The organism is Colwellia sp. BRX8-5, assembly GCF_014077325.1.
Lineage (GTDB): Bacteria > Pseudomonadota > Gammaproteobacteria > Enterobacterales > Alteromonadaceae > Colwellia_A.
Map to the genome: position 1 here is coordinate 57,672 of NZ_JACGVR010000006.1, position 115,343 is coordinate 173,014.

The following is a 115,343-nucleotide window of genomic DNA, read 5'->3' on the forward strand; positions in this document are numbered from 1 at the left end:
CGAGTATGTATAACACTGAAGCAATAAAATGGACGCTAAGTTTAGAAGGGGTGACAAAGACTGAGACTTTAGGGCATTTAGTTGCACCAAATGTTGATGATACAAGAGAATTTCTTAACTACGCACAGGCTATTAATAATGATGGTGTTGCTGTTGGTTTTGCTCATGGTTGGGTGGATGAGAACGAAACCGAACCAAGCAGAAGTGAACGTCGAAATTTATATGCGGTAGTTTATAAAAATGGTCAAGTGAAAGACTTCACTGATGATCATAGTAAGTTTTTTGATTCTCGTACTTACGGTATTAATAATGCTGGTATTGCTATCGGTCATACTAAAACGGTGGTAAATGGTAATACGCGTACAAAATTCTTTCATGTAGATACCAATGATTTTGATAGTGGTATGCAAATGATAATGCCTGATGACTTTTTCAAGGGCTCATCAAGTACTGCACGTGCTATTAACGAAAATGGTATTATTGTTGGTGAAGGTGAAGTTGAAACACATAACGATCAGCAGTCTCCTCGTCGTAGACATGCTTTTATGTATGAGATTGCCAGTAAGACCTTTACCGATCTCAATGACTTTTTAACTTGTGACTCACAGTACACAATTATCGAAGCGCGAGACATTAACGATAAAAATGAAATATCTGCTTCAGCACTTGTTAAAGCACCTCGCCGTGACGCAAAAGGTGAATTGATGTTTGATTTAGATACTGGCGAGCAGCTTTTAGAAGATGTTGTTCGTGCTGTCACATTGAGACCGTTAGCGGGTGAGATAGATGACTGTTCAGCGGTAGAGAAAAAAATAGAAAGAGAAGGAGCTGGTTTAGGCTTTATCAGTTTATTCGCTCTATTAACCTTTGGCTTCACTCGACGAGTGTTGAAAAAAAGCTAACGATGAGTTTTTAAATATATGATTAGGTCTAGGTTAATTTTTAACCTAGACCTTTTTTATGCGACATTGTTATTTATTTCATTTACCTCAAGCAAAAATTATTCAAATGCATATTTCTGAAAAAGAAAGAGACGCGGTTTATAAAACTATCTTTTCACGTCGAGATGTTAGAAGCGATTTTATTAACAAACCCATCCCAGAAGATGTTTTAAAGCGAGTATTAACCGCCGCTCATCATGCTCCCAGTGTTGGTTTCATGCAGCCGTGGGACTTTATTGTTATTAATGATAAAGAAACAAAACAAAAAATTAAGCATGGATTTGAGCAAGCAAATTCGGTCTCTGAAAAAATGTTTACAGATGATAAACAACAAAGCTATCAAAAGTTAAAACTTGAAGGGATATTAGAAGCGCCGATAGGAATATGTGTCACATGTGATAGAGAAAGAAATGGCCCAGTTGTCTTAGGAAAAACGATCAAAGCTGAAATGGATTTATACAGTGCGGTTTGCGCTGTACAAAACTTATGGCTTGCCGCAAGAGCAGAAAATTTAGGCGTTGGCTGGGTAAGTATTATCGAAGATGACAAGCTTCGAGATGCTTTGAATATTCCCACAAAAATTGAAATCATTGCTTATTTATGCGTTGGTTATGTCACACATTTCAAAGACAAACCTGAATTAGAAAGTGCAGGGTGGTTGCCGAGACGTTCAGTTGATAACGCGATACACTATAATAAGTGGACACCAGAAGTAAACTAACAGACACAACGGAGCATATCATGGCAGAAGAAACTATTTTTTCAAAAATAATCAGACAAGAAATACCAACACCTTTACTCTATCAAGATGAACTCGTAACAGCATTTAGAGACATAACACCACAAGCGAGTACCCATGTTCTTATTATTCCGAATAAATTAATTCCGACGGTTAATGATGTCACTGACGATGACGAGCTCACTCTAGGGCGCATGATCACTGTCGCTAAAAAAATAGCCAAAGAAGAGGGCATTGCTGAAAATGGCTACCGCCTTATTATTAATTGTAATGATCATGGCGGCCAAGAGGTTTATCACATCCATATGCACTTAGTCGGTGGGCAACGTTTAGGTAAAATGATAGCGCTTTAAAGCTTTGTATTTATATTGAATACAAATGAGTTGAGTCGCTGAAATGCTACGGTCAACGGTAATGCGTGAATGGCAAAGCTACTTCATAATTATTATAAGATTTTTTATTGGTTATACTGCGTGAATTGGAAAGAATTATTAGAAAATAAGAACCGACTGTTTTGGTTAGTGCATAGCACTAGTTGGTTTGGATTTGCTTTAGTGCATTATTTAGGATCATTATTACATGATCCTCGTGATATTTTTGTCGTGATAATTTTTCTCAATGCTTATGCAGGTTGGCTGTTCACTGTGCCTTTGCGCTACCTATATCGTAGAGTTTGGAATTTTAGTCCGGCAAAAATAGCCGTTGTGGTCATAGTCGCCTCTTATTTGGTTGGCGTACTTTGGCAAGTTGTTAAAAACATTAACCACTGGGAAATATACAAGCACGGTTATCGCCCTGATTTTTGGCTGTACTACACCACTAACAGTGTTTATTCATTTTTTATTATTTTGAGCTGGAGTGGTTTATACTTTGGTACAAAATATTATCAAATGCTGCAAAAAGAAAAACAAAATGTTTTAGAAGCTAACAGTGTCGCTCACCAGGCTCAGCTTAAAATGCTGCGTTATCAGCTCAATCCTCATTTTTTGTTTAATACTCTTAATGCAATCTCTACCCTTATTTTGGTTAATGAAAATAAAATAGCCAATGGTATGGTGACTAAATTAAGTGAGTTTCTTCGTTATTCTCTTGATAAAGATCCGATGAAAAAAGTCACCTTAAATAGTGAGTTGCATGCACTAAAACTTTACCTAGATATAGAAAAAGTTAGATTTGAAGACCGATTATGTGTAGAGTTTATCGCAGCGGATGATTGTAAAAATGCCTTAGTACCCAGTATGATATTACAACCTATTGCTGAAAACTCTATTAAGTATGCTATTGCTTCTCAAGAGAGTGGCGGTACCATTAAAGTTACGGTGACCCGCTTTGCCAATGACTTATTATTAGAACTTGCCGATGATGGTCCTGGCGCTGAAATTAAAAATGGTAATCTTTATCGTGAAAATGGTGTTGGCCTCGCAAATAGCCGAGAAAGATTAGCCGCATTGTACGGTAGTGATTTTTCTTTAGTTGTTGCCAATAATACGCCAAAAGGTGTTAAAGTGAGCATTAGAATGCCCTATGAACTAGAGATAAATACATGACAAAGCTTCTGTCAACAATCATAGTTGATGATGAACCTTTAGCAAGGAAAGGCCTTGCCGTAAGATTAGCGGATCATAAAGACGTTGATATTATTGCGCAATGCCATAATGGTCGTGAAGCACTTGAAGCTGTGCGAGCCTATGAACCTGATTTAATGTTTCTTGATATTCAAATGCCAGGCCTCAATGGTTTTGAAGTCGTGCAAGCTATTATTGAAAGAGGATTAAAGCTACCCATTGTTATTTTTGTCACCGCCTTTGATCAATATGCCTTACAAGCCTTTGAAGTTCACGCACAAGACTACCTGTTAAAGCCTGCTGATGAAACTCGCTTAGCCGAATCTATGGACAAGGTTAGGCAGAGCCTGATCAGCTCAGAAAATGCTGCTCATAAATCTAAACTTATTCAGTTAGTCAGTGATGTTACCGGTAATGATTGTGACAAAATTTTAGCTGAGCTCGCAAATAATCAACCGGTAAGTTTATCTTCTTACTCTGATATCTTGGCTATAAAAGATGCAGGCGAAGTGAGTAGAGTCCCAGTTAAAGACATTTTATGGATTGACGCTGCGGGAGACTATATGTGTGTTCATACCCATAGTGCTACACATATATTACGTAAAACCATGAAGCAGCTTGAAGAAATATTAGACCCAAAGCAATTTGTACGCAGTCATCGCTCAACCATAGTTAATAAAAATTATGTTGATAAGTTTTGTAGTCAACTTAATGGCGAATATTACTTAGTGATGAGTAATGGCAAAGAATTAAAAGTGAGTCGAAGTTACAAAGAAAAAGTTAAACAAGCTGTTGGTATTTAAAGCGTCAAAATTAGTATTTCCAATTGAATTATTTGCTTAACGTCTCTGTTATTAACAGCGCAGGTTTTTTTAATCCACCTTTTCATTGAACGCTATTCCTTAAGCAGCCTTGTTTTTAATGGCTTTAGTCTTTTGGGTTAACTTTATTATTGTTACTTCACTTGGCATAGTTATTCTTCAAATGTCAGAGGATAAAATTTTAAAATCCCTTTAATGACCTTGGACTTTAGTGCAGTTTTCTTATGATTTTTTTACTCAACAGATAATTAAAGTTCAACTGGGATAAATAACAGTTGGCTTTTATGGCTTTATCGCTTACTTTAAATATCAGTTACTTGCCTATTTATCGGGCGCTATATATCAATTAATGGAGATTACTATGTCTACACCAGTACGAGCATCTGACACACCTTTTGCAGTCGACGTTGAAGAAGGTAAAAAATATTCTTGGTGTTCTTGTGGGGAAAGCCAAAAACAACCCTTTTGTGATGGCTCTCATAAAGGCTCAGAATTCTCACCAGTAAGATATACCGCAACAGAGTCAAAAAAAGTATTTTTTTGTGGCTGTAAACAAACGGCATCTCAGCCGATGTGTGATGGTAGCCATAAAAAAGCCCTAAGCTAAAATTTTTTATCTGCGACTAGGCAAAGACAAACGCTGTTTTGTTTGACCCTAGTTTTATCAGTATTGTCGACAAACCAATTAACAAAGATATTAACCAATTCCCTTCCTTATAATAATATCTTGGTCAATGACCATGCAAATTGCCACCCCCTCTTAGATTATAATATTTTACTTATAACTTGCTTGGGTTACATTAGCCTGATGCATGTGTGATCACCACAGCATCTAACTCACTAACATCAAAAGGGAAGGGGTCATGGTTGTGTTTTTCATGGTGATGAGAACCTTGAAACATACCACATTCAATCAGTATATTTTTGTTATTACCCTGTACCAAATAGCAAGAGCCAGTGACTTCTCTAGTGGCTCCAAAAAATTTAATGTTCATGTTAACTCCCATACCTTTTAATGTGGATAATATTGATATCTGGTTTGTTGATAAGGTTTTAATGAATAGTTAGGTTGTAAAAAAGATACTAAATCAATGAGTTCAGTCACAGTCATTACATCATTAAAGACTTTCATCTTTGATTCACCCTGAGGTGTTCTAAACTGTGGTGAATGTAAATTTGAAAATTTATGGGATGGATTAATAATAGAGGTAACCAATTCAGCATAAGTGACTATTTTAGTTTTTTTACCACCCAGGGAAATTGAAAGGGTTTGCTGCTTTGCAATACTATCATCCTTAACACCATCGAGTGTGTGGCAGGCTAAACATTGATATTTTAAGAAAGCTATTTTACCTGCTTCAATATTCCCTGTAGGCAGACTAAATCCTCTTGGTGAGTCAATTCCGTTATCACAACTGAACAGTGTTAATGACATAACGACAAGTAAACTCAATAGAAAGTATTTCATTATTATTCCTTAATCATTTTTAGGTTGAATTATTAGCCAGCTAGTTAACACTCTGCGCTATATGAAGATAATAGAGAATCAATTCTTGCCCATTAATAATGACAAATGAAATAAAAATTTCTAATCATATCAAGGGTCATTCATTAAATAGCAGAATAAATTAAACAGATACCTAAGCAAAGGTAGAGGTAGTAGCTTCTACTAATCGATTGATTTTTAGTCTAGTTACTGTTGATAAAGAGCGCTAGTTTATCTGAATCAAGGTTGATACAGATCAATCAGCTTGTCGTTAGTTAAGATCTCATTGATAAGCAGAGAGTAAGTTTTGACGTTGTTTATCATAGCTTAAGCAATGCAATTTATGACTTTAGATCACTTCATTAAATAATGTGTGGCAACGCACAGACGCTTTGTGGATATGAATTTATGATGACTTATGGATAAACATGCACTTTATCGATAGGGGAATTATTAAAATTTTCCTTCTTGTTTTAATCAAATACTGCAGTTCATGCCTGTTAACATTATAAGGTTTTTAGCCAGTGTGGCTGCACACAGGAGCAACAAATGAAACGTATTTATTTTCTAGCCCCCGATGTTAAGGTTACATGTGAATTGGTAAACTTGTTTCGTGCTGATGGCATTAACGACAGTCAAATGCATCTAATAGCAAACGATAAAATCGATTTAAGCGAACTCCCCAAAGCGGATGCATTGGATGATTCAGACTTGTACCCAGCGATCAAACGGGGTGTTATTGCTGGTGGAACTACTGGATTATTGGCAGGTCTGGCGGTTATAACCCTTCCGGCTACGGGTTTAGCCCTTGGTGGTGCCGCTATTTTAGGTTTTACCGTTGCGGGTGCGAGTTTTGGTGCTTGGGTCTCAGGTATGGTAGGCGCTGGTTTAAGTGATCAGGAGAAGGTTGCATGCGAAACTGCAATTAGTAATGGCGAAGTGCTGATGATGTTGGATGTTCCAGCTGATCACCAGATTGAGGTATATCACGATAAAGTAGCCAGTGTTTGTCCGCTGGTTGAGATTCGTCAAACAGAAATTACTGTCCCACCACTTTAGCCCTCCTTTTAAATAGAGACCTTGCCTGCACAAGTGCGTCAGTAATTATCTACTACTGGCCACATCAAGGGTTAACGTAAGCACTTATAAAAAAAAATCACCATTTGAATTTTTCAGATTCAATGGAAAGTTATCTAATAAATCCAAGCTGTGAAAACGTTATTTCGACACTCAACTTCAATCAAAATTCAATATTTGTGATGATGTTCTATCTATCACCGGCTGTATTAACTGAAATGATTTATGACGACTACGTGTGGTATCGAACAGAAAACTAATATTATTTATCGTAGAATTTTCTGATGATCCTGACTAGGAAATTACAAAGTGTGTCTATCCAAAAACAAATAATATAATACGATTTATTTAATTAAAGTTATATTTTACAGTTTGATAGGATGGGGCAGTCATTAATTATAAAGTTAAAACCTATTTTTCGAAGGTTAGTTAATAAAGAGAGGAGCCTATGACGCCAGATAATAACAACGCTAAAAAGCCCAAATCAGAGCTACCTGATCTAAGCAAAGTAGTCGGTAAATTTTTTCAAAAGTATCAAGAATTACTGCCAACGAGTAGTGGCAAAAAACCTGGATGGATTATCCTTGCAGTTATATTGCTCACTGGTGGTATTTATACCGCGGTATACACAGTTCCTAGCGATTCTGTAGCCGTTGTACTGAGATTTGGTAAGTTTGAAGCTATTTTCCCCGCGGGTTTACATTTCAAATTACCTTTAGGTATAGAGCAAGTGAACATAGTGCCAACAAAGCGGCAGTTGAAGCAAGAGTTTGGCTTTTCAACGCCTGGTGCTAAAGACCCTGACCAAAATATCTCCATAAACAACTCGTTCAATGATTCTTTAAACAATATAGGCCGTAGTGCTCGTGAGCGTGACTTAGCCGTAGCAAGTAATCAAGTGGGTGAAACGCAAATGGTGACGGGGGATTTGAACACTGCACTGGTGGAATGGGTTATTCAGTATCGAATTGCTGATCCCAAAAATTACTTATTTGAAGTACGTGATCCAGCAGGTACGTTACGCTATGTTTCTGAATCAGTGATGCGTGAAGTGGTAGGTGATAGAACTGTTGACGAAGTGATCACTATTGGCCGCCAAGAAATTGAAGTTGAAGCACTTAAAAAAATGCAGGCTTTGGCAACTAAATATGTAATGGGCATTAGTATCGACCAAGTTCAATTAAAGAATATTAATCCGCCAAAGCCCGTTCAAGCGTCATTTAATGAGGTAAATCAGGCTCAACAAGAAAAGGAAAAGCTGATTAATGAAGCGCGCCGAGATTACAATCGTATTATCCCATTGGCAGAAGGCGAGCGAGATCAACGTATTCGCGAAGCAGATGGCTATAGAATAAAACGAATTAATGAAGCAGAAGGTGATGTATTACGTTTTAATGCACTATATGACCAATTTAAATTGGCGCCAGAGGTCACGCGCAGGCGCATTTACGTGGAGACCATGCAAAAAGTAATGCCATCCATAAGCAATAAAATTATCATCGATAGTGGCACAATAGATGTCTTACCTTTGCTTGATTTAACATCTATTGAAGGGAGAAAACCATGAAACGTTATTTAAGCTTATTCACGAGTATTTTGCTATTCGTTATTATTACCTTACTTTATGGCGCCTTTTATACCGTAAATGAAGTCGAACAAGTCATTATTACGCAATTTGGTCGTCCCGTGGGGGAGCCGGTTGTTGATGCTGGTATTAAGTTTAAATTACCTTATATTCAGCAGGTTAATTCGATTGATAAACGTGTGTTGGAATGGGAAGGTACACCTTCAGATATGCCGACAAAGGACAAGTTATATATTTCTGTTAGCTTATATGCACGCTGGCAGATAACCGACCCATTGCCGTATTTTTTACGTCTGGGTGATGAACGCAGTGCGCAATCGAGATTAGATGATATTTTTGGTAGTGAGACACGAAATGCGGTAGCAACACATAAGCTAATTGAAATTATTCGGACCACGAAAGGCCGTCAACCTCTGCGTGACCCATTGTTAACTGATGCAGAAAAAGCATTAGATATGGGCAGTTTAGTACCTATCCATAAAGGTAGGAAACTTGTCGAACAAGACATATTTAACGCCGCGGCAGAAAAGGTTAAGGTGTTTGGTATTGAACTATTAGATATTCGTTTTAAGCGCATTAATTATAATGAAAGTGTACGACCTAAAATTTATGAGCGGATGATCAGTGAACGTCGCCAAATTGCCGAAAGGTTCTTATCTGAAGGCAAAGGTGAGGCAGCTAGAATATTAGGCAACCGCGAACGTGATTTAAATAAAATTCAATCAGAAGCTTATCGTCAAGTTGTAGAAATTCGCGGTAAAGCCGATGCTAAAGCCGCTGGAATTTATTCTACCGCACATAGCCAAAGCCAAGAATCTATTGAATTTTATGCTTTTACACGAACCTTACAAGCCTATGAGCTTGCTATTGGCGAAGATACGACATTAGTACTGTCGACTAACAGTGACTTATTTAAATATTTACACAATGCCAACCCCCCAAAAAATATCATCGAAAAGTAAGCGCTACATTGATATTTTAAATAGCATCAATACGAATAAGTCTACATATAAAAACTGCTTTACTGGTACTCCTAATTTGCATCGTTAGATGCTAGGAGTAGCGGTGACTATCATAAAGAATAATTAACGGAGTGTTATCATGGGATCTCATCATACGAATCAAAATAAACACGCTACCGTGAACTTCTCTGCTTTGAAAACCGCAATAGGAAATGGCGAAGCGTTATTAATAAAAAACTTACTAGCAAATCAATCCATGCAAGATCTTGAAAAAAAATACCTCATTAATTTAGCCTATATAAACAACAACCCCAGTATTATAGAACTACTCGAAGGTATTCCTGTTAAGGAATAGGCCATTAGTATCGTTAATATTGACTAGGGTTCAGGCATTTACATTTAAAATCTAAAGTTGAATGTTAACCTCTACAACAATGAATAATAAACAGGTCAACAATATGACCTGTTTATACATTATGCTAAAAAATTTACCCTTCAAAATTAATTAAGAAGGGTAACAACATTAGTCTGTCGACGCTAAATTTCGTAGCACATAATGTAATATGCCACCATGTTGGTAGTATTTGAATTCGTTGGGTGTATCAATACGAATTTTTACTTCAAAGGAACGTTCATTACCCTCTTCATTTTTAACAGATACTGTCACCGTTTTCTGCCCAATACTCACGGCAGGAATACTGAATTGCTCTTCACCTGTTAGTTTTAGTGACTCGGCATTATCATCTGGCATAAATTGCAATGGTAATATCCCCATGCCGACTAAATTAGAGCGATGAATACGTTCGTAACTCTGTGCAATAACCGCTTTAACGCCCAATAAAGCTGGCCCTTTGGCGGCCCAATCACGAGAACTGCCCGTACCATACTCTTTTCCAGCTAAAACAATCGAAGCAATGTTTTGTTGTTGATATTGCATCGCCGCATCAAAAACACTCATTTTTTCACCCGATGGCATCAGTGTCGTCCAACAGCCCTCAGTGCCGGGTGCTAATAAATTTCGTAAACGAACATTGGCAAAAGTACCGCGCATCATCACTTCATGATTACCGCGTCTAGAGCCATAAGAATTAAAGTCTTTGGGTGAGACGCCTTCACTTTTTAAATACTCAGCCGCGGGGCTATCTAGCGCAATCGAACCGGCAGGAGATATATGGTCAGTAGTGACACTATCACCCAGTTTTAATAAACATCGAGCATTTTTAATTGGGTTAATAGTTGGTATTTTTGCGCTAATATTATTAAAAAATGGTGGCAATTTAACGTAGGTAGAAGCTGGCCAATCATATTTTTGGCTTTGTACTATATCCAGCGCTTGCCAGTCTTTATTACCGCTATAAACATCTTCATATCGGGAAATAAACATTGAACTGTCGATAACTTTTTCGATAACTTGTTTAATTTCCTGACTATCTGGCCAGATGTCATGTAAATAAACCGGTTTACCTGTAGGGTCATCACCTAGTGAGCCCGTGGTAATATCTATCTTCATATTACCCGCTAAAGCATAAGCAACGACCAAAGGAGGAGAGGCTAAATAATTAGCTTGGACTTCTGGATGAATACGACCTTCAAAGTTACGGTTACCCGATAAAACAGAGGTAACAGATAAATCGCCTTGATGAATAGCGTCGCTAATTTCGGTAGGTAAAGGGCCGGAGTTACCAATACAGGTAGTACATCCGTATCCGACTAACTGAAAACCAAGGGCATCTAAATCTTCATTTAAGCCAGATTTAAGCAGATAATCAGTGACCACTTGTGAACCAGGTGCAAAACTGGTTTTTACCCAAGGTTTAACCGTTAATCCTCGCAACCGGGCATTTCTGGCTAATAGTCCAGCGGCAATTAATACCGATGGATTTGAGGTATTAGTGCAACTGGTAATTGCCGCTATAACGACGGATCCGTGTTTTAATACAAAGTCTTCATCAGCATACTGACAGGGAACGCCTGAATCTTCATTACTAGCAGGTAATAGTACCGAAGGTTGTCCGCCTTCACTTTCAAAGCCACTTTCACTATCGCTCGAGACTGCTTGTTTTATACCGTGTTGTAAAGCTAACCAGTCACGATACGCCAGACCGGCACGGTCAAGTGAAATTCTGTCTTGAGGACGTTTAGGACCAGCAATAGAAGGCACTACTTCATCTAGTTTTAATGATAATCGGCTATGATAAACAGCATGCTGTTGAGATTGCGTTCCCCACATATCCATCGTTTTTAAATAGGACTCTACGCGTTCAATGTGGTCACTGTCACGCCCGGTTAATTGCAGATAATCGGTAGTTTGATGATCGATGGGGAAAATTCCACACGTTGCCCCATATTCTGGCGCCATATTGGCTATGGTCGCTCGGTCGGCCAAGGTCAGCTCATTCACCCCAGAACCAAAGAACTCGACAAACTTACCAACCACACCTGCAGCACGTAATTGTTCGGTTACCGTTAAGACTAAGTCAGTCGCTGTAGTTCCTGCAGGTAATTTCCCCGTTAATTCAAAACCAACAATCTCAGGTATTAACATGGTCACGGGTTGTCCCAGCATCGCCGCTTCAGCTTCGATACCGCCGACTCCCCAACCTAACACACCTAAGCCATTAATCATGGTGGTATGTGAATCGGTGCCAACCAAGGTATCAGGGTAAAGTAAATTATTCTCGTCGGGCTTTTTGAATACTACGCGGGCTAAATATTCGAGATTTACCTGATGTACAATACCACGGCCCGGTGGTACCACTTTAAAATTATCAAAACTTTGCTGACCCCAACGTAAAAACTGATAACGTTCGCGATTACGCTGAAACTCAATTGCGGTGTTTTTTTCCATCGCATCAGCTTGACCAAACACATCGACCATAACTGAATGGTCGATGACCAATTCGACTGGATTTAATGGGTTTATTTTTTCGGCTTTTCCACCCATTTTGACTATCGCATCTCGCATAGCCGCTAAATCAACTACGGCGGGTACCCCAGTAAAGTCTTGCAAAATTACGCGAGCAGGTACAAAGGCAATTTCAGTATCCTGCCAGTTGTCTACATCCCAATTGGCTAAGGTTTCAATATCCCCTTGTTGGACAAAGTCACTATCTGCATGTCGTAATAAGTTTTCTAAAAGGATTTTAGCGGCAAAAGGCAAACGTGAAAGGTCATACTTATCCGCTAAACCATCAAAACTGTGGTAGTGGCAAATTTCACCATTAATTTCAAGTTGCTTCAAACGTTGTATAGAGTTGGCCATTGTCGTTATCTCCATTAAAAGTATTAATCTGATTGGTATACGCATAATGATAAACGTAGTTAATATACCCTAGCATACATGGACGAAAACATAATGTGGCAGCCAAAATAAAGGGCTGGTAACATGTATAGTTATATAACAATCAGTAGGGTGTTTATTACAAATGAGACTCGAGTCAAATAATTTATCATGATAAGTCGATTTGATAAGACAGGATAAATTAGTGATACGACCCTCGATAAAAACCTGTTATGGAAAGGTAAGTCTTGCTGCAACCGATAGATAATTAACGATATTATATTAATTACCGACTTAATTGATTGGCTCGTTCACAGCAGGTTCGTTACCATCATAATATTCAAAGCAATATATTTATTGCTTAAATCAATGCTTATTGCTCTTTATAGCGCACTGCCAACACATCACATTTTGCGCCGTGTAAAATGGCATTTGCGGTAGAGCCTAATAATAACCGTAAACCATGTACGCCATGGCTACCGGTTATAATTAAATCGACATTTTCGTGCTCTGCGAAAGCCAATATTTCTTCGCTAATATATCCGACCGATATACACAAGTGTTGTTCGGTGATATTTAGCCTTTTAGCTAATGGTTGAAGTATCTCTTTGGCTTGTTCTTTTCGTTTTTCTGTATTACCAAAACTGCCAACTGGGTCTGGACTCGGAACAACACCGAGTGCTCCACCATAATTAGGTATCGGCTCTACCACATGAATAATACTGAGTTTAGCGTCGGTGAACTGTTGTAATTGAGCGACTTTATCTTCAATATAGTTTTTTGAATCATGAAGTTCTGTGGCAAATAAAATATGTTTATACATAACGTTTTCCTCTATTAAATGATAAGGGTTTTATTGGTGGCTGGCAAAGCATTAACTTGTTGTTTTACCTGTTTTAAAGGGTGCTACTTCTTTTACTGAAGTAAAACTTTTATGGTCTTGTCCATTCCATTAATGAATAAAATTTTATAACGCTAAGCTCTAAATACTACCTTGTACTTTACGTAAAGATATATCTGTACGCTGTCACACATAACCTAATAATTATCGTACTATTTTTTATGCGAAAGCCACTAGAGCAGTAGGCTATTTCTTCGTTAGACTTTACCGTAGTGGAAAGTTTAAGTTTTTGTCTTTAAATGTTATTGTTGTTTTTTATGTTGTTATATCTGAATGTAAGCGCATCTACTTTAGGTGGTCTAAATGTCGATTAGTGCGATATATACTTTAATTACCTAAAATAAAAATGATCATCTAAAAAGAGTGTTGTGTACGGTATCGAACCGAACAGCGAGATTGTTTTTGTTAAGGTATAATAATATCTAGTAGCTTGATTTAATTCTTAAGAAGGGACGACTCACGATGCAAAAAATAATCGACACTCAAATTACCCCCTTACAAAATAACTTACTAGCTGTCTTGCCTGATGAAGTAAAAGAACGACTTTTTCCTTTTGTTGAATTAGTAAAGCTAGAGTTAGGCGAGGTGATGTACGAAGCCGGTGATAAGCTCGCTAATGTATACTTTCCCGTTGACTCTATTGTTTCTTTATTATACGTAATGGAGAGTGGCGCTTCGGCAGAAATTTCTGTGGTCGGTAACGAAGGCGTTGTTGGTATTGCGTTGTTTATGGGCGGAGAAAGTACATCTAGCCGAGCTGTGGTTCAAAGTGCAGGTTATGCTTATCGGCTTAAAGGAAAACGCTTAACCGAAGAATTCCATCGACATGGAAAATTGTTAGGTGTAATGCTTCGTTATACCCAATCCCTTATTACTCAAATGTCACAGACTGCAGTATGTAATCGCCACCATACGATTGATCAGCAATTATGCCGTTTTCTTTTACTGTCGCTTGACCGTTTACCCGATAATACCCTAGTGATGACTCAGGAACTTATTGGTAATATGTTAGGGGTTCGCCGAGAAGGTGTGACCGAAGCTGCGGGAAAACTGCAGAAGTTGGGTGTCATTGATTATCATCGCGGTCATATTACCGTATTAAATAGGCAGAAACTTGAAAGCTTAAGTTGTGAATGCTACGCGGTTGTAAAAAAAGAAACCGACCGATTGCTCCCTCATGAAAACGAAAAAGTTTATTATCAATCAAAAAACGTTATTAATCTTTAATCAAGGTTATTTGTTTTAATGAGTAATACTGTCTTTTATCTTTATAAATTGATGATTTTTATCAGTATTAAAGCTCAGTTTTTAATCAGCTTAGATATTTAGCACAATATCACCTATTGCGCTAAATAAGGCTGTCACGCCATTGACTTTTATCAAAAATTTTCCTGCAATATCCGCATCAAAACGTTAAGACTTTAGCGCTGGCATTGAAGAAAACCTCGCGACATTATAGACACCGCTATTGCTTAGTGAACTAATCATTTAAATATGTAAGTTATAAAGTCATATAAGTAAGTAATGTTTGCCAGCGCACAGATCCCCTATTTTATAACGCTTACACTTGACCATTGCTGCTATAAATTAAATTTTAATTATTTAAGGCAATTTCATTTTTCTGTATCAGAGAGCAAACATATGCGATCAAAAGAAAAGCAAGAAGTCACCAATGAGCTGTTAGATGGGCTACCAAGTAAACTCAGAAAAACTATTGTAGCGCAATGCGAGCAAGTCCATTTAACCTCCGGTGATATATTGCATGAGCGCGGGCAAGGCATTGACTACATATTTTATCCTTTAACAGGGTATATTTCACTGGTCACTACAGGTACGAGACACCCACCGCTTGAACTGTGTATTATCGGTAATGAAGGTATGTTGGGTATTTCCAATATCTCAGGAGTACAATCGGCACCTGATAGAGCTGTTGTTCAGGGGTCCGGAACAGCGCTGCGCTTATCTGTTAAGCAATTTCAGTATCAACTGAAAAACTTTCCATTACTGTTAAAAAGATTGAATGATTACCTTTATATTTTGTTTGTGCAAGGTTCACAATCATTAGTCTGCATGCGATTTCATCCCATAGTATCTCGTCTTGCTCGTTGGTTACTCATGACTGATGATAGGGCACATTCTACTCATTTAAACCTAACACATCAATTTCTTGCTGATATGCTTGGTGTTCGAAGAAGCGGGATAACAGTAGCCGCTTGCTTATTAAAAGATAAAAAGTTAATTAGCTATACACGAGGTACCATTCAGATACTTAATCGTAAGGGCTTAGAGCGGGAAGCTTGTGAGTGTTATCAGCTGATGAAAGGTAATTATACCAATAGGTTAAACTAGACCACTTTAGCTATTCGTTTGTTTTAAATAAGCATTAGTAAAGACATCTATTATAACCTCAAACAGTATTTTACACTATTTTTAGTCTGTTAATCAGCGCTAAGACCACCTTAAAAACCCTCTGTTTCAACTTGCCAGCATTAGTTTTAAGCCGTTTAGGATAAAACACACTCTTTAGACAGTACGCTAACGTACAGAGCGACCTCCCTTGTCACCGTATAATATTTTTAGATTTAGCTTAATAAATCAAATATAACTGTTTTTATGTTAACTATCTTAGCCGTCTCTAAAAACAGATAACACCGTTGAATACATTTAATCGGAGAAAATTAGCATGCAAAGTGAAAAGCATTTACAGAGAGATATCTCACATATTCAAAAGCTCATTAATATAGGTGATGTAGCAATGCTTGTTTCTAGGTCCGCTGATGGAATAATGAAAAGTCGACCGATGGAAACCGTTGAAGTTAGCGCTGAAGGAGAACTCTTCTTTTTTACAACGCTATCTTCAGAGTTGATTGGTGAATTGACTGAAAACAGCTTCGTCAATCTTAGTTTTATCAAAGAAGATAACAATTTTATTTCGGTATCTGGGATCACTCAGGTAATTAAAAGTGAAGCTATGTTGATTAAATTATGGGAGTCACGTTATGAAACGTGGATTCAAGATGGATTGGATAACCCAGACATTGCTTTATTGAAAGTAAGTTTAGTGCGAGCAGAGCATTGGAAGCATAACACGATGTTGAACAGCATCAGACAACTATTTACTCCGGGAGTTTCAGCAGTAAATAATGTTCATGAATCAATTGAGCCTGATGAAAGTCGTTAACAGTGAGTAAATATAATAGATAAATTCATAACGCTTTGAGCGTTGTGCTTAATTAAAGTAAATATCGATGAACTTATTTGAAATTGAAAGGGGAATACATGTCTACAATCAAAAAACGTAAAGTTGTCGACCACATTGTAGAGACACTTTACAAATATGGTGTCCGCCATGTCTTTGGTATTCCAGGTGATGCGATTAATGATTTGATGGATGCTATACGCCGCAATGGAAAGATAGAATTCATACAGGTCCGTCATGAAGAAAGTGGGGCGTTTGCCGCATCAGCCCAAGCAAAATTAACCGGTAAGCTTGCCGTTTGTGTTGGTACTGCTGGAGGTGGAGCCATACATTTACTCAATGGCTTGTACGACGCTAAGCTCGACCATGCACCTGTCCTAGCGATAACGGGGCAGTTACCGCGTTCTGAAATAGGTAATAACTCACATCAAGAAATCAATTCATCCGCTCTTTTTTCTGATGTCGCAGTGTTTAATCAAACCTTGTTTGCTGCTGATCGTGTCCCTGAGATCATCCAGCAAGCGTGTAATAGTGCGATTACTGAAAGCGGAGTTGCTCATATTGCCCTACCTGTAGATGTGGCCACGGAGCAAATAGAAGCAGGTATTACTTGTCATCCAATCGCGGGCACTGAAACGGGTAGTACAAAACCTTTAGCATCAGCATCAAACAATACACTTAGCCTAATTCAGCAAGCTAATAAAATTGTAGTTCTTGCGGGTGTAGGGGCTATTCCAGCGCGTCAACAGCTACTTACTTTGTTGAAGAAATGCAATGCACCACTTATTAGAACATTAAAAGCAAAAGTATTACTGCCAGATGAGCATGAATATTCCTTAGGAGGACTTGGCTTACTTGGTACGCGACCATCAATTGAGGCAATAAATAATTGTGATTTACTTATTATGCTCGGTACTGATTTTCCCTACAAAGAATATTACCCTGGAAAAGCGAAAGTCATTCAAGTGGACAAGGATATTCGACACATAGGTCGACGTTGCCCTGTCGATGTATCGATAGTTGGAGAGGTAAGTGAGGTGCTAGAGCAATTAATTATTGATTTACCCCAAAAAGATGACAAAAATTTTCTTGATGAATGTCGTCACCAGAAAATGAAATGGTCAAGAGAACAAGGCGAAAAAGAAAGCTCGCAAGTAGCGCCAATAAAACCGCAGCTTCTAGCACGAACAATCGGCGAGCTTGCCAACAAAGATGCGATTTTTCTTTGTGATACTGGCACGGTGACTGCGTGGGCCGCACGTCATTTACCCGTAACTGAACACCAACTATTTACCCTTTCAGGTAACTTGGCCACGATGGCATTTAGCATGGCTGGCGCGATAGGCGCACAATTAAAATTTCCTGACCGGCAGGTAATAGTACTTATCGGGGATGGTGGTTTTAGTATGTTAATGCAAGAATTTATTACCGTGGTCAATCGTAAATTACCGATAAAGGTTATTATTTTTAACAATGCCAAATTGGGACTAATTCAACTGGAACAAGAAAGCAGTGGTTACCCCAATTATAAAACGGCATTAAAAAATCCAGATTTTGCTGAATTTGCTCGATTATGTGGTGGTGAGGGTTGGAGTATAGAACGCCCTGAAATGCTAGTCGACGCATTGAAAGAGGCATTTACTAGTACTGAGCCCTGTGTGCTTGATGTCCATGTCGATCCAAATGAATTGGTTATGCCGCCCAAACTTGAACTGTCACAAGCAGTAAATTATTCGATTGCTAAAGCTAAAGAGTTTTTAAATTAAAAGGACAGACTTTGTTACGTATCTTGTCGGCGATGATTGAAAAAGAGCTAACAAAGCATTCGTAGCATAAATTAAATTGTAATCACTTAAGAGATTACAAAAGACTATTTAATAATTTTTTAAGGATAACTATATGCTTTTCAATGGTTCGTTTAATACAGACTGTCCTCTTCGTCAAAAAATTCGTGAGTTTTACCGTATCGATGAAAAAATCGCGGTAGATCATATCTTACCATTGGCAGAAGTAAATGTTGGTGCCAGAAGTCGAGCGTGGGAAAGAGCGCGTAAAATGGCTGTTCAAATTCGTAAAGTCGAGTCAGGTAATGGTGCAATAGACGCCTTATTAAAAGAATACACCCTATCAAGTGAAGAAGGTGTGGTCTTAATGTGTTTGGCCGAAGCCTTGTTACGAGTACCAGACAAACATACTCAAGATGCTTTAATTCGTGACAAAATTTCTCAAGGGCAATGGAACAGTCATTTAGGCAGCAGCGATTCATTGTTCGTTAATGCCTCGTCATGGGGCTTGTTAATTACCGGCACTATGGTTAATTATGCCGATAAACGCAAAAAGGAAAGCTTTGGTTTATTGAAAAAGATTGTTGGTCGTTTAGGTGAACCTGTTATTCGTAAATCAATGAACTACGCCATGAAAATTATGGGTAAGCAGTTTGTGATGGGCGATACAATCATTGCCGCAACTGAGCGTGCTGCCGATAAAGAGCAGCAAGGCTATGTCTATTCATTTGACATGCTCGGTGAAGGTGCCCGTACGATGAATGATGCTGATAAGTATTTTAAAGCTTATCAAGAGGCAATAGAGGCGATTGGAAATGTAGCGCGTGCTACGGGTAAAGATGATCCTCGTAAAGTTCCTGGTATTTCAGTGAAACTTTCTGCTATTCACCCTCGTTATGAATTTAACCACAAAGAACGCGTTATGGCTGAAATTGTGCCAAAACTTAAGGCGCTTTGTTTACAAGCTAAAAGCTACAATATTGGTTTAACCGTTGATGCCGAAGAGTCTGAACGCTTAGATATATCACTTGATATTATTGAAGCGGTTTTTAGTGATAGTGATTTAGCAAATTGGACTGGCTTTGGTATGGCATTACAAGCTTATCAAAAGCGGGCTATTTTTGTCGTTGATTGGTTACGTGAATTAACGGTGCGAGTTGACCGAAAAATGATGGTCCGCTTAGTGAAAGGGGCTTATTGGGATACTGAAATTAAAAATGCTCAAAAAGAGGGTCATCAGCATTTCACTGTATTTACACGAAAATCTTCTACTGATGTTTCTTTCCGCGCTTGTGCAAAAAAATTATTAGCTTATAGAGATACCATTTATCCACAGTTTGCTACGCATAATGCATACACTGTTGCCGCCATTCTTGAACTCGTTGATGGCAATAAAGAGGGGTTTGAATTTCAATGTTTACATGGCATGGGGAACTCTTTGTATGATCAAATAGTTTCTAGTGAAAATATTCAATGTCGCATCTACGCCCCAGTTGGTCATCATGAAGAGCTATTAGCTTATTTAGTGCGGCGTTTGCTAGAAAATGGTGCTAACTCTTCTTTTGTTAATGCCATTGTTGATGAGACTCAACCTGTTGAATCTTTATTGAGAGATCCCGTTGAAAAAACTCAGCGTTTAAAAGATAAATATAACACCCAAATCACCAAACCCATAGCTTTATACCATGATGAAAAAGGTCTCGGTCGTGATAATTCTAAAGGCGTCGATTTAGCTGATATTAATACAATCACACCCTTGAAGTCGTTTTTAGATAGCTGGTTTACTGATCATCTACTCTCTGAAAGTAACGTTCCAAAAGGGGCTTTTGCCGTTAATAATCCTGCCAACCAAACTGAAATAATAGGCTTTTATCGTCATCACAACGAAGATGAAATGCTGGCAATGATAACGTTGGCTAAAACAGCATTTTCATCATGGTCACAAACACCAGTATCTGAACGCGCAGCGTTATTGTGCCGCGTTGCCGATATTCTTGAACATCATATGGACGAGCTTATCGCCTTATGTATTAAAGAAGCGGGTAAAACAGCTCAAGATGGCATCGATGAAGTACGTGAAGCGGTTGATTTTTGTCGTTATTATGCTGAAAAAGCTATTATTCTTGCAGAAGACGAACGTTTCGAAGCTCGTGGTGTAGTGCTCTGTATCAGCCCATGGAATTTTCCTTTAGCGATATTTTTAGGGCAGATCGCTGCAGCCATTGTTACGGGTAATACTGTATTGGCAAAACCCGCTGAACAAACCAGTTTGATTGCGCTGCGCACCATTGAACTGATGAAATCTGTTGGACTACCTGAAGGCGTTGTACAAGAGGTTATTGCCCGTGGTAGTAAAGTGGGCAGTGTAATTATTCCGGATGATCGTATTAAAACCGTTATTTTTACTGGCTCTAGTGACACAGCGACAATAATTTCGCAAACCTTGGCTGATAGAGGTGGCGATCAGGTGCCTTTCATCGCTGAAACGGGTGGACAAAATTGTATGATAGTTGACTCAACTGCCTTGCCTGAGCAAGTTATTGACGATGTTATTTCTTCAGGATTTCAATCGGCAGGTCAACGCTGTTCTGCGCTTCGGGTATTATTTTTACAAGAAGACATCGCTGATAATGTTATTACTATGCTTAAGGGTGCCTTAGCAGAATTACATGTCGGTAATCCAGCGTACTTAAGCACTGACGTAGGGCCCGTTATAGATAAAAAAGCACTCGGCGTTCTAAATGCGCACAGCGATTATATGAAAACACATGGTCAGTTATTATACCAATGTGAAATATCTGCCGAGGTAGAAAATAATGAGCATTTCTTTTTTGCCCCTCGTCTTTATGAAATTGAAGATATTAGCGTGTTAGAAAAAGAAGTCTTTGGTCCTTGTGTGCACATTGTACGTTTTAAAGGTAATGAGATAGAAGGGGTTATCGATAAAATTAATGGTACAGGTTTTGGTTTAACCATGGGTATTCATACACGTATTGAACACCGTGCCTTTGATTTAGCTAAGCGGTCACGTGCCGGTAATGTTTATATCAACCGTAATATAATTGGCGCCATTGTTGGTGTACAACCTTTTGGTGGTCGAGGTCTTTCTGGTACAGGGCCAAAAGCAGGGGGGCCCAATTATTTAACGCGCTTAGTGAAAGAAAAATCTACCCCTGATGCGGCGAAACTTAATGTATCGCCCTCACAAGAGGAAGTGTTAGAGGGAGATGAAAAAGCTGAAAAAGAGGCTATTTTACTTATGGATAAGGCCGATGTCGCTGAAAAATGCTGGCGTTTAACTGAGTTAAATACGCGTATTTCTTGCGTGCGTCAATTGTTAGCCAAAATTGCTGATGTTGATATTGTTGATGATTTATTTGATGACCTAAATCTTACGTTAACAGCGGCTCGTGAACAATTAATACGTATTGAAAAACACCTTAAAAAACCACTAACTCTACCTGGGCCAACAGGTGAGTCTAATATGTTGTATTTAGAAAACCGCGGTAATATTATTTGCTTTGCGGATAAAAATGTCAGCTTTCAGTTTTTGTTGATGTCTATTATAACGGCGTTGGCGACGGGTAATACCGTTATTACGGTTGTCTCTGATTTATTTTATCAGGAAGCTTTAGCCTTTAGAGATAAGTTTGTTGCAACAGGCGAAGATGAAAATGTTTTTCAAGTTGCTAAGTTATGTCATTTATCAGCGCTGTTAGCGCATCCTGCTTTGTCAGGTGTTGTTGTTGATAGTCATTGCGACCGAAAACATTATATCAGTGAGAAGTTAGCTGAACGTCAAGGCGCAATATTACCGGTGATCAGTTCAGAATATTTGGATAATTTAATTCAGCGTCTATTAACAGAAAAATCAGTTAGCATTGATACTACCGCTGCTGGTGGTAACACATCGCTTATGACTTTAGAGGAAGAATATTAGTTAATAATCCATTGTTAGCCGTTAGATATTGTTATAAGTCTACAATAACTATCGGCAGGCAACCTAAAGCCAATAGAGTTATCCCCCGTATACTCATCAGCCAAACGTTTTTGGTTCGATATCGCACAGAGCCTAAATCGATAAAGTCGTACACTATGTTTTTGGTGGGGCGGCAAAAATCGCCTCCCTATATTGATTTTTTTAATGAAAAAAGGAAAAGTAATTATGAGCACCATTGATATTGGTATTGATGAAAAAGATAGAAGCAAAATCGCTGAAGGATTAAAAAAATTACTAGCAGACTCTTATACGCTTTATTTACAAACACATAACTTTCACTGGAATGTTACGGGGTTGAGGTTTAGAGAGTTACACTTAATGTTTGAGGATCAATATACAGAATTAGCAATTGCTGTAGACGACATTGCAGAACGTATTAGAACGCTTGATGTTGCCGCGCCAGGCACTTATAAAGAATTTTCCAGATTAAGCTCAATCCACGAGGTGGATGGTGTTCCTAATGCCACAGAAATGATTGCAGTATTAACTGTTGGGCATGAAACACTTATAAAGACCGCACGTGACGTTTTAAAAGTGGCTCATCAATTAGACGATGAATCAACGGTATCTCTTGTCTCTGACCGAATGCGAATTCATGAAAAAACATCGTGGATGCTAAGAGCTTCAAATAAGTAGCTTGAGTAATTACCTTTCAATGTTTTGAAATTAAATTCGTTATATATTTCAACGTTATTCACCTATTTTATTTAAAAGGATCACCAGAATGGGCACTTTTTCTCGCTTTGCAATGGCTATTGTTTTACTGCTTGTTTTGCTTGGTGGCGTATTCAGCTACAAGTTCTATCAACTAGAGCAAATAAAGGCGAAGTTCTCGCAGCCACGACCACCTGCGGTTGTTGAAGCCACAGAGGTTGTTATGGCTACCTGGCAAACGAGCATTCAATCAATTGGCAGTATTAGGGCTATAAATGGTGTTCGGATCGCTAATGAGATGCCAGGCGTTATAACTGAGGTCTTATTCGAATCGGGTCAGCGTGTTGAAAAAGGTGATATCCTTATTCGCCTGAATAGCGAAATAGAGCAAGCCATACTTAAAAAAAGTAGGGCTGAGGAACAGCTTGCATCGAAGGAGTTTCAACATAACGTCGATCTGATTTCCAAACGAGCTGTTTCACAGTTAGCCTATGATAAAGCTAAGGCTGCGGAAGATTCTGCCAGAGCAAGAGTGCAAGAGGCAGAGGCTCAGCTTGGCAAAAAAGTCATTACAGCACCTTTCAATGGTGTTCTCGGGCTCCGTTTAGCCGACATTGGCCAATATCTATTCGTAGGTACGCCTATCGTTGAAATCAATATGCTTAACCCAATTCTTGTTGAATATACACTTTCTGAAAAAGAGCTGCGAAGTGTTGACATAGGAGACCCTGTTGAAGTCACTGTTGCGGCAAAAGGTTCCGAGGTATTTAAGGGGTCCGTTAGCGCTATCAACAGTTCGGTCACACCTGAAACACGCACCGTTAAATTACGTGCTCAGCTTCTTAATTTACAACAAGGACTCAAACCTGGAATGTTTGCTACTGTCAGAACCTTCGCAGAAGGTCCTCGAGAGGTGGTAGCGATCCCAAACACGTCAATATCATTCAACACCTACGGTAACTTTGCCTATGTATTAACAGAAAATTCAGCGGGTCAACTGGTTACTGAGCGCCGAACATTAGAAACAGGTTTTAAACGAGGAAGTATGACAGAAGTTAAGCAAGGACTTGAAGCTGGAGAGCGTATTGTTGCCTCAGGCCTCTTGCGCCTCAGGGCTGGCCAGCAAGTAAAAATCAAGCAGAACGACTCCTCACGCGACCCTGCTTCTGTTAGCACAGGAGTAAAATAGCCATGCGTTTTACAGACATATTCATAAAACGGCCCGTTTTATCCACGGTAGTAAGTTTGCTGATATTACTGGTTGGTGTGCGATCCATCATGGAAATGGAGATCCGCGAATATCCTTTGCTAGAAAGCACTAAAGTCACGGTTACGACTGCATATCCAGGTGCTAGCAGCGAACTAATTCAGGGGTTTATCACCCAACCTTTGCAAAAGGCCATCGCCGAAGCTAAAGGCATCGACTTCTTAAGCTCTTCGAGCACGCAGGGGTTTTCAACTATCGAAGCACAGATGGAACTTAATTACGATGCTAATGACGCGTTAGCCGAGATCCAATCTAAAGTCGCTAGTCAGCGGAACGCATTACCTGTAAACGCTCAAGACCCTGTTATTAATTCGACAACAGGTGAAGGTCGCGCGCTTATGTACATTGCTTTCTTCAGTGAGACTATGCGGGTTCCAGAAATCACCGATTATCTTGCTCGTGAAGTACAGCCAAAACTACAGGCACTATCGGGTGTGGGTAAAGCTGAACTTTTAGGACGGCGTTTTGCTCTGAGAGTTTGGCTAGACCCCCAAAGACTTGCTGCGGTTAATCTTACCTCCACCGAGATTGTTCAGACCCTGCGCGAAAACAATTATCTCTCTGGTGTTGGACAAACAAAAGGAGAGTTAATAAAGATTAGTCTTACCAGTAACACTGACGTTTCTAACACTGAACAGTTCAAGAATCTTGTTATCAAATCAACTGAAGACACGATTATTCGTCTCAAGGATGTTGCGAGGGTGGAACTTGGATCGCAAACCTACGAGAACATTGCATTATACAAAGGTAAACCATCGACCTACGTGGCTATTAGCCTCTCTCCTGGCTCAAATCCGCTGTCTGTGGCAGAACGGGTAAAAGAACTTCTACCTGAGATTAAGTCTCAGCTACCGTCTGGTTTGCAGGTTGAGCTGCCTTACGATGCATCAGAATTTATCGACGATTCAATTAATGAGGTCATTAAAACGTTGATCGAGGCAATAGGTATTGTGCTTGTTATTGTGTTTTTGTGTCTTGGTTCCCTTCGCGCTGCCATCATTCCATCACTAGCGGTTCCACTCTCACTGATTGGTGGTGCCTTTATAATGCTTGTACTGGGTTTCTCACTCAATTTACTGACATTACTTTCACTTGTTTTGGCCATTGGCTTAGTCGTCGACGATGCTATTATTATTGTCGAAAATATCCATCGTCACATCGTTAATGGTAAGTCAAAGAAGGAAGCTGCGATCATTGGCGCCCGTGAAATGGCAAGTCCAATTATTGCGATGACAATCACGCTGGTTGCTGTTTATGCACCTATTGGCTTTATGGGAGGGCTAGTTGGCTCGCTATTTACTGAGTTTGCTTTCACGCTTGCAGGTGCGGTCGTTATTTCAGGGATCATCGCCTTGACCTTATCGCCTATGCTAGCTAGCAAGGTACTGAAACCTCATGGAGAGTCGTCGCGTTTTGAAAGTGCTGTAGAAGGTTTGTTTGAAAAGCTCGCCAACCTTTATCAGCGCTCATTGACTATCGTTGTTAAGGCCGTGTCACCTGTTATCATGTTTGCATTGGTTGTTCTCGTGTCGATATTTTTTATGGTCATGTTAAGTGAGAAAGAGCTGGCACCCACTGAAGACCGTGGCATTATTCTATTTCAGGGCAAAGGACCACAGACTGCTACCCTTGAATACTTGCAAAAGTATGGCGCGGAAATGCAGACAGCGTTTGAGCAGGTGCCAGGCTACGACGAGACATTTATGCTGGTGGGTATGACAAGTTCCGATGCTGTATTTGGCGGTTTTAAAATGAAACCCTGGAGTGAACGTGATATATCGCAGTTTGACATAATGCCTCAACTACAGTCTTCGGTGGCAAATATTACCGGTTTAAAAACAGCATTATTCCCGATCCCCTCCTTGCCTGGTTCCAGTGGTGGTTTACCTTTTCAGTTTGTAGTGACTTCAGGGAGTGACTTTAATCAGCTTAACCAGGTGGCAGATGAATTGGTTGGAGCCGCCATGCAAAGTGGCAACTTTACCTTCGTGCAAAAATCAATCGATATCGATAAGCCTGTTACTCGGGTAAAGGTTGACAGAGATCGCGCTGCAGATTTAGGTTTGTCGATGGAAGAAATCGGTCAGGAGCTTAGTAGTATGCTTGGTGGTGGCTATATTAATCGTTTTAATATGGAAGGGCGCTCTTACGAAGTTATTCCTCAGGTTGAGCGTTATGCTAGAGATAGTGAACTGGCAATAAACGATTATTACATCCGCGCTGATTCTGGCGAGTTGGTTCCACTTGGCTCGGTCGTTAATTTCGAACATGATGTTGAACCCTCGTCAAGGACACAATTTAATCAGCTAAATTCAATAACAATTGAAGGTATTCCCGTGCCATCAGTACCCATGGGAGATGCTGTTGGTTTCATGAAAGCCAAGGCTGCTGATATCTTGCCACGCGGCTTTAGCTACGATTTTAAGGGCGAGTCTAGACAATTCGAAAATTCTGGTAGCGCACTAATCGTTACCTTCTTTATATCGTTACTCGTTATCTACCTTGTGCTGGCGGCGCAATTTGAGAGTTGGCGCGATCCACTTATTATACTGGTGTCTGTACCTATGTCTATTGCCGGCGCTATGGCTTTTATTATGCTTGGTTTTGCTTCAATGAATATTTATACGCAAGTGGGCCTGATCACTCTGATTGGTGTAGTCGCAAAAAATGGTATTCTCATCGTGGAATTTGCGAATACTCTACAACAGCGAGGCCGCAATAGACGCGACGCGGTCATTGAAGCGGCTGCGATTCGCTTGAGACCCATTATTATGACGTCGCTGGCACTTATTGTGGCTATGATCCCGCTGTTAATTGCAGTGGGTCCAGGCGCACAGTCGCGCTTTGCGATTGGTATTACTATTGTTGCAGGGCTTGGTATTGGTACTATATTAACACTGTACGTGTTGCCAGCGTTCTACATTGTGTTAGCAAAGAAAATTAAGACGTCAAATCAGGAAACATAAGGACCTCCAACGATAAAGCTATCATCATCTAAGAGTGAACTTTCTTTTTAAGAAAGTTCACGTTGATTGAATCTACCATGATTTATATCTATATCGAGTAGAACAAGGGTATGTACCTGCTACCAATCAAAATGCATGTTTCAGGTGCTTGATTGATAACAGGTATAAATATTATCTCCATGTTTTGGAGTGAAAATATCACTGCTAAGTGTGTTGACGTACATACGAAAAATAACTGACCGAGTATGATATAAGCCATGACTTTCGAAAATTAAAGCTTAATTAATATAGAAGGGTAGGACAATGTTACGAAGTCTCAATGAACTTATGCGTTTTCAATTACAAGGTATCGACAAAACAATAGGTCTTTGTAAAGATTTCCTCTTTGACGATAAATTATGGGTAATACGTTACATAGTTCCTGATACTAAAAAGTGGCTCTGTGGAGAACGAAAAATATTAATCAGCACCATCTCACTGCAAAAACCTCAGTGGGAACATTACAAATTCCCTGTTGATTTAACTCAACAAAAAATTAAAAATAGTCCTCCACTTGAGGAACACCAACAAATATCTCATCAATATGAAACTGAATTATTTCAATTCTACGGTTATGCTTACTATTGGATGAACGAAGGATTATGGAGAACTTCTCCTAGTCCCAAACCCCTAGTTGATACAAAGTTATCTAAGGATAATACTCAAGTAAAATCAGAAGATTGGCATTTACATTCAACCAATGATGTTAAGAAATTTGAGATCTATGCGAAAGATCAAAAAATTGGCCATATTAAAGACTTTATTTTAAATGACGATAATTGGACTATTTCGTATATCGTCATAGATACGCGTAATTGGGCACCCGGTGGTCGCAAGGTTTTGATTAGTCATAAATGTATTGAGGCAGTCAATTGGACTGACTCTTATATAACCGTTAATGTAAACGCTGAGAAAATAATGGAAAATCCACCATTCGATCAAGAGCGGTTTATTGACCCAGAATATGAAAACGAGCTCCGTAAGTATTATTAAAAGTTATTAAAAGTTATTAAACTTTGTTAAGGGTTACCGGTAGCCAAGGTAAATAAGCGTTGGCTAACAAAAATGGATAATATATTACGATACCTTTTCCATTCTTAAACTCTAACGTAGTAACAGGTTAAGTTGCGCGACTATTTCAGACCATAAAGCTGTTTCGTGTCGCTTAACATCGCTGGCTATAGGCGCATTGTTATCAATAAAATTAGATAATCAATAAAATAGATATTAGCCTTTCTTGTTCCTTGCTAGCCCTGTTGATTAAAAAGTCATTCAATTGAATGCATTGGTGCTTGCATCTGGCACTCTTTAAATTGTGATGTTAAGTTTTAATTAATTCATTCGTTTATTGGGCTTTCTTCAATGAGTTTTATTATAGTAGGATTGTTATTTAATTTTGCTAAGTCAATAAGATAGCTTTTTTCAAGTGCTTGTATTGGCTACTTGCTAATAATTCTTTTACTGATTGTACTTCACCATTTGCTATGCAAGTTTTTAAAGCCGCAAAAGTCGCGATACTGTGTTCGTTTTCATTGCTCATATTAAATCCCAATAGTTACGTTCAGTTAAATTAGTTAAGTTTTAGGTTACGGCTATTATTTTGCACGGAATGTGACAATAAATATGTACGCCATCACACAAAACTTAACGGCTTTCTTATCTACAAAGCTACTACCCCCTGTATTGCTATATTCTCAGTAGTCTAGGTTATATTTAAATGTGTATATTAACGGTATAAGTAACATCTCCCCCTTTAGGCTTTTTATAATGCTAAAAATTGATTTTTGTTCTGCTACATCAATTAAGTATGTGCGCTAGCGCACATCTAGCAGGCTGATATTTTGTTACTTTGAGTTGTAAAAATAAATCCTACATGACTAAATTATTCATAAGCAGAAAATTCAAGTGGCGTTGTTTAATTTATAAGTTGATCGTTAGGTTCTTCGAAAATAGGCTCACAAAAATTTAGAATAGGAAGGAAAGTTATGCGTTATCACCAGTTAAGTGAAGTATTTGAACACCTAATAACATTGAATACCGCAACGCTAGCGTTTTATGAGAGAAGTCTTAAAGTGACAGAGCAAGAGCGCGCTAGAATGTTTTTACATTATTTAACAGACAAGCAAAAAGTCAGAAACCAATATTTAATCACCTCATTGATAGAGGCGCCTATTAAAACATTTGAAATGTGGTTCGATGACGATATTGACGAACAATTATTAGTTTATATAGAAACACTAGCGTTAGCTCCTAATGCAAACAGTGAAACAATAACCACTGTAATGCTAGAGGTAAATGAGAAGATAGAAATGTGGTTAAGATCCATTTTACCCTTGATAATCAACAATTACAGTAAAGAGTATCTTCTGGATCTGATCAATAATTTACATCAAAAAAATCAGCAAATAATGCATGGCCTCCAAAGGATGAATGATGTGTGACCCTACCTTTGTTATCCCTTATATCTACGATGTAATGATTCTTTCAAAGCCGTAACAAGTTAAATTGGCCTATTGCTTTACCCATCACGATGACTGTTCTTCACCTAATCTATGAATAACAAAACATGAGGTATTTAAATGAAACGGACAAAAAATGCCAATCCGGGTTTATTACTTGCCTTGACGCCTGTCGTATTAACGCTACTTATTCTTGGGACACAAATATTTTACTTTGGCGTTTTTGAGCCACACATTCCTCTTGCCATTGGTTTAGCCATTACCAGTATTGTTGGCATTAAGTTAGGGCTGAAATGGAAAGATATTGAAAGAGGAATTTTTCACGTTATTCACGTCGCTTTACCTTCAGTGTCTGTTTTAATAACGGTTGGGATGATTATTGGGGTCTGGATTGCTAGCGGTACAGTACCCAGCATTATTTATTATGGTTTAAAGGTCCTTTCGCCTGAAATCTTTCTGGCTGCTGGTATGGTCATTTGTGCTGTTGTTTCACTTTCTCTTGGCACTAGTTGGGCGAGTGTCGGTACGGTTGGTTTGGCCTTAATGGGCATTGGCGAAGGTTTTAACATTCCTGCATATTGGACAGCTGGCGCTGTAGTTTCTGGTGCTTTTTTTGGTGATAAAATATCACCACTTTCCGACACAACTAATTTGGCCCCTGCAGTGACTGGAACCGATGTTTTTTCTCATATAAAAAATATGATGGCAACGACCATCCCAGCTATGCTCATCGCTCTTATCATCTATTTGTTGGTGGGGTTTTTCGTCATCGACACTCAAAGCATTTCATTTGAAAGAATTGACGCTATCACTAACACCCTAGACGAAAACTTTTATATTTCAGGATGGGTATTATTACCTGCTTTGGTTGTCATGGGTTTAGCGATAAAAAAATATCCCCCTATGCCATCATTATTCGCTGGCGTTGTTGCCGGTGGTGCAACGGCAATGGTTGTTCAGGGGCAGAGTCTGCAATCAATTTTTGATTTTGCCAATAATGGCTACTCAATAAGTACGGGGATTGAAGAAATTGACAGCTTGTTAAATAGGGGAGGCATACAATCGATGATGTGGACCATTTCCTTGATATTAATTGCACTAGGCTTTGGCGGTGCACTCGAAAAAACAGGTTGTTTGAAGTCAATTATTAATGCTATTAAAAGTAAGGTGAGTAGTTTTGCCGGTATTCAAACCGCAGCGATTGGTACTGCCTTTGCGACTAACCTAGTTGCCGGTGACCCTTATTTATCGATTGCTTTACCGGGACGAATGTACTCGCCTGTTTATCGTGGTATGGGCTATTCAACCTTAAATCTATCACGTGGAATCGAAGAAGGTGGAACATTAATGTCTCCCCTTATTCCATGGAATGCGGGTGGTGCATTTGTAATTTCAGCGCTAGGTCTTGGTATTGCAGATGGCAATATAGAAAACCTTTTGTATATCCCCCTTGCTTTTGCCTGCTGGATGGCACCACTTATTGGGATCTTCTATGCTTTTACTGGATTATTCTCACCCAAAGCAACCGAAGAAGAAAGAGAGCATTGGGAATCTTCTGGTGAAGCAATAGCTGAATTTAATGCTAACGGTACACCAAAAGTTGAAGAAACTGCGAAAGATGATGTAGATAACAATTCAGTCACGAAAAAGTCATAGTGTTGTTGATATGATTTATTACGCCATTGAATTTAGTTTGACGTAAAGTAACTTTCTATCAAGAATTATCCTTTACCTTCTTATAAAAATAGCTCAAGATAGTTTCGTTAAATACACTAACAATACATAAGTCATTGATTTTACTGGTATGAAAACACTAGTGATCAGATGTCAAATACATGGAGATTGGTAACTAAACTTATGAATTATAAAGAAATAAATAGCATTCTGTTTGTCTGCATGGGCAATATTTGTCGTTCGCCAAGTGCTGAGGCGGTCTTTCGTCATAAAGTTAAAGAAAAGGGTATTTCTTTAACGATAGATTCTGCGGGTACAACGGGCTCTCATGCGCGTGAAAAGCCCGATCATCGTGCGCAAAAGATAGGTACTGAACGTGGCTACTCATTTGACAAAATTAAAGCACGTAAAGTTATTGTTGAAGATTTCACCAAATTTGATTTAGTCTTAGCGATGGACGAGCAAAATGTTAAAGAGCTAAAAAAGTTAGCACCAGAGCATTTACATGAAAAGATTCAATTATTTTTAGAATATGCAGATAATTTTGAAGAACGAGAAGTACCTGATCCATATTATGGTGGGGCGAGGGGATTTAAGTTTGTCTTAGATTTAGTTGAAGATGCTAGCGACGGCTTATTAAAAAAGCTGGCTTAATCGTCAATGATTGAATGTTAGGTTTAAGGATCTAAAACTAAAGCAATAAAAAAGCCCTGTGAATATTATTCACAGGGCTTTTAGCTTTATAGGGTCTTAATTATCTAGCACGGAAAATAATACGGCCTTTAGATAAATCATACGGTGTCAATTCAACCGTTACTTTATCACCCGTTAATATGCGAATGTAGTTCTTACGCATTTTTCCTGAAATATGTGCCGTAACAACATGACCATTTTCTAGTTCAACGCGGAACATAGTATTTGGTAAGGTATCAAGAACCGTACCTTGCATTTCAATATTTTCTTCTTTCGCCATTGGGCGCTAAACCTCTAAAGTTGTGCATAAACAAAAATCTGGGCAGATGATGCCGAAAACAGGCCGGAATGTAAAGCTATAGTGTTATTTATTTACTGTTTGCCATCTGTTTTCTATCAATACTTGATGTGGGTAATAACGATCCTTGTAGTTCATCTTTTTGCAGTCATCAATTTGGTAACCCAGATAAAGAAAGTTCTTCTGCCTATCTTTTGCTAAATACACTTGTTGCAAAATAGAAAACACGCCTAAACCATGCTTATTGTAATCCGGATGATAAAACGTATATACGGCTGATAGAGCATCTTTTAGTACATCGGTTACTGCAACACTAATAAGTTGATTATCATGCCAAATTTCAAGGTAGAGCTGCTCTGTGACATTACAACGGATAAAACTATTGTATTGATCGTTTGTCGCCGGGAACATTGAGCCATCGGTATGTAAAGTATTGATGTAATTTTCGTACAGCGGGTAATAAATAGCTTTTTTTTCAGTTGAAATGTTAATAGTAAATAGGTTGTTTTTCTTTATATTTCGTTTTTGACTTTTAGATAACAAAAATTCCTTAACTAAGACCCGCAGAGATTTGCATGCAGAGCAAAGTTCACAATGAGGTCGGTATATCTGATCACCACTGCGTCTAAAGCCTTGTGACATTAACCAACCATAATGTTCACTGTTATGTAAACGTTCATCGGTTGCAATCAGTAAACGTTCTTCTTGGTTGGGCAAGTAGTTACAAGGAAACGAACCGGTAATGCCTAACTGAAAATTTGTACTCATACTAAGGCTCTTCTGTCAGTTGGCGGGGTAGCCAAAAATCCGGTGGTAATGAAACCGTTAATGCTTGTGCTTTCAATGTCATAAACTGCGAGCGTGAAACCTCAATACAGCCCATGTCTTCTAAAAAAGGGTTGAGCATTTGGCAGTCAATTAATGGAATGTTTTGGCCTTTTAATAAAGCATTTAAATAAACTAATGCGATTTTAGAACCATTGCTTTTTCGATAAAACATTGATTCTCCAGAAAAGCTGCCATTAATTGCCACGCCATATAAACCGCCGGCCAATTCACCATCCATCCACACTTCTATCGAATGTGCGACACCATTGTCATGCATTTGTTGATAAGCCGCTAACATATCATCAACTATCCAAGTATCTTCCTTACGAAAGGGAGCGTCGGCACAATAATGAATAACACGGTCAAAGGCTTGATTTAAGGTTACGGTGAAGTTCTGTTGTTTTAATACTTTTCGCAAGGTGCGATTAATACGTAATTGGTCGGTTAGGATAATACCACGCGGATCTGGGCTCCACCACATAATGGCTTCGCCAGCACTGTACCAAGGAAAGACACCACTTCGATAGGCCGACTTTAATCGCGCTACAGATAAATCACCACCAAAAGCAAGTAAGCCATTAGGTTCAATCAACGCATGCTTTAAGGGTGGAAATGCCAGATCATCGACATCGAGTAATGCGACAATCTGGTTTTTAATGACTAAGAGCCTTTAGCGTCTAAGTAACGTTCTGCATCAAGGGCTGCCATACAACCAGCTCCAGCAGAGGTAATTGCTTGACGATAAATATGGTCAGCTACATCACCCGCGGCAAAAACACCTTCAACACTGGTCTGTGTTGCATTACCGTTAGTGCCACTTTGTATCGTTAAGTAGCCATCTTTCATCGCTAATTGGTCGTTGAAAATATCAGTGTTTGGCTTATGACCAATCGCAATAAAACAACCCATAACGTCAATATCTTTAGTCGTGTCAGATTGCGTTTCTTTTAAACGTACACCAGTAACACCCATTTTATCGCCTAACACTTCATCTAAGGTTTGATTTAAGTGTAAGGTAATATTGCCGTTTTTAACTTTTTCGTATAAACGGTCAGTTAAAATCTTTTCAGAGCGAAAAGTTTCACGACGATGCACTAAGTGAACTTCAGAGGCAATATTTGATAAATATAACGCTTCTTCAACAGCGGTATTACCACCGCCAACAACAGCAACTTTTTGGTTGCGGTAAAAGAAACCATCACAGGTAGCACAGGCTGAAACGCCTTTACCCATAAATGCTTCTTCTGAAGGTAAACCTAGGTATTGTGCAGAAGCACCCGTACAAATGATAAGTGCATCACAAGTATAGCTCATGCTATCGCCTTTTAAGGTAAAAGGGCGTTTCGAAAAGTCAACTTCATTGATATGGTCAAAAATAATCTCGGTATCAAACTTTTCTGCATGCTTTTGCATACGATCCATTAATGCTGGACCCGTAAGGTCATCGGCATCACCAGGCCAGTTTTCAACTTCAGTGGTCGTTGTTAATTGACCCCCTTGCTGCATGCCAGTGATCATCACTGGTTTTAAATTTGCGCGTGCGGCATAAACTGCAGCAGTGTAACCAGCTGGACCTGATCCTAAAATGAGTAACGGGCAATGTCTTGCTTCGCTCATGAATGACTCCAAAGATTGATAAAAAGTATAATTATAAGGTATTAGTTGGGAGTTTAAGCAAAGAACTCAAGAGGGTAAATTAATTTTTTGATAAAAATTTCTATGAGTGCAATGTTAAATGTACAGTGATGGCATATAAACCCTTATACACCACCACTCATCGCTATTTTACGCCAAGCTCTTTTAATCTTTCTAATAAGTAGCTTTTTTGAGTATGTCGTTCAGACAAGACGACTTCGTCTCGTGGATGAAGAAACAACGGCAATGATATTCTAGACTTTTTACTGGCCTTACCTGAAGGATTAATAACCCGATGGCTGGTAGATGGGAAATATCCACCTGAGGCTTCTTGCAACATATCACCAATATTAATAATTAAACTGCCAAAATCACTGGGAACGTCAATCCAAGATCCGTCTTGCTTTTGTACTTGCAGACCGGGTTCATTTGCTGCCGGTAATATGGTTAATAAATTAATATCTTCGTGCGCAGCGGCTCTCACTGCGCCCGGTTCTTCATCTCCACTTAGTGGCGGATAATGTAAAATACGTAATAAAGTATTTGGCGTATCTTTTATCATATTCGCTAGTTGTTCTGAATATTTTTCTGAGACGTCGACCGGACTATATTTTTCTACCCAATCAAGTAATTCTGCAGCAAGTTCAGAGGCTTTCTGGTAATAGGTAAGTATTTCATCTTTAAGTTGATCAGGGATCCTGCCCCAAGGATAAACATGAAAATATTCTTTTATATCTTTATTTGCATGACCCTTAGCCGTCTCAGATATCTCGGTTGAAAAGTAGCCATCTTGTTTCTTTGGATCAAAACTTAAGTTATGCTTTTCTTCACCGCTAAAAAATTCATACCAATTTTTATAAATAGATTCAACAAGCTGTTGCTCAATAGGGTGATTAATTAATACACCGAAACCTGTTTCTCTTAAGCTTTGAACAAATAATTTTCCAGCATTTTTATCTTGATAGTCGACAACCTGAATTTCCATGATTGATTCCCTAACTCTAATTTTAGTGATATTTATTGAAATATAACACAAGCTAACCAAATGGTCAGGTTTAAGATTCATCGTAAAAAAAACCTCTATTAAATATATAACAGAGGTTTGTTGTTTTTATGAAGAACTCACAAAGTATTATTTTCAGTCGTTATAAAGTCGCTATAGCCACTTCAGGTGGTATGTAGTCGTAGCCTAAAACTTCAGCAACAGGTTGGTAAGTGATTTTTCCGCCTAATACGTTTAAACCATTCATTAAGTGTACGTTGTCAAGCATGGCTTGTTTTGCACCCTTATTAGCAAGCATTACCGCAAATGGCATGGTTGCATTAGTTAATGCCATTGTTGATGTGCGTGCTACGCCACCTGGCATGTTAGCTACACAGTAATGTACTACGTCGTCAACAACATACGTTGGGTCTTGATGAGTTGTTGCTTTTGATGTTTCAAAACAACCGCCTTGGTCAATCGCAACATCAACAACAACAGCACCTTTTTTCATCATTTTGATGTGGGCTCTTGTTACTAATTTAGGTGCAGCTGCACCTGGAATTAAGACCGCGCCTATGACTAAGTCAGCTTCAACAATCAATTGGTCCATCGCATCGGCAGTAGAGTAAACTGTTTTTAAACGGCCATCAAATTCAGTATCTAATTGACGTAGACGGGGTAATGAACGATCTAATATCGTTACATCAGCGCCCATACCTATTGCCATACGAGCAGCTTGAGTACCAACAACACCGCCACCTATAATTAATACTTTCGCAGGAGCAACACCCGGAACACCACCTAATAAGGCACCTAAACCGCCTTGTGCTTTTTCAAGGGCATGAGCACCTGCTTGAATAGACATGCGGCCAGCGACTTCAGACATTGGCGCTAATAAAGGTAAACCACCTTGAGCAGAGGTTACCGTTTCGTAGGCAATACAGGTTGCGCCAGAAGCAACTAATAATTCAGTTTGCTTAGCATCGGGTGCTAAATGTAGGTAAGTAAATAGTATTTGACCTGGGCGTAGCATTTTACACTCGTCAGGTTGTGGCTCTTTTACTTTTATTATCATGTCAGCGGTTGCAAAAATTTCTGCCGCCGTGTTTATAATTTTGGCACCGGCTGCTATATATTGCTCGTTTTCAAAACCAATAGATTCGCCGCCGTTATTTTCAACAATCACTTCATGACCATTAACCGTTAGCTCATTAACGCCTGCTGGAGTTAAGCCTATACGGTACTCATGGTTTTTAATTTCTTTAGGAACACCAATAATCATAATCGTCTCACCTGTTAAATGTTTTTATATTATTTGCGGCTATTATAATGCGTTATTCTCGAATTAACCTATCGTAATATTTTATAAATCGATATATAATCCTGTTATAACTCGAAAATGTAGTGTTTTATATAATGTCGTCGTCTCAAAGCAAAAGTATTGATCGCATCGATCGTAATATTCTCGTTGAGCTACAAAAAAATGCTCGTATATCCAATATAGAGTTGTCTAAAAGGGTAGGGCTAAGTCCAACACCTTGTTTAGAAAGGGTTAAGCGATTAGAAAAAGAGAAGTATATTAAAGGCTACCAAGCGATATTAAACCCCCAAAAGCTTGAAGCTGCATTACTTGTATTAGTGGAAATAACCTTAACCAAAACCAGTCCTGATGTTTTTGATGATTTTTCTAGGGCGGTCCATGACCTTGATGTTATACAAGAGTGTCATTTAGTGTCTGGAAACTTTGACTTTTTACTTAAAACCCGCGTTGCAGACATGGTCGCCTATCGAGAATTACTAGGTGATACTTTACTTCGTTTGCCCTCTGTAAGCGAAAGTAGAAGTTATGTTGTTATGGAAGAGGTTAAATCGACTAATTTTCTACCGATTAAACGTTAATCGCATCATTGAGCTCAAGTAAGTGATTTAAACATTTAACTCCTTACAATAGTTTGTTATTTTACTGTATATAAACATACCCGTATTACTGCAACTTGAGTGGTATGGCTATAAAATAGTTATTAACTCGGTTTATTATATTGTCTACAGAATCTCCTACTCAAAGTAAATTAAATGGTGTGCAACGATTACTAGAAGCTGGTTTGTTGGTTTCTTTTCTTTTTGCCATGTTTATTATGTTAGCGCTATTTAGCTTTAACCCCGCTGATCCTGGTTGGTCTCAAAGTGGTTATCAAACACCTATTCGTAATTTAGGCGGTGCTGTTGGCGCTTATATTTCTGACCTACTGTTAAACTTATTTGGTTTTATTTCTTATAGTCTACCCTTTGTTACTGCAATAACAGGGTGGTTATTGTTTCAAAAATATCATCGCTTAATTCAATTAGATTACTTAACCTTAGGGTTAAAGTGTATTGGCTTTATTCTTTTTTATATTGGTATAACATCAATTGCCAGTATGAATTTTGATGATGTCTTTTACTTTTCAGCTGGTGGTATTATTGGTGACGCGTTAAGTCAAACGGTGCTGCCTTATTTTTCTTTTGTCGGTAGTACTTTATTATTCTTGACCTTTCTCCTCTCTGGTTTTGTGCTACTAACCGGTTTCTCATTGATCGCCTTTATTGATAAAACCGGTGCTTATACAATACTATTCGCCCAATATTTATTAACGATACCTCAAAAACTACAAGCCTACTTCACTGCATTGAAGACTGAAAAAGTAAAAAGACAAGTATTGGTTAGTACTGTTGAGAAAAAAGAACAGCCAGTGGCTTTACCTGAGCTAACTGAAAAACAACCGGCAAGTTTTCAAGTAGATGAAAATCTAGAGGATGAAAACGAAGAGCTACATCATGCTTTTGATGCAATAAATGAACAAGAATATGAAGACATTATTGCACCGAGTAAAAAAGATCTTTCTTTTGATCTCGAAGAGGACATCGAGCATTTTGTCGCAATAGATGACCTTATCGGTGAACCACTCGCTTTTAATGTTCAAGAACATGTTAGCGATGATGAAATAACGGCCGCCTTTGAGAAAGTTGATCCAATCAATGTTGAAGAACCGATAAAGGTCGCGGTAAAAAGAGATAGCGCAACTTACCAAGGACTACCGGGGCTTGATTTATTAGATCGCCCCAACCGGACTGAAAACCCTATTGACGAGAAAGAGCTTGAATTAGTCAGTCGACTAGTTGAGGAAAAACTCTTAGAATTTGGTGTGAAAGCTGAAGTCGTTGGTGTTTATCCCGGACCTGTTATTACCCGTTTCGAGTTAAATTTAGCGCCAGGTGTTAAAGCCAGTAAAGTAAGCGGTTTGTCGCAAGATATTGCCCGTTCCTTATCTGCTAAAAGTGTCCGAGTCGTTGAAGTTATTGAAGGTAAATCTGTCATTGGTGTTGAGTTACCCAATAAATATAGAGAAACGGTGTATTTTACTGATGTCATTTCTGCCCCGGCATTTGCTGCATCAAGATCTCATTTAGCCATGGCGATTGGTAGCGATATTTCAGGTAAACCCGTGATAGCCGATCTAGCCAAGATGCCGCATTTATTAGTGGCAGGAACAACAGGCTCAGGTAAGTCAGTTGCGGTTAATACCATGATTGTCAGTATATTGTATAAATCCACACCTGAAGATGTGCGGATGATAATGATCGACCCCAAACAAGTTGAACTCTCTGTTTATAACGGTATTCCACATTTGTTAGCTGAAGTGGTTACCGACATGAAAGAAGCGGCTAACGCGCTGCGCTGGTGTGTCGGTGAAATGGAACGTCGCTATAAACTTATGTCGTCTCTGGGTGTACGTAACCTTAAAGGCTACAATGAAAAAGTGCTTAATGCTATTGAAGCTGGAGAGCCGTTAATCGATCCTACTTGGCAACCTAATGATGCTTTTACGCAAACGCCGCCTTTGTTAGAAAAATTGCCTGCGATTGTTATACTCGTTGACGAATTTGCCGATATGATGATGGTTGCAGGTAAAAAAGTCGAAGAACTTATTGCGCGTATTGCTCAAAAAGCCCGAGCGGCGGGTATGCATTTAATTTTAGCGACTCAACGTCCCTCAGCGGATGTAATTACCGGTTTAATTAAAGCAAATATTCCAACCCGTATGGCACTGCGAGTACAATCAAGAATGGAGTCACGTATTATTCTTGACCAACAAGGTGCTGAACAGCTGTTAGGCATGGGAGATATGTTTTATTTACCGCCTGGCGAGGCTGTTTCTGTGCGTGTTCACGGCGCTTTTGTTAACGATGACGAAGTACATGCTGTTGTTGCCGACTGGAAGTCTCGTGGCGAACCTAATTATGTTGAAGAAATATTGTCAGGTGATACTGATAATGAAATTTTATTACCCGGAGAGCAAGCCGAAGCCGATGAAGCGGTTGAACTGGATACCTTGTATGACGAGGCGGTTGAATTTGTCACTAAAGGTCGACGTGTCTCCATATCAAGTGTGCAACGTAAATTTAGAATTGGTTATAACCGTGCAGCACGTATTGTTGAAGATATGGAAAACCAAAGTGTGGTAAGTTCACCAGGCCATAACGGTGCCCGTGAAGTATTGGCACCACCACCTGTAAGAGATTTGTAGGTGTTATTTTCCCCGACTTATGTAGTCAAGTTATAAGGATAACTGAATGAATTTTTCCCTAAAAAAAACAGCACTTTTATCATTTTTTTCTGTTGTTGTATTAAGCAGTGCAAGTACCTCCGTTTTTGCTTTGCCGTTCGATGAACCGACCAATGTTATAGAAAAGCCAAGCAACGATGCTCTAATCATTAAAAGTAATTTAATACAAAAATTAGCAAAACTTGAATATTTTACGGCGAATTTTAACCAGCAAGTTCTGGATGCCGAAGGTAATGAGTTACAAAACGCTTTGGGCACTCTAGCGGTTAAAAAACCTAACTTAGTACACTGGAAAACGGCAGAACCAGATGAGTCATTAATCGTTTCAGATGGTGATACCTTATGGTTTTTTGACCCGTTTGTAGAGCAGGTTAGTGCTTATCTTTTAGAAAAAGCGTTACTCAACACCCCCATTTTATTATTAACAAGCAGCGATCCAACACTATGGCAACATTATAGTGTTAGCTCAACCGATGAAAACAATTACCTCATTCATGCTAATGATACTAATGCCCAAGTGAAGACGTTAGAATTACGTTTTAAGAAAAATAGTAATATGCTTACCAGCTTTACTATTTTAGACGCAACAGGGCAGTTAAGCCTGTTTAAGCTTTCACAGTTTGACCAAGTAACTGTTCCCAAAAGTGCACTATTTACCTTTAAAATACCCGAAGGTGTTGAGTTAGATGATCAACGCTAACGACGACGCTAATGGCTCTTTACCTTTAGATTTCGCTGATGAAGGAATGATTAAAACTGACAATGACGATGATCAGTTTCAACCATTAGCGGCCAAACTTCGCCCTAAAACATTAGCCGATTATCAAGGTCAACAACATATCTTATCGCCAGGTATGCCGTTAACGATCGCGATTGAGCAGGGGAAGTGTCATTCTGTTATCTTTTGGGGGCCGCCGGGTACAGGCAAAACCACCTTAGCAGAAATTATCGCTAGTCATGCAAATGCCGAGGTTGAACGCTTATCGGCGGTAACCTCGGGTATTAAAGATATACGTCAAGCAATAGATAATGCTAAGCAACGTTTACTTCGCCATAAAAAACGCACCGTATTATTTGTTGACGAAGTTCACCGTTTTAATAAAGGACAGCAAGACGCTTTTTTGCCTTTTATTGAAGATGGCACCATTATTTTTATTGGCGCGACCACTGAAAATCCCGCTTTTGAACTTAACCAAGCGGTTTTATCACGTGCACGTGTTTATACTTTAAAAAAGTTAACGCGTGATGATTTATCAATTATTTTAACGCGCGCTTGTGAAAATCAGCAAAACAGCAAAAACATTAAGATATATATTGCCGATAATGCCCAGCAGCAATTATTAACCTTGGCTAATGGCGATGCACGACGTCTATTGAATGTCTTTGAAAACTGCGTTGATATTCTGTCAGGATCCAAAATCACCATTACTTTAGAAACTGTTGTACAAGTAGCGGGCAATAAAATTGCTTTATACGATAAGGGTGGTGATGCCTTTTATGATTTAATCAGTGCTTTTCATAAATCTGTGCGCGGTAGCTCTCCTGATGCCGCACTTTATTGGTACGCGAGAATATTAGCAGGGGGCGGAGATGCACTTTACGTCGCCCGTCGGCTGTTAGCGATCGCCAGTGAAGACATTGGTAATGCCGACCCTAGAGCAATGCAACTCGCTATTAATGCTTGGGATACTTTTCAGCGTGTTGGACCTAGTGAAGGTGAGCGAGCTATAGCTCAAGCAACTGTATACATGGCTTTAGCACCGAAAAGTAATGCCGTATATATGGCTTTTAACCAGGCCAAAGAGCTTGCTAAAAATACTGCAGAGCTCGACGTCCCCTTCCATTTAAAAAATGCCACCAGTAGTATTACTAAAGAACTCGGTCATGGCAGCGAATATAGGTACGCTCATAATGAAGATAATGGCTTTGCTGCAGGAGAAAATTATTTTCCTGAATCCTTGCAACATACCTCGCTTTATCAACCAACAGACCGTGGCTTGGAAAAACAGTTAAAAGATAAACAAAATTTTCTCAATGAATTAAATAACCAAAGTAATAATAAACGTTATGACTAATACCATTAGTACCTTTTCATTATATCTATTTGTAGCACTTGGCGGAGCGTGTGGGGCAAGTCTACGCTTTTATTTTTCGCAATTAATATTGAATTGGCTCGGAAAAGGTTTCCCTTTTGCGACATTGGCGGTTAATATTTCCGGTTCATTGATCATGGGCACCTTATATGGTCTTATTGAAAATGGTGTAATTGAAGTAAGTGTCTACCGAACCCTTATAGGTATCGGGTTTCTAGGAGCTTTCACCACATTTTCAACCTTTTCATTGGATACACTTTTGTTAATGCAACAAGGTGAATTCCTAAAAGGCATGATAAATATATTACTTAATGTCAGCTTATGTGTTTTTGCTGCTGGTATTGGGATGTACTTAGTAACTTATGCGACTAAGTAAGCAAAGCTAAAATAAATAAACAACCACTTAACTTGTAGATGTGAATAAAATGCTTGATCCAAAATTATTTAGAAATGATATCGAAGCCACTGCGGCACAATTAGCGAAACGTGGCTTTTCTTTAGATACTGCGTTATTAATCGATCTAGAAGAGCAACGAAAAGCTTTTCAGATCAAAACCCAAGAATTACAAAATCAACGCAATACCCGTTCAAAATCTATTGGCCAAGCTAAAGCGCGTGGAGAAGATATTCAGCCATTATTAGCTGAAGTGAGTCAATTAGGTGCTGATCTAGATGCTGCCAAAATTGAACAAGATGATGTGCTTGCTAAAATTGATGATATTCTTTCGGCGGTGCCAAATTTAATCGATCATTCAGTCCCAGACGGGGCAAGTGAAGATGATAATGTTGAAATTAAACGCTGGGGAACACCTCGTGTCTTTGATTTCGAAGTTAAAGATCATGTTGATGTTGGTGCTGGTATTGGCAACGGTTTAGATTTTGAAAGTGGTGCTAAACTTGCGGGAACACGTTTTGCGGTTTTACGTGGCCAAATTGCTAAAATGCACCGTGCGCTTGCACAGTTAATGCTTGATGTTCATACCGAAGAGCATGGTTATCAAGAAATGTACGTGCCTTATTTAGTGAATCAAGATTCACTTTATGGCACAGGACAGTTACCTAAATTTGGTGAAGATTTATTTCACACTGATTTAAGTAATAAAAAATTCTCTTTGATCCCAACGGCTGAAGTCCCTTTAACAAATTTATTAAGAAATGAAATTGTAGAAGAGGCCGAGTTACCTATTAAGATGTGCGCGCATACCCCATGTTTTAGAAGTGAAGCCGGTTCAGGTGGTCGTGATATTCGCGGTCTAATTCGCCAGCATCAGTTTGATAAAGTTGAAATGGTGCAGATTGTTAAGCCAGAAGATTCATTTACCGCGTTAGAAGCCTTAACAGGTCATGCTGAAAAAATTCTTGAAAGATTAGAATTACCTTACCGTACCGTTATTTTATGTACGGGTGATATTGGTTTTAGTGCAACTAAAACATTCGATATCGAAGTATGGTTGCCTGCACAAAATACTTACCGTGAAATCTCTTCTTGTTCTAACATGGGCGACTTTCAAGCTCGCCGCATGCAAGCACGCTTTAGAAGCAGTGAAACGAAGAGACCTGAATTATTGCACACCTTAAATGGCTCTGGCTTAGCGGTTGGTCGTACATTAGTCGCTATTTTAGAAAATTACCAACAAGCTGACGGCAGTGTAAAAATTCCAACAGCATTACAACCTTACATGAATGGTTTAACACAGATAGGCTAACGCTACTTGTTAACCTTCCTCTATTAATAGCAATAAAAATCCAATACCTAGGTATTGGATTTTTTTTGTTTTAATTTGAATTTTTAATCGGGTGATCGGGTCTATAAATATAACTATTTCGTTATTATATTATTTATAAAGGTGAGTTGTGTTGAAGAGTTTATTTATTCAAGCTGTGGTGTTTTTAGCTATCTTTCAAGCACTGACAATGTTCAGAGAATCAGACATGCTATCAACGGGAGAACAGATAACGCCACAAACTGTTTCATTAGAAACGCTCGATGATAAAACCATTGAACTTGCCAATTTTAAGAAAACTACCATTATTTATTTTTTTGCTCCTTGGTGTCAAATATGTCATATCAGTATCAGTAATCTTCAAGAGACATATGAAAAGAACCAACAGATAAATGTTATCGCCATTGCATTAGATTATGTCGATAAAAAAGAGGTCTTTGAATTTTCTAGCCAGCATCAATTAACTTTCCCTATTGCCTTAGGTACAGAGCAAATCAAGCATCAATTCAAGATAGAAGGTTATCCAAGTTATTATGTCATTGATGATAAAAATACCGTTATTGCAAAATCAATGGGCTATTCTTCTGAAATTGGGCTGTTTCTTAGAACACTTTAACGCATATTACTTCTGATCTTTTCATTGTTTGTGTACACTGTGGCTATTCATAATAAAAATAGCAGATCCTGTCATGCAAATTACCTCTAACTTTGATAGTGGAAATATCCGCGTTATTGATGCAAGCCAAGCCGATAATATTCAACTTGAAATTGTTAAAGACAACCAATCTGATTTTTATCAGTGGTTTCATTTTAAACTTAATAATACCGATCGTTGTGAACATACCCTTCATTTAATGAATGCTGGAACTTCTGCTTACACAGAAGGATGGACAGATTATCAAGCAGTGGCTTCCTACGACCGTGAGCATTGGTTTCGTGTACCAACTGAATTTGATGGAGAAAAACTGAGTATTACTTTAACCCCAGAATATGATTCAGTTTATTTTGCTTATTTTGCTCCGTATAGCTACGAACGTCATCAAGACTTACTGCATCAAGCGCAATTAGATATTGATTGCCAGTTGCAAGTTTTAGGACAAACCCTTGATGGACGCGATGTGTCAGTATTAAAAGTTGGAGAAGAAGGTCCAAACAAGAAAGTTATTTGGGTTACTGCTCGTCAACATCCTGGCGAAAGTATGGCTGAATGGTTTATGGAAGGTTTTATTGACCGTTTGCTCGATGAAGACGATGGCGTTGCTCGCTCACTCTTAGACAGTTCGGTGTTTTATTTAGTGCCTAATATGAATCCTGATGGTTCAGTTCGAGGACATTTAAGAACAAATGCTATCGGTACTAATTTAAATCGTGAGTGGTTAGAGCCTTCAATGGCACGCAGTCCAGAAGTATTCTTGGTGCGTGAGAAAATGTTAGCTACCGGTGTTGACATGTTTCTTGATATTCATGGCGATGAAGCTCTACCGTTTAACTTTGTCGCTGGCTGTGAAGGTGTCCCCGCATATGACGCTAAACATCAAGCCTTGGAAGAAAAATTCAAAGCCATTCTTCTAGCGGTAACTCCTGAGTTTCAAGATGACAAAGGTTATGATAAAGATGAGCCCGGCCAAGCTAACTTAACTGTGGGTGCTAATTGGGTTGGTAATAACTTCAAATGTTTGTCTTATACTGTAGAAATGCCTTTTAAAGATAATGACTTATTACCAGACCGCAGTGTCGGTTGGTCAGACACGCGTAGTAGCTTATTTGGTCGTGACTTTTTAACGGCTATTTATCATGTTGTTGATGATTTACGCTAAACCTATCTAAAATCAATAATTGAAGTTCGATGATCGTTTAAGTGCTATATCAAGTTGCACTTAAATGATTAGCGGCCCTCAACCGTCGAACAACAAATTAAATAATAATAATAATAAATCTGGAGTGTCATGTGGAAGCGATTGTAAATACCATTAACGGCTATATTTGGAGCCCGTACTTAATTTATCTCTGTTTAGGAACGGGGGTCTTTTTCTCTGTCTTAACGCGATTTGCGCAAGTACGTCATTTCAGAGAAATGTTTCGCCTATTACTTTCGGGTAAAAGCTCAGAAAAGGGTATCTCATCTTTTCAAGCCTTAGCGGTGTCTTTATCTGGACGAGTTGGTACTGGTAATATTGCAGGGGTTGCTGCTGCTATTGGTTTTGGTGGACCTGGCGCGGTATTTTGGATGTGGGTAGTTGCCTTTTTAGGTGCAGCAACGGCTTATATCGAATCAACCAATGCCCAAATTTATAAAGAAGAAGAGGACGGTCAGTACCGTGGTGGCCCAGCTTACTACATTGAAAAAGCCTTAGGTCAAAAATGGTATGCTTGGATATTTGCTTTATCAACTATTCTTGCTTGTGGTGTTTTATTACCTGTTGTGCAATCAAACGGCATCGGTGATGCTATGGTCAATGTGTTTGGCGCCGGTGGTTCAGTTAGCTCTTTTATGGGCGACTTACCTTTAACGAAAGTATATACCGCGGTATTTATTGTTTTATTACTTGGTTTTATCATTTTTGGTGGTGTTAAGCGTATTGCTAACTTTACCCAAATTGTGGTGCCTTTTATGGCGCTTGCTTACATTATCATTGCGTGTACTATCATAGCATTGCATATTGATCAGCTACCTGGTGTCTTTATGCTAATTATTACCGATGCTTTTACGCCAATGGCGGGGTTTGGTGCAGCAATTGGTTGGGGTGTTAAACGCGGAGTTTATTCAAATGAAGCCGGACAAGGTACTGGACCACATGCTGCTGCTGCTGCAGAAGTTGAACATCCAGCGCAACAAGGATTAGTGCAAGCCTTCTCAGTTTATATTGACACCTTATTTGTTTGTTCTGCTACTGCGTTTATGATCTTAATCACACAGTCGTATAATGTTATGCCAGAAGGCGCGACTAGTTTTGTTGTTAGTAACTTAGCCAGTGACGTTGTTATTAGTGGTCCTGCTTTTACGCAAATTGCGGTCGATAGTGTTTTAACCGGTTTTGGTAAACCCTTTATTGCTATTGCTTTGTTTTTCTTTGCCTTTACAACGGTACTAGCTTATTACTTTATCGCGGAAAATAATGTTTCTTATATTAATAAAACAATTAAAATGCCGGCACTTAGATTCCTCCTTAAAGTGGTGCTAATGTCAGCAGTCTTTTACGGTACTGTTGCAGAACCTAGTGCTGCTTGGAGTCTTGGTGATATTGGTGTTGGGTTAATGGCTTGGTTGAATATTTTTGCACTTATCGCCATCTTCTTTATGGCTAAGCCCGCGATTAAAGCACTAAAAGATTATGAACGTCAGCAGAAATTAGGGGTGACAAAATTTACCTTTGACCCTAAAAAGCTTGGTATTGAAAAAGCTAAATTCTGGGAAGATCGTTTTAATAAAAACAAGTAATTTTATTTATAATTGATTTACTTTTATTAATTTGCAATAAAAGTAAAATTACTTTAAAAAACGTCCAATAGGACGTTTTTTTTTGCTTAAATTTAGGTAGAATATTAACACTAATTATTTTATGGAGCGTTATCTTCCTATGGCTGTAATTAATTGCCCAAACTGTAAGAAAAAGATATCTGACAAAGCGAAGTCTTGCTCTCATTGTGAAATCGATTTGACCAAAGTTGATGCCAGTCAAATAGCATCAATGAAAAAATTGAGCAAAATAGATCAATCCCAAAAACTGATGAATCACTCATTTATCGCTATGTTACTTTTTTGTGGTGGTTTTCTATTTTTGTATTGGCAAGACGCACAGCAGGGCACATGGCAATATTTTATAAGTATTGGTGCGGCAGTGGTTGGCTTTATTTGGTATATTGCAACTCGCATTCGTTTGCTGATGCTTAAATACCGAAATTAACATTAACTTTTCTCGTAAGAATTAAGAAACAAAGGCTGTAAATATAACAATGGATATTATTTCATTAGTAGACGATATGTCAGAAGAAATGTACTTGCGCTTAAAGTGTGCCGCTGAAACGGGCAAATGGCCAGAGGGAACTATAGTTGATACAGCACAAAAAACATCAGCGCTGCAAATTACCATGGCTTATCAATCAAGACATTTAAATTCAGATCAAATCTTAAGCGTTGGCGCAGATGGACTTATCGTAGATAAAACTAAACGCCAGTTGAAAAGCGAGTTCGCTGATCTTAAAAACAACCCAGACAATAATATTGCAAGGTTTTCCGATTTATGATTTTTTCTAAATTTTTCAAAGCAAAATGGCAAAGTAAAGAACACAATGTTCGGTTAACGGCAATCAGTGAAGATTTATTACTTAGCAATCCCGATGACTTAGTTATATTAACAAATCTTGCACAAACAGACCCTAACGAATTAGTGCGCCGCGCTGCTCTCATTAAAATGGCTGATTTTACTGTTTGGCATAAAAACAGTATCGACAACGATAATAAAAAAGTCCGTGAATATTGTCTTAAGCAAGTAGAAAAGATTCTGCTTGGCCAGCACGAAATAACGATCAGTAATCAAGACAAATTAATCTTATTGAAAAGCAATGATAAGTTACCGTCCTTGGAACTATGGTTACAAAATGAAACACAAGCCGATGTTGTTATCGCTTTATTTGAAAAAATTAATAAACCATCGTTAACCCATTCAATTTTTACCCATAAGCAAGATGAAGTCGTACAAGCTTATTTACTCAAACAAGTATTGCCTCTTGATGTATTAGATAAATTACTTAAAAAATCATGTAATGAAAAAATAAAAACTAATATTGAGCAACAGTTACAACATTTACACGAGTTGGCAGAACAACCTGACAAAATTAAAAAAGGTGTTCAGTTAGTTTTAGCAAAGTTACTTGCTTTGAAAGAGGTAAATGATTATCTGCAACTCAAAGAAAAACAAGCTGAATTAGAAACGCAGTGGCAAAACTATTATCAAGACTTCTCTTGTCTCTCTTCGCCAGAAGCTGAAAACTTTACAGACAAGTATAAAATCATTAATAGCCAACTCATTAAACATTTTTCTCCGTTACATGAAGCCCATCAACAAGAAATCATTGCTGAAAAATTAGTGGCAGACAAACGTTTGGCTAATGAGCATTTTAATAGTGCCCTTAATGAAATGAGTAAAAAGCTTACCACAACAATTTTTGAAAGTGGTGACCTTGATGAAGCTGAGTATCAAGATAAACTTGAACAATTACGCGAAGAAATAACCTCTTCAATATTAAACAGTAAAGAACAACAACACTTTATTGCTTTAGTAAAAGCCCAAGCAAAAAAACTGGCTCAATTGCCTGAGATTGCACAATCGGTGAGTGATGCAACCCATCTAATTTCAAAAATATCACAAGTAGCTTTACCTAAAAACATTGAAGAATTGAACCTTCGTAAACCTCTGTTCGATCAGTGGCTACAAGAATGGAAAACTGTTGAGCTAAAAGCTGCAGGGGTATTACCACAATCTATTGTTGACGCCTTTAAAGAAATAAAACAACAATGGCAGCAAGGCCTAAAATCGTTAATTAAAGAACAAGGCTTACTTTTATCACAATGCCAGAAAAAAGTTGCTGATGTAAAGCGCTTAATAATGACAGGTAAGTACAATGCGGCTTTTGGTGTTTTCAAAAAAGCTAAAAAACATTTTGATGGTTTATCCGAAGAGCAAAAGTCACGAGTTCAACGTGACTTTGATGATATAGCAGATAAAATAGCCGAGTTAAGTGATTTAGAGCAATCTATTGCTACGCCTAGAAAACAGCAGTTACTTGTGGATATTAAGTTACTCGTTGATCAGCCAATTGATAACCCCAATGAGCAAGCAGCAAAAGTTAAACAATTTCGTGTTACGTGGAATTCACTTGGACATGCTGAAGAGTCAATTGAAAAAGAGTTAAATTATCAATTCAACGCACTTTGCGAACAAGCTTTTGCTCCATGTCGGTTATTTTATGCAGAACAAGAAAAGTTACGTGAACTACATCTTGAATCTCGCCAGCAACTTATTAGTAAAGCGCAAAGTTTTGCCGACGACTTTTCTGCAAAACTCAATGAAGGCATTGATAATGAAGCCATCGATTGGAAGTTTACTGATGCAACACTCAATAAATTAATACAGCAATGGCAAAACGCGGGGCAGGTTGATAAAACTAAATTCAACTTACTTAGTCAATCGTTTACGGCGAGCTTACAACCCGTTAAAGCTGAATTAAGAAATTATCATCAACGTAACAGTGATAGCAAAAACCTATTGATCGCTCAAGTTACTCAAGCATTGAACGACGATGACGTTTTCTCTGCAATTGAGAGTGTTAAAAAACTGCAAACACAATGGCAAGCCATTGGCTACAGCGGTCAACGTGAAGAGAATCAGCTTTGGCAAAAATTTAGAAAAGTGAATGACCAGCTATTTTCAAAGCGTGATGAAGCTAAGTTGCTTGAACAATCGAACCGTGAAAATCAACAAATTGAATTATCACAACAATTACAAAGCTATCAGCAACAACTAGTCGCGGATATATCAGAAACAGCGTTATTAAGCTTACAAGTAAGTATTGAAGAATTACGTGTAAAAATTACCAGTCAACGTCCGGTAATAAGAAGTGCCGTAACCTTAGCTGAAAAATTACTTGCGCAAATATCTCAACAACTCATGCAAATGACAGAAAACAAAAAGGCCAAAACTTGGCAACTTGTTTTCGATTGCTTAGAAAGTTTAGCTACTAATAAACCGGAAACGGCAGCTGATTTTTCTGAAACACTGGTAGATTTACCCAATGTTTGGCAGAAACGTTTACAAGAGTGTTATCAAAACAGCAAACTGATTGACCGAAGTAACAAAACCCTTGAACTCGAAATTTTAGCAAGTAAAGAGTCACCTGCAGAATTTAAAGCCGAGCGGATGCAAGTACAGGTACAATTATTACAAAATCAAATGTTGTCAGGGCAATCTATCGATTTAACTAAATCGCTTATTGAATGGTTAAAATTAGGGGCGTTATCTGCAAATGATTTACCATTACTGGCCAGAGTTAAACCTATTTACTGTTAATGTAACATAAGTTTTATATGAGTTGAATGTGAGTTTATTTCATTAATTATACTTAACAATAGCCCAAAGCCACTGATTATTTAGTGGCTTTTCCTTTTTTGGTGTTTACTAAATATTGCCAGTTTTTTAAGGAGAGTAAAAACGGGCTACTATTATATTTAATGTTGATTTTATCCCGATCGCCGGTAACGCGTAACTGTTTATTTAAAGGATAATCCTTGTAAATCGACGAGTATAAGTACCGGTGTTGTTCTAAGTTGTTGATTTTAAATGTTTTATATTCTTTGTTTGGGCTAGGGGTGATTTGGCAGTATAGGAGAGATAAATAAGGCTGCCATGTTTCTTAATCATAGCAACCAGAGCGTAATGGTTTAATGAGTCGTGAGTTCACCACGGAGATTTTCTTGTAAAAGACGACAAATTTCAGCTTGAGGTAATTCTTTACTGAGTAAGTAATGTAGTTTAGTTAATGTTGCTTCTAGCGTCATATCACCACCACCGACAACACCACATTTACTTAATGCCACGCCCGTTGCATAACCTTCCATATTCACAGTCCCTTTTATACATTGGCTACAATTTACCACGACAATTCCTTGATGATAAGCTTGCGTTAAACAAGCAAGTAGCTGTTCATCTTGTGGCGCATTACCGACGCCATAACTGCGAATAATTAACGCTTTTACCGGTTGCTTGATAATATTGGCGACTAATTCACTAGAAATCCCTGGGTACAAATGAACAACACCTATCGGTTGTGGTGTTATTTGTGCGACCGAGAATGGTTGGGTAACAGCAACGTTGAGTTTACCTTCAAGGAGCTTAATATTAATTCCAGCTTCTAGAAGTGGCGACATATTGGGGGAATCAAAAGCGTTAAAGCCATCAGCGTAAGCTTTAATGCAACGGTTACCCCGGTATAATTTATTATTAAAATACAAGCCCACTTCATTAATGGGGTAGTTTGCCGCAATATAAAGTGAATTTAACAGATTTACTTGTCCGTCTGATCGTAATTGGCTTAACGGAATTTGTGAGCCGGTAACAATGACAGGTTTAGATAAATTTTCAAACATAAACGAAAGCGCAGAGCTGGTATAAGCCATGGTATCTGTACCATGAAGAACAACAAAGCCATCGTAATTATCGTAATTAGCTTTTATATCATCGGCAATACGTTGCCAATCTTGCGGCGTCATATTTGATGAATCAATTAATGGTGAATATTCATTAATGGTAAAGTCAGGCATCTCTTGTCGATGAAAATCAGGCGTACCATTAATCGACTCGGTTAAATGTCCTTTTACCGGAACACAACCTTGGCCGCTATTTTTCATGCCGATGGTACCGCCAGTGTAGGCGATATAAATGCGTTTTTTCATACTGTTACCTTAGAATTATTACTGTCTTGTCGTTTGGTCTGATAATCACGTGCGCTTGTTAAATATTGTTCTCTATTCACTTCCATGTGAATATAACAAAGCGATTTAGGTCACTGCGAACTAATTAATTTCACAGGTCATACATAAGGAGTAAACCCCTTGAGGATCATTAAGTATGTTGAGGTGAGATAGCTGTGCTTTCATTTCTAAAAATAATTTATCCGTATTGCTTAGAGTCATTATTTCAGTTTCAGGAAAGAAAGTCTTTGCTTGACCTAATAATCCTTGCAGGAAAAGATCTTTTGGCGTTTGTTCTATTTCAATCAATAAGGTTTCAAACGTTGCTAACTCGGCTAATTCTGCTGCTGCATTAATAGCGGTCGTTAAGTTGCCTAACTCATCAACAAGCCCTAACTCTTTCGCTTTTGCACCTGACCAGACACGTCCTTGGGCTATACTATCAACTTGCTCAAGGCTCATATTTCTATTTTCGGCGACAAGGCCAATGAAGTCTTGATAGCCTCTATTAATATTTAATTGAAATACTCTTGCCATGCCATCAGTCAGTGGGCGGGTTACACCAAATCCGGCTATATCAGTGGTACCAACGCCATCAGTGTAAACACCTAGTTTGCTTAATGAATTCTCAAAGGTCATGAAAAATCCATAAATACCAATTGAGCCGGTGATCGTTGCTGGAGAAGCTATTATTTTATCAGCAGGTGCCGATATCCAATAGCCCCCAGAAGCGGCATAAGTTCCCATTGAAGCAACAACAGGTTTTCCTGCTAACTTGATCAGTTCAATTTCTTGACGAATAATTTCAGAGGCATAAGCACTTCCACCCGGGCTATCGACACGAAGAACTACCGCTTTCACCTTATTGTTTAAACGCGCTTCTCTTAATAGTGATGCTGTACTATCCCCGCCAATGGTTCCTGGCTTTTGGCGACCATCTAAAATAGTCCCCTTAGCAACAATAACGGCAACTTTATCGGTATTTGGGTTCACCATTGGATACAAAGGTTTAGTAGCAGACAAATAATGTTTGAAACTAATATTATTATAGCTATCACCGGCTGAATTTTTTCCAACAAGTTTAATCAAAGACAGCTTCATCTCTTGACGATTTTTTAACGCGTCAACCCAAAGATTATCTAAAGCATACTGCGCAATATTACCATCAGCTTGCTCAAGTTTTGCCACTAAAACATCAGCATTTTCATCAAAGTTATCAATCGAAAATTTTCGGTTGCTTGCGACATCACTTTTATATTGTGACCATAAATCAGTTAACCATAATTTGTTGGCTTCTTTAGCCGCCGCTGACATATCGTCGCGCATGTATGGTTCTACAGCAGATTTATAGGTACCGACTCGAAATATATGTTGGCTAATAGAGAGCTTATCTAATGCAGATTTAAAATAAAGTTGATAACGGCCATAACCGTCAAGTAACAACCAACCACGAGGGTTGAGCCATACTTCATCAGCAGAGCTTGCCAAGTAATATTGGTCTTGAGAATATTGATCGCCAACAGCAATTATTTTTTTACCAGCAGCTTTAAACGTCTCTAAAGCTTGGGCAATGTCTTGTAATTTACTTAAACCCGTGCTGTTAAGTCCTTGAAGCTGTAATACGATCATTTCTATACGGCTGTCATTTTTTGCTCTTTCAATGACATTCAATAAGTCGCTAAGTAAAACTTCTGGGTTTTTTTCTTTTTCTTCTAAGGCTTCTGATATTAAAGCATCCATCGGGTCAATCGCATTCTTTTGTTCAACGATATCTCCAGTAAGATTTAACACTAAGGCTGTATTGTTAGGAACAACGATCTTGTCATCATCGCTGCCAAGTGCCGCGATAAATAAAAATAAAACCAGAAAAAAAACAACATTAATAATTATTTTTCTAAATGAATTTAATAAACTAAAAAATTTTAAAGTAACTCGTTTTAAAGCACTTTGCTTTACAGGAGCATTAGGTAACGATGTGGGTTCTGTCATAATATCCGGCACAGTTAGTATGTAATTGTAATTACTGGCTATGCTACTTAATTATTGATCACTTATGTAGTCTGATTAGTAAATAAATGTGTTATTAGCGAACTTTTTTCATTATATGTTACGCCTTTGATTTTTTGTGCAGGTCGGTTGACCCGTATTGATTATTATCTATGTTGTTTATTAAACAAGATGTAGGGATCCGCGTGCACTTTGAAGGATAACGGGTATATAATCCTTAGTATTGAAACTACCCATGAGTCTTTATAATTAATGAATGCCAAAGAATTATTATTAAAACGACAATCTAATCCTAGGTTAATATCACCAGCCCCTGTTGCTAGCGATGTTGAATTTATATTGAACGCTGGAATGCGTGTTCCTGATCACGGTTGTTTATCACCATGGTTTTTTACCCTTGTTAAAGAACAAGGGTTAGATAAGTTAAGCCAGATATTTGAAGATGTCGCTAAAGTTCATCAGTTTACTGAAGCTAAAATACAAAAAGCCAAAAATATGCCGTATCGTGCACCGTTAATTATCGTTGTTAGCACGCGGTATCAAGCGCACGACAAAGTGCCTAAATTTGAACAAGCAATCGCAGCAGGTTGTTGTGCCCATGCTATGCAAATGGCTGCCTTTAGTTTAGGTTATGGCGCTGTGTGGCGAACGGGTGACTTTAGCTACGATTCATCAGTAAAACGTGGTTTAGGAATAGACCAAGACGATGATATTATTGGATTTATTTACATAGGCACCGCCGAAAACGATCGTCCTATTAAACCCGCTAAAAGCTTAACGTCTCATGTTTCATATTTGTAAAATAAAGGGGGAGCGATGAATATTGAAGTTTTGGATGCGCCTGAGCAAGCACTAATAGATTTTTTAGATAAAAAAATTGCAGATTTCAATTGGGCTCACTGGGAAGTAAGCGAACGAAAGCCATTAGCTATTCAAATAAAGGACGAACTAGGTAACATTATTGCTGGTTCATCCGCACGCACCTTTGGTAATTGGCTGTTAATTAATACGCTGTGGGTTGACGAGTCACTTCGTGGTAAAAAAATGGGTGTTAAGATATTAGCACAACTTGAAACTGCAGCAGTGGCGAGGGGATGTACGTTAAGTATGCTTGATACTCTGAACTTTCAAGCAATGCCGTTTTATGAAAAGCAGGGTTATCAAACAAAATGGGTACAAGAAAATTATCCAAAAACAGGCTGTAAATATTTTATGGTAAAAGAACTTACTAAGTAAACTAGATATTTCACCCATAAAAAAACCTCAATAATGAGGTTTTTTTATGGGATTATTATTCTTAGCCTAGAACGCAGCGTTGTTTGGCGTTCTTGGGAAAGGAATTACGTCACGAACGTTTTGCATACCGGTAGCATAAGCCACTAAACGTTCAAAACCTAAACCAAAACCTGAATGAGGAACAGTGCCGTAACGACGTAAATCGCGATACCAACTGTAATCATCTTGGTTTAAATTCATTTCGGCTAAACGCGCATCAAGTACATCAAGACGTTCTTCACGTTGGCTACCACCAATGATTTCGCCAATGCCTGGTGCTAAGATATCCATAGCCGCAACGGTTTTGCCATCATCATTTAAGCGCATGTAAAATGATTTAATATCTTTAGGGTAATTTTGTAACACGACAGGGCCATTAAAATGTTCTTCGGCTAAGTAACGCTCGTGCTCTGAATTAAGATCAACACCCCAAGACACTTTGTTTTCAAATTTCTTATCACTATTTTCTAATATTGTAATAGCGTCAGTGTAATCTAAACGGACAAAATCATTATTAATAACAGAATTCATACGGTCAATAACTGTTTTATCAATGCGTTGTTGGAAGAAATTCATGTCATCACTACGTTCATCAAGCACAGCTTGGAAGACATATTTCAGCATTTCTTCTGCGAGGTCAGCAGCATCAGACAAATCAGCGAAAGCGATTTCTGGTTCAATCATCCAAAATTCTGCAAGATGACGTGTTGTGTTAGAATTTTCAGCACGGAAGGTCGGTCCAAAAGTATAAACTTTTGAAAGGGCACATGCATAAGTCTCAACGTTCAATTGACCTGAAACGGTTAAGAAAGTTTCTTTACCAAAAAAATCTTTAGCGTAGTCAACATTACCTTTATCGGTGCGAGGTAAGTTTTCCATATCAAGCGTACTAACACGGAACATTTCGCCAGCGCCTTCACAATCTGAGCCAGTAATTAACGGCGTGCTGATCCAAAAGTAACCTTTACTGTGTAAAAAGCGATGTACCGCTTGAGCTAACGTATTACGAACACGAGCAACAGCTCCGCCCATATTAGTACGAGCACGAAGATGTGCTTGCTCTCGTAAAAATTCAATGCTGTGACGTTTTGCTGCCATAGGATAGGTATCAGGATCATCAACCAAACCAAGTATCTCTACTTTAGTTGCTTGAATTTCAAAAGATTGGCCTTGGCCCGGAGACTCAACCAAAATACCGGTGACTTTAACTGAAGCACCCGTAGTCAATTTTAATATTTCTGATTGATAATTATCGAGATCACTGGGTGCGATAGCTTGAATCGCATCAAAACATGATCCATCATGAACCGCTAGGAATGAAATACCTGCTTTAGAATCACGGCGAGTGCGGATCCATCCGTGTACTGTAACTGCTTCACTTACTGGGTACTTACCAGCAAGTACATCAGTGATTGAGATAACTGACATTATCAACCTCTTTTCTTTATTTAATTATTGTCATAGATTTTGTCGGTGCACAGACCCAGTGTAGAATACTGAATTTATTTGCACTAACTTTAAGGTGTGATATGTTACCTTTACTGCGGTGTTTAACAAGTAAAAGTTGCTGATCCGGTCTATATAAAAACAAAAAACAGTAATATTGACTTTAGAGGGTTTGAATCAATGATATTGGGATTAAAAAACAGGCGACATTCAACAGATTTTTGGGTTCTCTTAAGCCGAACTTTGGCATTAAGCGGATGGATATTATTCATTTTTGCTATTGTTATGTCTTATTATGCTGCACCAGAGCAAGATTATGGTTTATTGCGCTTTAGAAATATCGAAATAAGGCAATTTTGGTTAACGCCATTAACGGGCTATTTATATATCGTGCTTTGGGTAAGTGCACTTTGTAGTTACCTTTGTTTGGTTGTCGATCACTATCGCACTAGAAGAGAACAAGACAGTAAGCATTTTAATATCGTTCTGCTACTAACGATAACGGTTGCTTGGGTCATCTATATATTAGTGAAACTTAACTTGGCGTAAGATTATTAATAATTCTACGCCGTTTTACCTAACAGCAAATCTGTATCGGTTAATCTTCAAAACACTGCTGCTCATCGAGTACCGTGCTTATCGCCTTAACAAGTTTCGCTAAAGCCCGTTCATCACTAATAAAGGGCGGCATAATATAAATAAGCTTGCCAAACGGTCTGATCCAGACACCCAATTCAACAAATCTTTTTTGTATCTTTGCCATATTAACCGCAACCCTTGTTTCTACCACACCTATACCGCCTAAGACGCGGGCATTTTTTACTCTTGAATGTTGATTTAACACTAATAAGTGTCGCGTTAAATAATCTTCAATAAAACTCACTTGCTGTTGCCATTCTCCTGTTGCCAAAAGCTCTAGACTTGCATTTGCTACCGCACAAGCCAGCGGATTAGCCATAAACGTTGGGCCGTGCATAAAACATCCGGCTTCTCCATCACTGATGGTCTTTGCGATTTCTTGCGTACACAAAGTTGCTGCCAGGGTCATATAACCGCCGGTCAGGGTTTTTCCTAAACACATAATGTCAGGACTTATATCCGCCCAATGACAAGCAAACAATTTTCCTGTACGGCCTAAACCCGTAGCAATTTCATCAACAATAAATAACACCTGATATTGGGTACATAAGGCGCGACAAGCTTTTAAATACTCAGGATGATAAAAGCGCATACCACCAGCACCTTGGACAATAGGTTCAATAATAAAGGCGGCAATATCATTATGGTGTTGTGCAAATAAGGCTTTTAATGGCGCTAACTCAGCGTTATCCCAAGGTTGATAAAAATCACACTGTGGCGCAGGAGCGAAAATGTTTTTCATTAATACACTTTCAAAAATTTGGTGCATACCATTAACAGGATCGCATACCGACATTGCGGCAAAAGTATCACCATGATAACCATTTTTAACGGTCAATAATTTATGCTTCTCACTTTTGCCCTGACTGTGCCAATACTGTAATGACATTTTTATGGCAACTTCTACCGATACAGAGCCAGAGTCTGATAAAAAAACTTTTTGTAGCGGCTCTGGTGTGATCTCAATGAGCTTCTTACACAAGTTAATAGCGGGTTCATGCGTTAGGCCCCCAAACATAACATGTGCCATCTTTTGTGTTTGATCAACAAGCGCCTGATTTAACTTTGGATGATTGTAGCCGTGTAAAACAGACCACCAGGACGACATACCATCAACAAGTTCTTCACCCGTAGCTAACTTTATATAAACGCCCTTGGCCGATTCAACTAAGTATGAGGGCAGAGGGTTTGACATCGATGTGTAGGGATGCCAAACATGTTTCTTATCAAAATCGATTAAATCTGTGTGTTTTTTGTTCATATGTAAAGCTTGCAATGTTTTTTATGTTGACAATTAATGACTGGCGTATAGATTACCTGCTAATATTTAGCGATGCAATTTTCACATTTACATTTTACAGTAAAGGTTTCACATGTCACAAACGAATATACCTCGTCATGATTGGTCAATAGCAGAAGTGGAAGCATTGTTTGCTCGACCTTTTAGTGACCTTATGTTTCAAGCTCAAACCGTTCATCGTGAACACTTTAATCCTAATGAAGTACAAGTTAGTACCTTATTGTCAATCAAAACAGGTGCTTGTCCTGAAGATTGTAAATATTGCTCGCAAAGTGCACGCTATAATACTGATGTTCAAAAAGAACGTTTGATGGAAGTTGAAAAAGTATTAGAAGCAGCAAAGGTAGCGAAAGACCAAGGGTCAACGCGTTTTTGTATGGGGGCAGGTTGGAGAAATCCAAAAGCTCGTGATATGCCCTTTGTGTTAGAGATGGTCAAAGGTGTTAAAGCACTTGGCTTAGAAACCTGTATGACATTAGGCATGATTAACGGAGGTCAAGCCGATGAATTACAAGAAGCTGGGTTAGATTATTATAACCACAACTTAGATACTTCTCCTGAACATTATAACTCTATTATTACCACACGCAGCTATCAAGACCGATTAGATACACTGCAAAACGTCCGTGATTCGGGAATGAAAGTTTGTAGTGGTGGTATTGTTGGTTTAGGCGAAAATGCTCAAGACAGAGCGTCATTTTTAGCACAATTGGCTAACTTACCTAAACATCCTGAAAGTGTTCCAATTAATATGCTGGTAAAAATTGCCGGAACACCACTCGCAGATGTTGACGATTTAGAAGCTTTTGATTTTGTTCGTTGTATAGCGGTTGCACGTATTATGATGCCTAAAAGCCATGTGCGTTTATCAGCTGGGCGCGATGCAATGAACGAACAAATGCAAGCAATGTGTTTCTTAGCCGGTGCCAACTCAATATTCTACGGTTGTAAGTTGTTAACTACAGGCAACCCTGAAGCCAATAAAGATATGCAGTTATTTGCAAAATTGGGCATTAATACTGAAACAGTGGCCACCGATGATATTGAGACTGAGCAAAATATAACGACTGCCGTTGTCAATCAGCAAAATAAAGAACTTTTTTACGACGCTGCGCTTTAACGTTTATTTACTGATCAAGAGCCAAGCTGAAATTTATGTCTTTTAACTTTATTGCTGAGCAAGTCGCTCAGCAAAAAGAAAAATCACAATATCGCCAACGCCAATGTATAAGCGAGCAAAATGGCCGAGAGGTGGTTGTTGCAGGAAAACGCTATTTAAATTTTTCTTCTAATGATTATCTCGGCTTAAATCATCACCCTTCAATAAATAAAGCCTGGCAAGAAGGTGTCGATAAATACGGCAGTTGCGCAAGTGCTTCCAGTTTAATAACCGGTTTTCATTATGCACACCAAGCTTTAGAAGATGAAGTTTGTCAGTGGTTAAATAAACCACGGTGCTTACTTTATAGCAGTGGTTTTGCAGCTAATTCCGGTGTATTACAAGCCTTGGGTAAAAAAGACTGCCAATTTTTTCTAGACAAGTTAAGTCACGCTTCTTTAATTGATGGTGCTCTGGCTAGTGAAGCTTCAGTGAAGCGATATTTACACAATAATCATCAGCAACTTGAACAATATTTAGCGAAAAGTCCTGTTGACAATAAACTGATTATTTCTGAAGGTATTTTTAGCATGGATGGCGATCGCGCAGACGTTAGCCAGTTAATTATGATTGCTCAGCAGCAACAAGCTATGCTTTACATGGATGATGCACACAGTATTGGAATTATTGGTCATGCCGGTCAGGGCAGTAGTAGCTTTGGTCAGGTCGATATAGTAATGGCAACTTTTGGCAAAGCTTTAGCCACTAGTGGTGCATTTATCGCTTGTGATGAAGATGTTTATGATTACTTAGTCAATTTTTCTCGTCATTATATTTATTCAACCGCAATTTCCCCCGCCGTTGCTTGGGCGACAAAAACTAGTATCAAGCTTGCTCAAAAAGAGTCTTGGCGCAGAGATAATATTTTTGAATTGAGCGCGCTTTTATCAAATAAACTTGATAGTCAAATAACAATAATTCCGTCATCCTCTTCTATTCACGCTATTGTTATTGGCAGCGAAAAAAGAACACTAGAAATATGTCAACATTTGAAAAACAGAGGTATTTGGCTAACCGCGATACGCCCACCAACGGTTGCTAAAAACAGCTCAAGGTTACGCGTTACCATTACAGCTAACCATAAAGAATGTGATATCAATTACTTAGCTAATTGTTTGAATGAGGTTTTACGTTAATGCCTGAAGTGTTAAACAGAATTAAAATAGCCAAGTCATTTGGCTTAGCGAGTCAGTCGTATGATATTTCATCTCGATTACAACGCTATACGGGTAAGCACTTAATGTCTTTATTACCCAACCGTTCAGATCTAACTGTCGTCGACTTAGGCTCAGGTACCGGTTTTTTTACTGACATTCTTGCCAGTAAATTTCAACAAACTATTGGCGTTGATATCTCCGCTAAAATGCTGTCTTTTGCTCAAGAAAACCGCAGTAAGGAAATCTGCTGGTTAGAAGCTGATGCGTATTACCTGCCTTTTAAAGCCAACACAATTGATGTTATTTATTCTAATTTGGTTATTCAGTGGTGTGATCCACTCGATGATATTATTGAAGAAATATTACGCGTGCTCAAACCAGGAGGATTGTTTATATTTTCCACCTTACTCGATGGCACATTACATGAGTTAAAATCATCTTGGGCACAAGTCGATGATGAACAGCACGTGATTGACTTTAAAACAGATGCAAACCTAAAAGCTATTTTTGATAAGGCCTCATGTAAATTACTTGAACAAAAAACTCAAGACTTAGTATTAGAATATCAAAATGTTATACATCTAGCGCGAGAGTTGAAAGGGCTAGGCGCAAACCATGTCCCTAAACAGCAAGGCAAGGGTTTAGCGGGTAAAGATAAATGGCAAAAGATGACTAATTGCTATCAAGACTTTCAAGAGCCTAGTGGTATTTATCCGGCGACTTATAAGGTGTATTCTGCAATTATGGTAAAATTAAATGCTTAAAATTTTTATTACTGCCACAGATACTGATGCTGGAAAAACCTATTTTGCGCAAATACTCACCGCAGCCTTAGTTAAAAAAGATTATCAAGTTGCTGTATTTAAACCTATATCTGCAGGGTGTGAGCTTAAGCATACAGCGCAGGGTGAAATACTGGTCAATGAAGATGCACAATTATTGTTGCAGCAAGCAAACTGTGGACAAGGTATTAGTGAAATTAACCCTATTGCATTTGAACCGGCAATAGCACCACACATCGCCGCTAATTTAATGAATGTTGACATTAAACTCGCTGATATAAATGCGGGTTACGAGCGAATTATTGCTAGGGCTTGCGATATTGTTATCACTGAAGGTGCAGGGGGATGGCGACTACCTTTAGGTAAAGGTAGGTTTTTATCTGAGTTCGTACAGCAGACAAAACAGCAGGTAATATTGGTGGTGAATATGAAACTAGGGTGTTTAAATCATGCGGTTCTCACCTATGAAGCGATAGTTGCCGATGGTCTTGATTGTATTGGTTGGGTAGCAAACTGCGTTGAGCCAATGAATTATCTCGCTGAAAATATAGCTGAACTCAAAACACTTATTCCAATTCCAATGATTGCTCAACTCGGTTTTGAAACAGATATCAATAAAGCCAGTTCAAACGTTAATGTATCGTCGATAACGGCACGGCTTTAGCGACTAGTTTTACTTTAAATTATAGATAGAACAAGCAATAAGTGAGTGCCTTATCTGATTTATTGCTTGGTTTATTAATAGATAATTATCAGGCTTTTATCCTTACGAAAAAAGTCTAACGATAAAAGACTATTATCAATTTAATGCACTCCCTTTAACAATCCTCACAACTAATCTTGCAGTGTTTATCACCATGAACCTTGTTAAGTCTTACTCTTTCTTATTTTTCCATAATTTATAAATAATAATTCAGGGAAAACTCTTATTTATTTAACTCACTGATACACGCGCTTGCGATAAAGCCGGAACGTGTTTTATAAGTTGAAGACTTACTGACTCGGTTATCAATTTGTTTAATCAACAACTCCGGTAAGGTGACATTGATTTTATGACTTTTCCCTAAATAGGGTGTTATATCGATATCAAGAATACACCAAATAACATTTGGATAGGCTGTTAGATGATTTTCAATCGTTGTAGCGTGTGGGATGGCTTCACCATATTCGGCCAATATAGAAAGGTGTGCAGCGATGCTGTCATTAATATTGTTTAAAGAGACATCAATACTCTCACCATTACCTACACAACCGGGTAAGTCAGGGACGTATGTTTTGTAGTTTTCAACGCCAATTATTTTCTTTAATGCGATAGGGTATTTCATTGTTTTTGCCTCTTTAATTAACGCCCTTAAGTGTAACTCCAGCAACCCCGAATAGCAACAACATAACAACCCTGATAACTCCTTACTTAACCACTTAGTAACCCCAGTAACTCCTGCGATTACCGCGAAGACAACCCTAGTAACTCCAGCTGTGTTACGAAGTGATTGGTCACTTAGCACTAGACACCTTGAAAATAAGGAAAAGTGATAACGAGTTAAATTTTATCGTTATAGATAGGCAAGAATGCTTTAACGAAGCTAATACAGGGGGGTTGGGGTTACTTTGATTGAGTTGTTTGAGGGAGATTAACAAACAACAAAGGATTTTTAGCGACTCTTTCTAGCTGAATTATTCACATAAAGTAAGGTAGTAAAGGTATGGATAAACGTTTAATCAATAAAATATTTATTGATGAGATAAAGAGGTTTTATAGCAGGGAGTGTAGTTTTTGAACACAAAAAAAACGGCTAATTTTCATTAGCCGTTGTTATATTATTAACGTGGAGGTTACTTTTTACCGAGTAATAAAAATATTTGTTTAGCTACGTCGGTATTATCAACCTTGCCCTTTAAGACTTCACTGCTTTTACCTAGTGTATGTAAAGGAACATCAATTGCGGTGTGGCCACCTGATGTCCAGCCAGTGTTTGTTCTAATATCTATAATGTTTTTAATTGCACTTGATATGATGTTATTCATGGTGGGCTCTTTAGTCTTTAGTTTTTCTTGTTCATCAAGTGATTTGTAAGTAGCAATTTCCTCAACTGCAAATATTTTCGCCGCTTCAATTTGTTCAACTTCGTTATTTGTTACATCGAAGTTAAGCAATTTACTTAATTCTTGTTGTGTTATTTGGCTGTTAGCTAACTGTTTAGCTATTGTGCTTGGTGAACTTTTCATTGTGCGTAAAACTTCAGGGTGCCACTCATACTTGCCACGTGCACCAACGGTTAAACCACCCGTACTATGATCAGCTGTTAATATAACTAACGTATCAGGGTTTTGTTTTACGTACTCTTCTAAGTACTCCATCGTTTGAGCTAAATCTGACATTTCAGCCATCGCCGTTGCTATATCATTAGAGTGACCAGCCCAATCTACTTGACTAGCTTCAACGAGCATAAAATAACCTTTACTATTTTCTAGTTGTTTAATTGCAACTTTAGTCATGGCGGATAAACGATATGGGTCACTATCATCTAAGGCTGACGGTAAACCAGTATCATCAAAAAGACCAATAACAGGCATATCTGCTTTAAGCGTGTTTAAGGCGTTGTAGTTATCAATATACTGAAATCCTGACGCTTTAAATTCTTCAATTAAATTTCTATCTTCACGTATAAAGTATTTCCAGCCCCCCCCAAAATAGACATCTGCTTTTATACCGTTATCTATATAGCTATCGGCAATAGCATTATAATTATTTCTGCTTTCATTATGTGTTAAATATCCAGCAGGGGTCGCATGATTTATTTGTGATGTTACGACAATACCTGTTTTTTTGCCTTGTTTTCTGGCAAATTCAAGTACAGTTTCAACGCTGTTTTTATTGACGTCTAAAGCAATTGCGCCGTTGTAAGTTTTATAACCCGTGGCAAGTGCAGTAGCACCAGCGGCGGAATCAGTGACAACACCAGAAACACTTGCCGGATAAGTACTAGCTGAGCCAACAAGTAAACGGTCAAATACTGTTTCTTCTACAATGTCAGTTGTTGGGTCGTCGTTAAAGTATCGGTACGATGTTGTATAAGCGGGCCCCATGCCATCAGCTATCACCATAATGATATTTTTTGGTGAAGGAGTATTCTTAGCAGTCTCTGTATTTAAAAGCATTGCTGTTGAGTCATTATCAATCGTTTGACAGGCTGTTAATGCAAGTATAATGCTAACAGCAGATAGGAGTTTTTTCATTTTTATCTTCTTATATAAGTGTTAATAATTAATAAGGGTTGGTGATTATTTCAGATGACTCTTTAGTCTTCAGTAACAGGTCAATCCATACCATACGGTGATCGGAAGATGCTGCTCTGTTTTTTATTAACCTAAAAGTCTCTTCATTTTCTGTTGGCCAGTAAACGCCTGATTTTTCAATAACTAATCCATATTTCGATGGTAACGCGTAATCGGCTCTCATTCGCCAGGAGGCCGTATGGTAATTTGCATGTTCGTTATTTTTACTGTGCTGTTTTCCCCCTTCACTTTGGGGTAATGCATCTTGAATTTTATCATTATTTAGTAAGCTTGATATGGCCGAATTTAACGCATCACCCTCAACATTAGATGCATTAAGATCACCCAAAATAACAAAAGGTTCAAGGGATTTCAAACCTCCTTTTTGACCCTTGTCATCGTAAATGTATGCTGATTTTTCTGGCGAAATGTAATCATCCCAAAAACGAATTTCATCATGATTACGGTTACCATTTCTATTTTCTGGACCATCAAATATCGGCGGTGTAGGGTGGCTTGCTAAAATATGAACGACTTGCCCATTAACCTCAACCGGAATATCCCAATGAGATTTAGAAGATAAACGCATGTTTTGCCAAGCTTCATCACTAAACCAAGATGTCGAGGTTTTAGGATCTAAAGGTTGAAGGGCGTTAGGCATATCTCGCCACTTAAAGTACTGGAAGGTACGAATAGCGTTACTATTAATCGGGTGCTTTGACAAGAGTACCAAACCAAAGTGACCTGAAAAATGTCCGTAACCAAAACCATCACCCGGCAAAACACCTTGTTTACCGTCGCCATCTAGATCATAGCCTGAATTGACACCCGTATTAACGGGTCCTTGATAAAAATAAGGAAAATCAATTTCTTTTTGTCCATTTTGGCTTTTGTTCAAATAACGTTTAATGAAAGTCTTTAGGGCGTGGTGTTGGTTATTATTGCTATTATCTTGATTATCAAATTCATTCAGTAAAAGAATATCTGGGTTATTACGCTGAATAATTTCTGCAATATTTTTAATTTGTTGATGATCACTGTCTATGGCTATTTGCAGGGTGTTATTTGAAATATTAGGAGCCTCAGAACTCAGCGCAGACTGATAGTTTAAAGCCTCCATACTTACATTAAATGTTGCTATTTTAAGAGGCTGTGCTTGTGTTCTACTCATATAAGTTAGTGCTAATGTTAAGTAATAGGTTAAGTATCGATGATTATGTCAACGTTAGTGCAAACCGCAGCCACGTAAAATCATGTCAGTTAGAAAAGCGATGACATCTTCAACATCTTCATCTTCGTAATCCGCTCTATTCATAATCGTTAAAATTTGTGTTTCAAAATCGGCATAGTGTTGAGTTGCTGACCAAATAAGAAAAATTAGATGAGTAGGGTTAACATCGCGCATTTCGCCATTATCTATCCATTGCTGGAATAGTTGTGCTTTCTCTCTCACCCATTTTCTTTGATAGGTACGAGCAAAATCTTTCAAATGTTGTGCACCTTGAATAATCTCCATGGCATATATCTTTGAAGATTCAGGGTGTTTAAAAGACATCCTTACTTTTGCTTCAATAAATTTTTCAATAGCTGCTTTAGGACCGTCTTCAGGATTTATATCACCTATGCCTTCGTCCCACATTTGTAGGGTATGTTCTAGTACGGCATGGTATATATTTTCTTTATTCTTGAAATAATAAAGTATATTAGCCTTAGGTAGGCTTGCTCTATCGGCAATGGATTGTACCGTAGCGCCTTTATACCCTTGTAAAACAAATTCTGTACTAGCCGCTATTAAAATCTTGTGCTGGCTTAGTGCGCGAATATTCCCTGTTTTTTTTATTTCTTTGTTATTTTTCATTAAGTTGCTCAATATTTAAAATGCATAAATAAAACATTTTTAAGTTAAATTGTTATTATAATTTTACTTTAATACTATCTGTTGACCAAATAGTTAACTTTTATGGTTTGTTATACTTATCTTTATTTTATCATTGATTTAAATCACTAAATGCCATTTTTCAATGAAATTCTACTATAAATGTTTAGCCATTTATATGAAAGGGAACTTTAGTGCTTTAGTTGATGTTTTTAATTTCTCTATATAAAAACATTTAGTTAAATAATGAGTATTAATTGGCTTAAGGCCATGTATATATAGCTAATTGTTTATTATGGTTTGTTTTTTATCTAAATTGGCTCACTAAGCTTATAACTAAAAAGCCTTAAACCTGTTTATAGATAACAATATCTTATATAAAGGCCATCTTCGTTATTAATATAAATGATAGTCCTAAGCTTACGATGCATCCCGTTGTTTATTAAGGCTTTTTAAAATACTTTTCTGGTTGATTTCTTTTTAATCACTAACAGATACTATTTGAATTTCAAAAACTCTGAAAATATGTAATGAAAGTGTAATAAAAATCTGGTCTAATTTCATCCGAAATTAAAAACAGAGCAACTGGTTAAGTTTTTTGGTTGCTAAAAAAAATAATTCGTAAACACTTAAAAACGTAATCAAGGAATAACCGATGAACACTCAACGTCTCTCACTTATTTCAAGTGCAGTTATTTTTGCACTTGGCTTATCGACTTCTGCTATGGCAAACGATACCTCCTCCGCTATTCGAGGTAGTATTGAAAATTCAGCGGGTGCTATTTCAGTTAACGCAAAAATTGAAATTATCCACGAACCTTCAGGCACAAAAACGCTTACCACTTCTAACGACGCTGGTAACTTTTCAAGTAAAGGTCTTCGCGTAGGCGGTCCTTACACGATTAAAATTACTGGCGAAAAAGGTGTTACTGTTTACAGAGATATCTTTTTAACACTAGGTGATACCTTTCGTTTAAATGCAAAACTTGAAGCTGCAGACGATGTTGAACGTATTTCTGTAACAGGTAGCAAGATTTTTTCTAATAATATTGGTAGCAACAGTTATTTTGGTGCTGATGATATTGTTAATGCTCCAAGTTTCGACCGTGATATCAAAGATATCGTTCGTAACAACCCTCTAGCCGTTTTATCTTCTAAAGATGGCGAGTTAAGTGTTGCCGGTACTAACCCAAGATTTAACAGCATCAGTGTTGACGGTATTAGCCAAAATGATGACTTTGGTTTGAATGCCAATGGTTACCCTACAACGCGTTCACCTATTTCTCTTGACGCGATTGAACAGGTAACTATCGATGTTACTCCTTTCAATGCAAAAGACAGCGGCTTCCAAGGCGCTAAGATTAACGCAGTAACAAAATCAGGTACCAACGAGTTATCAGGTTCATTCTTTTATGAAACTCAAAATGACGGCATGGCCGGCACACCTAAAAATGGTACAGACGAAGCACCATTAGATTTTGATGAAACAACTTTTGGTGCAACCCTTGGTGGCGCTATTATTGAAGATGAATTGTTTTTCTTCGCTTCATACGAATATTACGAAGCAACATCAACTGTTGAGTGGGGACCAGATGGCGCTAACGTACCTAACTCTGCTGATGCCAGCGTTGCTGATGTTTTAGAAGTACAAAGAATTGCTCGTGAAGTCTACGGCGTAGAGCCAGGCGAATGGGATTTATCTCCTAAAGTAGACGATGAAAAATTATTGTTGAAACTCGATTGGAACATTAACGATGATCATCGTTCAGCGTTTACTTACCAATATACTAAAGGTAACAGTACACGTAACCAGTCTACTTATGGTGGCGAATTACGTTTATCATCACATTGGTATGACAGAACTGAAGAATTAAACAACTACGCGTTTAAACTTTATTCTGATTGGAATGACGATTTTTCAACTCAACTTAGCCTAACTTACCTTGATAACCCAACCACTCAAGCTTCATTAGGTGATTATTCTGACACCGTTATTCAAGCTGAATCTGGTGATATCGCAATTGGTGCAGATCATTCTCGCCATTCTAACGATTTACGTAAAAAGACTTTTATCATGGCTTTAGACGGTGATTACCTAGTGGGCGATCACAGTTTAAGTTTTGGTTACCAGTTTAAGCGTTTAGACATTTTTAACTTGTTTTTACAAAACACCAAAGGCGATTACCGTTTTGGTAGTATTGAAGACTTCGAGAATAGAGTTGCAAACAGAGTTATCTACCAAAATGCAACGAGCTTAGATCCAAATGACGCTGCTGCTTCATTTGTTCGTGACGAGCATGCTTTTTACATTCAAGATGAATGGATGTTCAATGACGATATTACTATCGACATGGGTTTAAGATACGAAATGTTAGCGTCTAGCGACATACCTACCTATAACGAACAATCTCAAGCACGTACAGGTTTTGACAACACAGACAACTTAGACGGCACGGGTATTTTCTTACCACGCTTTGGTATTAAGTGGGATGCAAGTGATGACCTTATCGTTCGCGGTGGTGTTGGTCGTTATTCTGGTGGTCAACCAACAGTTTGGGTATCTAACTCTTATTCAAACCCTGGCGTTGGAATTGGTGAAGTTTTTGCAAACGGTACCTTTGAAAATGTAGATATTAACGGTCCTCGTCAAGAAGATAAAGACACAGTAGCTAATTCAACAACATTTGCTGGCACAAACTTTGTTGATCCAAACTTTGATTTACCTTCTGATTGGCGCTACCAGATAGCTCTTGATTACCGCTTCGATATTCCGGTATTAGGTGAAGACTTTTTATTAACCACAGAATACTTATACAAAAAGTCAGAGAATACTGCTTTTTGGCAAGACGCAAGTTTGTTGGGTGACGAAGATGGCACGACAGCAGATGGCGGTCGTACTATCTATGATGATGCCGATGGTTCAATTACTGACCTAATGTTAACAAATGCCGGTAAAGATGGTCGTTCTAAAATCTTCAGCGTTGTTTTGAACAAAGATTGGGACAGTGGTGTTAGATTAACAACGTCATACACTAACCAAGATGTAACTGATGCACATACAAGTACAAGTGCTACAGCAGGCAGTAACTTTGGCTATAATACGGTGATTAACCGTAATGACGCTGTAGTAGGTCGTTCTGGTTTTGAAACAGAACACAGATTTGTTGTTAACTTAGGTTATGAAACTGAATTTGTTGCGGGTTACAAAACTAATATCAACTTGTTCTTCGAACGCCGTTCAGGCAAGCCAGTAACTTTCTATGCTGACGGTACTGACGTAGATGGAAGAAGTGGCCCAGGTAGCGACCCTTATGGTTTATTAAGCCCTGGAACTACTAACGATTCGTTCTTACCTTATATTCCTACACCAGGTGATACTAACGTTGTTTTCAGTTCAGCGGAAAATGAAGCTAACTTCTTTGAAGCGATTAACGACTTAGGTTTAGATAAATATGCTGGTGGTTACTTACCAAAAGGCGTAATAACTACTCCATGGGTAACAACACTTGATTTAAGCATTCGTCAAGAAATCCCAGGGTTTAAAGAAGGCCACAAGGGTATGGTTTACTTAACAGTTGATAATCTATTAAATCTTGTAGATAGCAGCAAAGGTAAAGTATACGGAAGCGACTTCGGTACTCAAGAGTTAGTTGAATTTACTGTTGACCCAGCAACAAGACAATATGTATATGGCCGTTCTATCTCACAAAATGATGATGGTAGTTACGCAGACAATAAATTTTATACGACTGATTCTGCATGGCGTATAAAAGTGGGTGTTAGCTACAAGTTCTAACCACACTGTAATCTATTGAAATATAAACCCTTTAGTTTACTAAAGGGTTTTTTTTATAAAAAATTTAGCCATGTAAGTGATACCTTAAATGCATTACTTGACCACTTGGTCAGCTATGGTATTCTCACAGGTCTACATTACTCTTGAATTTTTACAATAATGAATAAAAATACCATAGAAATACCTGCAGAATTAAAAGTAGCCGCTAAAGAAGCTTATTTAAAAGCTTATGCGCCTTATAGTAAGTTTCATGTCGGTGCTGCGGCTTTAACCACTTCCGGTACGATTGTCCAAGGGTGTAATGTTGAAAATGCCTCTTACGGTTTAACTGTCTGTGCAGAACGAAATTGCATAAGCCATGCCGTGATAAAGGGTGAGCAAAGTTTTCAAATGATCGTTATATATACCGAGCAAGAAAAAATGACACCTCCGTGTGGCGCTTGCCGACAGGTTATTGCTGAATTTTTTGAACAATCAGCACCTGTGATAGCGTTTAATCACAAAGACAAACAACAAGTGTGGAGTGTCGCTGAGCTTTTACCTGATGCTTTTACGCCAAAATATTTATTGGACATTTAAGGATATCCATCAATGATATTACCCCAAGAAATTATTCGCACTAAGCGCGATGGTAAAATTCTCAATCAAAGCCAAATTCACGATTTTGTTAATGGTTTAGTTGATGGTAGCTTTTCTGACAGCCAAGTCGGTGCAATGGCGATGGCAATTTTTCAGCAAGGATTATCGGTTGAAGAAAAAGTAACGCTCACCACCGCGATGATGAACTCGGGTGATGTGCTCTCTTGGGAGGGCTATGATGCCCCCATCGTTGATAAACACTCTACGGGTGGCGTAGGTGATAAAGTCAGCTTTATGTTAGCGGCGATTGTTTCTGCGTGTGGCGCTTATGTGCCGATGATCTCAGGGAGAGGGTTAGGGCATACCGGAGGTACATCAGATAAATTAGAAAGTATTGCCGGTTTTAATGTAGAACCAACAATTAGCGAGTTTAAGCGTATTGTTAAAGACGTGGGCGTAGCCATTATTTCTCAAACAGATAATTTAGCGCCAGCAGATAAACGCCTTTATGGTATTCGTGATGTGACCGCGACGGTTGAATCTATTCCACTGATAACCGCTTCAATTTTATCTAAGAAACTTGCGGCAGGTCTTGATACTTTAGTGATGGATGTCAAAGTGGGTAATGGCGCGATGATGTCATCTCTTGAAGATGCTAAAGCGCTTGCCGATAGTATTTCTAGTGTCGCCAATGGTGCAGGGGTTAAGACTCAAGCGATCATTACTGACATGAATCAGGTATTAGGCACCAGTGCCGGTAATGCCATTGAAATGTATGAAACCGCTAAATATCTGACGGGTAAACAACGCGAACCTCGTTTACATAAAGTCGTTAAAACATTAGCCTGTGCGATGCTTGTGAATTCGGGCTTAGCCAGCGATGAGCAAACCGCTTACCTTAAAATTGACAAAGCCCTTCATTCAGGTCAAGCAGCTGAAATATTTGAGCGGATGATAGCGGCGTTAGGCGGGCCAAAAGATTTTGTTGAAAACCCATGGGGCTCAATGAATAAAGCGGCCATTATTATGGAAGTTAAAGCCAGTCAACATGGCTATTTAGCTCAAATGAACACTCGAGATATTGGTATGTCAGTGGTGGGATTAGGCGGCGGCAGAACTGCGCCAAAACAAAAAGTTAATCACAGTGTTGGCTTCGATAGAATTTTACCGCTTGGGGTTCAGGTTAATAGTGGTGAAGTCATCGCTCGTGTACACGCCAAAGACGAAAATTCAGCGCTGTTAGCCGCAGAGCAATTTAAACAAGCGATCACTTATTCTGAAGAAAGTCCTGAATTACCACCGGTTATTTATTAAATAAGGCCGTTATAAACAATGCCGATATAGGTAATATCTTGCTAACTAATCACTTATTAAAAAAGTGATTAGTTTAAGCAAGTCGCATTAATTACAGCGTACCAAAGATTTTATCACCGGCATCGCCCAGACCCGGTAAAATATACCCTTGCTCGTTAAGTTTCTCATCTATCACACCAATCGTTAACGTGACATCAGGGTGAGCATCCTCAAGCAATTTTATACCTTCAGGGGCAGCGACCAAAAATAGTGCAATGATTGTTTTACATCCCGATGCCTTTAATAGATCTATGGTTGCTAATGCTGTGCCGCCAGTCGCTAGCATAGGATCAATAATAATCGCTGTTCGACTTTCTATATCAGAGATAATATTCTCGTAGTAACTTTCTGGCGCTAATGTGTCTTCATTACGTTGTATACCGACAACACTTATTTTTGCACACGGCAGTATTGACAGTGAGCCTTCAAGCATACCTAAACCGGCACGTAGAATGGGTACCAGTGTGGGTTGTTTATCAGCAAGAGTTGGCACTGAAATGTCGCCAGACCAACAAGTTAATGGGATATTTTTAATACTAAGGTGTTGAGTGGCCTCAACCGTTAATAACATTGATATCTCTTTGGTTAATTCTCGAAAGGCTTTAACTGAAATATTATTATCGCGTAGTAAACTGACTTTGTGTTTAACCAGAGGATGAGAGCTTTCAAAAACTGACATGGAATATTCCTTGTTTTTTAAAGGTATAGAGGAAATTTAGCTGAATATATTGTTAGCAATAAGTGCTTTAATCTAGATGTTTACCAGACCAACTGTTTAAAATGGGCTCTGCATAATGGCTCATAACGTTCATTGCCGCCCACTTCTACTTGTTGACCTACTTTTACAGGTACACCATTTTCATCTTGTCTGATAACAAAATTAGCTTTGCGGCCACAATGGCAAATTGTTTTTAATTCGACTAACTTATCGGCCCAAGCAAGAAGGGCAGCGCTGCCTGAAAAAGTTTCACCAAGAAAGTCAGTTCTTATTCCGTAGGCTAACACGGGAATATGTAAGAGATCGACAACATCCGTTAACTGCTTAACTTGTTCAGTTGACAAAAACTGTGCTTCATCAATCAGTACGCAATCTATTTTAGCGGCTTGATGTTTATCTTTTATTTCAGTAAACATATTGATGCTATCATCAAATAAGAAAGCATCTGCGTCTATACCTAAGCGCGAAGCGACTTTGCCTTTGGCGAATCTGTCATCAATTTGCGCCGTATAAATTGCGGTAGTTAAGCCGCGCTCTCGATAATTATAAGACGATTGCAGCAAATGAGTAGATTTACCCGCATTCATTGATGAATAATAAAAATACAGTTGTGCCATGAGTTACTTCTTTATCAAAGGAGATCAGTAGTTAGTTGCTGAGGTATTTTCTGTGCTGTGTCCTAGTGTGTCAAGTAAACTGTTAAGTAAGCTACTTGCACCAAAGCGAAAGTGGTTATTATCAGCCCACTCACTGCCTAAGATACTATCGGCTAAAGCAAGATAAACGGCTGCATCTTCTGCGTTTTTAACACCACCTGCGGGTTTAAAACCGACATTGATATTTTTGTTTTTTATCACTTCAAGCATTATTTTTGCGGCTTCTGGTGTTGCATTTACCGCAACTTTCCCCGTTGAGGTTTTGATAAAGTCGGCACCGGCATTAATAGCAATTTCACTGGCATGTTCAATCAACGCAGGTGATTTAAGCTCACCCGTTTCAATAATCACCTTCAACTTAGCAAATTCACCACAAGCTTGTTTACACACTTTGACCATATCAAAACCAATCGCTTCATTACCTTCCATTAGTGCTCGGTAAGGAAAAACTAAATCGACTTCGTCGGCGCCGTATGCGACAGCGGCTTGTGTTTCAGCTAATGCGATATCTATATCATCATTACCGTGCGGGAAGTTAGTGACGGTAGCAATTTTTATCTGTGGTGTTTGTTGCGCTTTTAAAGTCTTTTTTGCCAAAGGCACAAAGCGAGGAAAAATACAGATAGCAGCAGTGACGCCACCGATAGAATTTGCTTGTTGACACAAGGCTATAATTTCTTCTTCTGTTTCGCTATCGGTTAAACTTGTCAAATCAATTAACGAAAGTGCGCGTTGAGCGATGGCTTTAAGGTCAGACATAACGTTTATTTTCCTATCAATTATTTATAAAGAAATGAATACGCCAGCAATAGCTGCGCTCATTAAATTAGCTAAGGTTGCCGCTAACATTGCGTGCATACCAAGGCGTGCGATATCACGTCGGCGACTAGGCGCCATTGAACCAATACCACCTAACAAAATTGCGATGGAAGATAAGTTAGCAAAGCCGCACAATGCAAAGGTGACGATGGCTTGGGTTACCGGTGAAAGTGTATCTTTAATTTCAACAAAATTAACATAAGCAAAAAATTCATTGACCACAACTTTTTGGCCGATAAAACTACCTGCTTGTAGCATTTCATTAACCGGTACACCAATAATGAAAGCGAAGGGAGCAAACACGTAGCCTAAAATAAGTTCGATGGTAATATTATCGTAGCCGAATAAACCACTAATACCGCCAACAATGGTATTGAGGAGAGCAATTAAAGCAATAAAAGCTAATAGCATCGCACCCACATTCACCGCTAGTTTTAATCCAGATGCCGCGCCAGATGCAGCAGCATCAATAACATTAGCAGGCTTTTCATCGCCTTCATCAAAGTCTATCGAGTCTTGAACAATTTTTTCAGGCTCTGTTTCAGGGCAAATAATTTTAGCCATCAGTAAGCCACCCGGTGCCGCCATAAACGACGCCGCTATTAGGTATTTAAGCTCTATGCCTAAACCCGCATAACCCGCCATAATAGAACCAGCAACAGAGGCTAAGCCACCAACCATAATGGCAAATAGTTCAGACTGAGTCATTTTAGCAATGTAAGGTCGAACAACTAAGGGGGCTTCTGTTTGACCAACAAAGATATTGGCAGTCGCTGATAGTGACTCGGGTTTACTGGTTTTTAACAGTTTTTGTAAACTACCACCAATAATTTTAATAACCCACTGCATAATGCCAAGATAATAAAGTACGGCGATTAATGAAGAAAAGAAAATAATATTAGGTAAAACACGTACAGCAAAGACAAAACCAACACCATTCTCGTACATAGCGTCTGTGCCTAAGCCACCAAAGAGGAAGTTAATACCGACCTTGGCACTATCAATAACACTTTGAACACTTGAAGTAATCGTGGTCAATACGTCTTTGCCAAAGGGGACATATAAAACAAACGCACCAAGTAATAGTTGCAGCAAAAATGCAAAACCTACCGTACGAAAATTAATGTCCTTTCTACTTTTAGAAATTCCATAGGCAATGGCTAATAAAACAAATATGCCTATTACCCCTCTAAATGCGGCAAAATCCATACATACCCCTTAATATTTTTTATTGTTATTGTTATTGTTATTTTTGTAGTGGTAATTTTGACAGTTGACGAATTTTTGCTTTAAGTACTTCAATCGCCATTCTGTTTTTTCCGCCTCGTGTGATCACTATATCAGCCCATGCTTTAGAGGGTTCAATAAATTGATAATACATAGGTCTAACCGTTTCTAAGTATTGATTTGTTACCGACTCAACACTTCTATTTCGCTCGGTTAAATCACGTTTAATTCGTCGAACTAAACAAATATCAAGTGGCGTGTCCATGTAGACTTTTATATCAAACTGATCTCTAAGTGCTTTGTTTGAAAGCAGTAAAATACCTTCAACAAGCACAATCTTCGTTGGTGTAAATACCCGTGTTTCATTTAAACGTGTATGCGTTTTATAACAGTAAATAGGCACGTCGATAGATTTATTTTCAGTGATATTTTTTAAGTGCTCAGTTAACAAGTCATGTTCAAAGGCACTGGGATTATCATAGTTTGTTTGTTCACGTTCAGACATCGACAAATGAGATTGATCGCGATAGTAGGCGTCTTCACTTAGAATAGAAATACCGTCTTCACCTAATTCATCGATAAGTTCGTCGTGAATAGTATGCGCAAAAAGGGTTTTACCCGATGCAGAAGGACCTGTGATTGTAATGATTGTCGGTTTATTTGCGTTCAATTGTTTATGCCTGTCGATAATTCAGCTTCAGAAATGGTTTTAATCCTATCATTAGTGATAATGTGATAGTAATTAACGCTAATTTTATACTTTTACGGTTAAATGATCAAAAATACGTTACTTTATTCGCGTATATTTTAAAGCATCATTTACCCCATTTTCAAAAGATGGTAAATTAGCACAACTTGACCATGTGGTCATGTTTTATTCTGCTATTTATGAATATATATTGAAAAAAGATCATAAAGGAAATGCTATGGCCCGCGCAATAGTTTTAGTAATAGACAGTTTTGGTATCGGTTACTCTGCTGATGCAGCTGAGTTTGGTGATGTAGGTGCAAATACCCTTGCTAACCTCGCTAAAGCATATTATGCAGAGACAGGCAAAGCGATAAACTTACCTAATTTGGCAAGTTTAGGCTTATTTAAAGCTTGCCATGAGGCGTCAAATACCGATTTTCCACAGCAAGGCGGTGAACCTCAAAAAGGGGCTTATGGCTACGCACAAGAGATAAGCACAGGTAAAGATACCCCAAGTGGTCATTGGGAAATGGCAGGTGTGCCGGTTCTCTTTGACTGGGGATATTTCACCAATAAAGAAGAAGCCTTTCCGGTTGACCTAATAGATAAAGTTAACAAAGCCACTGGCTTTAGCGATATGCTAGGCAATTGTCATGCCTCAGGTACGGTTATCTTAGAAAAGTTAGGACAAGAGCATATCAAAACTGGCTTACCTATTTGTTATACCTCAGCAGATAGTGTTTTTCAGGTTGCCGCACATGAAGAACATTTTGGTCTAGACAATCTTTATAAGTATTGCGAAACAGTTAGAGCAGAACTTGAAGGCCTTAATATAGGGCGAGTTATTGCCAGACCTTTTATCGGTGACAACCCAGACAATTTTTCTCGAACAGGTAACCGCCGCGATTATTCGGTATTACCACCAGCACCAACCGTGCTAGATAAAATTTTTGATGCCGGTACGCATGTGATCAGTGTTGGTAAAATTGCTGACATTTTTGCCCATCAAGGTATTAGCGAAAAAACCAAAGCGACGGGCTTAGATGCTTTACTTGATGCCAGTATTAAACATCTTAATAGTGCAGCAGATAATTCATTAATATTTACTAATTTGGTTAATTTCGACCAAGATTTTGGCCATAGACGTAACCCGGTCGGCTATGCACAAGAACTTGAAGCCTTCGATCTACGTATCCCTGAAGTACTCAATGCGATGACCGATAACGATGTGCTGTTTTTAACCGCTGACCATGGATGTGATCCAACGTGGCCAGGTAGCGACCATACCCGTGAGTATGTGCCAGTATTGGCTTATCATCACAATATTGCTTCGGTAAATTTAGGTAAACGAACAACCTTTGCTGATTTAGGGCAAACCATAGCTGAAATGTTTAATGTTGATAAAATGGATTACGGCACCAGCTTTCTGACTGAGCTTAACTTTAACAATAAGTAGCGATGTGGCTTTGATTAAAAAGCTGTTATTCGTGTAAATAATGATTATAAAAAAAGGGGTTAGCAAAAATGCTAACCCCTTTTTTATATTCAGAATGAACGAATATAACGTTATAGAATACTTTCTAAGGTTAATTCCATCATGTCTTTAAAGGTGGTTTCGCGCTCATCTGCGGTAGTTTGTTCACCGGTTTTAATATGATCGCTCACGGTTAATACCGTTAAAGCTTTTTTACCGTATTCTGCTGCAACGCCATAAAGGCCAGCAGCTTCCATTTCTACCGCTAAAATTCCATATTTTTCCATAGTGGCAAACATTTCAGGCTGCGGAGTATAAAATAAATCAGCCGTGAAAATATTACCAACGCGCACAGGTTTATTTAAACGTTCAGCGGTATCTACAACACTCTTTAACAATGAAAAGTCTGCACATGCGGCAAAATCAACGCCATGAAAACGCTGTCTGTTAACGTTAGAGTCGGTACTTGCTGCCATACCAATAACAATATCACGTACTTTAATGTCATCACGAACAGCGCCACAAGAACCAATACGAATAATACTTTCAACGCCGTAGTCTTTGTATAATTCAGTCGCGTATATTGAAACGCTAGGGATCCCCATTCCAGAACCCATTACTGAGATAGGCTTGCCTTTATAGGTGCCCGTGTAGCCAAACATGTTTCGAACACGTGTAACGCATTTAACATTTTCTAAGAAATTATCGGCAATATATTTAGCGCGAAGTGGGTCGCCCGGCATTAATACAGTTTTTGCAAAGTCGCCTGCTTGAGCTTCAATATGTGGAGTTGGCATAAGAGTTATCCTTTAGTTTTTAAGTGTAACTCAGTAAGTTTCTAGCCAGACCTGATGGGATCAAACTGCTATCAAGGGTTTTTTACTGAAAAAAATGTTTATGGCGACTATTTAAAAGTCGCCTAAAAGTTAATATGGGTATAATAATACTAAGTACTGTAACGATCAATTACCTATTAATCATTAAGGTTAACAACAACCAATAAAATTTATAATCGCAGTGTGATTGATAGCAATATTATCTTTACGCTATAGTTTTAATTGGCGTAATGTTTGTTTTTCATCATGGCTTAAAAAACTCATTTCAATGGCATTGCTTTGTAATTGCGTTATTTGTGCTTCACTGAGTTTAAGTAAGTTACTGGCAAGGTTAAATTCATCTTCAAGCTCAATATTCTCAACTGCAGGATCATCGGTATTTAAACAAACATTAAGGCCATTTGCTAAAAAAGTTTTTACTGGGTGCTGACTTAAATCTTTTATCGTACCTGTTTGATAATTTGACGTCAGGCAAGACTCAAGACCAATGTTATGTTTAAGCATGTAGTCCATTAGCTTTTGATCTTTTACACAAGCGACACCATGACCAATTCTAGTCGCTCCCAATTTTTCTATAGCATGCCAAACGCTTTCTGGTCCGGCCGCTTCACCCGCATGCACGGTTACTTGCAAACCCGCATGCGATCCTTTCTTAAAGTGACTTTCAAAAAGGCTACCAGGAAAATTATATTCGTCTCCCGCTAAATCAAGTGCAACAATATTATCTTTATGGGCTAAAAGGGCGTTGAGCTCAGTTTCACAATTGTCTACTCCAAAAGTACGGCTCAAAATACCAATTAAATTTATTTTGGTCGGATACTTTTTACGGCCTTGGTTAACGCCTTCAATAATCGCTTCCACAACACCTTCAATAGGGAGTTTATGGGTCATTGCCATATAAAAAGGTGAAAAACGTAATTCGGCATAATCAATATTAGCCAGATAAGCATCTTCAACATTTTCATAACCGATTCGAATAACATCATCTAATGAAGAGAGTACTTGAACGCCCCAATCTAACTTCTTTAAAAAAGCGAGCAGGTCGGCTTCATTATCAGTAATTTTAATATGAGGTAAAAAGTCTTCGAAATTAGTTTCAGGTAAAGCAATATTATTTTTCTGAGCTAATTGCCAAACAGTTTTAGGTCGAATGTTTCCGTCTAAATGTCGGTGAAGGTCTATAAGTGGCAGTTGCTTGTTATACATGTGGGTCTATTGTCCTGATAATATAAAGTGTTGCTAGTTATCACTAGTAACGGTTTATGTCTGTGGTCTATTCTAGCTCAAAATCCTTATTAAATGTTTAAAGCTGTACTTTAACCGAAATAGGGCAATGGTCTGTTAATGTATTAGCAAGCTCGCGAGTATATTTTTCTTTGAAAACTAATTGTTCAAAAGAGTTTTCAATATACATGTTTTTAGCGCTAGGGTTAAAAACAATATGGTCGATATAATCTTTGTAGTAGCCGCCCCAACAAGCAGACTCTTTAGTCATTGTTGGTGTCCAAAGTGCTTCATTGCCTTCATCGTCAAGTGCTTGCCATAAACCTTGGTCTTCGTCATATTGATGACTTACATCTTGTGAGAACCTGCGGTTAAAATCGCCAAGTACAATAAAGGCTTCATTATCTTTAGCTCGTTCATCTACCCAACGTTCAAGTGGGTCTATTTGCATACTTAATGTAGTGCAGGCTTCTTTTAGTCTTAATTCTTTATCTGTACTACTTGGCATCGCTGCAAGATATTTGCTATCAAGTGGCAAAGCAAAACAACCAGACTTTAAATGTACGGCAAGTAACCTGATTTGTTTACCATCTCGAGATAAGGTTAAGTCCATACCATGTCTGACACGGGTAACATTTAATGCTTTATATTCTTTGGCAACCACTGTTAAGCCCGCTGATTTTTTAACGGCAACACCAACACGCTGTACCCAATCTTTAGTTGAAAAATAAAAATCGTATTCGTTACCAAAGACCATTTTTGCCCAATTTTCATCTTCAACTTCTTGTAAAGCAATCACATCGGCATCAAGTTGTTTAGCATAGACGGCTAATTGCTGATAATCATCTGATTTTCGTTTATTATACTCATGAGAACCTAACCAAGCGATATTCCATGAAGCTACTTTTAGTTCTTGAGAGTAACTTGGTGAAACATACATTAAGCTAAATAGTAAACTAGCAGTTGTTAATATTGTTTTTTGCATTAATACTTCTCTTAGTTAAACTCAAGTTTTTTGAGTACAGGTAAATAATAAACGTTAATTCACTGAATAATTTACTTAACCATTCGGTCAAGAATTGATATAATTCGCCACATTACACTACTTTTACAGTAAGAAACAACCACTATGAATAAAAAATTTATCACCGCACAAGAATTACTAGAAGATTCTTTTAGACTGGCCGCAAAAGTCTTTGAAGATGGTTTTCGTCCACAATTTATCATAGGCATATGGCGTGGTGGAGCACCTGTTGGTATTGCTGTTCAGGAGTATTTTGATTTTAAAAATATTGAAACAGATCATATCGCTGTCCGTACTTCTTCTTACTACGGCATTAACCAACAAAGTAAAGAAATCAAAGTGCATGGTTTGCATTACATTATCGAAAATGCCAATGCAACTGATGGCTTATTAATTGTTGATGATGTTTTTGATTCAGGCCGCAGTATTGATGCATTAATAAAACAACTTAAAAAATTAGCGCGTAATAATATGCCAACAGATGTTCGCATTGCTTGTCCTTGGTATAAGCCAACCAATAACGTGGTTGATATCAAACCAGACTACTATGTTCACGAGTCTGATGAATGGTTGGTATTTCCACATGAATTGTCAGGATTAACACAAGAAGAAATTGCTGAAGGCAAATCTGACCTTACCAATATATTACACCTTTTAAAATAATTACAGGTTGAGTTGTTAATGAAGCTGCTACCCTTTATAGCTATCTATCTCTCTGCTTTTACTGTACTTGCTGATGATAACATTCATCAGCAAGTGACTTTAAAGGGAAAGTGGCTGGTAGAAGCTGATCAGCAAGTTATGTTCGATCCACAAACCTCCGCGTTAAAGCTATGGCGCGGAAAGTTACTGACGCTCTCTGATGGTTCAGCTGATAAGTCTCAGCAGAAACAATTACATATTATTGAGCCCACGAGTGGATTAGTAGAAGAAAAATCAATGCTTATGACCCTGTCTAGCCAGGTAAAGTCTAGCTGCTTTTCCTCGTATCTAGCAGGTGAGCCTGATTTTGAAGCTTTAGCGGTTGACCCTAACAATGATAAAGTTTTCATTATAGTGACCGAAGATGCCCGTAATGGCGATGAACTTTCATCGGCATGTCAACAGCGCTTTCAAAATACCGGTTCGACAACATACCCCACACTTATTGTGAGATTAGCGCTTGATGATAATAATATATTATCGATGACGCATGTTAGACCCTTACAATTTGACGCAAGTTATAACGTGGGTGACTTTTCTAATGATGGTATCGAGGGACTAGCTTTTGGTCAGGACAACACTTTATACCTTGGTTTGGAAAAAGACAGTCAGGGTTTAGCGCGTATTTTTTCGTTGGTATTAGGCGAGAATTTTTGGGCGACTGATGAATTTGCTCCGGTAATTGATACTGAAGTTCTATTACCGACATTTAGTCAGGGTGGGCACCCTATAAATGGTATGGACTATCTTTCGAAGGATAATCACCCTGGTTATATCGTTGCTGCAGCTAGGAATGATGATCAATTATGGATTATCGATTTGGCAAAGAAACAACCAACAAAAATTATTGCTATGAATTTTTTAGCGCCAGTGAGTGCTGAAAATAATGAATGCAGTGATTGGGAGCCTATCGGTAACACCTCATTAGAAGGCGTTGCAGTAGCGAAAAATAAAATTTGGCTAATCAATGATCCATGGAAAGCGCATTATATAGAGAATGCAAAGTGTCCGTCAAATGATGAAAAATACAAATCTTTTTCGCCTTTATTGTTTTCATTAACAATTGACAAAGGTTGGTTAGAATAAATAATGGCTATATATACAACATAGTTATTTGTAATTATAGCCATATTGTTTACGAAGCTTACTTGAAGGTTTATAATACTCAGGTTAACCAGTGGTACAGCCACTGGTTTTTTATGTCTGTACTTACTCAGGCACATAGATCGCGAATAAATAGTCATAAATTTTTAATACGCTTTAGCGTTCTCGCGGAATAATTAATAGTAATAGAGTGATGAATAACGCCAACAGGTGGTATTTTCACTTTATTAGGCAATTAGCAATAGGAAAGTAAATGAGCTCAGATTCAACAAAAATAATTTATACGATTACCGATGAAGCGCCTGCATTGGCGACTCACTCTTTATTACCAATTATTCAGGCATTTACGGCTTCTTCAGGTATTAACGTTGAAACGCGTGATATTTCACTTGCGGCACGTGTATTAGCAAACTTTCCAAAATACTTAACAGCAGAACAACGTGTTAGTGATGCTTTATCTGAATTAGGCATGTTAGCTAAAACACCAGAAGCTAACATCATTAAATTACCTAATGTTTCAGCTTCAATACCACAGCTAGAAGCTGTTATTAAAGAGCTTCAAGCTAAAGGTTATAACTTACCAAACTATCCAGCTGAACCACAAAATGAAGCTGAGCAATCTATTAAGCTTACTTACGCAAAAGTTTTAGGCTCTGCGGTTAATCCTGTTCTACGTGAAGGTAACTCAGACCGTCGTGCGCCTAGCTCAGTTAAACAATATGCACGCAAAAATCCACATTCTATGGGTGCTTGGTCAAAAGATTCTAAATCACACGTTGCTCATATGTCAGCGGGTGACTTTTACGGTAGTGAAAAATCAACCACTATTAATGGCGAAACCAATGTAAAGATTGAATTCGTTAGCGAAAATGGTGCGGTCACTTTATTAAAAGAGCACTTACCGTTATTAGACAAAGAAATTATCGATGCGGCAGTAATGAGTAAAGCGGCATTAATTGAATTCTATGAAACACAAACAGCTAAAGCTAAAGAAGAGGGCGTTTTACTTTCTCTTCACTTAAAAGCAACCATGATGAAAGTTTCAGATCCAATCATGTTCGGCTATGCAGTAAAAGTTTTCTATAAAGATGTTTTTGACAAACATGCTGCTATTTTCGAACAACTTGGTGTAGATGCCGATAATGGTATTGGCGATGTTTATGCAAAAATATCTCGTTTACCAAGCGAAAAACAAAAAGAAATTGAAGCCGATTTAGCCGCTGTTTATACCACACGTCCAGAAGTTGCGATGGTTGATTCAGACAAAGGTATTACTAATTTTCATGTACCAAGCGATGTAATTATTGATGCTTCAATGCCTGCGGCTTTAAGAGCTTCTGGTATGATGTGGGATCGTGATGGCAATCAAAAAGATACTAAGTTTATGATCCCTGATCGTAACTACGCCGGTGTTTTTTCAGCGGTTGTCGATTTTTGTCGTGAAAATGGTGCATTCAACCCAACAACAATGGGTACAGTGCCGAACGTAGGTCTAATGGCGCAAAAAGCTGAAGAATACGGTTCGCATGACAAAACATTTACCATGACAGGTAAAGGTACGGTTCGAGTAGTTAATGACAACGGCGAAACCTTGTTAGAACATAACGTTGCTCAAGGTGATATTTGGAGAATGTGTCAGGTTAAAGATGCGCCTATTCAAGATTGGGTTAAGCTTGCTGTTACACGTGCTAAAGCAACTAACGTACCGACAGTATTTTGGTTAGATGAAAATCGTGGCCATGATGCAGAGATGATTAAAAAGGTAAATACCTACCTAGCTGACCATGATACAACAGGTTTAGATATTCAGATTTTAGAACCCGTTAAAGCCTGTGAGTTTACTTTAGCGCGTACCGCTAAGAGTGAAGATACTATTTCAGTAACTGGTAACGTTTTACGTGATTACTTAACTGATTTATTTCCAATTTTAGAATTGGGCACCAGCGCTAAAATGCTTTCAATTGTGCCACTAATGAATGGCGGCGGATTATTTGAAACAGGCGCGGGTGGTTCAGCACCTAAGCATGTTCAACAATTTGAAAAAGAAAACCATTTACGTTGGGATTCTTTGGGTGAATTTTTAGCCCTTGCTGCTTCTTTAGAACATGTAAGCGTTCATACCAAGAATAACAAAGCGCAAGTACTTGCTGATACGCTAGATTCAGCAACAGGTAAGTTCCTCGATGAAAACAAATCGCCTTCACGTAGAGTGGGTGAATTAGATAACCGTGGTAGCCATTTTTATCTTGCTATGTACTGGGCACAAGCACTTGCTGAACAAACAAATGATGAAGAGTTAAAAGCGAGTTTTACTGCTATTGCTCAAGCATTAACTAAGCAAGAAGCTAAAATTATTGCTGAATTAAATGCCGCTCAAGGTCCTTCAATGAACATCAACGGTTATTATTATGCTGATGTTGACCTAGCGCGTAAAGCGATGCGTCCAAGCGAAACGTTTAATACTATATTGTCTAGCTTACTGTAACGTAACATTCGTTAAGTTATAAAGATAAAAAAGGCTGAGTATCTTAATTGATACTCAGCCTTTTTATTGAATGCTAATAATGATAATTAGTCTTACTTAGATATTTTCACTCTAATTCTATTACTACCAATTCTAGTTTCGTGCAGTGCTTTAATCGCTTTTTTAGCTTCTGCTTCATTAGGCATTGCCACAAACGCGAAACCTTTAGATTTTCCCGTTTCTTGGTCTAAAACTAAAGTACATTCGGTGACACCACCATGAGCTGAAAATAAAATCCGAATTTCTTGTTCGGTTGTAGAGCGAGATAAGTTACGTACTAATAGTTTCATCAACAATCCTAAAAAATAATATTAAAAGTAATTATCTCAAGATAGTTAACTTTCACCAAGCTATTTTATTTCATTAGCGGTTATTAATAGCTTTCAAACACATAATTTAAACGGTTGTTTAAATTATTCACCTCGGTTATAGTCAATATCATCTATTCTGTATTAGTGTTGAAGCTCTTTTTCATTTATTTTTAACATTCAAGTAAAGATAACCTATACTAAAATAAGCAGTTTTATCCATAATTCAAACAATATAGCTTTAAAGTTAATACCTGTTAACGTTATTGTGCTAAAGAAGAGGAATCATATATGTCTACGAACGTAACAATCCCGACTGAAGGTCAAGCCATTACCTGTGAAAACGGGCAGCTATGTGTCCCGAATAATCCGATAATCCCTTTTATTGAAGGTGACGGTATTGGCATCGATGTAACACCGCCAATGATAAAAGTTGTTAACGCTGCTGTTGAAAAAGCTTATAACAGTGATCGTAAGATCCACTGGATGGAAGTTTATGCCGGTGAAAAGGCAACCCAAGTTTACGATTCAGAAACATGGTTACCTGATGAAACATTAGAAATGTTTAAGCAGTTTAAAGTGGGTATAAAAGGGCCGTTAACTACCCCTGTAGGTGGTGGCATGCGTTCATTAAACGTAGCACTTAGACAAATATTAGATCTATATGTTTGCCAACGCCCAGTACAATGGTTCACCGGTGTACCCAGCCCGGTTAAAAAACCAAGCGAAGTAGATATGGTTATTTTTCGAGAAAATTCAGAAGATATCTATGCTGGTATTGAGTATAAAGCGGGATCTGATCAAGCGAAGAAAATGATTAAGTTTTTAATCGATGAAATGGGCGCAACAAAAATTCGTTTCACCGAGAACTGTGGTATAGGTATTAAGCCAGTATCTAAAGAAGGTACCGAACGCTTAGTGAGAAAAGCCATTCAGTATGCTATTGATCACGACAGAGAGTCAGTAACTTTAGTACACAAAGGTAATATCATGAAGTATACCGAGGGTGCCTTTAAAGAATGGGGTTACCAATTAGCACGTGATGAATTTGGTGCTGACTTTATTGCGGGTGGTCCTTGGTGTTCATTTGTAAACCCAAAAACGGGTAAAGAGATCATCATTAAAGATGTTATTGCTGATGCAATGCTACAGCAAATTTTATTAAGACCCGCAGAATACAGTGTTATCGCAACATTAAATTTAAACGGTGACTATATATCTGACGCATTAGCAGCACAAGTTGGCGGCATTGGTATTGCACCAGGCGCGAACATGAATGATGATATTGCCATTTTTGAAGCAACACATGGCACAGCACCAAAATATGCGGGTTTGAACAAAGTTAATCCAGGCTCTGTTATTTTGTCAGCAGAAATGATGTTGAGACATATGGGTTGGGTTGAAGCTGCTGATTTATTACTTAAAGGTATGTCAGGTGCCATTAACGCTAAAACAGTCACTTACGATTTTGAACGTTTGATGGATGGTGCAACACTCGTTACATGTTCAGAGTTTGGTGATTGTATTATTGACCATATGTAATATTAACGTCATTAAGTTATAGTAAAGAGGATCAGTCGAACCAAATTCGACTGGTCTTTTTTAATGATAATTATTATGATATTTACCCTAGAACAAGCTTTAATAGTTTATAACCAAACGCTGTAATGGAATCGTGATGCACAAAGGACAATTAACAAGTTGGAAAGATAATAAAGGTTTTGGCTTCATTCAATCGAGTGAACTGGCTAAAGATACCTTTATTCATATATCATCATTAAAAGAGATGAGCAGAAAACCTAAAGTAGGTGATTTAATTTACTTTGAAGTAGAAAAGCAAACTAACGGTAAAAGCAAAGCCGTTAATTGTCGTATTGAAGGTGTTGAAGCTAAAGTGATACAAGAACATAAACCTCGTATTTACAGAAATACTTCAGCCGTTAAAAGTAAGCTTGTTTTATTATTAGTGCTAGTAGGTATTGGTGCTTTTGCATTTCAACGACTAGGGTTAGCGCCTTAACACTTGACGCGATAAACAACGTTCGTAATTTATCGCGTTGCTAGACGACAAGTTTATGAAAAAAATTAAAGTAGATTAAGACTAAAATAGCAGATCAGAAGTTTTTTAATCTACGAGTAATTACGGGGAGCACTTCCCTATATTCCACATAGCTCACTATGTCCGATACTCTTCAGTATTGGACATAGTGAGTATAATGGTTTAGACTGCCTTTATACGTACTATCTACTTGGTTTTCAAAATAATGTTGTTAAATAAACCTGTTCCTTTATATCCACCATACATTGATTTGTGTGATTTTGATTTTGATGACTACCCAGAGTTAGATAAAATATTCTCATCAAATGAACCTTGGTGGCTTGAACAATTTGATTGGGGGAAAATCTTCCTTACTTATATAGGTAGAAATAAATCTACTCACACTTATGACCGATTTAGAAACGACGTTGAACGTTTTCTTTTGTGGTCATTTATTGAAAAGAAAAAACCAATAGACCAATTACGTAAATCAGACTTACTTGAATATGCTGACTTTTGTTGGCAGCCACCAGTTACTTGGATTGGTACATCAAATCAAGAACGTTTCAAAATATCCAATGGCTATTCCTTGGCTAATGAGCTTTGGTTCCCGTATAAAATCCAAGCACCTAAAAGTCTAAAATCTGAATACATCATTGATAAGAAAAAATATCGTCCATCACAACAAACACTTTCATCAATGTTTACCGCAATTATCGTTTTCTACAACTATTTAATGGCTGAGGATTTTTGCATTGGTAATCCTGCACAAATAGCTAAAAAAGATTGCCGACATTTTATAATAGACTCTCAAGTTAAAGAAGTTAAACGTTTAACCGCTAGCCAATGGCAATATGTTTTAGATACAGCCATTGAAATGGCTGATGAAAACCCACTATTTGAACGAAATTTATTTGTTATATCTGCATTAAAAACCCTTTTTTTAAGAATTTCCGAACTATCAGAACGTGAAAATTGGTCACCTACAATGGGACACTTTTGGCAAGATGATGATGAAAATTGGTGGCTTAAAGTCTTTGGAAAAAGCCGTAAATTGCGTGACATCACGGTTCCTCTTGATTTCTTACCTTTTTTAGAGCGTTACCGCTCTTCCCGAGGTTTATTAGGTTTGCCATCAAGTAATGAAAATTCAATTCTTGTTGAGAAAGTTCGTGGCCAAGGTGGTATGACATCTCGACATTTACGCCGTTTAGTTCAAAGTGTTTTTGATCAAGCACATGAAAATATGCGTAGATCCGAAGGTGAAAATAAGGCATTAAAATTGAAAGAAGCTTCTGCCCATTGGTTAAGGCATACCGGTGCAAGTATGGAAATTGAACGTGGGCGCCCTCTTAAAGATATTTCAGAAGATCTGGGCCATGCAAGCATGGCAACAACCGATACGGTATATGTTCAAAGTGAAAATAAGAAACGTGCTGAAAGTGGTAAAAAACGACGGGTTAATTAATCCTACACTCATTTATTTGTATAACTTACTACTGACTTAATAAATGAATGTAGACCTTAATATATAGCGTTAATATTTTCTATTTAATGGCAACAGCTCTTAACGCTAATGCGGGATCTAAGCGCATATTGAACCAATTAATACGCCAATCTAAATGAGGACCTGTAGTTCTGCCACTAGAGCCAACGGCAGCAACAACTTGTCCTTTTTTAACTTCGTCACCGGTTTTAACGTAAGATTTACTTAAATGTAAAAAACTAGAAGTAATACCATGACCGTGATCAATTATCATAGTGCCACCTGAATAAAACATATCAGGTACGAACATTACCACAGTGCCCGCTGCGGGAGCTTTGACTGGATCGCCGGTTTTTCCTGCGTAATCTAAACCATAATGTGGACGTTTAGGCACACCATTAAAAACCCGTTGGCTACCATAAACACCAGTAATAATACCTGTTATTGGTGCAATAAATCCGTTAGCAAAATCAGTTTTAGTACTTAAGGTTTTTCTGGCTGCACTCACTTGCGCGCCATCTTGCTTAGAACGAGTAATAGCTTTCGGATTTGGGTTCATTATTTTTTTGGCAATACCTTCAATACGCTGTATATCGTATTGACGCTTTGCCGGTGTTAAAGACTTTAATTCTTTTTCACCATTTGGCTGAGTGATCACTAATTGATGTGTTTTCTCATCATCGCGGCTAAATCCAAAAACGTAATCGCCATATGCAGATAAAGGCAGCACTTTCCCATCAAAAGTAACAACATTATTATTAGCTGTTTTACCTATGACTAAAGCGCCCTGCTTTATTTCTCCCGAAAGCTTAATATCAGCAAACGTATGCGGACTAAAAAAAACACCGACTAAACAAAAGGTTACAAGCTTAATTTTTTTAGTATTAAGCATTTGCAATAGCGCCTTTACCAACACCTTCAAAGGCAACAACCGTTACATCACTTTGATTATCAGCAACTAATTGTCTGGCAATAAAGTCGGCTAAAAGCTCAACGGTTGAGTCACAATCGACAACGTCTAATACCTTATTCTCAACCGCTATGTCAAAGCGACCTTGTGGCGCGGTATAAGAAAAGAAATGGTGATCGGGCGTCAAATTATGTTGAGCAAAATTTGACAGTTCAATATCTGCTTTTGCAACACGGTCAACATCTGAAGCAATATAAATATCTTGCCAACGTAAGCACCAAGCTTTTTCTAATGCAGCTACCCGTTGACCTTTTTGTAAGATATGAATAGTAGAACGGTGACCATGGGCAATACGCTGACAATTTCCGTCATGTAATTTTAAACCATGGGTGTAGTGGTAAAAATCGCCACTTATATTCTCTGGTCGAAGGGTTAGCTTAAGACCTTGAACATTTTGTGGTAATTGCTCAAGAATTATTGCGGTTAAATGCTCAGTAACAGATGCTACATCAATCGTATCGCTAGTAATTTTAGCAAAAGCACATTTTGGTGACTGTAAATAGTAACTGGCTCGCTCACTAATAAAATCAACATATTCATGGTTTTCCTGATGTAATGAATCAGAAACAGTAATACATTCGTTTTTCATCGGTAATAATAATTTATGATCAACAGCATCATCTATAATTGCTTTAATTTGCTTTTTAACCACAGCAAAGTCAAGCACCATGCTCATTTCATTGAGAGCACCATCAAGGAGTACATCAACGATCCAACTCTCGCCGACAATGCCACGTTCCTGGCAACAGTATGAAAAATCAATGACCGTTAAATCATTTACAAATAATTGCATTATTACTTCCTATTTAAATCTAGTCTTTTACTTGCCAAGCAATAGTATCGTTAGCACGGATTGGCACAACAACATCATGACCAAACGACATCGTCGCTGGTACATGCCATTGGGCTTTTTCTAAAGTTATTTTATCGTTATTAACGGGTAAATTATAAAATGCTGGCCCATGTAAACTCGCAAAGCCCTCTAATTTATCCAAGGCCCCTGCTGCTTCAAATGCTTCAGCATAAAGCTCAATTGCAGCATGTGCCGTATAAGATCCCGCACAGCCACAAGCAGATTCTTTGGCATGTTGTGGGTGAGGAGCAGAATCAGTGCCTAAGAAAAATTTACGACTGCCTCCAGTTGCTGCAGCAATTAATGCTTGTTGATGAATGTTACGTTTCAAAATAGGTAGACAGTAGTAATGAGGTTTAATTCCGCCAACTAACATATCGTTACGATTAAATAATAAATGGTGAACGGTAATTGTCGCCGCAACGTTATCACCTGCTTGCTCAACAAATTCAACCGCATTTTTAGTGGTTATATGTTCTAAAACTATTTTTAATTCCGTATATTTTGCTACTAAGGGCGTTAAAATAGTTTCAATAAATATCGCTTCACGATCAAATATATCAATATGGCTGTCAGTCACTTCGCCGTGGATCAATAAAAGCATGCCCACTTCTTGCATTGCTGTAAGTACATCAGCGATGTTATCAACACTCGTCACACCAGAAGAAGAGTTTGTCGTTGCCCCAGCAGGATACAACTTAGCAGCAAAAACAAGACCCGTTGCTTTAGCGTCGTATATTTCTTGTACGGTGGTTTTATCAGTTAAATAAAGCACCATTAATGGTTGAAATGGCGTACTTTGTTTTGAGCCGTTTACATTAGCAGCCATAATGCGTTGATGATATTGCGTCGCTAATTCAGCATTGGTAACTGGAGGAACTAAGTTTGGCATAATAATAGCGCGGCCAAAGTAACGGCTAGTATCTGGAACTGTGGTCGTTAAAGCATCGCCATCGCGTAAATGTACATGCCAATCGTCTGGGCGAGTAATGGTTAATGTTGTCATTTTTATACCTATAAATTAGTTAACTAAGTTTAAAATTCTGTATTTTCAGATTGATGAGCGTCTTGCTCTTTCTTATCAGCCGTTTGCAATAACGCTAATAATTGATCTTTTAAATTTGGTGGTACTTTATAAATAGTAATACTTTCATTTGCCGCATTGTAAACAACGTCTTCGCCAAAGTGACTGCGTTCAAAGCTCAAGCTGATCCCGTTACCATACCCTGAGTACTTAGTGACCTTATTAACAACCGTTTGATCATGTGGAAAAGATTCTTCCAACGGATAAGATTGCTCTTGGCAAAATTGGTGAAAATCTTGAGTGGCGCCCTCTTGCTTGATCACTTGCCCTATTTCTTGAATGGAGACATCCTGAGCAGCACTTTTTTGTTCTTTACAGTAACTCAATAATTCTTTGCGAGTATTCTGTTTTTCTGTCGCATCAAGTTGATTAACAGCAACATAATCTTCAACGGCCTGCACTAACGTTTGTGTTTGTTCTTTGGAATTTAAGCCTTCTTCACAACCTAAAAAGTCTAAAAAGAAATCAGAAACAACACGACCCGCTCTACCTTTGATAAACGAAACATACTTATTACCTTGCTGGTTTTCTTTATAATCAAATAAATCGATACGCGCTGCTAATTGCATACGCGCGGTATCAAGGTGTTTGTCAGCAGAAATATTTAATTCGCCATCGACAGAATAATGTTCAGAAACGGGGATCACTGTAGCAAGTAAATAACGACCGCCCATGTACTCATAGTGACAAACAACTAAGTAGCCGGTTTCTGCCAGGTTATATTTTTCCAATTCATTTTTTAATAAATTAGCCGCCTGACTACTAAAAGCATAAAAACTTTGTGATTCACCTAAATAGCTTTCCATAATATCAACAAAACGAGCAGTATCTCCTGCTGCAGGCATAGTGGTAAAATGTCCGTAGGCTTTACTCGCTTTAGCATTATAGATTTTATGAAGTCCATCAACAAAATTTTCAATCTTATTGCTGATTTCGATAGATTCTGGCCCTAAACGCAGCACAACTTCACCGGTTTCTTCTTTTTTGGTTAAAAAATGTAGGGCAATGTTTGAAATAATTAAGCTCATAGTTAAAGGCCAGTTTTATATTGTTCAGGCATTTGATAAACTTGTACCAATCTATCAAATAACCTATTAAGTATTTAAGATGCCTATTGTATCCAAGTATTCGAATGAACGTGTAGAAAAAATTATCCAAGATTTACATAATGTTTTAGTTAATGAGTCTGCAACCCCTGATCTAGCGCTAATGTGCTTAGGAAATACCTTAACAGAAATTATTAATAAAAATATTCCTGAAGCAAAAAGAGCTGATATTGTAACCAATTTCACTAATGCTTTAAAAAAGTCGGTCCTATAATTACCACTATATTCATAAAATATAGAATTGATAAACTACAATAATAAGAGAATGATAATTAACTATGGTTGCATTTGATTCAAAAACGTATAGCAAGCGCCTGTTACACCTGATCAGTTGGAGCCATTGGTTCACTTTTTTTAATATAATTGCCGCCATTGGATTATCATCCTTTTATATTTTTAGTGAAGGAGGTCCCGAGACATTCCTTGGACAATTTTATTTAATCACCACGTGGTTTAGTCATATGGGTTTTTTAACCTTTATGACTTTTGTTTTAATACTATTCCCGATCACCTTAATATTTCCACATACCCGTTTTATTCGAGCAACAGCCTCTGTGGTCTTTACCCTGCAATTGTTAATATTACTGCTAGATGCTTATATATATAACAGTTTGGGTTACCATCTAAATGCTTCTTCAAGCGCACAAATTGTTGATCTAATTAGCACGCAAATACAACATAACAGCCGTATGTTTTGGTTTGTTAGTATCGTATTAACCTTGTTTATTTTAGCCTTTGAATTAATTCTGAGTAATTATGCGTGGAAACATTTAAGAGACTTACAGAAAGTCGTCTTCGCAAAATTTGTTGTTATTGGTTTAGTCTGTTCTTTTTTCTTTAGCCACTTATTACATATTTGGGCTGATGCGAACTTAGAATATGATATTTTAAGGCAAGACACAGTATTACCTTTGTCATACCCTTCGACGGCAAAAACATTACTCACCAAATACGGTATGTTTGACCGTGAAGCATACATAGAAAGAACAACAAGCCCACTAGCCTTTACCAATGCTATTCCTCAATACCCGTTGCTCAATGAAGCGTGTGTATCACAAACACCAATACAAAAATCAGTATTTATGGTGGTTAACGATGTGAGCTTAACAGATAAGCAAATCAAGCAATTCAAGCAGAGAAACACCCAAAACCAGTTAACGCTCGAACATCATATAGATAACGCCTTACACAAAAACGCGTGGTTTAACTTGTTTTACAGCTTGCCTAGTATTTACCAAGAAGGCTTGGAAGAACAAAAGGCGATCCCTTTACTCTTTCAATTATTAGACAGAAATAAGTTGGCAAGTTCTTACACAATGATCCATGACAAGATAAATAAAGAACTAGTTTCAGAATCACAAGGTTTTGAACATTTATTTAGCCAGCAAACGACACTTGATAATATTTCATCACTAGTCTTTGCTGATAAGCTTAATAGCTTACCTGTAGGCTTACATTTATTTTATTTTGCTGACAGTAATACTTACCAATTTGAATTGTTTATGGATGCTTTGCTACTAGCACAAAAAACAAAACAAACTAAAGATATTATTTGGATCACTTCCGTTGGCAATAAGACCAAGGCGACCAGTTTATCTATTAAACCTTCGTTACTTATTTTACCTGAAAGTAAAAGTAAAACAGTGAGCCATTTAACCAGTCACATGGATATTCAACCAACCCTTATACAGGAATGGTTAAACTGTGAAATTAATGAAACAACCTATAGTAATGGTAAAAATGTTCTGCGGTTATCCAAAGACCGTATTATTGCCAATACCATGGACGATGGCATGATGGTATTTAGTAAAGACAAATCGGTGTTTATTGATCAAAACGGTAATTTCCAAAGCTACTCTCGACAATTAGCGGCTCCCATAATGGTAAACTCTGATTTTCCATTAATGATTGATGGGGTTAACTTTATTAAGCAGTTTAGTAAGCAGGCAGAGAAATTGAACAATAAATAAACTAACAGATTGATTTTCTATATTTTATATTGCAATCAGTATTTAAACCATTATTATACAGGCAGTAAACAGATTAACCCTCTTAATGTTTACTGATTCGGGGTATAGCGCAGCTTGGTAGCGCGTGCGTCTGGGGGACGTGAGGTCGCAAGTTCGAATCTTGCTACTCCGACCATATTAATGAATCAAGACGTCCTAGGACGTCTTTTTTTATGCCTAAAGACCAATCTAAACGACTAATCAGCAAAATTATAACGCTTTTTACAGACCTATATTGTGTTATGAAATCCCACCGCTAATTAACACTCTAAGTAACACTATCTATTACTCATGATTATGATGTTATTTAGAAAGACCTGATTGTTTAATTACTATACTATTGATGTGTCATAGCAAAATAGCATAACCATTAGGCAATATTTAAGTTAAGGCCGCAAAAGACATAAATTATAATTTTACTGATACTTTAGGCTTACAAATGGCACCAAGAAAAGATAATGGATAAAAGAGATCACAGTATTACTTTAGCTAAGCTCTCTCTTTACCGTGATAGAAATATACAAACTTCTCAATATCGTGAACGCCTGTTCCCCACATAGGTGAGTTTAATGAAATAACAGAACCGTCCTTTGCTATTTTAATCTTTTCTCTTACATAAGTTTCAAATTCTGAAAAGTTCTCAATTTTAATGTTTTTTAATTCTTCTACAAAGTGCGCTGCTTTATACTTAACGGCTTCTCGCTCATAGTGTTTCGCACAGTTTTCAGGAATAAGAAAAAATTCTTCATCTTCATCCCAATCAAAGGCTTCCACGTAGTCAATTTCTATACTTCCTGACCCATCTTCTGAGTAACAAGCAAAGGCGACATCATAGTCTTTTGTTTCAGGCTGCTTGCTAAAGACAGACTCTAAATCGTCGATGATATGCTGAACCTTCATTTAGCTTCCTAACACCCCATTAAGAGGTTTTAATTGTTGGTTAAAAAAGTGACGAGGGAGCAAATAGTGAACTCTTACTTGTCCTTGTTAAATGGCTTGTTAGCCTTATGTTACCTACTTGTTACGTAGAAAAAAACTCCATTTTTGTCTTCTATTTAAGCTTGAATATTACATTAAAATATCTATAATCCTGCTGGCTAATAAGTTTAAGGAATGAACGATTTATAATTAACTCCATTAAACGCAGGTAAATATTACAATTATGACTGTCATGGCACACCCAAACTTACAAAATGTTAAGCGATATAGAGTTCAAGATAAGGTGTTTGGTATTCAAGAATACTTTTCTATTGCCAAGCATGGTGACAAAGCTAAAATTTTAGCAGAGAAAAGACAAAAAGAAATCTCTCAAAAAAGACTATATCGTCAAATACGTATGCAGTTAGATATAAATAAGATATTTCATCCTGATGGAACCGTTATTGGACTAAAACGAACATTAAAAAATAAAAGTGGTTCAATAAAGCAAATTTTACATATTCAAATTATCGTAAATGGCAAACAGAAAAAAACTGATATCACAATTGATAATAAAACCTTTGAACAAGCATATCTTAAGGCTCAAAATAAAATATTGGAGTTAAGAAAAATTGAGCAATCTCCTGAAATAACAGAAATATTCAAAAAAATAGCAGGATACTACAAATACAGCTAATGCCCCATCAAGAGGCTTTTAATTGTTGATTACAATGTTAACGCCACTTAACCAATGGTTTAAATGCCTGCTTGAATGCCTTGCTATGCATCAATTACCACCAATCAATGATTCAATAATACTAACAACTAGATCAGGATCTGCTATATGTAGATGATGTCTTTTTGATTCAGAAAAAATAATTTTAGTATCAGTCGATAAAGCTTTAAAACTGTTAATTGTATTAGCATATAAATCATTCATAGGCTTAGCAATACTGTCGGGAACAAAAGGTTCATCATATCTAGGTGTTTGGTTAATATAATCTTTACTTGTTTTTGAAAAAAGAACAATAAGAGGCTTACCTTCAAAAGTTTTGGAAGCTTTGATTAACTCATAACTTTTAAGGTGATCTACTTTTTCAGCCATGTTTTTAAACATAGGGTCTTTTACACCTAACTCAAATTCCATTATATCTTGCAAATCTTTATTTTCTGTTTCAAAGCCATCAGGCCATCTTGTAGCCATTGTATGAAAATACCCATAAATACCTGGGTCAATGAATACAGCACCTAAAACATCACTGGTATATAAATGATTGTAAGCTCGAATAATGTAGGATGCATAGGAACCACCAGCAAAATAATATGGAGGTTTAACATTGGCGACAGACAATAATTCATGTAACCAGTTTGCCGTATCAAAAACGGTAAAAGGTACAGGCCCTTTCTCACTTTTCCCCAACCCTAAACGATCGTATAAACAAATACTGAAAGTTTTATTTAGCCGCTTAACATTATTCATCCAAGCTCCATCCGAGCCTGCTCTGCTATAACCTTGCTCTAAAATAAGCTTAGGTTTATCGTTTTCATAACATTCTAAATAAAGTTTAAAACCACCAACATCATAAAGTCCTTTCTTTGTTGATAATAGAGTTTCATCGTTGGCTGTACTGCTAAAGTTTACCAAGAGAAATATAAATGCTAAATATGATTTCATACACTGTCCTTGTATATATTTGATACCTAACGCCCTATTAAGAGCCAACTGTTATTTGTCTTGCTTTAACAGCTTGTGAGGCGTTTAAAAAAACCAACCCGTTGGATTATCAATAGCCTTTTCCTGGTCAAGCGCTTTCATGCCTTTAACCGAACGAATTATTAGCCAAACCATCCAAAACAGCAGCACAAACCAACCAATTAAGATCACAGATAAAACTGAACCTAAAAAGATAAAAAGAGCACCAATCCAAAAAGTTCTAATTTGGAATTGATAATGTGTTTTTAACCATTCAGGTGCTTCGTCCCTATTGATATAGGCCATTACAACGCCAATAATCCCGGTTATACCAAAGATTAAGCCGACCATATAAAGTATGTAAACTATTTTGGCAGACCCTTTCGTTGTACGGCTATTTTCCACTGTTACTTCACTCATCTATTTTTTCCTTTAATTGTGATGAATTTTAATTAATTTCTAAACATCAATAAAAGCCTAACGCCCTGCTTGAATGGCTTATACGCACGAACCTTTTGAAAAGCTTAAATTCATAATATTCTCTAATCGATCACTATCTCCATTCCTAATATCTATAGAAACATAGTTCCCAGCGTTTATATATTCTACAAGCTGTGCGTCGCTACAAACTTTATCTTTTATGTACTTACCAGAGTTTGTTTTTATTTTAGTTTTATCATTTGAATCAAGATTTTCACCTATACCACTTAATTCTAATGCTAAACCTACAGTATTTTTATCAACGTGAAAATATGTCATTTTTATACGATCATCATTTTCAGTAAAATATTGTTCAAACGATGTCTTTAATTCTTCCTGAGATGGTTGCATTAAATCATTGTATGCCATTCTGCCTATATTTAGAGCCAATAGAAAAAATAGTATTTTTTTGAGATGCTTCTTCCAAACCATATTAGATAACCCATTGCGTTTAACGGCCCATTAAGAGGCAAATGATCGTTGGCTAAAATAAGCGACGAAAGAGCAGATAGCCAACTGTTATTTTTCCTGCTTGTATAGCTTATATTACATTTCTACCGATGCGCCCCAACCTACTGTTTCGCATGAGTTTGATGGAATTAAGGGCATTAATTTAGCTCTAAATGAAGAAATTTCACTTAAATTCAACTTCATATAAGCGCTTAAAGATGAAGACCAAAGTTTCCTTTTTTCAGAATAGAATATGTAATCATCGTCAAAGCCAACAATTTTTGCTCTTGATATTATTTCAGCAACTTGTTGCTGACTTTTGCAGTCAACCATAAAACTTACCCAGTGTACTTTCTTAGCATTAGATCCTTTCTGAATGAGCAACTCAATTAAACTTTGATCAGCTTCAAGATAATTAAATGGTGAAGGTTCCGGATTTATCTGCTTTGTAGCACAGCCACAAATAGAAATAAGTACTAAAGTTAATAATGTTATTTTGCGCACAAACTTTCCTTGTAATATAACGCCCAATTAAGAGGTAAACAGTCACCTGTTTTTATCCGTTTGAAGTTATTGTTAAGCTTTTTGATTTATTGGCTCAACATCAAGAAATGGTGTTGAAGGTGTTAACCTAAAAAATACTACACGAACACCAATGTCTGAAGTTTTAATGGTAATATTTATTAAAGCATCACCGTTTTCGAAAGTGCCTTTGAACGAAAACTCGCCTGTTGTACCAGACGTGTGAGCATTGTAATTACCAATTTCAAAATCTGAAATACTTTTAATTTTTCCCATCGTTTTGAATTGGGCCAGTATTATTTTACTCTCTTGAGTATTGATTTGTTCAATAAATTCATTACTCAAACGAGCATATATGTCCTGTGTTTCCCAGCGCTCACTGAAATCAGCCATAAACTGTTGCACAAATGGCTCTTGTTCGTCCTTAAAGCTAGATGAACCTGCCGCTAAAAATATAATTAAGATTACAATCAGCGTAAATAGACCACCAAGCCACATCATTAACTTTTTTAGAAACTCCATACTATGATTTATCCTTAAATGTCTAACGCCCGTTAAGCGGTAAAAATATTGTTGGCTAAAATTGACAACGCAGAGATAACAGTCAACTGTAGTTTGAATGTCTTGTTAGCAAACAATTTAGTTAAAAAAAACAAGCTTTTACACTGTACTGATGGAAGTAATAAGCATAAATTACCGCATCACTTAGCCACAAAACTTAATAGTTAAACAATAACACAGAATGCTTAACAAATTATAAACAAAATAATTACAACAAAAAAGGAAGGAAGCAAACACTAATCCTTTGATGTTAAGGGACAAACACACCGATAATAGTTAAGAAATTGTGTTGCCTCCCCTGTAGCTTATAACGCCCATATTAAGCGGCAAATAATAGTTGACTATAGGTGAGCAACAAACAGCAGCCAACTGTTTTTGTCCGTGTGAACGTGTTGTTAGTTGCTGATCACACCAATAGTTGATACATAAATCAGAAAGATACCAAATATAAGAGAAACAACACCCGCAGGCCTGAATGTGCTTTTAAAATTATGAGCTGACCAAACAGCAAATTTACGATGCTTATCAGAACCCATAATTACAAGCCCAATACCAACAGCGATGAGTAAATAGCCAATACTAAGTATTAATTGAGGATACAGTGTAGATTGATTAAAAAGTACAAAGACAACCCCTGCAACTAATCGACTAATAACTTCGAACCAATGGAAATAACTTCTATTACTGAAACTTACGATCCCATCTGACCAATAATTTGGATTAACAATCATGACGATGCTTAGACAGATCATTATTAAACCAAACGCAGTGATGAAATACACAGAAATCTCCTAAGCAACTAACGCCCATATTAACGGGCAAATAATAGTTGGCTAAAATATGATGCGAAGCGGAACCAGCCAACTACAATTTTCCCGCTTAAATAGCTTGTTATATGTAAATTACCTAACTAGTCCTAATACTTCTTCGCCTTGAAACCCAACACTTAATTGATTACAGCTTTTTGCCGTTATTTGGACATCGACAAATGAACCTTCAGCTGCACTATACATTTTTGCATCCCAAGAAGATTTCGTTGAGTCTATCTTAAGACTTTTTAATACAACTAAACCAATGGACTCAGGGTTTAAGTTATGAGAATAAACTGAGATTTCACCTTTAGTTAAATCAATAAAAAGTTTTGCCGGTTTAGCTGAGTGATCCCAAATACCAGTAAAATTACATTCATCACTTTTCGCCTCAGGTGAAAATATTGAGACTATAAAGATTGAGCTTAAAACTATCAGTTTGAACATGACTATCCTATACATATAACACTCGCTTGAGCGCTTGTCAGAGAGCAGTTAACACCATTCACCTCTAACTATTTGATTTAAAAGCGCGTTTTAATGCCTTGGGAATTATTGAATCCCCCTTAACAATCCTACTATTATTAATTCCTCTAAACTTAGATATTACTGCTGAGTCTGCAGTATATGATTGTCCATTTATAGTGATGAAGCCATCAGTAAAGTACACTTTAAACAATTCATTCTGATTTGGAGACATTAACAACAATATGTCAGAACTTTCTAGGTTGACTGGATTTTTGGTTGTTGTAGCCGTTAATACTACGGTATCAATAAAATTTTTTATTAATTTAAAATTTTCCCATCTAGCATAAATAATTGCACTATCTTGCTTTTGATTTAGCCAATAAATAGATTCTACTTCTTGAATCGTACTTGTGTCATAAAATTCATCACTAGCAGCTAATACAACAGTAGGTATTATGCACAAACACAAACACAAAAATAAAAACTTAATCATTTCGCAACTCCTTGATAATTCGCAGAGACTATCTCTGCTCCCTAACGTCCCGCTAAGGGAAATTTAATTGTTGGTTATAACGTGAAGCGAGCAGAGCCTAACCAACTGTTAAAAAGACCTGCTTGAATGGCTTATAGTGACTTCAAACTGAATGCTTCATTAATTTTATTAACCAATTCTTTAGCTTGAGCTTCATTAAGTGAAATAGGTAAAGAAGAATAAGACAAAAAACCTTTAGATACTATGTTTAGACCAACACCAACGGAACCGTCTTCTAAGCCTAGCTTATGTACATTAACCTTAGTTTTTATTAAAGTTTTAGCTAACGCATCTACTTGACCTAATGCGCCAATTTCTTTGCCTTTAAATAGTTTAAAAAGTGCCATGCTCGTCCTTGTAAAATATAACGCCCAAATAACAGGCTAAAAATAGTGGGCTAAAATGGAGCCAAGAGAACGGCCTGCTGTTTTAGTCCTGTTGATTTTCTTATTAGGTACTTTTACCCAAACCAAGCGACTTAAGTATTAAAAGTGATAATAAACTAATAAGACTAGAACATATAAAGCCTGTAAGCGGAGCAAATGTTCTTCCCGTATCGGATATGACCTTACTCATCGCTAGCTCTTGAGATGCGGTAATTTCTAAACCATTAAACATACCGTCATTATTAAGATCGAACTTATTTAATTGAAATTCTAAGTAAACTTCATATCCAAAGACTGAATATATTATTAAGCCGTATGAAATGGCAAAAATATAAAGACTGATTTTCGATGGAAACGCTAATTTTTTTCTTGATAATTTAAGATAAACAAATATTACAATTGGCGCAAGATACAACAAAACAAAGAACATGTAGATTAGAACCATCCAGACACTCCAAACGCCACGTTAACCGACAAAAGATTGTTGGTTAATGTTGCGAAAGGAGTGAAATAGCCAACTTTTTTTGTCCTTGTTTAATTTCTTAGGCATTTTTACACCTATATTTTTGCTGCATATACTGAACGGATAACTTAGCTATTTTTTCGAGAACATCCAGTTTGATATCGGATAATTTATTAATATACAAACAAGATTTGCCCAGTTTATGTTTACCTAGTTCCTGTAATAAGTCTTCGATTTTGTCAAAACCAGACATTATATAAACCACTAAGTTTTGTTTTCTAGGAGAGAACGAGATTACTGCGGAATCTCCTTCACGACCGCTATCGTATTTATAGTGATATTTACCGAAGCCAATTATGCTGCCACTTAAATAAGGCTTATACCCAGATACTCTTTCCAAAAAAGATAACAACGCAAATGAATCCGATTTTCTGGTCTCATTTTCAATGCACGATATAAAATTGTTGATTTCATCCATTTGACTGCTCCAAAATTATCGAAATGCCTTGCGGCCATATTAAGTGGCAAATAATAATTGGCTAAAATGTGAACGGAGTGAAACTGCCAACTGTAATTTTTCCGTTTGAAGTTCTGTTAGGTTTAAAGAAAGCCTGCAGAAAAAATACCTGCACCAAGCCCCAAAAACCCCATAGAAGCTCCACGAATAACCTTTAAAATTTTAGACATTTCATATATGTTTTTACCTTTGAGCAGTGAATCAACAATATGGTCTTGCCCAACCAAAGAAAAAAATATTGATAGAGCTAAAAAAGCTAATGAAACATAGATACCATTTCCAATTACAACAACGTTTAATTGTATAAGAATTATTATTGCACCAATGACAGCAGATGAAAGCCACGCATATTGTTTTAATAATTCAAAATGAAGCTCTGTTGTCAATGTTTCATTCTTCGCTTTATTTGTACCGACTGATTCGACTTCGATATTTTTTTCTACTATTACTTCTTCCATAATTTAAAAAGAACTCCAATGTATGGTTAAACCTATTGCCTACTTTTAGAGGCAAATAATATGTTGGCTAAAATAAGCGACGCAGGAGCAAAAGCCAACAATTATTTGTCCTGCTTTAACGACTTGTTATATTTTTATTGCAGAGTGATATTGGCTTCATATGTTTCACCGTTAGGCTTCAACATACTCAAAACGACATTATCACCAACTTTCTTTTGTAAAGAGCTCTTAGCTGTCGAAGCTGAACAGCCAGGAATTTTACAGCCATCAATTGCAACTACGTCATCGCCAACGTTAAGCCCTTCTTTTTCAGCGGAAGAACCTTGAACAACTGATTTGATAGTAGCTTTAGTTACTTCAGGACTAAAAAATCCAGATACATTTACATCCATTTTAAAACCTTTTTCACCTTGCTCCTCTGCAAAAGTATAGAAAGAAAACATAGTTAACAAAATTGTGATTAATACTCTCATGGTAGATTTTATCCTTAAAATATAACGCCCCATTAAGAGGCTAAAAATTGTTGGCTATATTCGCGAGGAACGAGCACAACCAACTGTTTTTTGTTCGTATTGACTTGCTTGTTAGGTTTGATTTTCAAGCCAAGCTAATGCTTCTTTTTCACTATTGAATTTCTTTATTTGATACCCCATTTCAGCGGCTTCTTTAGTTACGATTTGATCCGTAGGCTTTTCAATGTTATCAAGCACCGCGACTGAGGCCATATTAAACTCTTCTTTGGTAGCTATATATTTTCCAAAAATTTCCTGTTCAACGTTAGTCATCTCTTGCTTTATACTTCTAACGTCAATTAACAATCTGAATCTCTTAAAAGCATTAAAATTACAACATAGTTCATGAACTGAAGACAATCGTTCTTCTAAAGTCATAACTCCTTTATAAGTGACTTTAATTATTTTATTAGTTTCAATGATTTCAATTTTATGACTCATAGTTTATTTTAAACCTACGCCTTGCTATACGAAAAATAATCGTTGGCTATAATGTTCGATGAACGAGCGCTAGCCAACTGTTTAGCGTCCGTTTGAATCACTTTTTAGGTTAATACCTTAATTTTCACTCAATTCTACAACCATTGGCTTACCGCCAAAACCATGTTCATTACATTTGGCTCTTACTATTACCTTAGATATTTCTGATGGAATTTTTATATCACACTGGCTACGAGTAAATGGTTGCTCATTATCATGAGGATGAGCAAGTTGACGGTATCCAAGTTTATTACCGTCTAAATCTATAACTTCCCAACCATCTGCGTAATGCCCCCACCCTTGGTCATTGTGCCGAACTGAGGTGGCAAAGCACCAACTACCGTTTGATTTCTTAGTAGCGAGAACCTGTGTAAACTGAGCAAAATCCAAAGAAGTAGAATAAGTATCTACGTCAAATTTTGATGCGAATGTTGATGATGCAAACATCGATAATATTACCAGTAGTTTCATGTAAACTCCATTTCACCTAGCGCCCTAATAACGGACAATAAATTGTTGTTTAAAATGGCGCGAAGCGAACAGCCTGCACTTTTCAGTCCTGTGGATTAGCTTGTTATACATTACTTGCTAGTGGTATTTCGGCTTTAGGCCATTTCCACGCGTACCAAATAATCGCCAATGAGATTAAAACCTCTATCGCTGTTAAAAATAAGTAAAACACCCAGGTTTCTGTCAAATTAGTTGCAATAAGAATAACTATATAAAGCGTGCTCAATATTATATTCAACCAACGATTTATCTTAGGTTGCACCACTAGGGTAAAAAATATCATCACACTTGGCATTGCCATTAATAAAGCAACTGCAAAAAACTCTAATTGAGTTTCAGCCGTTACTTTTACTGCCATAGCATCTGCTAATATTCCAGGTACATAAATCTGTATATAGTCACCGTAAACATAACAAAACATAACCGCTACCCAAAGCGCAGAAATCTTTAATTTTACATTAATTTTAAAATCTTCATAAACTTCCGTATTATTTTTAACTGTACTCATTCAAAACTCCATATTTTCGATAACCTATAAGGCCTGTTCAGGGGCTAACTTTGGTTGGCGTACTGTGAGCGGAGCGAGACCACCAACTGTAACTTGTCCTTTTAAGTGATTTGTTATATTTAGAATTTATAACCAACATCTAATGTAAACATAGCCTTTCTTGAAGGGTTGATACGCTGATTACTAAATAATGGTGTATATGATTCTTCATCATAGACACCCACTCCAGCTCCTAAAACCCAGCCACTGTCTTTAAAACCTTCCAAATGATAATTATAAGTTATAAAACCATATCGGCTATCTCCATCAAAGATACCTTGAATTTCACCAAGTGAAAAACCAACAGAATGATATTCATCATCTGAAACAATTGTTTGCATTCCTATTGAATATCCAGGTAACCCAACTGACATGAAATATTTACTATCTTGATGTTTTACTGAAAACTGAGTCCCAATAATTCCACTATATTGAAAACCTGCCCCAAGTGAAAACTCAAATTCAGCTCCAAAAGCAGAAATAGGGAGATAAGATAATAAAATAAGCAGTGATTTTTTGAACATAACACCATCCTTGATTAATAAAAATAACGCCGCATTAAGCGGCTAAAATTGTGAACGCAGTGAAACAGCCAACTGTTTTTTGTCCGTTTTAATGCTTTGTTATATGTTTTTTCGGCGATAAACTACAACCCAAAAGTATACTAATATGGCAATTAAATTTAGAAAATACAAAAGAAAACCAATTAGCATCCGATGATCAGTATCATCATTTTCAATAAAGTCTTCTAACATTAACGTCCAAAAGCCAATAACAGTAATAAATAATATAGGGATACCGACTTTCTCAACTAAATGAGCTTTATTCCAATTAACATATGTATATTCATCTAAATACCCCATTAGAGCTGCAATAAGAATTACAACGACAACAAGTGTGTACCAAAAACCTGCAAGTAATTTCATAAAAGTTTAAACATAAAATGCCCCATTAAGAGCCAAGTGTGTTTTTTCCGTTTGAATAATTTGTTAGGTGAATTATTTACCGTACCTGCGAATAACGGATACCTGACCATTTTCTAACTCAATAACATCTAGTACCACTTTGCTATAACTAAATTCTGAACCATCTGAGCGTAGACCTTTAGCAGAAAATTTATGCTTAAATGCAATTGAGTTGTAACCAACAATATACGCTATTAATTTTGAATCATAACTAGTATGGACACCCAAATAACGAGTCATCCCTTTGCGCATCATTTCTTTCCCATCCGGTTCTCTAGAATCATCGGGAGCATTAGGGAAATGTTGATTGCCTACATCATCAGTTAAGAATGATAAGTAATGTTCTAAATCTTCTTTAGAAGCATTAGGCTGTTGAGTTTTTACCTTTGCTTTATAGTATGCTTGAAAAAATTTATCGTAATCAACCATATCTTCATTGGCTACCACATTTGTTGAAAGACAAGTAATTAAAACAGCTACGATTGATATAAATTTATTCATTTGTGCTCCTTAGTATGAGATTCACATAACGCCTAGTTAAGCGGCAAAAGTGTGAAGCGGAGCGGAACCAACCAACTGTAATTTGTCCCGCTTAAACAGCTTTTATGTGCACTTTATTACCTGTACGGGTGAATTACAATACTCTAATTTCCCTATTAATTCGTTATTATCTGCATAGTTAGGACAATTACCAATAGTAACAGCATAAACGCTACCATTTGGTTGTATCTCTACATCGACAAAAGATGCAACAAGCCTGTCTCTTAATTGACGACTCCAAGTAAAATGATAATTGGTATTATGGGATTTTAGGAATGATCTGTCTGGCGCGTTAAACTTACTAGTAAAAGAAGTTAAAGCCATATCCTGAGTCTTTACATTTATACTCGCAGACCTTGCTGTCCAGGAGAACGGCCAAGATCTGGTGATATCTACAGATATTTTGCATTCTCCAAGCTCCGAGGTACGCGATAGTTCAGAAACTATTTCTGCATATTCAATGTTCTTTAAACTACTTGAGCCTGCTTGACTAAGCCAAACAAAAAGAATAACTATTGGAATCAATATACGATTCATGATGAATACGCCTCACGTCCTGTGTACCTAACGCCCAATTAACGGGTCAAAATAGTTGGCTAAAATGTTAAACGAAGTGAAAAAGCCAACTATCATTTGTCCTGTTTTAACGACTTGTTATGTTTACAGCACTATCTACAAATTATAATAAGCACCAACAAAAAAACCATGTTGTTTGAAAGCATTTATATATCCTGATAGAGGAATAGATAAACAAGCGCTGAAATAATCATTTATTTTATATGTACCTTGATCTTTCCACCCATGTTCAAAAGCTAATTGTATTGGCCCTTTAATTGGATGTTCTCGTTGTATATCTGTTAGTGGGATTGAAATAAAATAAGAACCATTATTTGAATTAACAATATCCTTGAAAGTAAATGGTTCTCCGAACTCTTTAGCTCTAATTGTATCCTTTAGAAAGTCAACATAATGCCCTGCTTTTTCTTTACAAATATTAAACCTAATATGCTTTGAGGCTACCTTTATTGCATCACTAGGCCACTTATCCTGCTGGTACGAATATTTTGCAGATAAAACTAAAATATCTCTGTCGTAAGGGCTTCCCATTTCTTCCAATTTATCAGGTGTAAAGTTCTCTATTTCTTGAGGTAATTCATCAATGAACTTTACAATATTATTGTTAGCAAATGATTGGGAAGATAAAGTTGAGATTGTCATGCCTAATAGCAATGATATGTGTAATTTATTTAAATGATTCATAATATCCTTATTATTTAACTATGATGGTAATTGAATGTAAACATAACGCCCCATTAAGAGGCTTCTAATTGTGGGTTAAAATGTGAAGCGAAGCGGAACCTAGCCAACTGATAAAAGTCCTGCTTAAATCGCCTGTTATGTGCCAGATAAACACCAAACAGCAAATTCATTACCACTAGGTTCAATAAAGTGAAAACGACTACCACCAGGGAATGAGAAAATTGGAGTAGATATTTTGCCACCAAAAGACTCTACAATTGATTGAGCTTGCTCCAAATCATTCGTTTTCAATACGAGCAAGGCAGAACCGTTTGAGGTTACTGATGATAAGTCCGATTTATAAAAACCACCGTCCAATCCTTCATTTGCAAAAGCAGTATAATCGGGACCGTAATCTATAAAACTCCAACCAAAGGCATTCTCAAAAAACTTTTTTGTAGCTGGAATATCTTTAGCAGGAAACTCTACATAATTTAACTTTAAATTTACAGGCATAACCTAAATCCTTTTTGGCACATAACACCCAATTAACGGGCAAAAAATAGCGAGCTAAAATACGAACGAAGTGACAAAAACCCGCTGTTTATTGTCCTTGTTAAATGGCTTACTATGTAACTATTTAACCGCTACATGGACTTCTATTTCATTTCCGTTTGGGTAATACTCGAAATCCGTTGTATAAAGCCTTATATGTTCTTCTTTAACGTTAGAAAAATAATTCCAAACTTCTGTCCAAGCATCAATAGCTATTTGAGGCATTTCGCCTTTATGCGTAAACACAAGATATTTTGCTTCAGGAATAGTTATCTTTTCCATATTTATATTCGATGGAAAAGACGTTCCGTCAAAACCAGCAAGAACAGTAAACTTTCCTGTGTGGTCTGATTCATAGTTAGAATATACACCATATACTCTTTCGCCACTTTTATAATCCACTGGAACCGATTCATCAAAAGCTTGCCACAAAGCTCCTATTTTACCTTTATTAGGATCCATCTCTGTTGCGTTGTCAGTTCGAATACTAAGCCCGTTAATAGTTTTTTCTGAAACAAATTTTAATTCCATCACGATACTCTTCTAGTTACATAACGCCCTACTAAGCGGCTAAAAATAGTTGGCTATAATTTGCAAGGTACGAGCAAAACCAACTGTTTGTGTCCGTATTGAGTTGCTTATTATGTGTTTACTTTGACCTTGTAACCGCCAAAAAACCAACATAAAGCAGTACCTATAAAGATAACAGGTAGCAAAACAACAATTTTAAATTTTGAAACTTCAATGTGTAAATCAAAATAATTTAATGCATCGTTAACATATGGAAATAATGAAAACATAACGAGTAGAGTAATTATAAAATTGAAATATACAAAAGCATTAGCTTTCAGATGAACATTACAGTTGATACACCTTGTTGAGAATGCATTTCTAGCTCTGATCCAAGCTGTAAAATTGATAGCTCTTTCGTTGCAATTTGGACAATCCATAGTCGATACACCTTAAACACATAACGCCCTGTTAATGGGCAAAAATTGTTGGCGAAAATGTTGAACGGAGTTAAAACAGCTAACTGTTTTTTGTCCGTTTGAAAGCCTTCTTAGCTATACACTATTTACACATTCCAATTGACGAAAACTAAAACACTCGTTTTCCAGATATTGCGATATAAATGGCAACAAAACCAAGCAATGAATATATCCATTCGAAATAATCAACCTCTTGGTAATTACCTTTCAATGCCATTGTGCCAATCATATACGCTAAAAATAATGAAGGAACAGCAAAAGCACCTAGTAGAAGCCGAATATTTAGAGGTAATTTTGTACTTTTATTTTTCGTATTCATTGTTCATGCTGTCCTTTGTAAATTTTAGCTAGTGCCACAAAATATGATCTGTATAGCTAACGCCTCATTAAGAGGCAAATAATAGTTGGTTAAAATAAGCGACGAAGGAGAAAAAACCAACTGTTTTTTGTCCTTGATGATTTTATTGTTAGGCATTTTTGCCACGGTGTGAAAATATTAAGCTAATACCAGCTAGAAATGCAGCACATATGACCCAAAAAGTGACAATAGATACAAAAAGTGGGGTAATCACTGGCGGTAAATTAAATAGAACAGCTAAAGCAATAAATCGCTTTATAAACACCTTTAATTCAACATACTCAAATCCTTTTGAATGCTTTGTTATACCTATTATTTCACATGCTTATTAAGTGACTCATCAAGTTGCTTTTTCTGTTTTACTTTTTCATTTTTACATTTGTTTCTTTCATATTCATAGGGATGATTACAGTTTTCATCAGCACCTAAACTGATTATTAACGTCTGCTCTCTTTCCTTACATTTAGCTTCTTGAGCTGGTTCCATATTGATGCATGATGATTCTATTTTATTTGTTTCTGCTTCACCATAATCATCTTCACTATAAATGCTACATCCATTCATAACAACTAAAGCGATAACTAAATATAATATATTAAACTTTGAATTCATCTGCTAACTCCATATGTGTATAACACCCAAATAATAGGATAAAAATGGTTGGCTATAATGGAGTGAAGTGAACAGCTCGCATTTTTTAGTCCTGTTAGTTTTCTTATTATATGCCAATTAGTCACTAGTTTTTACTTTAGAGCCAAAAGTCCCAAGCCAAAAAAACAAAAGTGATATTGCCATATGTTTAGATAAATAAGCGTAATAGCCCCAATGTTCGCCTTTGACAAAAGTATACTTTCCATCAAGCGCAATACTTGTAGCTAACGTTTCGTATACATTAAAAACAAAAGGAAGAGAAACCAAAATCATAGCTATACGAAAGAACCAAAGGTACTCACTTTTTAATTTAACTTCGATCAGTGTTAATTTGCTCACCGGCTTGAACCACTCCTTGGCATAAAACGCCACGTAAAGAGGCTTTTAATTGTTGGTTAAAATGTGAAGCGGAACCTAACCAACGGTTAAAAGTCTGACCTGCTTGAATGGCTTATAGAACCTACAAACAACCCTGTCCTGTGTAACAGGATACATACAATGACATAACCCAAAATAAAGGTACAGAGATAGCTGTACAAAGAAAAACATATAACTGGATGACAATTTGCGACTTTATTTTAATGAGCAAAAAATTCAATCCAATAAATAAACACATTAAAATAGAGAAATTTATGATTAGGTTTATAAATGTAAGTAGACCATTAGCTGAACCATAATTAGGCGTGAGCAAGTAAAGTAAAACAGAAAATAAAAATGTTAAAGAAATGCTTACCAATATCTCAGTACGTATGCCTTTTACAATTCGTAAGTACAACAATAATTCCATAACTATAAGTATTATAAGGAAAGGAATGACAAAGATTGATAGTTTACTCAAATCCATAAGTACTCATAACGCCCCATTAAGGGACAAATAATAGTTGGTTAAAATAAGCGACGAAGGAGAAAAAACCAACTGTTTTTTGTCCGTTTAATTGCCTTGTTATATTTTTTATACCATAATCTAATATATATTGGTACAAACAAGGGTTTCATTATGGCTAAAAATACTAGCGTCACACTAGGCGATCATTTTGATCAGTTTATTAACCAACAACTTAACACAGGTCGTTACGGTTCAGCGAGTGAAATTGTTCGAGCTGGGTTAAGAGCTTTAGAAGATCAAGAAACTAAACTATTAAATTTACGCAATATGCTTATTCAAGGTGAACAAAGCGGTATAGCTGATTACAGTTATGATTCTTTATTAACAGAATTAGATAACGAAAATAACTAATGGAAAAATTAGTATTATCCGCTAAAGCGAAATCAGATTTAATTAAAACAGCTCGATACACTCAACTTACATGGGGAACCACGCAACGAAATGATTATTTAAAAATATTAGATAGCACATTTCGATTATTAGCTGAGGAGCCAGAGTTAGGAATAGACTGTGATTACATCAGAGAGGGTTACAGTAAATATCCTCAAGCTAGCCACGTAATTTATTACAAAGAACATAAAGTAAATCAAATATTAATTGTACGTGTGCTGCATAAAAGTATGGATGTTAACTCTGCTATCTAGAAAAATTTAACGCCCCATTAAAAGTCCTGCTTGAATGGCTTGTTATATTTCAATTACTTACACCAAGTTACAGGGATTATACGAGTTTTATCCGTATTAACAGCACCTGCATGAAAACCACACTTATTACTGCCGCACATATAACCAAACATCCCAGTTATTTCCCCATATTCTGAAGTTAACTTTATGCTTTGGTTGTTTTGAAAGTAAATTTTAGTTTCGTCATTTCCAGTAGGTAACGCCAATGGAATTGGTACAATTAAAACAAAAGCACCAACGCCAGACCAATTATAACCATCGTGATATGTGAGTACGTCACAAGAACCATTGGTACTAATTTGATCTGGTTTTCCCCAAAGAGATGTTACTTCCTCTTTAGAATATGATTTATTTTCACCGTATCCTTGTTCGTTACGCTGCTCTGAAAGATTAAAACTTTCTTTTTTAGACTCGAATGTTCCATATGACCCAACGGATAAACCGATACAACCAGAAAGAAAGAGTAATGAAATTAAAACTACCAGAATACGCATAATGTCCCTATTGAAATATCGCCCTGCTAAGCGGCGCGAAATTGTTGGCTAAAATGTAGGAGGAACGAGTGCTAGCCAACTGTTTAGCGTCCGTTTGAGTAACTTGTTATAACTTTTATACACCAATCAGCTTTCTTTCTTTAACACAATTTCAATATTTGAGTTATCCAAGATTAATATCATAGTATCTCCTGAGAAAGAAGAAATAGTATTGGTTTCTTTGGTTCTGCTCTCTTGATTTGTCGGTTTACCATAAAGGTACGTCCAACTAATTTTGTTATTTGAAATAAAGAACCCCCCTGAGTTTACGCTATCTTGTTTGCCCTCTATTGAATCTTTACGGGCAAACGTTAAATCTGCCTTTAACTCAAAAATGACTTGAACAACTTTATCGTCTTTGTCTACATATTGCCCATTCCATATTCCAATGTATTTATCTTCATTTTTAATAACTAAAGGGATTATATTTGAAGTAGGTAAATGTGATGTTTTAAGTATGCTAATGACTTCCGACTGAAGAACGTTCGCTCCGTTATCCGAAGTTGGTGTTGCAAAGGCTAAATAGGAATTTTTGTGGTCTGTAATAAAATGAACCAGTTGTTTCCTTGTTTCTTGTTCACCCTTTGGTATAAATGAAATTTCAATATAATTTAAATCAAACTTCCCATTTGATTTGTAGTTACCTTTATCTAATAGATTGTAAGAACCAGTTTCACTTGCAGCATTAATATCTCTAATAAAACCAGAAATCCATTTTTCGGCATTAAGCCAACCAGCCGGTAATTTACTAAACGCGACAAAGTACTGGAATTCATCTCCATTCCAACCAGCTAAAACATTTTCAGTTTCATCATATTCTGGGATTACCTGAAAAGTTAGATCTAAAGTTTCCATTAGATCGATTGCCAATCCATCAGCAACTACTTGAGAATCAGAATAAGCATGTGCATGTGCATGTGCATGTGAGGAATAAACCATAATGATTACCAAAAGAAAACAAATTTTAAAATTAGACACAGGATATCCCAAAGTTATAACGCCCCATTAAGAGGCTTTTAATTGTTGGTTATAATGTGTAGCGAAGCGGAACCTAACCAACTGTCAAAGCCCTAATTGAATGGCTTTTTATATTTTATTTACACGATACTTCAACCGTTTTTGGGTACCAAATTGGTCCCAACATATTTACTGCACCACTAGCCAAACCATTTATAAAAGTTAATTCGGTTTTTACTGATGCCCAAGGCGTGTTACCACATTCGTTTTGGAGGTCTACAACTGGCGAGCCCTCATATAAAGAAAGGGCGAAGTTATGATGCCATAATTGAGTGGTTTGATTTGATTTAACTTGATCACCTTTATCAAAATGGATTGTTGAACAACCGGAAAACAAAGTAACACATAAAACGCCTAACAGTATGTTTTTCATTATGATTCTTCCTTAGGACACCAA

117 protein-coding genes, 1 tRNA gene and 2 pseudogenes (2 of these 120 cut by a window edge) are annotated in these 115,343 nt (G+C 37.5%); 57 read left to right on the top strand and 63 right to left on the bottom strand.

Annotated elements, in window-relative coordinates:
* The 6 genes from H4J62_RS06100 to H4J62_RS06125 form a co-directional block, all read left to right on the top strand.
* Positions 1 to 902, top strand: partial view of a DUF3466 family protein gene (locus H4J62_RS06100; RefSeq protein ID WP_182215262.1) — the 3' portion only. It extends 895 nt beyond the left edge of the window; 902 of the gene's 1,797 nt are visible here — the last part of the coding sequence; the start codon falls outside the window, past its left edge; it ends in the stop codon at positions 900 to 902.
* Positions 903 to 1,008: 106 nt separating this feature from the next.
* A complete protein-coding gene (gene bluB, locus H4J62_RS06105) occupies positions 1,009 to 1,662 on the top strand; it encodes a 5,6-dimethylbenzimidazole synthase (protein WP_182215260.1) in 654 nt (217 codons plus the stop codon).
* Between the two features lie 20 nt (positions 1,663 to 1,682).
* On the top strand, positions 1,683 to 2,033 hold the full coding sequence (gene hinT, locus H4J62_RS06110; RefSeq protein ID WP_182215258.1) for a purine nucleoside phosphoramidase: 351 nt from the start codon (positions 1,683 to 1,685) through the stop codon (positions 2,031 to 2,033).
* Between the two features lie 120 nt (positions 2,034 to 2,153).
* On the top strand, positions 2,154 to 3,227 hold the full coding sequence (locus tag H4J62_RS06115) for a sensor histidine kinase (protein WP_070376930.1): 1,074 nt from the start codon (positions 2,154 to 2,156) through the stop codon (positions 3,225 to 3,227).
* Entirely contained in the window at positions 3,224 to 4,048 is an 825-nt protein-coding gene (locus tag H4J62_RS06120) for a LytTR family DNA-binding domain-containing protein (protein ID WP_070373519.1), read from the top strand. Before H4J62_RS06115 ends, H4J62_RS06120 begins: the two co-directional genes overlap by 4 nt.
* Before the next feature lie 379 nt (positions 4,049 to 4,427).
* Positions 4,428 to 4,673: a CDGSH iron-sulfur domain-containing protein gene (locus tag H4J62_RS06125; protein ID WP_070373520.1), complete on the top strand. Its 246-nt coding sequence runs from the start codon at positions 4,428 to 4,430 to the stop codon at positions 4,671 to 4,673.
* Positions 4,674 to 4,866: 193 nt separating this feature from the next.
* Here the strand turns inward: H4J62_RS06125 and H4J62_RS06130 are convergent, their stop codons facing one another.
* Positions 4,867 to 5,061, bottom strand: coding sequence for an MBL fold metallo-hydrolase (locus H4J62_RS06130; protein ID WP_220466035.1), 195 nt, complete (start codon positions 5,059 to 5,061; stop codon positions 4,867 to 4,869).
* A gap of 17 nt (positions 5,062 to 5,078) precedes the next feature.
* A complete protein-coding gene (locus tag H4J62_RS06135; RefSeq protein WP_182215253.1) occupies positions 5,079 to 5,534 on the bottom strand; it encodes a cytochrome C in 456 nt (151 codons plus the stop codon).
* 567 nt (positions 5,535 to 6,101) lie between these two features.
* Between H4J62_RS06135 and H4J62_RS06140 the strand changes: the two genes are divergently transcribed.
* From H4J62_RS06140 to H4J62_RS06155, 4 genes are all read left to right on the top strand, one after another.
* Entirely contained in the window at positions 6,102 to 6,611 is a 510-nt protein-coding gene (locus H4J62_RS06140; protein WP_182215252.1) for a DUF1269 domain-containing protein, read from the top strand.
* A 466-nt stretch (positions 6,612 to 7,077) separates the two neighbouring features.
* Entirely contained in the window at positions 7,078 to 8,196 is a 1,119-nt protein-coding gene (hflK, locus tag H4J62_RS06145; RefSeq protein WP_182215250.1) for an FtsH protease activity modulator HflK, read from the top strand.
* Complete coding sequence (gene hflC / locus H4J62_RS06150) at positions 8,193 to 9,176, top strand: protease modulator HflC (protein WP_070373525.1); 984 nt, start codon at positions 8,193 to 8,195, stop codon at positions 9,174 to 9,176. The genes hflK and hflC overlap by 4 nt, the downstream gene beginning before the upstream one ends.
* Before the next feature lie 139 nt (positions 9,177 to 9,315).
* The gene (locus H4J62_RS06155; protein WP_182215249.1) at positions 9,316 to 9,531 is read left to right on the top strand and encodes a hypothetical protein; all 216 of its coding nucleotides are present in this window, start codon (positions 9,316 to 9,318) and stop codon (positions 9,529 to 9,531) included.
* Between the two features lie 168 nt (positions 9,532 to 9,699).
* Here the strand turns inward: H4J62_RS06155 and acnA are convergent, their stop codons facing one another.
* Entirely contained in the window at positions 9,700 to 12,438 is a 2,739-nt protein-coding gene (gene acnA / locus H4J62_RS06160) for an aconitate hydratase AcnA (RefSeq protein ID WP_182215247.1), read from the bottom strand.
* A 391-nt stretch (positions 12,439 to 12,829) separates the two neighbouring features.
* Positions 12,830 to 13,279, bottom strand: coding sequence for a universal stress protein (locus tag H4J62_RS06165; RefSeq protein ID WP_182215246.1), 450 nt, complete (start codon positions 13,277 to 13,279; stop codon positions 12,830 to 12,832).
* A gap of 540 nt (positions 13,280 to 13,819) precedes the next feature.
* Between H4J62_RS06165 and H4J62_RS06170 the strand changes: the two genes are divergently transcribed.
* From H4J62_RS06170 to H4J62_RS06210, 9 genes are all read left to right on the top strand, one after another.
* The gene (locus H4J62_RS06170) at positions 13,820 to 14,584 is read left to right on the top strand and encodes a Crp/Fnr family transcriptional regulator (RefSeq protein WP_182215244.1); all 765 of its coding nucleotides are present in this window, start codon (positions 13,820 to 13,822) and stop codon (positions 14,582 to 14,584) included.
* Between the two features lie 414 nt (positions 14,585 to 14,998).
* A complete protein-coding gene (locus H4J62_RS06175) occupies positions 14,999 to 15,706 on the top strand; it encodes a Crp/Fnr family transcriptional regulator (protein ID WP_182215242.1) in 708 nt (235 codons plus the stop codon).
* A gap of 334 nt (positions 15,707 to 16,040) precedes the next feature.
* Positions 16,041 to 16,538 carry a pyridoxamine 5'-phosphate oxidase family protein gene (locus tag H4J62_RS06180; RefSeq protein WP_182215241.1) on the top strand — a complete coding sequence of 166 codons (498 nt, stop codon included), beginning with the start codon at positions 16,041 to 16,043 and terminating at the stop codon, positions 16,536 to 16,538.
* A gap of 98 nt (positions 16,539 to 16,636) precedes the next feature.
* Positions 16,637 to 18,322 carry a thiamine pyrophosphate-dependent enzyme gene (locus H4J62_RS06185; protein ID WP_182215239.1) on the top strand — a complete coding sequence of 562 codons (1,686 nt, stop codon included), beginning with the start codon at positions 16,637 to 16,639 and terminating at the stop codon, positions 18,320 to 18,322.
* A gap of 133 nt (positions 18,323 to 18,455) precedes the next feature.
* Positions 18,456 to 22,280, top strand: a complete 3,825-nt coding sequence (gene putA, locus H4J62_RS06190) for a bifunctional proline dehydrogenase/L-glutamate gamma-semialdehyde dehydrogenase PutA (protein WP_182215237.1) — start codon at positions 18,456 to 18,458, stop codon at positions 22,278 to 22,280.
* Positions 22,281 to 22,505: 225 nt separating this feature from the next.
* Entirely contained in the window at positions 22,506 to 22,976 is a 471-nt protein-coding gene (locus H4J62_RS06195) for a Dps family protein (protein ID WP_182215235.1), read from the top strand.
* Positions 22,977 to 23,064: 88 nt separating this feature from the next.
* Positions 23,065 to 24,183: an efflux RND transporter periplasmic adaptor subunit gene (locus H4J62_RS06200; protein WP_182215234.1), complete on the top strand. Its 1,119-nt coding sequence runs from the start codon at positions 23,065 to 23,067 to the stop codon at positions 24,181 to 24,183.
* Between the two features lie 2 nt (positions 24,184 to 24,185).
* Positions 24,186 to 27,227: an efflux RND transporter permease subunit gene (locus H4J62_RS06205; protein ID WP_182215232.1), complete on the top strand. Its 3,042-nt coding sequence runs from the start codon at positions 24,186 to 24,188 to the stop codon at positions 27,225 to 27,227.
* A 303-nt stretch (positions 27,228 to 27,530) separates the two neighbouring features.
* Positions 27,531 to 28,259: a PRC-barrel domain-containing protein gene (locus tag H4J62_RS06210; RefSeq protein ID WP_182215230.1), complete on the top strand. Its 729-nt coding sequence runs from the start codon at positions 27,531 to 27,533 to the stop codon at positions 28,257 to 28,259.
* 344 nt (positions 28,260 to 28,603) lie between these two features.
* Here H4J62_RS06210 and H4J62_RS06215 read toward each other — a convergent pair.
* Positions 28,604 to 28,806 (bottom strand): annotated as a pseudogene (locus H4J62_RS06215) (hypothetical protein).
* A gap of 445 nt (positions 28,807 to 29,251) precedes the next feature.
* Here H4J62_RS06215 and H4J62_RS06220 point away from each other — a divergent pair.
* The 3 genes from H4J62_RS06220 to H4J62_RS06230 all read left to right on the top strand — a co-directional run bounded on the left by H4J62_RS06220 (position 29,252) and on the right by H4J62_RS06230 (position 32,053).
* Positions 29,252 to 29,707: a hypothetical protein gene (locus H4J62_RS06220; RefSeq protein ID WP_182215228.1), complete on the top strand. Its 456-nt coding sequence runs from the start codon at positions 29,252 to 29,254 to the stop codon at positions 29,705 to 29,707.
* A 138-nt stretch (positions 29,708 to 29,845) separates the two neighbouring features.
* Positions 29,846 to 31,381, top strand: coding sequence for a Na+/H+ antiporter NhaC (gene nhaC, locus H4J62_RS06225; RefSeq protein ID WP_182215226.1), 1,536 nt, complete (start codon positions 29,846 to 29,848; stop codon positions 31,379 to 31,381).
* Between the two features lie 201 nt (positions 31,382 to 31,582).
* Entirely contained in the window at positions 31,583 to 32,053 is a 471-nt protein-coding gene (locus H4J62_RS06230; protein ID WP_182215224.1) for a low molecular weight protein-tyrosine-phosphatase, read from the top strand.
* Between the two features lie 100 nt (positions 32,054 to 32,153).
* On the opposite strand, the gene infA is transcribed toward H4J62_RS06230, so the two are convergent.
* From infA to ald, 6 genes are all read right to left on the bottom strand, one after another.
* Positions 32,154 to 32,372 carry a translation initiation factor IF-1 gene (gene infA, locus H4J62_RS06235; RefSeq protein WP_011043571.1) on the bottom strand — a complete coding sequence of 73 codons (219 nt, stop codon included), beginning with the start codon at positions 32,370 to 32,372 and terminating at the stop codon, positions 32,154 to 32,156.
* An 84-nt stretch (positions 32,373 to 32,456) separates the two neighbouring features.
* Positions 32,457 to 33,158: an arginyltransferase gene (locus H4J62_RS06240; protein WP_182215222.1), complete on the bottom strand. Its 702-nt coding sequence runs from the start codon at positions 33,156 to 33,158 to the stop codon at positions 32,457 to 32,459.
* A 1-nt stretch (position 33,159) separates the two neighbouring features.
* A complete protein-coding gene (gene aat / locus H4J62_RS06245; RefSeq protein WP_259364871.1) occupies positions 33,160 to 33,810 on the bottom strand; it encodes a leucyl/phenylalanyl-tRNA--protein transferase in 651 nt (216 codons plus the stop codon).
* 68 nt (positions 33,811 to 33,878) lie between these two features.
* Complete coding sequence (gene trxB / locus H4J62_RS06250; protein WP_070373538.1) at positions 33,879 to 34,835, bottom strand: thioredoxin-disulfide reductase; 957 nt, start codon at positions 34,833 to 34,835, stop codon at positions 33,879 to 33,881.
* 163 nt (positions 34,836 to 34,998) lie between these two features.
* On the bottom strand, positions 34,999 to 35,838 hold the full coding sequence (locus H4J62_RS06255; RefSeq protein ID WP_070373539.1) for an isopenicillin N synthase family oxygenase: 840 nt from the start codon (positions 35,836 to 35,838) through the stop codon (positions 34,999 to 35,001).
* A gap of 160 nt (positions 35,839 to 35,998) precedes the next feature.
* A complete protein-coding gene (ald, locus tag H4J62_RS06260) occupies positions 35,999 to 37,120 on the bottom strand; it encodes an alanine dehydrogenase (protein ID WP_070373540.1) in 1,122 nt (373 codons plus the stop codon).
* 134 nt (positions 37,121 to 37,254) lie between these two features.
* Between ald and lrp the strand changes: the two genes are divergently transcribed.
* The 12 genes from lrp (at position 37,255) to H4J62_RS06320 (ending at position 51,326) form a co-directional block, all read left to right on the top strand.
* A complete protein-coding gene (gene lrp, locus H4J62_RS06265) occupies positions 37,255 to 37,737 on the top strand; it encodes a leucine-responsive transcriptional regulator Lrp (RefSeq protein WP_182215220.1) in 483 nt (160 codons plus the stop codon).
* A 140-nt stretch (positions 37,738 to 37,877) separates the two neighbouring features.
* Positions 37,878 to 40,403, top strand: coding sequence for a DNA translocase FtsK (locus tag H4J62_RS06270; RefSeq protein ID WP_220470077.1), 2,526 nt, complete (start codon positions 37,878 to 37,880; stop codon positions 40,401 to 40,403).
* A 46-nt stretch (positions 40,404 to 40,449) separates the two neighbouring features.
* Entirely contained in the window at positions 40,450 to 41,142 is a 693-nt protein-coding gene (gene lolA, locus H4J62_RS06275) for an outer membrane lipoprotein chaperone LolA (RefSeq protein ID WP_182215218.1), read from the top strand.
* Positions 41,143 to 41,188: 46 nt separating this feature from the next.
* A complete protein-coding gene (locus H4J62_RS06280; RefSeq protein WP_182215268.1) occupies positions 41,189 to 42,517 on the top strand; it encodes a replication-associated recombination protein A in 1,329 nt (442 codons plus the stop codon).
* Positions 42,510 to 42,911 carry a fluoride efflux transporter CrcB gene (gene crcB / locus H4J62_RS06285; protein WP_070373543.1) on the top strand — a complete coding sequence of 134 codons (402 nt, stop codon included), beginning with the start codon at positions 42,510 to 42,512 and terminating at the stop codon, positions 42,909 to 42,911. The genes H4J62_RS06280 and crcB overlap by 8 nt, the downstream gene beginning before the upstream one ends.
* 49 nt (positions 42,912 to 42,960) lie before the next feature.
* Entirely contained in the window at positions 42,961 to 44,241 is a 1,281-nt protein-coding gene (gene serS, locus H4J62_RS06290; RefSeq protein ID WP_070373544.1) for a serine--tRNA ligase, read from the top strand.
* A 148-nt stretch (positions 44,242 to 44,389) separates the two neighbouring features.
* On the top strand, positions 44,390 to 44,875 hold the full coding sequence (locus H4J62_RS06295) for a TlpA disulfide reductase family protein (RefSeq protein ID WP_310733530.1): 486 nt from the start codon (positions 44,390 to 44,392) through the stop codon (positions 44,873 to 44,875).
* 73 nt (positions 44,876 to 44,948) lie between these two features.
* The gene (locus tag H4J62_RS06300) at positions 44,949 to 46,076 is read left to right on the top strand and encodes a carboxypeptidase family protein (protein ID WP_182215217.1); all 1,128 of its coding nucleotides are present in this window, start codon (positions 44,949 to 44,951) and stop codon (positions 46,074 to 46,076) included.
* A gap of 131 nt (positions 46,077 to 46,207) precedes the next feature.
* Entirely contained in the window at positions 46,208 to 47,698 is a 1,491-nt protein-coding gene (locus tag H4J62_RS06305; RefSeq protein WP_182215215.1) for a sodium:alanine symporter family protein, read from the top strand.
* A 139-nt stretch (positions 47,699 to 47,837) separates the two neighbouring features.
* Positions 47,838 to 48,164, top strand: coding sequence for a hypothetical protein (locus H4J62_RS06310; RefSeq protein WP_182173780.1), 327 nt, complete (start codon positions 47,838 to 47,840; stop codon positions 48,162 to 48,164).
* 49 nt (positions 48,165 to 48,213) lie between these two features.
* The gene (locus tag H4J62_RS06315; protein WP_070373547.1) at positions 48,214 to 48,504 is read left to right on the top strand and encodes a YeaC family protein; all 291 of its coding nucleotides are present in this window, start codon (positions 48,214 to 48,216) and stop codon (positions 48,502 to 48,504) included.
* The gene (locus H4J62_RS06320) at positions 48,501 to 51,326 is read left to right on the top strand and encodes a DUF349 domain-containing protein (protein WP_182215214.1); all 2,826 of its coding nucleotides are present in this window, start codon (positions 48,501 to 48,503) and stop codon (positions 51,324 to 51,326) included. The genes H4J62_RS06315 and H4J62_RS06320 overlap by 4 nt, the downstream gene beginning before the upstream one ends.
* Positions 51,327 to 51,697: 371 nt before the next feature.
* Here H4J62_RS06320 and ansA read toward each other — a convergent pair whose 3' ends face one another.
* A complete protein-coding gene (ansA, locus tag H4J62_RS06325; RefSeq protein ID WP_182215212.1) occupies positions 51,698 to 52,708 on the bottom strand; it encodes an asparaginase in 1,011 nt (336 codons plus the stop codon).
* A 120-nt stretch (positions 52,709 to 52,828) separates the two neighbouring features.
* Positions 52,829 to 54,715 carry a signal peptide peptidase SppA gene (gene sppA, locus H4J62_RS06330; RefSeq protein WP_182215210.1) on the bottom strand — a complete coding sequence of 629 codons (1,887 nt, stop codon included), beginning with the start codon at positions 54,713 to 54,715 and terminating at the stop codon, positions 52,829 to 52,831.
* Positions 54,716 to 54,985: 270 nt separating this feature from the next.
* On the opposite strand from sppA, the gene H4J62_RS06335 reads away from it, so the two are divergent.
* The gene (locus H4J62_RS06335) at positions 54,986 to 55,534 is read left to right on the top strand and encodes an NAD(P)H nitroreductase (RefSeq protein ID WP_182215208.1); all 549 of its coding nucleotides are present in this window, start codon (positions 54,986 to 54,988) and stop codon (positions 55,532 to 55,534) included.
* Positions 55,535 to 55,549: 15 nt separating this feature from the next.
* Entirely contained in the window at positions 55,550 to 55,969 is a 420-nt protein-coding gene (locus tag H4J62_RS06340) for an N-acetyltransferase (RefSeq protein ID WP_182215206.1), read from the top strand.
* Positions 55,970 to 56,035: 66 nt separating this feature from the next.
* Here H4J62_RS06340 and asnS read toward each other — a convergent pair whose 3' ends face one another.
* Complete coding sequence (asnS, locus tag H4J62_RS06345) at positions 56,036 to 57,436, bottom strand: asparagine--tRNA ligase (RefSeq protein ID WP_182215204.1); 1,401 nt, start codon at positions 57,434 to 57,436, stop codon at positions 56,036 to 56,038.
* A gap of 198 nt (positions 57,437 to 57,634) precedes the next feature.
* On the opposite strand from asnS, the gene H4J62_RS06350 reads away from it, so the two are divergent.
* Positions 57,635 to 58,003: a hypothetical protein gene (locus H4J62_RS06350; protein WP_182215202.1), complete on the top strand. Its 369-nt coding sequence runs from the start codon at positions 57,635 to 57,637 to the stop codon at positions 58,001 to 58,003.
* Between the two features lie 49 nt (positions 58,004 to 58,052).
* On the opposite strand, the gene bioA is transcribed toward H4J62_RS06350, so the two are convergent.
* Entirely contained in the window at positions 58,053 to 59,354 is a 1,302-nt protein-coding gene (gene bioA, locus H4J62_RS06355) for an adenosylmethionine--8-amino-7-oxononanoate transaminase (RefSeq protein ID WP_182215200.1), read from the bottom strand.
* Positions 59,355 to 59,466: 112 nt separating this feature from the next.
* On the opposite strand from bioA, the gene bioB reads away from it, so the two are divergent.
* The 4 genes from bioB to bioD are packed head-to-tail and all read left to right on the top strand — an operon-like array spanning position 59,467 to position 63,155.
* The gene (gene bioB / locus H4J62_RS06360; RefSeq protein WP_182215198.1) at positions 59,467 to 60,513 is read left to right on the top strand and encodes a biotin synthase BioB; all 1,047 of its coding nucleotides are present in this window, start codon (positions 59,467 to 59,469) and stop codon (positions 60,511 to 60,513) included.
* Between the two features lie 35 nt (positions 60,514 to 60,548).
* Positions 60,549 to 61,688 (top strand): 8-amino-7-oxononanoate synthase, encoded by a 1,140-nt coding sequence (locus H4J62_RS06365; protein WP_182215196.1) that lies wholly within the window; start codon positions 60,549 to 60,551, stop codon positions 61,686 to 61,688.
* On the top strand, positions 61,688 to 62,473 hold the full coding sequence (gene bioC, locus H4J62_RS06370) for a malonyl-ACP O-methyltransferase BioC (RefSeq protein WP_182215194.1): 786 nt from the start codon (positions 61,688 to 61,690) through the stop codon (positions 62,471 to 62,473). The genes H4J62_RS06365 and bioC overlap by 1 nt, the downstream gene beginning before the upstream one ends.
* A complete protein-coding gene (gene bioD, locus H4J62_RS06375) occupies positions 62,466 to 63,155 on the top strand; it encodes a dethiobiotin synthase (protein ID WP_182215192.1) in 690 nt (229 codons plus the stop codon). Before bioC ends, bioD begins: the two co-directional genes overlap by 8 nt.
* A 262-nt stretch (positions 63,156 to 63,417) precedes the next feature.
* Here bioD and H4J62_RS06380 read toward each other — a convergent pair whose 3' ends face one another.
* The 4 genes from H4J62_RS06380 to H4J62_RS06395 all read right to left on the bottom strand — a co-directional run bounded on the left by H4J62_RS06380 (position 63,418) and on the right by H4J62_RS06395 (position 67,625).
* Entirely contained in the window at positions 63,418 to 63,816 is a 399-nt protein-coding gene (locus tag H4J62_RS06380; protein WP_070373558.1) for a type II toxin-antitoxin system HicB family antitoxin, read from the bottom strand.
* Positions 63,817 to 64,324: 508 nt separating this feature from the next.
* Positions 64,325 to 65,728 (bottom strand): alkaline phosphatase, encoded by a 1,404-nt coding sequence (locus tag H4J62_RS06385; protein WP_182215190.1) that lies wholly within the window; start codon positions 65,726 to 65,728, stop codon positions 64,325 to 64,327.
* Between the two features lie 28 nt (positions 65,729 to 65,756).
* On the bottom strand, positions 65,757 to 66,938 hold the full coding sequence (locus H4J62_RS06390) for an endonuclease/exonuclease/phosphatase family protein (RefSeq protein ID WP_182215188.1): 1,182 nt from the start codon (positions 66,936 to 66,938) through the stop codon (positions 65,757 to 65,759).
* A gap of 54 nt (positions 66,939 to 66,992) precedes the next feature.
* Positions 66,993 to 67,625: a TetR/AcrR family transcriptional regulator gene (locus tag H4J62_RS06395; protein WP_070373560.1), complete on the bottom strand. Its 633-nt coding sequence runs from the start codon at positions 67,623 to 67,625 to the stop codon at positions 66,993 to 66,995.
* Positions 67,626 to 68,298: 673 nt separating this feature from the next.
* Here H4J62_RS06395 and H4J62_RS06400 point away from each other — a divergent pair.
* The 3 genes from H4J62_RS06400 to deoA all read left to right on the top strand — a co-directional run bounded on the left by H4J62_RS06400 (position 68,299) and on the right by deoA (position 73,332).
* Positions 68,299 to 71,439 (top strand): TonB-dependent receptor, encoded by a 3,141-nt coding sequence (locus tag H4J62_RS06400; protein WP_182215187.1) that lies wholly within the window; start codon positions 68,299 to 68,301, stop codon positions 71,437 to 71,439.
* Between the two features lie 159 nt (positions 71,440 to 71,598).
* Complete coding sequence (locus H4J62_RS06405; RefSeq protein WP_070373562.1) at positions 71,599 to 72,018, top strand: cytidine deaminase; 420 nt, start codon at positions 71,599 to 71,601, stop codon at positions 72,016 to 72,018.
* A 12-nt stretch (positions 72,019 to 72,030) separates the two neighbouring features.
* Complete coding sequence (gene deoA, locus H4J62_RS06410; protein ID WP_182215185.1) at positions 72,031 to 73,332, top strand: thymidine phosphorylase; 1,302 nt, start codon at positions 72,031 to 72,033, stop codon at positions 73,330 to 73,332.
* 91 nt (positions 73,333 to 73,423) lie between these two features.
* Here deoA and upp read toward each other — a convergent pair whose 3' ends face one another.
* From upp to udk, 5 genes are all read right to left on the bottom strand, one after another.
* On the bottom strand, positions 73,424 to 74,050 hold the full coding sequence (gene upp / locus H4J62_RS06415) for a uracil phosphoribosyltransferase (protein ID WP_182215184.1): 627 nt from the start codon (positions 74,048 to 74,050) through the stop codon (positions 73,424 to 73,426).
* 80 nt (positions 74,051 to 74,130) lie between these two features.
* Positions 74,131 to 74,706 carry a thymidine kinase gene (locus tag H4J62_RS06420; RefSeq protein ID WP_070373565.1) on the bottom strand — a complete coding sequence of 192 codons (576 nt, stop codon included), beginning with the start codon at positions 74,704 to 74,706 and terminating at the stop codon, positions 74,131 to 74,133.
* A 24-nt stretch (positions 74,707 to 74,730) separates the two neighbouring features.
* Entirely contained in the window at positions 74,731 to 75,504 is a 774-nt protein-coding gene (gene deoC / locus H4J62_RS06425) for a deoxyribose-phosphate aldolase (RefSeq protein WP_182215182.1), read from the bottom strand.
* Positions 75,505 to 75,528: 24 nt separating this feature from the next.
* The gene (locus H4J62_RS06430) at positions 75,529 to 76,773 is read right to left on the bottom strand and encodes a NupC/NupG family nucleoside CNT transporter (protein WP_182215181.1); all 1,245 of its coding nucleotides are present in this window, start codon (positions 76,771 to 76,773) and stop codon (positions 75,529 to 75,531) included.
* A 37-nt stretch (positions 76,774 to 76,810) separates the two neighbouring features.
* A complete protein-coding gene (gene udk / locus H4J62_RS06435) occupies positions 76,811 to 77,461 on the bottom strand; it encodes a uridine kinase (RefSeq protein WP_070373568.1) in 651 nt (216 codons plus the stop codon).
* Between the two features lie 256 nt (positions 77,462 to 77,717).
* Here udk and H4J62_RS06440 point away from each other — a divergent pair, with 256 nt between their 5' ends.
* Positions 77,718 to 78,938, top strand: coding sequence for a phosphopentomutase (locus tag H4J62_RS06440; RefSeq protein ID WP_182215179.1), 1,221 nt, complete (start codon positions 77,718 to 77,720; stop codon positions 78,936 to 78,938).
* Between the two features lie 110 nt (positions 78,939 to 79,048).
* On the opposite strand, the gene deoD is transcribed toward H4J62_RS06440, so the two are convergent.
* From deoD to H4J62_RS06455, 3 genes are all read right to left on the bottom strand, one after another.
* Positions 79,049 to 79,753 carry a purine-nucleoside phosphorylase gene (gene deoD / locus H4J62_RS06445; RefSeq protein WP_146800086.1) on the bottom strand — a complete coding sequence of 235 codons (705 nt, stop codon included), beginning with the start codon at positions 79,751 to 79,753 and terminating at the stop codon, positions 79,049 to 79,051.
* 249 nt (positions 79,754 to 80,002) lie between these two features.
* Complete coding sequence (gene add, locus H4J62_RS06450) at positions 80,003 to 80,998, bottom strand: adenosine deaminase (RefSeq protein WP_182215178.1); 996 nt, start codon at positions 80,996 to 80,998, stop codon at positions 80,003 to 80,005.
* Between the two features lie 97 nt (positions 80,999 to 81,095).
* Positions 81,096 to 82,001, bottom strand: coding sequence for an endonuclease/exonuclease/phosphatase family protein (locus H4J62_RS06455; RefSeq protein WP_182215176.1), 906 nt, complete (start codon positions 81,999 to 82,001; stop codon positions 81,096 to 81,098).
* A 144-nt stretch (positions 82,002 to 82,145) separates the two neighbouring features.
* Here H4J62_RS06455 and H4J62_RS06460 point away from each other — a divergent pair, with 144 nt between their 5' ends.
* The 3 genes from H4J62_RS06460 (at position 82,146) to H4J62_RS06470 (ending at position 86,331) form a co-directional block, all read left to right on the top strand.
* On the top strand, positions 82,146 to 82,703 hold the full coding sequence (locus H4J62_RS06460) for a phosphoribosyltransferase (RefSeq protein ID WP_146800083.1): 558 nt from the start codon (positions 82,146 to 82,148) through the stop codon (positions 82,701 to 82,703).
* 18 nt (positions 82,704 to 82,721) lie between these two features.
* The gene (locus H4J62_RS06465) at positions 82,722 to 83,828 is read left to right on the top strand and encodes a hypothetical protein (RefSeq protein WP_182215174.1); all 1,107 of its coding nucleotides are present in this window, start codon (positions 82,722 to 82,724) and stop codon (positions 83,826 to 83,828) included.
* Between the two features lie 271 nt (positions 83,829 to 84,099).
* Positions 84,100 to 86,331 (top strand): NADP-dependent isocitrate dehydrogenase, encoded by a 2,232-nt coding sequence (locus H4J62_RS06470; protein WP_070373575.1) that lies wholly within the window; start codon positions 84,100 to 84,102, stop codon positions 86,329 to 86,331.
* Positions 86,332 to 86,423: 92 nt separating this feature from the next.
* Here H4J62_RS06470 and H4J62_RS06475 read toward each other — a convergent pair whose 3' ends face one another.
* Positions 86,424 to 86,660: an RNA-binding protein gene (locus H4J62_RS06475; protein WP_070373576.1), complete on the bottom strand. Its 237-nt coding sequence runs from the start codon at positions 86,658 to 86,660 to the stop codon at positions 86,424 to 86,426.
* Positions 86,661 to 86,969: 309 nt separating this feature from the next.
* On the opposite strand from H4J62_RS06475, the gene icd reads away from it, so the two are divergent.
* From icd to H4J62_RS06490, 3 genes and pseudogenes are all read left to right on the top strand, one after another.
* Positions 86,970 to 88,220 (top strand): NADP-dependent isocitrate dehydrogenase, encoded by a 1,251-nt coding sequence (gene icd / locus H4J62_RS06480; RefSeq protein WP_182215173.1) that lies wholly within the window; start codon positions 86,970 to 86,972, stop codon positions 88,218 to 88,220.
* 136 nt (positions 88,221 to 88,356) lie between these two features.
* Positions 88,357 to 88,570, top strand: a pseudogene (locus H4J62_RS06485) (cold shock domain-containing protein); the annotation flags it as partial.
* A gap of 372 nt (positions 88,571 to 88,942) precedes the next feature.
* Complete coding sequence (locus H4J62_RS06490) at positions 88,943 to 90,184, top strand: tyrosine-type recombinase/integrase (RefSeq protein ID WP_182215169.1); 1,242 nt, start codon at positions 88,943 to 88,945, stop codon at positions 90,182 to 90,184.
* A gap of 79 nt (positions 90,185 to 90,263) precedes the next feature.
* On the opposite strand, the gene H4J62_RS06495 is transcribed toward H4J62_RS06490, so the two are convergent.
* The 4 genes from H4J62_RS06495 to yejK are packed head-to-tail and all read right to left on the bottom strand — an operon-like array spanning position 90,264 to position 94,137.
* Positions 90,264 to 91,094: a M23 family metallopeptidase gene (locus tag H4J62_RS06495; RefSeq protein ID WP_182215168.1), complete on the bottom strand. Its 831-nt coding sequence runs from the start codon at positions 91,092 to 91,094 to the stop codon at positions 90,264 to 90,266.
* The gene (locus tag H4J62_RS06500; RefSeq protein ID WP_182215166.1) at positions 91,087 to 91,965 is read right to left on the bottom strand and encodes a 6-carboxytetrahydropterin synthase; all 879 of its coding nucleotides are present in this window, start codon (positions 91,963 to 91,965) and stop codon (positions 91,087 to 91,089) included. The genes H4J62_RS06495 and H4J62_RS06500 overlap by 8 nt, the downstream gene beginning before the upstream one ends.
* Positions 91,966 to 91,984: 19 nt before the next feature.
* Complete coding sequence (pyrC, locus tag H4J62_RS06505) at positions 91,985 to 93,031, bottom strand: dihydroorotase (protein ID WP_182215164.1); 1,047 nt, start codon at positions 93,029 to 93,031, stop codon at positions 91,985 to 91,987.
* A gap of 29 nt (positions 93,032 to 93,060) precedes the next feature.
* Positions 93,061 to 94,137: a nucleoid-associated protein YejK gene (gene yejK, locus H4J62_RS06510; RefSeq protein ID WP_070373582.1), complete on the bottom strand. Its 1,077-nt coding sequence runs from the start codon at positions 94,135 to 94,137 to the stop codon at positions 93,061 to 93,063.
* Between the two features lie 79 nt (positions 94,138 to 94,216).
* Between yejK and H4J62_RS06515 the strand changes: the two genes are divergently transcribed.
* From H4J62_RS06515 to H4J62_RS06525, 3 genes are all read left to right on the top strand, one after another.
* Positions 94,217 to 94,429: a DUF1414 domain-containing protein gene (locus H4J62_RS06515; RefSeq protein WP_070373583.1), complete on the top strand. Its 213-nt coding sequence runs from the start codon at positions 94,217 to 94,219 to the stop codon at positions 94,427 to 94,429.
* Between the two features lie 64 nt (positions 94,430 to 94,493).
* Positions 94,494 to 96,185 carry a DUF3413 domain-containing protein gene (locus tag H4J62_RS06520; RefSeq protein WP_182215162.1) on the top strand — a complete coding sequence of 564 codons (1,692 nt, stop codon included), beginning with the start codon at positions 94,494 to 94,496 and terminating at the stop codon, positions 96,183 to 96,185.
* Positions 96,186 to 96,283: 98 nt separating this feature from the next.
* Positions 96,284 to 96,360, top strand: a tRNA-Pro gene (locus H4J62_RS06525).
* A 353-nt stretch (positions 96,361 to 96,713) separates the two neighbouring features.
* Here H4J62_RS06525 and H4J62_RS06530 read toward each other — a convergent pair.
* A complete protein-coding gene (locus tag H4J62_RS06530; RefSeq protein ID WP_182215160.1) occupies positions 96,714 to 97,124 on the bottom strand; it encodes a hypothetical protein in 411 nt (136 codons plus the stop codon).
* A gap of 262 nt (positions 97,125 to 97,386) precedes the next feature.
* On the opposite strand from H4J62_RS06530, the gene H4J62_RS06535 reads away from it, so the two are divergent.
* Positions 97,387 to 97,839 carry a hypothetical protein gene (locus H4J62_RS06535; protein WP_182215158.1) on the top strand — a complete coding sequence of 151 codons (453 nt, stop codon included), beginning with the start codon at positions 97,387 to 97,389 and terminating at the stop codon, positions 97,837 to 97,839.
* Between the two features lie 90 nt (positions 97,840 to 97,929).
* Here H4J62_RS06535 and H4J62_RS06540 read toward each other — a convergent pair whose 3' ends face one another.
* The 26 genes from H4J62_RS06540 to H4J62_RS06665 all read right to left on the bottom strand — a co-directional run bounded on the left by H4J62_RS06540 (position 97,930) and on the right by H4J62_RS06665 (position 112,166).
* Positions 97,930 to 98,817 carry an alpha/beta fold hydrolase gene (locus H4J62_RS06540; RefSeq protein WP_182215156.1) on the bottom strand — a complete coding sequence of 296 codons (888 nt, stop codon included), beginning with the start codon at positions 98,815 to 98,817 and terminating at the stop codon, positions 97,930 to 97,932.
* 84 nt (positions 98,818 to 98,901) lie between these two features.
* Entirely contained in the window at positions 98,902 to 99,255 is a 354-nt protein-coding gene (locus H4J62_RS06545) for a hypothetical protein (RefSeq protein WP_182215154.1), read from the bottom strand.
* Between the two features lie 78 nt (positions 99,256 to 99,333).
* The gene (locus tag H4J62_RS06550) at positions 99,334 to 99,747 is read right to left on the bottom strand and encodes a hypothetical protein (RefSeq protein ID WP_182215152.1); all 414 of its coding nucleotides are present in this window, start codon (positions 99,745 to 99,747) and stop codon (positions 99,334 to 99,336) included.
* A gap of 114 nt (positions 99,748 to 99,861) precedes the next feature.
* Complete coding sequence (locus tag H4J62_RS06555; RefSeq protein ID WP_182215150.1) at positions 99,862 to 100,269, bottom strand: ribonuclease E inhibitor RraB; 408 nt, start codon at positions 100,267 to 100,269, stop codon at positions 99,862 to 99,864.
* 72 nt (positions 100,270 to 100,341) lie between these two features.
* Positions 100,342 to 100,809 (bottom strand): hypothetical protein, encoded by a 468-nt coding sequence (locus H4J62_RS06560; protein WP_182215148.1) that lies wholly within the window; start codon positions 100,807 to 100,809, stop codon positions 100,342 to 100,344.
* A 434-nt stretch (positions 100,810 to 101,243) separates the two neighbouring features.
* The gene (locus H4J62_RS06565) at positions 101,244 to 101,630 is read right to left on the bottom strand and encodes a hypothetical protein (protein ID WP_182215146.1); all 387 of its coding nucleotides are present in this window, start codon (positions 101,628 to 101,630) and stop codon (positions 101,244 to 101,246) included.
* 120 nt (positions 101,631 to 101,750) lie between these two features.
* A complete protein-coding gene (locus H4J62_RS06570; RefSeq protein ID WP_182215145.1) occupies positions 101,751 to 102,104 on the bottom strand; it encodes a hypothetical protein in 354 nt (117 codons plus the stop codon).
* Positions 102,105 to 102,168: 64 nt separating this feature from the next.
* Positions 102,169 to 102,618 (bottom strand): hypothetical protein, encoded by a 450-nt coding sequence (locus H4J62_RS06575; RefSeq protein WP_182215143.1) that lies wholly within the window; start codon positions 102,616 to 102,618, stop codon positions 102,169 to 102,171.
* 131 nt (positions 102,619 to 102,749) lie between these two features.
* The gene (locus tag H4J62_RS06580) at positions 102,750 to 103,004 is read right to left on the bottom strand and encodes a hypothetical protein (RefSeq protein ID WP_182215141.1); all 255 of its coding nucleotides are present in this window, start codon (positions 103,002 to 103,004) and stop codon (positions 102,750 to 102,752) included.
* 103 nt (positions 103,005 to 103,107) lie between these two features.
* The gene (locus H4J62_RS06585; RefSeq protein ID WP_182215140.1) at positions 103,108 to 103,488 is read right to left on the bottom strand and encodes a hypothetical protein; all 381 of its coding nucleotides are present in this window, start codon (positions 103,486 to 103,488) and stop codon (positions 103,108 to 103,110) included.
* A 97-nt stretch (positions 103,489 to 103,585) separates the two neighbouring features.
* Positions 103,586 to 103,984 (bottom strand): DUF1801 domain-containing protein, encoded by a 399-nt coding sequence (locus tag H4J62_RS06590; protein WP_182215138.1) that lies wholly within the window; start codon positions 103,982 to 103,984, stop codon positions 103,586 to 103,588.
* 122 nt (positions 103,985 to 104,106) lie between these two features.
* Complete coding sequence (locus H4J62_RS06595; RefSeq protein ID WP_182215136.1) at positions 104,107 to 104,481, bottom strand: hypothetical protein; 375 nt, start codon at positions 104,479 to 104,481, stop codon at positions 104,107 to 104,109.
* A gap of 134 nt (positions 104,482 to 104,615) precedes the next feature.
* Complete coding sequence (locus H4J62_RS06600) at positions 104,616 to 104,954, bottom strand: PDZ domain-containing protein (protein WP_182215135.1); 339 nt, start codon at positions 104,952 to 104,954, stop codon at positions 104,616 to 104,618.
* 111 nt (positions 104,955 to 105,065) lie between these two features.
* The gene (locus H4J62_RS06605) at positions 105,066 to 105,434 is read right to left on the bottom strand and encodes a hypothetical protein (RefSeq protein ID WP_182215133.1); all 369 of its coding nucleotides are present in this window, start codon (positions 105,432 to 105,434) and stop codon (positions 105,066 to 105,068) included.
* Between the two features lie 117 nt (positions 105,435 to 105,551).
* A complete protein-coding gene (locus H4J62_RS06610) occupies positions 105,552 to 105,944 on the bottom strand; it encodes a hypothetical protein (RefSeq protein ID WP_182215131.1) in 393 nt (130 codons plus the stop codon).
* A 103-nt stretch (positions 105,945 to 106,047) separates the two neighbouring features.
* Entirely contained in the window at positions 106,048 to 106,491 is a 444-nt protein-coding gene (locus H4J62_RS06615; RefSeq protein WP_182215129.1) for a DUF6326 family protein, read from the bottom strand.
* Between the two features lie 119 nt (positions 106,492 to 106,610).
* The gene (locus H4J62_RS06620) at positions 106,611 to 107,054 is read right to left on the bottom strand and encodes a hypothetical protein (RefSeq protein WP_182215127.1); all 444 of its coding nucleotides are present in this window, start codon (positions 107,052 to 107,054) and stop codon (positions 106,611 to 106,613) included.
* A gap of 99 nt (positions 107,055 to 107,153) precedes the next feature.
* Entirely contained in the window at positions 107,154 to 107,456 is a 303-nt protein-coding gene (locus tag H4J62_RS06625; RefSeq protein ID WP_182215126.1) for a hypothetical protein, read from the bottom strand.
* A gap of 72 nt (positions 107,457 to 107,528) precedes the next feature.
* A complete protein-coding gene (locus tag H4J62_RS06630) occupies positions 107,529 to 107,996 on the bottom strand; it encodes a nuclear transport factor 2 family protein (protein ID WP_182215124.1) in 468 nt (155 codons plus the stop codon).
* Between the two features lie 102 nt (positions 107,997 to 108,098).
* Positions 108,099 to 108,572, bottom strand: a complete 474-nt coding sequence (locus tag H4J62_RS06635; RefSeq protein ID WP_182215122.1) for a hypothetical protein — start codon at positions 108,570 to 108,572, stop codon at positions 108,099 to 108,101.
* Between the two features lie 135 nt (positions 108,573 to 108,707).
* Positions 108,708 to 109,295 carry a hypothetical protein gene (locus tag H4J62_RS06640; RefSeq protein ID WP_182215120.1) on the bottom strand — a complete coding sequence of 196 codons (588 nt, stop codon included), beginning with the start codon at positions 109,293 to 109,295 and terminating at the stop codon, positions 108,708 to 108,710.
* 135 nt (positions 109,296 to 109,430) lie between these two features.
* A complete protein-coding gene (locus H4J62_RS06645) occupies positions 109,431 to 109,790 on the bottom strand; it encodes a VOC family protein (protein WP_182215118.1) in 360 nt (119 codons plus the stop codon).
* Positions 109,791 to 109,910: 120 nt separating this feature from the next.
* Positions 109,911 to 110,360 carry a GyrI-like domain-containing protein gene (locus H4J62_RS06650; RefSeq protein ID WP_182215116.1) on the bottom strand — a complete coding sequence of 150 codons (450 nt, stop codon included), beginning with the start codon at positions 110,358 to 110,360 and terminating at the stop codon, positions 109,911 to 109,913.
* Positions 110,361 to 110,927: 567 nt separating this feature from the next.
* Positions 110,928 to 111,137: a hypothetical protein gene (locus H4J62_RS06655; protein ID WP_182218477.1), complete on the bottom strand. Its 210-nt coding sequence runs from the start codon at positions 111,135 to 111,137 to the stop codon at positions 110,928 to 110,930.
* A 351-nt stretch (positions 111,138 to 111,488) separates the two neighbouring features.
* A complete protein-coding gene (locus tag H4J62_RS06660) occupies positions 111,489 to 111,788 on the bottom strand; it encodes a hypothetical protein (RefSeq protein ID WP_182221971.1) in 300 nt (99 codons plus the stop codon).
* 117 nt (positions 111,789 to 111,905) lie between these two features.
* Positions 111,906 to 112,166, bottom strand: a complete 261-nt coding sequence (locus H4J62_RS06665) for a hypothetical protein (RefSeq protein ID WP_259364971.1) — start codon at positions 112,164 to 112,166, stop codon at positions 111,906 to 111,908.
* A 658-nt stretch (positions 112,167 to 112,824) separates the two neighbouring features.
* Here H4J62_RS06665 and H4J62_RS06670 point away from each other — a divergent pair.
* Positions 112,825 to 113,064: a type II toxin-antitoxin system ParD family antitoxin gene (locus H4J62_RS06670; protein WP_182218473.1), complete on the top strand. Its 240-nt coding sequence runs from the start codon at positions 112,825 to 112,827 to the stop codon at positions 113,062 to 113,064.
* The gene (locus tag H4J62_RS06675; protein ID WP_182218471.1) at positions 113,064 to 113,357 is read left to right on the top strand and encodes a type II toxin-antitoxin system RelE/ParE family toxin; all 294 of its coding nucleotides are present in this window, start codon (positions 113,064 to 113,066) and stop codon (positions 113,355 to 113,357) included. Before H4J62_RS06670 ends, H4J62_RS06675 begins: the two co-directional genes overlap by 1 nt.
* A gap of 53 nt (positions 113,358 to 113,410) precedes the next feature.
* On the opposite strand, the gene H4J62_RS06680 is transcribed toward H4J62_RS06675, so the two are convergent.
* The 4 genes from H4J62_RS06680 to H4J62_RS06695 form a co-directional block, all read right to left on the bottom strand.
* Positions 113,411 to 113,890, bottom strand: a complete 480-nt coding sequence (locus H4J62_RS06680; RefSeq protein WP_182218469.1) for a hypothetical protein — start codon at positions 113,888 to 113,890, stop codon at positions 113,411 to 113,413.
* A gap of 126 nt (positions 113,891 to 114,016) precedes the next feature.
* Positions 114,017 to 114,907: a hypothetical protein gene (locus tag H4J62_RS06685; RefSeq protein ID WP_182231318.1), complete on the bottom strand. Its 891-nt coding sequence runs from the start codon at positions 114,905 to 114,907 to the stop codon at positions 114,017 to 114,019.
* Positions 114,908 to 115,022: 115 nt separating this feature from the next.
* On the bottom strand, positions 115,023 to 115,319 hold the full coding sequence (locus H4J62_RS06690; RefSeq protein ID WP_182218465.1) for a Bor/Iss family lipoprotein: 297 nt from the start codon (positions 115,317 to 115,319) through the stop codon (positions 115,023 to 115,025).
* Positions 115,319 to 115,343, bottom strand: partial view of a Bor family protein gene (locus H4J62_RS06695; RefSeq protein ID WP_182218464.1) — the final stretch only. Its footprint extends 281 nt past the window's final position; the window shows 25 of its 306 coding nt (coding positions 282-306); the start codon falls outside the window, past its right edge — the gene reads right to left on this strand; the stop codon is at positions 115,319 to 115,321. The genes H4J62_RS06690 and H4J62_RS06695 overlap by 1 nt, the downstream gene beginning before the upstream one ends.

Excerpts from the sequence above, each read along its gene's own strand:
- hinT (WP_182215258.1), top strand. The coding sequence starts at position 1,683 with ATGGCAGAAGAAACTATTTTTTCAAAAATAATCAGACAAGAAATACCA.
- H4J62_RS06475 (WP_070373576.1), bottom strand. The coding sequence starts at position 86,660 with ATGAAACTATTAGTACGTAACTTATCTCGCTCTACAACCGAACAAGAA.
- H4J62_RS06350 (WP_182215202.1), top strand. The coding sequence starts at position 57,635 with ATGATATTGGGATTAAAAAACAGGCGACATTCAACAGATTTTTGGGTT.
- H4J62_RS06420 (WP_070373565.1), bottom strand. The coding sequence starts at position 74,706 with ATGGCACAACTGTATTTTTATTATTCATCAATGAATGCGGGTAAATCT.
- H4J62_RS06535 (WP_182215158.1), top strand. The coding sequence starts at position 97,387 with ATGACTGTCATGGCACACCCAAACTTACAAAATGTTAAGCGATATAGA.
- H4J62_RS06650 (WP_182215116.1), bottom strand. The coding sequence starts at position 110,360 with ATGGAATTAAAATTTGTTTCAGAAAAAACTATTAACGGGCTTAGTATT.
- H4J62_RS06185 (WP_182215239.1), top strand. The coding sequence starts at position 16,637 with ATGTCTACAATCAAAAAACGTAAAGTTGTCGACCACATTGTAGAGACA.
- H4J62_RS06300 (WP_182215217.1), top strand. The coding sequence starts at position 44,949 with ATGCAAATTACCTCTAACTTTGATAGTGGAAATATCCGCGTTATTGAT.
- H4J62_RS06180 (WP_182215241.1), top strand. The coding sequence starts at position 16,041 with ATGCAAAGTGAAAAGCATTTACAGAGAGATATCTCACATATTCAAAAG.
- H4J62_RS06615 (WP_182215129.1), bottom strand. The coding sequence starts at position 106,491 with ATGAGTACAGTTAAAAATAATACGGAAGTTTATGAAGATTTTAAAATT.
- H4J62_RS06495 (WP_182215168.1), bottom strand. The coding sequence starts at position 91,094 with ATGCTTAATACTAAAAAAATTAAGCTTGTAACCTTTTGTTTAGTCGGT.
- H4J62_RS06315 (WP_070373547.1), top strand. The coding sequence starts at position 48,214 with ATGGATATTATTTCATTAGTAGACGATATGTCAGAAGAAATGTACTTG.
- sppA (WP_182215210.1), bottom strand. The coding sequence starts at position 54,715 with ATGACAGAACCCACATCGTTACCTAATGCTCCTGTAAAGCAAAGTGCT.
- bioB (WP_182215198.1), top strand. The coding sequence starts at position 59,467 with ATGTCACAAACGAATATACCTCGTCATGATTGGTCAATAGCAGAAGTG.
- H4J62_RS06430 (WP_182215181.1), bottom strand. The coding sequence starts at position 76,773 with ATGGATTTTGCCGCATTTAGAGGGGTAATAGGCATATTTGTTTTATTA.
- icd (WP_182215173.1), top strand. The coding sequence starts at position 86,970 with ATGTCTACGAACGTAACAATCCCGACTGAAGGTCAAGCCATTACCTGT.
- H4J62_RS06200 (WP_182215234.1), top strand. The coding sequence starts at position 23,065 with ATGGGCACTTTTTCTCGCTTTGCAATGGCTATTGTTTTACTGCTTGTT.
- H4J62_RS06220 (WP_182215228.1), top strand. The coding sequence starts at position 29,252 with ATGCGTTATCACCAGTTAAGTGAAGTATTTGAACACCTAATAACATTG.
- infA (WP_011043571.1), bottom strand. The coding sequence starts at position 32,372 with ATGGCGAAAGAAGAAAATATTGAAATGCAAGGTACGGTTCTTGATACC.
- H4J62_RS06170 (WP_182215244.1), top strand. The coding sequence starts at position 13,820 with ATGCAAAAAATAATCGACACTCAAATTACCCCCTTACAAAATAACTTA.
- nhaC (WP_182215226.1), top strand. The coding sequence starts at position 29,846 with ATGAAACGGACAAAAAATGCCAATCCGGGTTTATTACTTGCCTTGACG.
- H4J62_RS06380 (WP_070373558.1), bottom strand. The coding sequence starts at position 63,816 with ATGAAATACCCTATCGCATTAAAGAAAATAATTGGCGTTGAAAACTAC.
- serS (WP_070373544.1), top strand. The coding sequence starts at position 42,961 with ATGCTTGATCCAAAATTATTTAGAAATGATATCGAAGCCACTGCGGCA.
- H4J62_RS06320 (WP_182215214.1), top strand. The coding sequence starts at position 48,501 with ATGATTTTTTCTAAATTTTTCAAAGCAAAATGGCAAAGTAAAGAACAC.
- H4J62_RS06255 (WP_070373539.1), bottom strand. The coding sequence starts at position 35,838 with ATGGAAATTCAGGTTGTCGACTATCAAGATAAAAATGCTGGAAAATTA.
- lrp (WP_182215220.1), top strand. The coding sequence starts at position 37,255 with ATGTCGTCGTCTCAAAGCAAAAGTATTGATCGCATCGATCGTAATATT.
- H4J62_RS06465 (WP_182215174.1), top strand. The coding sequence starts at position 82,722 with ATGAAGCTGCTACCCTTTATAGCTATCTATCTCTCTGCTTTTACTGTA.
- H4J62_RS06625 (WP_182215126.1), bottom strand. The coding sequence starts at position 107,456 with ATGAAATTACTTGCAGGTTTTTGGTACACACTTGTTGTCGTTGTAATT.
- bluB (WP_182215260.1), top strand. The coding sequence starts at position 1,009 with ATGCATATTTCTGAAAAAGAAAGAGACGCGGTTTATAAAACTATCTTT.
- hflK (WP_182215250.1), top strand. The coding sequence starts at position 7,078 with ATGACGCCAGATAATAACAACGCTAAAAAGCCCAAATCAGAGCTACCT.
- H4J62_RS06230 (WP_182215224.1), top strand. The coding sequence starts at position 31,583 with ATGAATTATAAAGAAATAAATAGCATTCTGTTTGTCTGCATGGGCAAT.
- putA (WP_182215237.1), top strand. The coding sequence starts at position 18,456 with ATGCTTTTCAATGGTTCGTTTAATACAGACTGTCCTCTTCGTCAAAAA.
- H4J62_RS06520 (WP_182215162.1), top strand. The coding sequence starts at position 94,494 with ATGGTTGCATTTGATTCAAAAACGTATAGCAAGCGCCTGTTACACCTG.
- yejK (WP_070373582.1), bottom strand. The coding sequence starts at position 94,137 with ATGAGCTTAATTATTTCAAACATTGCCCTACATTTTTTAACCAAAAAA.
- deoA (WP_182215185.1), top strand. The coding sequence starts at position 72,031 with ATGATATTACCCCAAGAAATTATTCGCACTAAGCGCGATGGTAAAATT.
- H4J62_RS06120 (WP_070373519.1), top strand. The coding sequence starts at position 3,224 with ATGACAAAGCTTCTGTCAACAATCATAGTTGATGATGAACCTTTAGCA.
- H4J62_RS06515 (WP_070373583.1), top strand. The coding sequence starts at position 94,217 with ATGCCTATTGTATCCAAGTATTCGAATGAACGTGTAGAAAAAATTATC.
- H4J62_RS06580 (WP_182215141.1), bottom strand. The coding sequence starts at position 103,004 with ATGGCACTTTTTAAACTATTTAAAGGCAAAGAAATTGGCGCATTAGGT.
- H4J62_RS06125 (WP_070373520.1), top strand. The coding sequence starts at position 4,428 with ATGTCTACACCAGTACGAGCATCTGACACACCTTTTGCAGTCGACGTT.
- H4J62_RS06575 (WP_182215143.1), bottom strand. The coding sequence starts at position 102,618 with ATGATTAAGTTTTTATTTTTGTGTTTGTGTTTGTGCATAATACCTACT.
- acnA (WP_182215247.1), bottom strand. The coding sequence starts at position 12,438 with ATGGCCAACTCTATACAACGTTTGAAGCAACTTGAAATTAATGGTGAA.
- pyrC (WP_182215164.1), bottom strand. The coding sequence starts at position 93,031 with ATGACAACATTAACCATTACTCGCCCAGACGATTGGCATGTACATTTA.
- H4J62_RS06680 (WP_182218469.1), bottom strand. The coding sequence starts at position 113,890 with ATGCGTATTCTGGTAGTTTTAATTTCATTACTCTTTCTTTCTGGTTGT.
- crcB (WP_070373543.1), top strand. The coding sequence starts at position 42,510 with ATGACTAATACCATTAGTACCTTTTCATTATATCTATTTGTAGCACTT.
- lolA (WP_182215218.1), top strand. The coding sequence starts at position 40,450 with ATGAATTTTTCCCTAAAAAAAACAGCACTTTTATCATTTTTTTCTGTT.
- H4J62_RS06550 (WP_182215152.1), bottom strand. The coding sequence starts at position 99,747 with ATGGTTTGGAAGAAGCATCTCAAAAAAATACTATTTTTTCTATTGGCT.
- H4J62_RS06165 (WP_182215246.1), bottom strand. The coding sequence starts at position 13,279 with ATGTATAAACATATTTTATTTGCCACAGAACTTCATGATTCAAAAAAC.
- H4J62_RS06385 (WP_182215190.1), bottom strand. The coding sequence starts at position 65,728 with ATGAAAAAACTCCTATCTGCTGTTAGCATTATACTTGCATTAACAGCC.
- bioD (WP_182215192.1), top strand. The coding sequence starts at position 62,466 with ATGCTTAAAATTTTTATTACTGCCACAGATACTGATGCTGGAAAAACC.
- H4J62_RS06585 (WP_182215140.1), bottom strand. The coding sequence starts at position 103,488 with ATGGTTCTAATCTACATGTTCTTTGTTTTGTTGTATCTTGCGCCAATT.
- H4J62_RS06280 (WP_182215268.1), top strand. The coding sequence starts at position 41,189 with ATGATTAAAACTGACAATGACGATGATCAGTTTCAACCATTAGCGGCC.
- asnS (WP_182215204.1), bottom strand. The coding sequence starts at position 57,436 with ATGTCAGTTATCTCAATCACTGATGTACTTGCTGGTAAGTACCCAGTA.
- H4J62_RS06500 (WP_182215166.1), bottom strand. The coding sequence starts at position 91,965 with ATGCAATTATTTGTAAATGATTTAACGGTCATTGATTTTTCATACTGT.
- H4J62_RS06610 (WP_182215131.1), bottom strand. The coding sequence starts at position 105,944 with ATGAAACTACTGGTAATATTATCGATGTTTGCATCATCAACATTCGCA.
- H4J62_RS06195 (WP_182215235.1), top strand. The coding sequence starts at position 22,506 with ATGAGCACCATTGATATTGGTATTGATGAAAAAGATAGAAGCAAAATC.
- H4J62_RS06570 (WP_182215145.1), bottom strand. The coding sequence starts at position 102,104 with ATGTTCAAACTGATAGTTTTAAGCTCAATCTTTATAGTCTCAATATTT.
- H4J62_RS06540 (WP_182215156.1), bottom strand. The coding sequence starts at position 98,817 with ATGAAATCATATTTAGCATTTATATTTCTCTTGGTAAACTTTAGCAGT.
- H4J62_RS06545 (WP_182215154.1), bottom strand. The coding sequence starts at position 99,255 with ATGAGTGAAGTAACAGTGGAAAATAGCCGTACAACGAAAGGGTCTGCC.
- ald (WP_070373540.1), bottom strand. The coding sequence starts at position 37,120 with ATGATTATTGGTGTTCCTAAAGAAATTAAAAACCATGAGTACCGTATA.
- upp (WP_182215184.1), bottom strand. The coding sequence starts at position 74,050 with ATGTCAGTTTTTGAAAGCTCTCATCCTCTGGTTAAACACAAAGTCAGT.
- H4J62_RS06310 (WP_182173780.1), top strand. The coding sequence starts at position 47,838 with ATGGCTGTAATTAATTGCCCAAACTGTAAGAAAAAGATATCTGACAAA.
- H4J62_RS06390 (WP_182215188.1), bottom strand. The coding sequence starts at position 66,938 with ATGAGTAGAACACAAGCACAGCCTCTTAAAATAGCAACATTTAATGTA.
- deoD (WP_146800086.1), bottom strand. The coding sequence starts at position 79,753 with ATGCCAACTCCACATATTGAAGCTCAAGCAGGCGACTTTGCAAAAACT.
- H4J62_RS06595 (WP_182215136.1), bottom strand. The coding sequence starts at position 104,481 with ATGGAAGAAGTAATAGTAGAAAAAAATATCGAAGTCGAATCAGTCGGT.
- H4J62_RS06130 (WP_220466035.1), bottom strand. The coding sequence starts at position 5,061 with ATGAACATTAAATTTTTTGGAGCCACTAGAGAAGTCACTGGCTCTTGC.
- H4J62_RS06340 (WP_182215206.1), top strand. The coding sequence starts at position 55,550 with ATGAATATTGAAGTTTTGGATGCGCCTGAGCAAGCACTAATAGATTTT.
- H4J62_RS06335 (WP_182215208.1), top strand. The coding sequence starts at position 54,986 with ATGAATGCCAAAGAATTATTATTAAAACGACAATCTAATCCTAGGTTA.
- H4J62_RS06605 (WP_182215133.1), bottom strand. The coding sequence starts at position 105,434 with ATGAGTCATAAAATTGAAATCATTGAAACTAATAAAATAATTAAAGTC.
- H4J62_RS06455 (WP_182215176.1), bottom strand. The coding sequence starts at position 82,001 with ATGCAAAAAACAATATTAACAACTGCTAGTTTACTATTTAGCTTAATG.
- deoC (WP_182215182.1), bottom strand. The coding sequence starts at position 75,504 with ATGTCTGACCTTAAAGCCATCGCTCAACGCGCACTTTCGTTAATTGAT.
- H4J62_RS06155 (WP_182215249.1), top strand. The coding sequence starts at position 9,316 with ATGGGATCTCATCATACGAATCAAAATAAACACGCTACCGTGAACTTC.
- H4J62_RS06365 (WP_182215196.1), top strand. The coding sequence starts at position 60,549 with ATGTCTTTTAACTTTATTGCTGAGCAAGTCGCTCAGCAAAAAGAAAAA.
- H4J62_RS06205 (WP_182215232.1), top strand. The coding sequence starts at position 24,186 with ATGCGTTTTACAGACATATTCATAAAACGGCCCGTTTTATCCACGGTA.
- H4J62_RS06560 (WP_182215148.1), bottom strand. The coding sequence starts at position 100,809 with ATGGAGTTTCTAAAAAAGTTAATGATGTGGCTTGGTGGTCTATTTACG.
- ansA (WP_182215212.1), bottom strand. The coding sequence starts at position 52,708 with ATGAAAAAACGCATTTATATCGCCTACACTGGCGGTACCATCGGCATG.
- H4J62_RS06460 (WP_146800083.1), top strand. The coding sequence starts at position 82,146 with ATGAATAAAAAATTTATCACCGCACAAGAATTACTAGAAGATTCTTTT.
- H4J62_RS06240 (WP_182215222.1), bottom strand. The coding sequence starts at position 33,158 with ATGAGTACAAATTTTCAGTTAGGCATTACCGGTTCGTTTCCTTGTAAC.
- H4J62_RS06135 (WP_182215253.1), bottom strand. The coding sequence starts at position 5,534 with ATGAAATACTTTCTATTGAGTTTACTTGTCGTTATGTCATTAACACTG.
- H4J62_RS06490 (WP_182215169.1), top strand. The coding sequence starts at position 88,943 with ATGTTGTTAAATAAACCTGTTCCTTTATATCCACCATACATTGATTTG.
- H4J62_RS06400 (WP_182215187.1), top strand. The coding sequence starts at position 68,299 with ATGAACACTCAACGTCTCTCACTTATTTCAAGTGCAGTTATTTTTGCA.
- H4J62_RS06440 (WP_182215179.1), top strand. The coding sequence starts at position 77,718 with ATGGCCCGCGCAATAGTTTTAGTAATAGACAGTTTTGGTATCGGTTAC.
- H4J62_RS06635 (WP_182215122.1), bottom strand. The coding sequence starts at position 108,572 with ATGAATCGTATATTGATTCCAATAGTTATTCTTTTTGTTTGGCTTAGT.
- H4J62_RS06600 (WP_182215135.1), bottom strand. The coding sequence starts at position 104,954 with ATGAGAGTATTAATCACAATTTTGTTAACTATGTTTTCTTTCTATACT.
- H4J62_RS06690 (WP_182218465.1), bottom strand. The coding sequence starts at position 115,319 with ATGAAAAACATACTGTTAGGCGTTTTATGTGTTACTTTGTTTTCCGGT.
- bioA (WP_182215200.1), bottom strand. The coding sequence starts at position 59,354 with ATGAACAAAAAACACACAGATTTAATCGATTTTGATAAGAAACATGTT.
- H4J62_RS06405 (WP_070373562.1), top strand. The coding sequence starts at position 71,599 with ATGAATAAAAATACCATAGAAATACCTGCAGAATTAAAAGTAGCCGCT.
- hflC (WP_070373525.1), top strand. The coding sequence starts at position 8,193 with ATGAAACGTTATTTAAGCTTATTCACGAGTATTTTGCTATTCGTTATT.
- H4J62_RS06210 (WP_182215230.1), top strand. The coding sequence starts at position 27,531 with ATGTTACGAAGTCTCAATGAACTTATGCGTTTTCAATTACAAGGTATC.
- H4J62_RS06530 (WP_182215160.1), bottom strand. The coding sequence starts at position 97,124 with ATGAAGGTTCAGCATATCATCGACGATTTAGAGTCTGTCTTTAGCAAG.
- bioC (WP_182215194.1), top strand. The coding sequence starts at position 61,688 with ATGCCTGAAGTGTTAAACAGAATTAAAATAGCCAAGTCATTTGGCTTA.
- H4J62_RS06640 (WP_182215120.1), bottom strand. The coding sequence starts at position 109,295 with ATGAATCATTTAAATAAATTACACATATCATTGCTATTAGGCATGACA.
- H4J62_RS06470 (WP_070373575.1), top strand. The coding sequence starts at position 84,100 with ATGAGCTCAGATTCAACAAAAATAATTTATACGATTACCGATGAAGCG.
- H4J62_RS06655 (WP_182218477.1), bottom strand. The coding sequence starts at position 111,137 with ATGAATACGAAAAATAAAAGTACAAAATTACCTCTAAATATTCGGCTT.
- H4J62_RS06675 (WP_182218471.1), top strand. The coding sequence starts at position 113,064 with ATGGAAAAATTAGTATTATCCGCTAAAGCGAAATCAGATTTAATTAAA.
- H4J62_RS06590 (WP_182215138.1), bottom strand. The coding sequence starts at position 103,984 with ATGGATGAAATCAACAATTTTATATCGTGCATTGAAAATGAGACCAGA.
- add (WP_182215178.1), bottom strand. The coding sequence starts at position 80,998 with ATGTATAACAAGCAACTGCCACTTATAGACCTTCACCGACATTTAGAC.
- trxB (WP_070373538.1), bottom strand. The coding sequence starts at position 34,835 with ATGAGCGAAGCAAGACATTGCCCGTTACTCATTTTAGGATCAGGTCCA.
- H4J62_RS06140 (WP_182215252.1), top strand. The coding sequence starts at position 6,102 with ATGAAACGTATTTATTTTCTAGCCCCCGATGTTAAGGTTACATGTGAA.
- H4J62_RS06620 (WP_182215127.1), bottom strand. The coding sequence starts at position 107,054 with ATGTTCAAAAAATCACTGCTTATTTTATTATCTTATCTCCCTATTTCT.
- H4J62_RS06175 (WP_182215242.1), top strand. The coding sequence starts at position 14,999 with ATGCGATCAAAAGAAAAGCAAGAAGTCACCAATGAGCTGTTAGATGGG.
- H4J62_RS06395 (WP_070373560.1), bottom strand. The coding sequence starts at position 67,625 with ATGAAAAATAACAAAGAAATAAAAAAAACAGGGAATATTCGCGCACTA.
- H4J62_RS06645 (WP_182215118.1), bottom strand. The coding sequence starts at position 109,790 with ATGCCTGTAAATTTAAAGTTAAATTATGTAGAGTTTCCTGCTAAAGAT.
- H4J62_RS06670 (WP_182218473.1), top strand. The coding sequence starts at position 112,825 with ATGGCTAAAAATACTAGCGTCACACTAGGCGATCATTTTGATCAGTTT.
- H4J62_RS06630 (WP_182215124.1), bottom strand. The coding sequence starts at position 107,996 with ATGAATAAATTTATATCAATCGTAGCTGTTTTAATTACTTGTCTTTCA.
- H4J62_RS06660 (WP_182221971.1), bottom strand. The coding sequence starts at position 111,788 with ATGAATTCAAAGTTTAATATATTATATTTAGTTATCGCTTTAGTTGTT.